This is a genomic window from Luteibacter yeojuensis, from assembly GCF_000964085.1.
Classification (GTDB): Bacteria; Pseudomonadota; Gammaproteobacteria; order Xanthomonadales; family Rhodanobacteraceae; genus Luteibacter; species Luteibacter yeojuensis_A.
Map to the genome: position 1 here is coordinate 1 of NZ_JZRB01000046.1, position 99,060 is coordinate 99,060.

Genomic DNA, 99,060 nt, shown 5'->3' on the forward strand with positions numbered 1-99,060 from the left:
GCGCGCAAGCGCGCTCCCACATAGTTGTTCTACGATAGGCGCGCCCACCCGATGGATCCGCCCCCATGAACGCCCCCGAGGACCTCCAGCCCACCCAGGCCAACGCGCACGCCGATTCGTCGGTCGGCGACAACCGCCTGGTGGTGGCCATCTCCTCGCGTGCGCTGTTCGACATGGGCAGCAGCCATGAGCTGTTCGAGCGCGACGGCCTCGATGCCTACCGCGCCTTCCAGATCGAGCACGAAGACGAACTGCTGAAGCCCGGCGTGGCGTTCCCGCTGGTGCAGAAGCTGCTCGACCTCAACAAGCTCTCGGGCGACGTGCCGGCGGTGGAAGTCATCCTGCTGTCGCGCAATTCCGGCGATACCGGGCTGCGCATCTTCAACGCCATCCAGCACTACGGCCTGGGCATCTCGCGCGCGGCGTTCACCAGCGGGGCGCCCACGTCCGACTACATCGCGCCGTTCAAGGCCGACCTGTTCCTCTCCGCCAACGCCGAAGACGTTGGCCGTGCACTGCGTGCCGGTGTGGCGGCGGCCACCATCCTGCCGTCCGTGGCGCCGCCGCGCTCCACCGAGCAGCTGCGCGTGGCCTTCGACGGCGATGCGGTCATCTTCGGCGACGAAGGCGAGCGCGTCTCCCGCGAGCAGGGCCTCGACGCCTTCCACCGCAATGAAACCGAGATGTGGGCCGAGCCCCTCTCCGGTGGCCCGTTTCGCGGTTTCCTGTCGGCGCTCCACCGCCTTCAGGCGGCATTCCCGGCCGAGACCTCACCCATACGCACGGCCCTGGTCACGGCGCGTTCCGCGCCGGCGCACAAGCGCGTCATCCTCACCCTGCGCCGGTGGGGCGTCCGCATCGACGAGGCGCTGTTCCTCGGCGGCCGCGACAAAGGCCCGTTCCTCGACGCCTTTGGCGCCGACATCTTCTTCGACGACAGCCCGGCCAACGTGGAATCCGCCCGTCGCGTCGTCGCCACTGGGCACGTCCCACACGGCGTAAGTAATTCTTGAGGTTGAGAATGTCCGGATTTACGGAGGGTCGCGGCGTTTGCTAAGATCGCCGCCAGACGCCAAAGCCGAATGGGTAACACCAGCGTCGCCTGCCACGTTGTGGCTCTGCCCGGTGCGGACGTAAGAGGTTTTCGGACTACGGAGCCCCGCTTTTGCGGGGCTTTCGCTTTTCTAACGTGGCGGTTTCGGCCGCGTTCCCCGAAGCGTGTGGCGGAGCACGGTGTCGAAGCCGAGGCGGCCCCGGACGGGGAGTGCGGGGCCTTTCATTAAGGCGCCGACTCAGCCGGCAACGGTTTCAGCAACGCGGTAACCACGTGGTACTCCGCATCACCCTTGGCTCGGCTGAGCGTGCCGCGCCTGCTGAAGAACTCGGTGTAGCCCAGCGATGCACCCTTGTTGTAGAGCGCGCCATCGTCGTGTTCCCACACCTGGCCTTGCCACGTGGGCCCGCACGGCAGCCACGCGGGCGACGACGCGACCGGATCGATCGAGAGGCATTCGCCGCGCTGGTTGACGATGGTGCCTTCATATCCTTCAGCCGGCAGGGTGACGTCCGCCACGCCGTGGCTGAGCAGGCGCTCCAGCTCGTCGGCGGGCCACAGGAACCGGGGTGCGCTACCCGGGCGCGCCACCGCGTGCGCTTCGAGCGTGCCATCGGCGGCGATGCCGAGGTAGGTGCCCGCGGGCGAGCGGAGGACGAAGGGGCCGGCAAGGCGCGACGACGTTTCGGCCACCGCCGGGCCGGCGGCCGCGAGCAGGGCACCGGTGGCGGCGAGTACGGCAAGGGAACGCAATGCAGTGTTCATGGCACATCCTCTGTGGTGGGGTGCGCCATGCTCGCAAGGCCGGGACGGCAGGTATGTAGGCGTGGGCTGCGCGCCGTGTAGGCGCACGCCGCCACCCTACGTAGGCATCAGACGATATTCGTCCACCGCCACCAGTTCGTCTTCTTCTCCTCGCGCACGAACGTGAACAGGCCGGCACCCAGGATCAGCACGATGCCGATGAGCATCGGCCAGTCGAGATGGTCGTGGAAGATGAGGTAACCAAAGAGGATGGCCCAGAGCATCTGGCTGTATTGGGTGGGTGCCACGCGGGCCGCGGGCGCGTTCTGCGTGGCGAGCATGAGCAGCACGGCACCCGCGGCGGCGAACAGGCCATAGCCGAGTACCAGCAGCCACTGGTGGAAGCCGGGCCACACGAAGTGCGGCAGCATCATGATGAAGCCGGCGATCATCGGCCCGACCACGCCCGCGCCGTACAACGTGATGCGCTTTTCGCTGGCACCCGCCATGCGCAGCGCGATGATCGACAGGGCGCCGGTGATGCCGCAGATGATCGCCGCCACGTGGCCCACGCCCAGCTGGCGGAACCCGGGGCGCAACACCACCAGCACGCCGAGGAAGCCGACAACCACGGCCGACCAGCGCCGCCAGCCCACGTGCTCGCGCAGGAACACCACCGAGAGGATGGTGACGAAGATGGGTAGCAGGAAGATGAGGCAGAAGGCCTCGGCCATGGGCAGGGCGGTGAAGGCCATCACCGCCGTGACATTGCCGATGGCGCCGGCCATGGCGCGGAGCAGCCAGAGGCCGGGCATCTTCGATACCACGACCTCGGTCCAGCGGTCGCCGGGCTTCTTGAGGAAGGGCAGGGCCACCAGGGCCAGCACGGCACCGAAAAAGACAGCTTCATAGGCGGGGAGGGTGCCCTCGAGGGACTTTACGAAGGCGTCGCTCCACGCGTAGGCGGCGTAACAGGCGAAGCCGAGCATCACACCCTTGAACATGGGGCCATTCCGGTGAGCGGGGACGGCCCCATTATGGACCCGGGGCGGTGGCGGCGCCGTACGCGGCCGTTTCCGGGCCCCTGGCCCATGTTGCGGCCCGCCATGACCGTGCCACGGCGAGGTCGCTACAATCGGGGGCTCACCCATCGACGAAACGACCCCGCATGGCAACCCGTCTCGACCCGCTCGATCTTTACGACGTCCGCTCGCTGCTCACCGAAGAGGAGCGCATGGTCCAGGATGCCGTTGGCCGCTTTGTCGATGAAAAGGTGCTGCCGATCATCGGCGACGCCTTCGAACAGGGCCGGTTCCCGGCCGAACTGGTGCCGGAAATCGCCTCGCTTGGCCTGCTCGGCGCCACGCTGCCCGAGGCATACGGCTGCGCCGGCATGAACGGCGTCAGCTACGGCCTCATCTGCCAGGAGCTCGAGCGCGGCGATTCCGGGCTGCGTAGCTTCGCCTCGGTGCAAAGCTCGCTGTGCATGTACCCCATCTTCGCCTACGGCTCCGAGGAGCAAAAGCGCGACTACCTGCCGCGCATGGCCGCGGGCGAGGTCATCGGCTGCTTCGGCCTCACCGAGCCGCATGGCGGTTCCGATCCGGCCAACATGAAAACCGTGGCACGCCGCGACGGCGGTGACTGGGTCATCAACGGCGCCAAGATGTGGATCACCAACGGCAACATCGCCCACATCGCCATCGTGTGGGCGCAGACCGACGACGGTATCCAGGGCTTCATCGTCCCCACCGATACCAAGGGCTTCGCCGCGCAGGAAGTGCACAAGAAGATGAGCCTGCGCGCCTCGGTCACCAGCGCGCTGTTCTTCGACGACGTGCGCGTGCCCGATAGCGCCCGCCTCCCCAACGTCAAGGGCCTTAAGGGCCCGCTGGGCTGCCTCAACCAGGCACGCTACGGCATCACCTGGGGGCCCATCGGCGCCGCGCAGGCCTGCCTGAAGGAAGTGCTCGACTACACGTCGCAGCGCATCCTGTTTGGCCGCCCGCTGGCCGCCAACCAGACCACCCAGGTGAAGATGGCCGACATGGCCCGCCGCATCACCACCGCGCAGCTGCTGTCGCTGCAGCTGGGCCGCCTGAAGGATGCCGGCCGCCTGCAGCCGACGCAGGTGTCGCTGGCGAAGTGGAACAACGTGCGCATGGCGCTCGACATCGCCCGCGATTGCCGCGACATCCTGGGTGGCGCCGGCATCACCACCGAGCACTCGGCCATCCGCCATGCGCTGAACCTCGAATCGGTCATCACCTACGAAGGCACCGAGACCGTGCACCAGCTGGTGGTGGGGCGCGAGCTCACCGGCATCAACGCGTTCTGAGCCCACGGCCATGCACGGTCCGCGCATCGAAACCGACCGCCTCATCCTGCGGCCTACCGCGCCGGAGGATTTCGACGCGTGGGCCGAGTGCCTGGCCGACCCGGTGGTCACCCGCTTCCTGGGCGGCCCCCAGCCGCGCGCGCTGGCCTGGCGCAATTTCATGACCATGGCGGGTAGCTGGGCCATCCTCGGCTTTGGCATGTTCTCGGTCATCGAGCGCGATACCGGCCGCTGGCTGGGCCGCCTGGGCCCCTGGCAGCCCGAGGGCTGGCCTGGCCACGAAATCGGCTGGGGCCTCGTCCAGGGCGCGTGGGGCAAGGGGTATGCCCTCGAGGGCGCCGCCGCTTCCATGGACTGGGCGTTCGAGCACCTGCCATGGGCCGAGGTCATCCATTCGATCAACCCCGAAAACATCGCGTCCATTGCCCTGGCCGAGAAGCTCGGCTCCACGCGGCTGGGCCCCGGCACGCTGCCCGCGCCGTTCGAGGGCGATCGCGTCGACCTCTGGGGCCAGACCCGCGAGCAATGGCTGGCGCGCCGCCGCCGCTGATCCACAACGCATTCCGTACGAGCACCCCATGTCCGTCCCGCACCCGATCGCCGCCCGCCACAAGGGCTTCAACCGCGCCGAGATCGTCGACCAGAACTTCGTCGAGTTCGTGCAGTTCTGGCAGGGCGATGTCGCCCGCCCACCACGTGACGACGAGCCCGTGCTGCCCGGCAGCACGCTCGATGCGCGCGGCTTCCGCGAGCTGCTCGAATCGCAGCTGATCAGCCGCCACCTCGACCTGATGGCGCGCGTGCTCCGCGTGCAGAACAAGGTGTTCTATACCATCGGCTCGTCCGGCCACGAAGGCAACGCCATGGTGGCGCGCGCCACGCGCCACACCGACCCGGCGTTCCTGCATTATCGCAGCGGCGGCTTCATGGCCGAGCGCTTCCGCAAGCTGCCCGGCATGGATCCGATCATGGATTCGGCGCTGTCGTTCGCGGCCAGCGCCGATGACCCGGCCAGTGGCGGCCGCCACAAGGTGTGGGGCAGCAAGCCGTTGTGGGTGCTGCCGCAGACCTCCACCATCGCATCGCACCTGCCCAAGGCGCTCGGCACCGCCATCGCCATCGAGCAGGGCAAGCGCATCCGCCACGCGCTGCCCATCCCGGACGATTCGATCGCCATCTGCTCGTTCGGCGACGCGTCGTCGAACCACGCCACGGCGCAGACGGCCTTCAACGCAGCGGCCTGGACGGCATACCAGAAGCTGCCCGCGCCCGTGCTCTTCGTCTGCGAGGATAACGGCATCGGTATCTCGGTGAAGACACCGAGCGGCTGGGTGGCCAACAACTTCCAGCGCCGCGCCAACCTCGATTACTTCTATGCCGATGGCCTCGACCTGGCCGGTGGCTACGCGGGCGTGGCGCGCGCGGTGGAGCACTGCCGCGCCACGCGGCGGCCCACCTTCCTGCACCTCAATACCACCCGGGTGATGGGCCATGCGGGCACCGATTTCGAAATCGAGTGGCGCTCGGTGGAAGAACTGGTGGCCCTCGAGGCCACCGATCCGCTGCTACGTAGCGCCACCATCGCGCTGGCATCGGGCCTGTACGACCGCGATAGCCTGCTCGGCCTGTACGACGGTATCCGCAAGCGGTGCTTCGAGGCGGCGGATGCCGCCGACCGCACGGCCAAGATCACCAGCCTCGCCGAGGTGATGCGGCCGCTCGCACCGTATACGCCCGATGCGGTGCGCGTGGAGGCCACGCGCGCGGCCGACGCGGCCGAACGCGAGCGTGTGTTCGGCGGTGCCGCGAAGCTGCCCGAGGCGCAGCCGCCACGCCACCTGGCCATCCAGGTCGGCATGGCCCTGCACGACCTCATGGCCAAGTACCCCGAAAGCCTGCTGTTCGGCGAGGACGTGGCCCAGAAAGGCGGCGTCTATACCGTCACCAAGGGCCTGCACAAGGCGTTCAGGAACAGCCGCGTGTTCAACACGCTGCTCGACGAGACGATGATCCTGGGCCTGGCGCAGGGCTACGCCAACATGGGCATGCTGCCGCTGCCCGAAATCCAGTACCTGGCGTATTTCCATAACGCCTGCGACCAGATCCGCGGCGAGGCCGCCTCGTTGCAGTTCTTCTCCAACGACCAGTACCGCAACCCGATGCTGATGCGCGTCGCCTCGCTGGGCTACCAGCGCGGCTTCGGCGGGCACTTCCACAATGACAACTCCATCGCCGCGTTGCGCGATATCCCCGGCCTGGTGGTGGGCTGCCCGAGCCGTGGCGACGACGCGGCGCTGATGCTGCGCACGCTGGCGGCGCTGGCGAAGGTCGACGGCCGTGTCACGGCCTTCCTCGAGCCCATCGCGCTGTACATGACCAAGGACCTGTACGAGGCCGGCGACGGGCAATGGCAGTTCGCGTACCCGGCGCCGGGCCAGGCCATGCCGCTGGGCGAGGGCCGCGTCTACGACGAGGCCGCCGACGACCTCGTCGTATTCACCTTTGGCAACGGCGTGCCCATGAGCCTGCGCGCCGCGCGCCGCATCGAGGCCGAGCACGGCTGGAAGGTGCGCGTCGTGGACCTGCGCTGGCTGGTGCCGCTCAACGATGCGTTCATCGCCGCCCAGGCAAAGAGCGCGAAACGCATCATCGTGGTGGATGAAGGGCGCAAGAGCGCGGGCGTGGGCGAGGGGGTCATCACGGCCATCGTCGAGGGCGGCGCCGGCGCAACGCCACTGCGCCGCGTCGTCGGTGCGGATACCTTCACCCCGCTGGCGGGCGCCGCCTTCCTGGTGCTGCCGGGCGACGATGACATCGTGGCGGCGGCCGCCGAACTAGCCTGAGGTCCATGTAGGAGCCAGCTTGCTAGCGATGGGCGATGCCGGGACGCCATCGCGCGCAAGCGCGCTCCCACATGATTCAAGCGCTTGGCGCGGCCTTGCTGCGCACCAGGGTGGGCCCGGTCGGGCCGGAGCACACGACGCGGTTGCGGCCGCCCAGCTTGGCCGCGTACATGGCCTGGTCGGCCCGCTCGATAAGCGACTGGACCGTATCGGCGGGGGTGCGTACCGCCACGCCGATCGATACCGTCAGCATCTCGTGGTTGCCCACGTGCACGTCCAGGCGGCTGACGCGGCGGCACAGCCGCGTGGCGATCTGCACGGCGTTCTCGCGTTCGGCGCCGCGCAGCAGGGCCACGAACTCCTCGCCGCCGAAGCGGCCCAGCAGGTCGTTCGGGCGCAGCTCGTGGCGCAGCGCGCTGGCCACGGCCACCAGCGCGCGATCGCCCGCCGCGTGGCCGTGGCGGTCGTTCAGGGCCTTGAAGTGGTCCAGGTCGAGGAACAGCAACGCCACGGGCCTGTTCGCACCTTCCTCCAGCATGGCCAGGGCCGATTCGGTCCATGCGCGGCGATTGAGTACGCCAGTGAGCGGGTCGGCGTCGGCGAGCTGGCGGGCCTTGTCGCGGTCGTGGCGGATGGTGAGGGCGCGATCGGAGAGGCCGATCGAAAGCACGATGGACTCGACCGCACCCACGGCCAGGGCCACGTCGGGTAGCCAGGGCGCATCGGCGAACATGCCCTGCAACTGCGCGCCGCATGCGGCCGTGAGCAGGAGCGGCGGGGTCCAGCCGCCGAGGAAGAACCACGCGTGGCGCGACCCACGCGCGGCGGCGATGGCGCCCGCGGCGAGCAGCAGCAGCGCGCCCAGCAGGAGCAGGGGCTGCAGGAGCAGGTGGGCCGTGTCGACGAGCAGGGGCAGGCCGGTCATCTGGCAGGTGGCGATGACCGGCATGCCGACGGCGAAGGCGAGCACGGGCATGCGGAGCAGCGGGACGTAGTCGTCGACCTTGCAGAAGCGCAACATGAACAGCGCCGCGAACGACACGGAGAGGGCGGTGGCCGCCATGCCAAGCGAATCGCCCAGCCCCGACAGCATCTGCATCTCAAGCGGGTGGAAGACGTAGCCGGTCTTCAGACCCTGGATGAAGGCGTAGCAGACAAGGTAGGCCGCGTACCAACCGAAGGTCATGTCGCGGAGGATCAGGGTGAAGCACAGGGCCATCAGCGCCATGGTCAGCATGACCGCGAAGCAGGCCGTGGCGAACGCCAGCCAGCTGGCATCGTCGCGGAGGTAGTCCGGCCAGCTTTCGACGCTGAAGGTAACCGCCCCCGGCCCCTGGCTCGTGGGTTCCAGCTTGAGCAGGAGCGGGCGCGAGGCGGGGACCGAGGCCGGGATGTCGAAGATAAGCCGGCCATGGCCGTGCAGCGGGGGGCCGAAGTCGTCCAGCGCGGTGGTGGAGGCCTCGTTGGGCCCGTAGTACAGCGTGACCCGGCCCGCACCGGGGTTGTGGATGCTGAGCACCCGACCGCCCGACGTCCACGGCGGCGTGGCGCGCAGGATCACCCAGGTACCCGCATCGCCGACGCGGAACACCTGCATGCGGGTGGGATCGAACTGCGGCATCGGCGCCGACCACGCCTCGGCCAGCACCTTGGCCTGGTCATCGCCGGCGTGCGCGTCGCGATAATTCCCTATGAGCGTGCCATCGGCCTGGGCCACGCCGGCCAGCATAAGCAGGACGCAGCAAACCGCCGCCTTCAAAAGGCGGACCACCCATGCATGCTTCCCCTGATCAACCATGCCCCATCCTGCGAAGACACCGCGGCGCGAAATCCTTCAACAGCGCCTCCATTGTGCCCTGTTTGCCGGAACTGTGTCTTGCCTGCCGTACGGGAGAGGTGAAGACGCCCCCGGGGGCCTCAGCCCGCGGGGACCGCCACGCCGCCGTAGCGCTCCAGGAGCTGGGCCTGGGCATCGCGTACCGGGGCCCCGCTCGCCGGTTGCACCAGGGCATAGGTGCCATCGGGCTGCTGCAGCCAGGCCGAATGGTTGTCCGCGAGGTACAGGTCGAGTTCCTTGCGGACCCGCTGCTGCAACTTCTTGCCCTCGATGGGGAAGCAGGTCTCGACGCGGCGGTCGAGGTTGCGCTCCATCATGTCGGCGCTCGCCAGGTAGAGCTCCGGCTCGCCGTCGTTGTGGAACCAGTACACGCGGCTGTGCTCGAGGAAACGGCCCACCACCGAGCGCACGCGGATGTTCTCCGATACCCCCGGCACGCCAGCGCGCAGGCAGCACATGCCGCGGACGATGAGGTCGATCTTCACGCCTGCCTGGCTCGCCCGGTAAAGCGCGCGGATCATCTTCGGGTCGGTGACGGCGTTGAGCTTGCAGACGATCTCGGCCTTCTTGCCCGCGGCGGCGTTGGCCGCCTCGCGCGCGATCAGCTCGAGCAGGGTTTTCTTCAGCGTGAACGGCGCATACAGCATGCGCTTCATCTTCAGCGCCTTGCCCATGCCCGTGAGGAGCCGGAAGAGCTTGTGCACGTCGTCGCACAAGGCTTCATCGGAGGTGAGGAGGCTGTAATCGGTGTAGAGGCGCGCGTTGCCCGAGTGGTAATTGCCGGTGCCAAGGTGCGCATAGCTCACCAGCTTGCCGTTCTCGCGGCGCTGCACGTAGGCGAGCTTGGCATGCGTCTTCACGCCCACCACGCCATAGGTGACCACCGCGCCTGCCTGCTGCAGGCGCGAGGCGAGGCTCAGGTTCGACTCCTCGTCGAAGCGGGCGCGCAGCTCGACCACCGCGGTGACCTCCTTGCCCGCGCGTGCCGCTTCCACCAGCGCGTCGACGATCTCGGAATTGGCGCCGCTGCGGTAGAGCGTCTGCTTGATGGTGAGCACCTGCGGATCCTTCGCGGCCTGGCGGAGGAAATCCACCACCGGCGAGAAGGATTCGAACGGGTGGTACAGCAGGATGTCCTGCTTGCCGATGACCGAGAACATATCCTCGGCGGCCGCCAGGGCCTTCGGCAGGGCGGGGACGAACGGCGGGTATTGCAACTTCGCGTAGTCGGGCTTCAGCGTCATCTCGAAGAGGCGCGCCAGGTTCACCGGGCCGTTCACTTCGTAGAGCGAATCCGCATCGAGCGCGTACTGCTTCAGCAGGTAGTCGACCAGCGGCTTCGGGCAGTTGTCGGCCACCTCCAGGCGCACGGCATCGCCATAGCGGCGCGAGAAGAGTTCGCCGCGCAAGGTGCGGGCAAGGTCTTCGACGTCTTCGGGGTCGATGGAAAGATCGGCGTTGCGGGTGAGGCGGAACTGGTACGAGCCCAGCACGCGCATGCCCGGGAACAGGTCGTCGGCGTGTGCGTGGATGATGGACGACAGCAGCACGTAGTTGTCGCCGTCCTCGCACACGTCCGCCGGCAGGCGGATGATGCGCGGCAGGATGCGCGGCGCCGGCACGATGGCCAGGCCCGAATCACGGCCGAACGCATCGGTACCCTCGAGCTGCACGATGAAATTAAGGCTTTTGTTGACCAGGCGCGGGAACGGGTGCGTCGGGTCGAGGCCGATGGGCGTGATCAGCGGCGCCACTTCATGGCGGAAATAACGGCGCACCCACAGCTTCTGTTTCTGCGACCACTGGTTGCGGCGCACGATGCGGATGCCTTGCTCCGCCAGCGCCGGCAGGATCTTTTCATTGAGGATGGCGTACTGGCGTTCGATCTGCTTGTGCGCGATCTCGGAAATCTCGGCGAGGACGCGGCGCGGGGGGATGCCATCGGCGCCGATCACCTCGTGGTCGAACGCGATCTGCTGCTTCAGGCCCGCGACGCGGATCTCGAAGAACTCATCCATGTTGGACGAGAAGATGAGCAGGAACTTCAGGCGTTCGATCAGCGGCTTGGATTCATCCAGTGCCTGGTCGAGCACGCGGATGTTGAACTGCAACTGCGACAGTTCGCGGTGGATATACAGCGCGGGGTCGTTGACATCTGCGGCGGGCACGTCCGCGGGCGGCGGCGGGGGTGCCTTGGCGGCGGGCACCTTGGCGCTGGGCGCCTTCGCGGGGGCGGTTGGTTCGGTGGCGTTCGTCATCGTGTCCAAGCGTCAATCCTCGTCGCGGCGTGCGACGTCCCCGATGGTACGCCGCCCGGGGAGGATATGACCGCGCTTTTACACGGCCGTGACATCGATCAGGGAAAACGGCCCGGGTGGCTAGACAATGAGCGGCTCGGGCTCGAGCGTGATGCCGAATGCCGCCTGCACGCCCGCGATGACCTTCTGCGCGAACGCCCATAGCTGCGGGCCCGTGGCCTTGCCGTGGTTGACCAGCACCAGGGCGTGCCGGTTCGACATACCCGCATCGCCGTCGCGCTGGCCCTTGAAGCCCGCGGCCTCGATGAGCCAGCCGGCCGAAATCTTCGCCGTGCCGCCGGCATGGGGCCACACCGGCAGGCCGGGGTGGGCGAGCGCGAGGGCGTCGGCCTGGGCCTGGGCCACCACGGGGTTCTTGAAGAAGCTGCCCGCGTTGCCGATGACCGCCGGATCGGGCAGCTTGCGCGAGCGCAGGCGCACGACGGCCTCGGCCACGTGGTAGGGGGTGGGGCGCGCGATGCCCATGTGTTCCACTTCCTCGCGGATGCCTGCGTAATCGAGTGATAGCGGCCGCTCGCGGGGCAGGGCGAAGGTGACCGCCACGACGATCCAGCGGCCGGCCTGCTGCTTGAAGCTGGAATCGCGGTACGAGAACGCGCACGCGGCCTTGTCGAGCACGACGAACTCGCCGGCGTGCGTGTCGTACGCCTCGACGGTATCGATGAACTCCGCCACTTCCACGCCGTACGCACCGATGTTCTGGATGGGGGCGGCACCCACCGTGCCCGGGATGAGGATGAGGTTCTCCAGGCCGGCGTAGCCCTGGCCCAGCGACCAGCGCACGAAATCGTCCCAGCGCTCGCCCGCCGCCACGCGGATGAGTACGCGGTCGTCGCGCTGGAAGGTCTCGACGCCCGCATTGGCCACGGCCAGCACGGTGCCGTCGAAGTCGCCCTTGATGAGCATGTTGCTGCCTTCGCCCAGCACCATGACCTTGCCCGCTTTCACGGCGGGGAAGGCAAGGATCCCGGGGATCTTCAGCGGGTCGCGCACCTCGGCCAGCAGCTTCGCGCGCGCATCGACGCGCAGCGTGTTGCGGCCGCCGAGCGGGGCGTCGGAGGTGAGGGTGAAGCCGCCCATATCGACGGGCGCATTGTTGAGCGTCATGCGAGGATCCCGCGGCGGCGGATTTCCGCCACCGCCTCGTTGATCAAGCCGGGGCCGCGATACACGAGGCCCGAATACACCTGCACCAGCGAGGCGCCGGCCTCGAGCTTGGCGGCGGCGGTGTCGCCGTCGAGGACGCCACCCACGCCGATGATGGGCAGGAGGCCACCCACGCGCCGCGCCATGCCGCGCAGCACCGCCGTCGATTTCTCGAACACGGGCTTGCCGGAGAGGCCGCCGGCCTCGCTGGCGAAGCGATGGCCCGCCACGGTATCGCGGTCAACGGTGGTATTGGTGCAGATCACGCCGTCGATGCCCGAGGCAAGGAGTACCTCGGCGATGGCGTCGAGCTCGGCCTCGGTGAGGTCGGGTGCGATCTTCAACAGCATGGGCTTGCGCTGGCCGTGCTGGCCCGCGAGGCGCTCTTGCGCGTCGCGCAGCGTGCCGATGAAGCGGCGCAGCGTGTCTTCTTCCTGGAGATCGCGCAGGCCCTGGGTATTGGGTGAGCTGATGTTCACCGTGATGTAGCTCGCCAGCGGGTAGGCGCGTTCCAGGCACAGCAGGTAATCGTCGGTGGCGCGCTCGTTGGGCGTGTCCTTGTTCTTGCCGATGTTGATGCCGAGCACGCCGCGGTAGCTGGCCTTCTCCACGTTGCGCACGAGCGCATCGATGCCGCCGTTGTTGAAGCCGAGGCGGTTGATGACGGCTTCGTGCTCAGGCAGGCGGAACATGCGTGGCTTGTCGTTGCCCGGCTGCGGCCGTGGCGTGACGGTGCCGATTTCCACGAAGCCGAAGCCCAGCGCGGCAAGCCCGTCGAGGTGCTCGCCGTTCTTGTCCAGGCCGGCGGCGAGCCCCACGGGGTTGGGGAAGCGGATGCCGAAGACCTCAACCGGCAGGTCGGCCGGCGGCGTGTTCACCAGGCGGGAAAGCCCGCTGCGCTGGGCCACGTCGGCTGCGTAGAGCGTGAGGCCGTGGGCTGTCTCGGCGTCGAGCTTGAAAAGGAGCGGGCGGATCAGGTCGTACATCAGGCGTCCGGGCGGCCCGCGAACACGCGGGTGTCGTAATCGTAATCGACCGTGCCGGCGTCCTGCGTGGCCTCGAACAGCGAGCGCAGGGCGGCCAGCATCGGCTCATGGTTGGGGTGGCCTGGCTTGGGCGCGTAGGACGACGACATGAGCCTGCCCTGCAACTGGTCGTAGTCCAGCTTCTGCCCATGCGGGAACGACGCCATGCCGCGGTAGCCATGGCCGAACCAGCGCGCCATGGCATCGTCATCGGCGTAGCGCTCGGCGACGCTGACGTAATCCACGCCGTACTCGTGCAGGATGCGCTCGTAGCCCTCGAGGAACGGGGTGCCGACCAGCCGGCGCGTGTTCCACATCACGGCGACGAGGCCGCGCGGCGAGAGCAGGCGGCGGAATTCGTCGCGCGTGGCGGCCTTGTCGAACCAGTGGAACGCCTGCGCGGCGGTGACAAGGTCGACCGAGCCCCCGGGCAGCCCGGTGGCCTCGGCCGTGCCCTCGGCCGCCGTGAAGCGCCCCTCGCCGCCGAGCCACTGCGTGGCGGCGGCGCGCATGGCGGCATTCGGCTCCACGGCGGTAACCCGGTGCCCGGCATCGAGGAACAGCTTGCTGGAGATGCCGGTGCCCGCACCGATGTCGGCCACGGCCCAGTCGGGGTCGACGCCCAGGCCATGCAGCCAGCCGACCACCGCCGCGGGGTAATCCGGCCGGTAGCGGACATAGTCCGCGACGCGGTCGGAGAAACGTTCCGTCGAGCGCAGGTCGGCCATGGCGTTACCCTTTCGTCAGAAGTCGAACTTGATGCCCTGGGCCAGCGGCAGCGCATCGGAGTAGTTGATGGTGTTGGTCTGGCGGCGCATGTAGACCTTCCATGCGTCGGAGCCGGATTCGCGGCCACCGCCGGTTTCCTTCTCGCCACCGAAGGCGCCACCGATCTCCGCGCCCGACGTGCCGATATTGACGTTGGCGATGCCGCAATCGGAGCCCGCGGCCGACAGGTACTGCTCCGCCGCCTTCAGGTCCTGGGTGAAGATCGACGACGACAGGCCCTGCGGCACGGCGTTCTGCATGTCGATGGCTTCGTCCAGCGAGTCGAACGGCATGACGTACAGGATGGGCGCGAACGTTTCGGCCTGCACCACCTCGTCGCTGTTCTTCAGGCCCGTGACGATGGTGGGCAGCACGAAGTTACCCTTCCGGTCGGAAAGCGCCTTGCCGCCCGTGCGGATGTCGCCGCCGGCCGCCGTGGCCTTCTCCACCGCGGCCAGGTACGCCTGCACGCCTTCCGGGCTGTTCAGCGGGCCCATGAGCGTCGTGCCCAGGGTCGGGTCGCCGATCTTCTGCTCGACCTGGCCGTAGGCCTTCACCAGCGTGTCGACGACGGCATCGTGGATGGACGCGTGCACGAACAGCCGGCGCGTGGTGGTGCAGCGCTGGCCCGCGGTGCCGACGGCGCCGAAGACGATGCCCGGGATGGCCAGCTTCAGGTCGGCCGACTTGTCGAGGATGATGGCGTTGTTGCCGCCGAGCTCGAGCAGGCTGCGGCCCATGCGGCGCGCGACGCGCTCGCCCACCATGCGGCCCACCTTGGTGGAACCGGTGAAGCTGATGAGCGGGATGCGCTTGTCGTCGACGAAGGCCTCGGCCAGCTCGGTGCCCGCGTCGTTGAAGAGGAAGAAGATATCCGGGAAACCGGCATCCTTCAGGGCCTCGTTGCAGATCTTCATCGTGGCGATGGCCGAGAGCGGGGTCTTCGGCGAGGGCTTCCAGATGCAGATATCGCCGCAGATGGCGGCAAGGAAAGCGTTCCACGCCCACACGGCGACGGGGAAGTTGAAGGCGCTGACGATGCCGACCAGGCCCACCGGGTGCCACTGCTCGTACATGCGGTGGCCCGGGCGCTCCGAGTGCATGGTGTTGCCATAGAGCATGCGGCTCTGGCCGACGGCGAAATCGGCGATATCGATCATTTCCTGCACTTCGCCATCGCCTTCGGGCTTGATCTTGCCCATCTCCAGCGCCACGAGCGAGCCAAGGGCATCCTTGTGCCGGCGCAGGGCCTCGCCGCAAAGGCGCACGGCCTCGCCACGGCGCGGTGCCGGCGTGGTGCGCCATACCGCGAAGGCTTCCTGCGCGCGCTTGATGATCGCCTCGTAATCCGCCTTGCTGCTGGCGTTGACCGTGGCGATGACCTCGCCAGTGGCCGGGTTGGCCGGCGAGAGCGTGCCGGCGCCCGCGCCAGTGGCCCATTCGCCGCGGCCAAGGTAGGTGCCGGACTCGGTCGCGTTGAGGCCGAGCGCTTTCAGGATCTGGGCGGACATGACGACTCCTCGTTAAAACGGGGATTCTAGCAAACGACTCCTTCACAACCCGTTGTGCGGCGCGGGACGAACGTCTAGGCCCCGTCGAGACGCCAGGAACTTGCGACCACCGTGCGATGACGCCCGCAAGCCCATGCTCTGCCTGTCTTTGTGCTTCCTGGAGCCATCCATGACCCACGTCTACGAGGTGCCGTACTTCCCTGAAGAAGACCTCGGCTGGCCTGTGAGGGTCGACGGCAGGGTGGTGGCGCGGTGCGGTTCGCGCTATGACGCCCTTATGACCGCCATGAACAACGCGGCCGCCGAGGGCGGCGACGCCAGCATCGGCATCGAGGGGGCGGATGGGGTCTGGCGGCCGTTCGGCAGCGACGCCAAGCGGCCCGCCCGGGTGCCACGGATGCCCGCGCGGCGGTTCTCCGTGGTGCGTTGAGGCCTACCTGAGGTAGGGCAGCCAGCCACGTACGCCATCGTCGATGCGGGCGTACACATGTTCGAAGGCTTCGTGGCCCTGGCGGTAGGGGTCCGGTACATCGCGCTTGCCGGTCCAGTGGTCGAGCAGGTAGAGCTTGCCGCGGGCCTCGGGGGCCAGCCGCGCCATGGCATCGAGGTGCCACTGCTCCATGCCGAGCACCAGGTCGGCCTCGTGGAGCATCCTGACGGTGAGCTTGCGTGCGACGTGCGGCGTGCCGTCGATGCCATTTGCCGTGAGCAGCGTGAGGGCATCGGGTTCGACGGGGTGGCCATCGAGGCCGGAGAGGCCCGCGCTGGTGACCTCGGCCGACGAGCCCAGGTGATGGCGCAGCACGTACTCCGCCGTGGGGCTACGGCAGATGTTGCCTACGCATACGATCAGGATCTTCTTGAACACCCGGGCATGGTACATGATCGCCGATACCGCGATAATTCGACCTTGCCGGCAGGGTGCCCGGCGCGCACGAGCATCGCATGCAAAACCTTGAAGTGGCAAAGATCGCGGTCGTGGGCCTGGGTTACGTGGGCTTGCCGCTGGCCGTCGAGTTCGGCAAGGTGTTCGATACTATCGGGTTCGACATCAGCGCGGCACGCGTCGATGCCCTGCGGCAACGTGACGACCACACGCAGGAAGTCGGTGCCGACGATATCGCTGGCGCCACCCGGCTCAGCTTCACGGCGCAGGCCGCCGATATCGCTTCGTGCCATGTCTACGTCGTCACCGTGCCCACGCCCGTGGACGAGCACAAGCGCCCTGACTTCAGCCCGCTCATCGAAGCCAGTCGCACCATCGGCACGCTGCTGAAGCAGGGCGACATCGTCATCTACGAATCCACGGTCTACCCCGGGGCCACCGAGGAAATCTGCGTGCCGGTGCTCGAGCGCGCATCGGGTCTTGCCTTCAACGAAGGCTTCTATGTCGGCTACAGCCCCGAGCGCATCAACCCGGGCGACCGCGAGCGCCGCCTCACCACCATCCCGAAAATCACCTCGGGGTCGACGCCGGAGGCGGCGGCGTTCGTCGATGCGCTTTACCGGCGCATCATCGTCGCCGGCACGCACCGCGCGCCGTCGATCAAGGTGGCCGAGGCCGCCAAGGTCATCGAGAACACGCAGCGTGATGCCAACATCGCCTTGATCAACGAGTTCGCGCTCATCTTCCATCGCCTCGGGATCGATACCACCGACGTGCTAGCGGCCGCGGGCACCAAGTGGAACTTCCTGCCGTTCAAGCCCGGCCTGGTGGGTGGCCACTGCATCGGGGTGGATCCTTACTACCTCATCCAGAAGGCACAGGCCGTCGGTTACTTCCCCGATATCCTGCTTGCATGCCGCCGCATCAACGATGCGATGGGCAGCCACGTGGCCAGCGAGGTGGTGAAACTCATGATCGGGCGCGGCCATGCCATCCGCGATAGCCGCATCCTGGTGCTTGGGCTCACCTTCAAGGAAAACTGCCCCGACCTGCGCAACACCCGCGTGGTAGACCTCGTGCGTGAATTCGAGGGCTACAGCGCGCGCGTGGATGTCTACGACCCGTGGGCCAACGCACGCGAGGCGCGCGAGGAATACGGCCTCTCGCTGCTCGATGCGCCCCCCGCGGCAGGCGAGTACGACGCCATCGTGGTCGCCGTGGCGCACGACCAGTTCCGCCAGCTGGGTGCAGAGGGCATCCGTGCGCTCGCCCATGGCCGCGCGGTGGTCTACGACATCAAGGGCATCCTGCCTCGCGACGCGGTGGACGGCCGCCTGTGATAGCACCAACGGCATAGCCGGCCCATGTGGCCGCCCGGGGCGGCCGCCGTTATCCTAGCGGGGCCCAACCAAGCAAGGTCGCACCATGAAAGTCCTCGTCACGGGAACCGCCGGCTTCATCGGCTCGCACGTCGCCATGAAGCTGCTGGAGCGCGGTGACGAAGTCATCGGCTTCGACAGCATGAACGACTATTACGACGTCACGCTGAAGCATGCGCGCCTGGCCCGGTTCATCGACCACCCCAACTACACGCACGTGCAAGGCGACCTGGCCGATCGCGACGCGGTGGAGCGCCTCTTCGCCGAGTACGCGCCCGAGCGCGTGATCCACCTCGCCGCGCAGGCGGGTGTCCGCTACGCCGCGCAGAACCCGCATGTGTACGTGGCCAGCAACGTCACGGGCTTCCTGCACATCCTCGAGGGCTGCCGCCACCACGGTGTCCAGCACCTGACCTTCGCCTCCACGAGCTCGGTATACGGTGCGAACCGCCTCATGCCGTTCTCCGAGCACCGTTCCACCGAGCACCCGCTCACGTTGTACGCGGCCACCAAGAAAGCCAACGAGCAGATGGCGCACAGCTACGCGCACCTGTACGGCATCCCGTGCACGGGCCTGCGCTTCTTCACCGTGTATGGCCCCTGGGGCCGACCCGACATGGCTTTGTTCCTGTTCACCAGGAACATCATCGAGGGCAAGCCCATCGACGTGTTCAACCATGGCCACCACAAGCGCAGCTTCACCTACATCGACGACATCGTCGAGGGCGTGGTGCTTGCCAACGACCGGCCGGCGGAAAACGATGCCGCCTGGGATGCCCTGGCGCCGGACCCGGCGACAAGCGGGGTAGGGCCGTACCGCATCTACAACATCGGCAACGAGCACCCGGTGGAACTGCTCACCTACATCAAGACCATAGAGAAAGCGGTAGGCAAGGCCGCGGTGATGAACCTGCTGCCGTTGCAGGCCGGCGACGTGCCCGATACCGAAGCCGACGTGACTGATCTGCGCGAGCAACTGGGCTACCAGCCCAAGGTGCCGGTGGAGGAGGGTGTCGCCCATTTCGTCGACTGGTACCGCGGTTACTACAAGGTTTGATGCGCAGACGGTATCCTTAGCCCGATTGGCCCCGTAGCTCAGCTGGATAGAGCGTCCCCCTCCTAAGGGGAAGGTCGCCCGTTCGAATCGGGCCGGGGTCACCATTTCGAAGCACTTCTGGCCATGGGCCGGGCGAGGCCATAAGCTCGACGGGACGCCTTTGCCCCCGGAGCGATCCATGCCACGCACCTTCGACGCCATCATCATTGGCGCTGGCCAGGCGGGCCCCGCGCTGGCCGGGCGCCTTACGGCGGCAGGAAAAACCGTAGCGATCATCGAGCGGCATCTCGTCGGTGGCACCTGCGTGAATACCGGTTGCAAGCCCACCAAGACCCTGGTGGCCAGCGCGTATGCCGCCCACCTTGCGCGGCGGGGTGCCGAATACGGCGTGCAGTACGCGGCCGACCCCGGCCCCGTGCGGTTCCACCTGCCGACAGCCGCCGCACGCGCCCGCAAGGTCATCGAGGATTCGCGCAAAGGCAACGAGGACTGGCTCGCCGGCATGCCGGGGCTTACGCTTATCCGCGGGCACGCCCGATTCACCGGCCCGCGCCAGGTCGAGGTCAACGGCGAGACGCTTGCGGCACCGCAGGTGTTCATCAACGTCGGTGGCCGGGCCAACGTGCCAGCGTTCCCGGGCATTGGCGAGGTGGATTACCTCACCAACAGCACCATCATCCCGCTTGAAACACTGCCGGAGCACCTCATCGTCGTCGGCGGCAGCTATATCGGCCTGGAGTTCGCCCAGATGTACCGGCGCTTCGGCTCGAAGGTCACCGTCGTGGAAATGGGGCCGCGGCTCATTGGCCGCGAGGATGCCGAGGTATCGGCCGAAGTGCAGGCCATCCTGGAAGCCGAAGGCATCGAGGTGCGCACGAACGCGTGTTGCATCCGCCTCGGGAAGAAGGGTGCCCAGGTAACCGTCGGCGTGGATTGCACGGAGGGCGTGCCCGAAGTCATCGGGTCACACGTCCTGCTTGCCGTTGGCCGCCGGCCCAACACGGACGACCTTGGCCTCGACGCCGCGGGCATCGCCATGGACGAGCGCGGGTACATCACTGTCGACGACCACCTGAAAACCACGGCCGATGGCGTCTGGGCCATGGGCGATTGCAACGGAAAGGGCGCGTTTACGCACACGGCGTGGAACGACTACGAGATCGTGGCAGCCAACCTGCTCGACGGGGGCGACCGCCGTGTCAGCGAGCGGATCCTTGGTTACGCCCTCTACGTCGATCCGCCCCTGGGCCGCGTCGGCATGACCGAAGCGCAGGCGCGCGCGAGCGGGCGCCCGGTGCTCACCGCAAAACGCCCCATGAAGCGGGTTGGCCGCGCGGTGGAAAAGGGCGAGACGCTGGGCTTCATGACGATGGTGGCCGACGCGCAGACCCGGAAGATCCTGGGCGCGGCGGTGCTGGGCACCACCGGCGACGAGGTGATCCATGGCGTGCTGGACATGATGAATGCCGGCGCCACCATCGATACCTACCAGTGGGCCGTGCCCATCCACCCCACCGTTTCCGAGCTCATTCCCACGCTGATCGGAAGCCTCGCGCCGGCCACCTAGGCGCGAGGCCTACACCTCGCGCATCACCATGAGCCGGAGCTCGCTCATGTCATCGATGGCGTAGCGCACGCCCTCGCGGCCGATGCCCGACGACTTGGCGCCGCCGTAGGGCATGTTGTCGACGCGGAAGCTGGGCACGTCGTTGACGATGACGCCGCCGGTATCCAATGCCTCCCACGCCTGCATGGCGTGGCGCAGGTCGTTGGTGAACACGCCGGCCTGCAGGCCGAAATCCGAATCGTTGGCGAAGGCCACGGCCTCGTCGAACGTCATGAAGCGCTGGAGCAGCGCCACGGGGCCGAACGCTTCCATGCGCTGCAGCTTCGCATCGGCAGGCACGTTCTCGAGCAGCGTGGCTTCGAGCATCGCACCCTTGCGCCCGCCACCGCACAGCACGCGGGCGCCGGCCTTGCGCGCCTCCGCTACCCAGCCTTCGAGACGCTCGGCAGCCGCCTCGTCGATCATGGGGCCGAGGAAGGTGCTCTTCTTTTTTGGGTCGCCCGCCTTCAGGGTCTTCACCTTGGCCACGAGCTTCTTCTTCAGCGCGTCGTAGACATCGTCGTGCACGAGGATCCGTTGCACGCTGATGCAGCTTTGGCCCGACTGGTAGAAAGCGCCGAACACGAGCCGGTCGACGACGGCGTCGAGGCGGTCGGCCTGGTCGGCATCGACGATGCACGCGGCGTTGCCACCCAGTTCCAGCGTCACCTTCTTGTGGCCGGCCCTGGCTTTCAGGTCCCAGCCGATGAGCCCACCGGTGAACGACAGCAGCTTCAGCCGCGGGTCGGTCACCAGCGCCCCGGCCGCCTTGCCGTCGAGCGGCAACACCGAGAACGCGCCCTTGGGCAGGTCAGTCTCGGCGAGGATCTCGCCAATGATCAGCGCGCCAAGTGGCGTGCGCTCCGACGGCTTGAGCACGAAGGGGCAGCCCGCGGCGATGGCCGGCGCCACTTTGTGCGCCACGAGGTTCAGCGGGAAGTTGAACGGCGTGATGAACGAGACGGGGCCCAGGGGCACCTTGCGGGTGAAGCCCTGGTAACCGTTGGCCCGTGCCGAGATCTCGAGGTTGATGGTCTCGCCGTTGATGCGCACGGCTTCTTCGGCGGCGATCTTGAACGTCTCGATGAGGCGGGTGACCTCGCCATGCGCATCGTTGATGGGCTTGCCCGCTTCCACGCATAGCGCATAAGCCAGCTCGTCCTTGCGCTCGCGGAAACGCGCGACGCAGTGCTCCAGCACGGCCTGGCGTTGCCAGGGGCGGAACGCTTTCATCGGGCCGGCGGCCGCGGTGGCGGCGGCGATCGCTTTCTCCAGCGCGGCGGCATCGGGCATCGCCACGCGCGTGGCCACCTTGCCCGTGTACTTGTCGATGACGTCGAGTTTCGCCTTGGCCTTCACGGCTTTGTTGGCGAGGTAATAGGGGTAGCTCTTCTCGAGCATGGGCAGGGCCCTCGTTGCCAGCGTTGCCGCCCATGATCCAGCCGTTGGCGTTCAGTTGTCGTGAGGCGGTTTGCCGCGTGCCGGGAAGGGGCCTAGAGTGCATAGATCGCCCGAGGAGACCCCCATGCCCCTGGATACCGAGATCACCGAAGCCCGCGGCCAGTGCCATTGCGGCAGCGTGCGCTTTACCGCCCAACTGGTGAAGGGCCTGGCGTCGGCCCGCCGCTGCAACTGTTCGTATTGCCGCATGCGCGGCGCCGTGGTGGTCTCCGCGCCCGTGGGGGGCATCACCATCGAGCAGGGCGAGGACACACTCACCCTGTACCAGTTCAACTCGATGACGGCGAAGCACTACTTCTGCTCGAAGTGCGGCATCTACACGTTCCACCAGCGCCGCTCCAACGTCGGCGAGTTCGGGGTGAACGTCGCGTGCCTGGAGGGCCTCAGCCCGTTCGATTTCGACGACGTGCCCGTGATGGATGGCGTCAACCACCCCTCCGATGGCGCCGCGCCGCGCGGCCCCGTGGGCCACCTGCGCTTCGTGCCCTCGTGATCAGCCTTCGCGCGTGAGGCGCAGCTCGCCTTCGGCCAGCATGACGCGCACGCGCTCGCCGATGGCGACATCGCCTTCGCGGCGCACCACCGCGTCGCGCTGGTCGAACACGATGGCATAGCCGCGCTCCAGCGTCGCCAGCGGGCTCACCGCGTGCAGCGTGCGGCCCTGCTCCTGCACGCGCTGGCGGTCGCGCTCCAGGCGCCGCGCCATGCTGGTGCCAAGGCGCTGGCGAAGCTGCGCGATGCGGGCCTCCATGGGCACCAGGCGCAGCCGCGGATGCTGGGCGGCCAGGCGGGCCTGCAGGCGATCGAGCCGTGCACGGCGCAGGGCATTCGACTGGGAGATGGCGCCATGCAGCCGGCGACGCAGCGCCTCCAGGCGCTGCGCATCGCGGGCGAGGCGCGCCTGCGGCCGCTGCGCGTTGAGGCGGGCGTGCAGGTGGTCGACGCGTTGGGCCGACGATTGCAGGCGCCGCGTGGCCAGCGTGGCCATGCGCTGGCGCAGGCGCCCGAGCTGGCGGGCAAGGTCGGCACCGTCGGGGACAAGCAGCTCGGCCGCCGCCGAGGGCGTGGCCGCACGCAGGTCGGCGACGAAATCGGCGATGGTGAAGTCCACTTCGTGGCCCACGGCCGATACGACGGGCACGTCGCTGGCGTAGATGGCGCGCGCCACCTGCTCGTCGTTGAAGGCCCACAGATCTTCGAGCGAGCCGCCGCCGCGGGTCACCAGCAATACGTCGTAACGCCCGCTGGCGGACGCGCGCTTCAGCATGGCGGCGATCGCTGGCGGCGCCTCGCGCCCCTGTACGGGCACGGGTAACACGTCGACCTCCGCCAGGCGCAGGCGGCGGCCAAGCACGCTGAGCACGTCGCGGATGGCCGCGCCGGAGGGCGAGGTGATGACGCCGATGCGGCCCGGGAACGGAGGCAGGGGGCGTTTGTGGTCGGCGTCGAACAAGCCCTCGGCGCCGAGCCTGGCTTTCAGCTGCTCGAACTCCCGTTGCAAGGCGCCTTCGCCCGCCGGTTCCATGTGCTCGGCCACGAGCTGGAACTCGCCACGCGCTTCGTACAGGCCCACCTTGGCGCGCATGAGCACATGCATGCCATCGACGGGACGGAAACGCAGGCGCGCGGCGGCCATGCGGAACATGGCACAACGCACCTGGGCGTTGGCATCCTTCAGGGTGAAGTAGACATGCCCCGACGCGGGCCGCGCCACGTTCGATAACTCGCCTTCGATCCAGACGCCCATGGGCAGGGCGTCTTCCAGCAGGTCGCGCACCAGCCGGTTCAGGCCAGAGGGCGTGAAGACTTCAGGGGCCGCGCGGTCGAAGGTGTCGGACATAGGACCGGCGAGGGTATCACGCCCGCGAAAGCCCTGTGGGAGCGCGCTTGCGCGCGATGGGTGCCGGCGGAAGAGCCATCGCGCGCAAGCGCGCTCCCACAAGGGTTGCCTTACATGCGGAAGACGCCGAAACGGCCCTGCTCGATGGGGGCGTTCATGGAGGCGGAAAGGGCCAGGCCCAGCACCCGGCGGGTGTCGGCGGGGTCGATGATGCCGTCGTCCCACAGGCGCGCACTGGCGTAGTAAGGATGGCCCTGGCGCTCGTACTGGTCGCGTACCGGCGCCTTGAAGGCCTCCTCGTCGTCGGCGCTCCAGGTGCCGCCGCCGGCCTCGATGCCATCGCGGCGCACCGTGGCCAGCACCGAGGCGGCCTGTTCGCCACCCATGACGCTGATACGCGCATTGGGCCACATCCACAGGAAGCGGGCGCCGTACGCGCGGCCGCACATGGCGTAGTTGCCCGCGCCGAACGAGCCGCCGATGACGACGGTGAACTTGGGCACGTGCGAACAGGCCACCGCCGTGACCATCTTCGCGCCATCCTTCGCGATGCCCGCGTTTTCGTACTTGCGGCCAACCATGAAGCCGGTGATGTTCTGCAGGAACACCAGGGGAACGTTGCGCTGGTTGCACAGCTCGATGAAGTGCGCGCCTTTCTGCGCACTCTCGCCGAACAGGATGCCGTTGTTGGCGATGATGCCCACGGGGTAGCCGTGGATATGCGCGAAGCCGGTGACCAGCGTCTTCCCGTAGCGCGCCTTGAACTCGTGGAACTCGGAATCGTCGACGATGCGTGCGATGACCTCGTGGATATCGAACGGGCGGCGCGTATCTTCCGGGATGACCCCGTACAGTTCTTCGGCGGCGAAACGCGGCTCGAGCGGTGCGCGCACGGCGAGCGGCATGGCTTTCACGCGGTTCAGCGAGCCGACGATGTCGCGGGCGATGGCCAGCGCGTGGGCATCGTTTTCGGCGAAGTGGTCGGCCACGCCAGAGACCGAAGTGTGCACGTCGGCACCGCCCAGGGCCTCGGCATCCACCACTTCGCCCGTGGCGGCCTTCACCAGCGGCGGGCCGCCCAGGAAGATGGTGCCCTGTTCGCGCACGATGATGGTTTCATCGCTCATGGCGGGCACGTACGCGCCACCGGCGGTGCACGAGCCCATGACCACGGCGATCTGCGGGATACCCTGCGCGCTCATGCGGGCCTGGTTGTAGAAGATGCGACCGAAATGCTCGCGATCGGGGAACACCTCGTCCTGCAGCGGCAGGAACGCGCCACCGGAATCGACGAGGTAGATGCACGGCAGGCGGTTCTCCATCGCCACCTCCTGCGCGCGCAGGTGCTTCTTCACCGTCATGGGGAAGTAAGTGCCGCCCTTGACCGTGGCGTCGTTGGCCAGTACCACCACTTCCTGGCCCATGACGCGGCCGATGCCCGCGATGACGCCCGCGGCGGGCGCGGCATCGTCGTACATGCCGTGTGCGGCGAGCGGCGCAAGCTCGAGGAATGGCGAGCTGGGGTCGAGCAACGCACGGATGCGTTCGCGCGGCAGCAGCTTGCCGCGGGCGACGTGTTTATCGCGTGCCTTCGCACCGCCGCCTTCCGCCGTGCGTTTCAGCGTCTCGTGCAAATCACGGGTTAGCGCGCGGAGGCGCTCGCTGGCGGCCTGGAACTCCGGGGAACGGGTATCGAGCTGCGACGAGAGGATAGGCATGGGGGCGGATCGCGGACGGGCCAAACCACCATCATAACGGCGGGGTGGCCGGTGCAAACGCTGCGCTGCGGCAGGGCAAAAAAACGGCCACCGCGAGGGTGGCCGTCTTGGTGCGAAGCAGGCCCGCTGGGCTTACTTCTTGGTGTCGTCCTTCGCGCTGTCGGCGTTGGAAGCGGCATCCTTCGCCTGGTCAGCCGACTTGTCGGCCTGGTCGGCGGCATTGGCGGCCGCATCCTTGGTCGCGTCGCTGGCGCCGCCAGCGGTGGAGGCCGAAGCGGCGTTGCTGGCCTGGGCAGCGGCGTCCTTCGCCTGGTCAGCCGACTGCTGGGCCTGGTCGGCCGCCTGGTTCGTGGCCGCGTTCTGCGACTGGTCGGCCGCCTGCTGGGCCTTGTCAGCCTGCTGCTGGGCATCGGCCGCGGACTTCTGTGCATCCTGCGCGGAATCCTGCGCGCCGTTGCTGCAAGCTGCCAGAAGTGCGACGAGCCCGGAGGCGAGAAGGGTACGCGTGAAATTCATTGTGGTTCTCCTTAGCCGTGGAATGCCGTTAGGCGGGCACATTAATAGCTCAGTTACCTGGGCATCGCCAGCAATCGCCGCGGTTGGCTTCAGGGCGCGTTAAACGCCATGCAAACCGCGTGATGCTGGCGCTAAAACGTGCCAGGCACCTCGACATCGTCTTCACGCCAGTTCGATGGCGATCGCCGTTGCCTCGCCGCCACCGATGCAAAGCGAGGCGACGCCCCTTTTTGCCCCACGAACCGTCAACGCATTGAGAAGAGTGACCACGATGCGTGCGCCGCTGGCACCGATCGGATGCCCCAGCGCACAGGCACCGCCATTGACGTTGAGCTTGTCGTGGCCGACCCCGAGCTCACGCATCACCGCCATGGGCACCACGGCGAAGGCCTCGTTGACTTCGAACAGGTCGACGTCGTCGACCTTCCAGCCGGCCTTGTCGAGCACCTTCTGGATGGCACCCACCGGGGCCGTGGTGAACCATTCCGGTTCGTGCGAATGCGTGGCGTGCGCCACGACGCGGGCGAGCGGGGTGGCGCCCCTGGCTTTCGCATCGTCGGCCGACATGAGCACCAGCGCGGCCGCGCCGTCGGAGATGCTGGAGGAGCTGGCGGCGGTGATGGTGCCGTTTTCCTTGCGGAACGCGGCGCGCAGCGTGGGGATCTTCGCGGTGTCGGAGCGGCCCGGCTGCTCGTCTTCGGCGAAATCCTGCGCACCCTTGCGGCCCTGGACGGTGACGGGGACGATCTCGCCCGCGAAGGCCCCGGCCGCCTGCGCCGCTTTTGCCCGGTCGACCGAGGCGATGGCGTAGGCATCCTGCTCTTCGCGCGTGAAGTGGTATTTGTCGGCGCACTGCTCGCCAAACACGCCCATGGCCTTGCCGTCATAGGGGTTGGTGAGGCCATCCCACGCCATGTGGTCGACCAGCTGGCCATCGCCGTAGCGGATGCCGGTGCGCGCGTTGACCATGTGCGGCGCGTTGGTCATCGATTCCATGCCGCCGGCCACGACCACCCCGGCGGAGCCGGCCTTGATGAGGTCGTGCGCGAGCATGATGGCCTTCATGCCGGAACCGCACACCTTGTTGATGGTGGTGCAGCCGGCCGACGTGGGCAGGCCGGCCTTGAGCGAGGCCTGGCGTGCCGGCGCCTGGCCGAGGTTGGCGGGGAGCACACAGCCCATGATCACTTCGCTGACGTCGCCCGCGGCCACGCCGGCCTGTTCGAGGGCGGCCTTGATGGCGACGGCACCCAGCTCGGGCGTAGGCACGCCGGTGAACTGGCCAAGGAAGGAACCGATGGCGGTGCGCTTGGCACCCGCGATGACGATGTCGGACATGGGGACTCCGTGGATACTGCGAATGGCCGCCCCGGGGGGCGGTAGCCGACGGAGTATCGCAGTGGGCGGCGGGAGCGGGCAATGCGCACCGCCGCAAGGATCACATTCCAAGGCAGCCTTTTGTGCGAGGATCCGCACCAGGGGCGCCGTCGGGCCAGCTTGCGCGGCGGCGCGACATTGATGTCGAATTTTCTGGGGTAAAACACGTGAAGGGACGGAATATCCTGCGCCAGCGCGACCTTGCACTGGCTGTCTGCGTCAGCCTTGGCCTTGCCGCATGCGGTGGCGGTGGTGGTGGCGGTGGTGTCAAGGGCGGTAACAGCGGCGGTGGCGCCGTGGTGGTTCCACCCACCAACCCCACCCAGCCCACGCAGCCCACGCAGCCGAGCACCCCGCAGCCGCCGCTCGATGCGCAGCTCTCCCTCACCAATGCCACGGCCGCCCAGAAGCTCGGCTTCAACGGGCAGGGCGAGACCATCGGTGTCATCGACACCGGCGTCACCCACGCGCACCCGGCGTTGTCCGGCCGCGTCACCGCCAACCTGAATTACGTCGACCCGTCGGTGAACAACCTCAACGTCGATGATGTGGTCGGCCACGGCACCGCGGTGGCCGAGATCGCCGCCGGCCGCCCGTTTGGCAGCTTCGCGGGCGGCGTGGCGCCGTCGGCGAACATCGTTTCGGCGCGCATCATCTCCGACAAAGCCCCCACCGACGATGGCTCGGGCCAGGGCAACAAGGCCACCACGGCCGATCCGCTCGGTACCATCAACGCCGACGTGGCCGCGCGCGGCGCCACCATTTTCAATAACTCCTGGGGCGGCATCTATTGGGATGCCACGGACGCGGCTGCCAACAAGAGCTTCCACGACGCCTACGCGTCGCTGACGGCGAACGGCTCGCATCTCTTCGTGTTCGCCGCGGGCAACGACGGGCGGGCCGATCCCTCCGATATCGCCGCGCTACCCGCGCGCTCGCCTGATGTGGAGCAGGGGTGGCTGACGGTCGTCGCCCTCGACAGCAACAACCCGACGCAGATTGCCTCGTACTCGAACCGTTGCGGCATCGCCAAGAACTACTGCCTCGCCGCGCCAGGCGACGTGGTGGTCGCCTCGGCAGCCACCACCAGCACCGCCAACGCCACGTACCAGATCTGGGAAGGCACCTCGCTGGCCGCGCCCCAGGTTTCGGGCGCCGCGGCCGTCGTGCACAGCGCGTTCCCGTCCTTCGATTACAACGCGGTGCGCCAGATCATCCTGGGCACGGCGGATGACCTGGGCGACCCGGGCCCGGACGCCATTTACGGCTACGGCCGCCTCAACGTCGGCCGCGCCGTCATGGGGCCGTCGCGTTTCGACTGGGGCGACTTCAACGCCAACGTGGCCGGTAGCGCGTACACCTTCAGCAATGACATCGCCGGTGCGGGTGGCCTGCAGGTCACGGGCGCGGGCAAGCTGACGCTCACTGGCAACAACAGCTACACGGGCGTGACGAGCGTGATGTCGGGCGCCACGCTTACCGCCGTCCACGCCATCCCCGGTGCGCTGAACGTGGTCAATGGCGCCACCGCCGTCGTCAACGGCGACGTGGGTGGCCCGCTTGTCAGCGGCGGCACGATCACCACGGGCGCCACATCGGTGCACGTGGGCGGTGACTACACGATGCTCGGTACGGGGCGCTTGTCGCAGCTGCTTGGCGCACCGCTGGTCGTGTCGGGCACCGCACGCCTCGCCGGCGATTTCTACGTGGCGGGCGCCGTGCCGAACTATACGAAGACGGCGCACCAGCAAGTGGTTACGGCCAGTAGCGTGCAGGGCACTTTCGGTACCACCACCCTTGGTAATGGTGTGTTCCTCACCTCCACGCTGCAGTACGCACCGACCGAGGTGTGGCTCGATACCACCTCGCTCAGCATCTCGCAGGTGGCCGGCTCCACCATGGCCCAGTCGCAGGCGGCGGTGTCGTCCGCGCAGCGCGTGGACGGGGCGATGACGCAGATCAGCAACAGCCTGGCTCCGGGCGCCACCGCGGCCGGCAGCATCAACACCAATATGCTCATCGCCGCCGGCGGCATCCAGCAGGCGCAAACCACCGCCAGTGCACAGGCGTCGCTTGAATCGCTCTCGGGGCAGTTGTACGCGGCGGGCACGGCCGTGACGCTGGCCGGCATCGACGCCGGCAACGACGCGCTGATGCAGCACCTCGACGCCATGGGCAAGGGCGGGGCGTGGGTGCAGTCGCTCGATGCGCAAGGTGGCCTCAGCCGCGGCGGCTTCGGCAACGTGGGCTTCAACATCGGCGGCAGCATGGTCGGCAACGACGTGCGCCTCGGTAACAACGGGTTCGCGGGTCTCGCCGTGGCGCAGATGCGCAGTGATGGCCAGCTGTCGGGCAACTACGACCGCCAGCGCAACCGCGCGACGGAAGGTTCGCTTTACGCGGGCACGCAGGGCGCGAACTGGTACGGCGTGGGCCGCTTCGGCTTCGGCAGCTACCGCGGCGATACGCAGCGCCTGCTGCGCTTCGGCGATGCCGGTGCCTCGTTCAGCGGCGCTGATTACAGTGGCCGCTACAACGTGGCCTATGGCGAGGTCGGCTACCGCACGCACCTGGGTGCGTTCGATTTCACGCCGTATGCCGACGTGCAGTACGCGAGCGTCCGTCGTGATGGCTTCTCGGAATCGGGCGGCGACGGCTTTGGCCTTGCGGCCGACGGCCACACCACCTCGCGCTGGCAGGCCGGTCTTGGCATGCGTGCCGGCAGCTCGTGGCTCACGTCGTACGGCAAGTTCCGCCTCGACATGAAGCTGGGCTGGCAGAACGCGTTCGCCACGCGCGGTGAAGTGTTCTCGGCGCGCTACACGGGCCTGGCCCAGTGGGCACCGGTGAACGGCATCGGCCTGTCGCGTCGCGCCGCCACGTTCGGCCTCAACGCCGGCATGGACATCGGCTCGCGCACGCAGCTGGCGTTCGGCGTCGACCAGCGCTTCGCCGACCGCGACCATTCGCGGCAGGCGACGGCTAGCGTCAGGGTGGCCTGGTAACCCGCCTGCACTGTAGGAGCCCACACCCGTGGGCGACAGCTCTTCGCGAAAAGCTGTCGCCCACGGGGTGGGCTCCTACAACAGGCAGCAACTGCTCAGGACTTGCCGTGGAACAGCTCGCGGCCGATGAGCATGCGGCGGATCTCGTTGGTGCCGGCGCCGATCTCGTAGAGCTTGGCGTCGCGCAACAGGCGGCCCGCCGGGAACTCGTTGATATAGCCGTTGCCGCCGAGCGACTGGATGGCTTCAAGGGCCACCTGCACCGCGTTCGTCGAGGCATTGAGCAGGCACGCGGCCGGGTCGATGCGCGACTTCACGCCGTTGTCGAACTGCTGGGCCACCATGTACGCAAAGCCACGCGACGACTGCAGCGCGGTGTACATGTCGGCCACCTTGCCCTGCATGAGGCCAAAGGTGCCGATGGGCGCGTTGAACTGCTTGCGCTCGCGCACGTAGGGCAGCACCAGGTCCACCGCGGCCTGCATGATGCCGATGGGGCCGCCCGAGAGCACCAGGCGCTCGGTGTCGAGGCCGCTCATGAGCACGCGCACGCCTTCGTTCACTTCGCCGACGATGTTTTCTTCCGGGATTTCGCAGTTATCGAACACCAGCTCGCAGGTGTTCGAACCACGCATGCCGAGCTTGTCGAGCTTCTGCGCGGTGCTGAAACCGGGCATGCCCTTTTCGACGATGAAGGCGGTCATGCAGCGGCTGCCCGCGGCGCGGGGCGCGGTGCGCATGTAGACCAGCAGCACGTTGGCATCGGGCCCGTTGGTGATCCACATCTTGGAGCCATTGGCGACCCACTTGCCGTCGACCAGCTCGGCCCGGCAGTTCATCGAGCCGACCACGTCGGAGCCGGCGCCCGGCTCGCTCATGGCGAGCGCGCCCACCCATTCGCCGCTGGCGAGCTTGGGAAGATATTTGCGGCGCTGCTCGTCGGTGCCGTTGTGGTAGATGTTCTGCACGCACAGGTTCGAGTGGGCGCCATACGAGAGGCCCACCGATGCCGAGGCGCGGGAGATTTCCTCCATGGCCACCATGTGGGCGAGGAAGCCCAGGTCGGAGCCCCCGTACTCGCCGGGGATGGTGATGCCGAGCAGGCCCATCTCGCCGAACTTGGCCCACAGATCGTCCGGGAACACGTTTTCACGGTCGATCCGGTCGGCGCGTGGTGCGATTTCTTTCTCGGCGAACGCGCGGACGGTTTCGCGCAGCAGGTCGAGGTCTTCGCCAAGGGAAAACGGACGCATGGGTACCACTCCGGGGAAAAAGGCGGGGAAAACCCCGCCATGCTAGCGGTTTGGCGCCATGGAGCCACGGCGCGACGCAGCAATCAGCCTCGCACCATGGCCGCGATGCGGTCGTGTACGCGGTCCAGCAGCAGGCACTGCCGTTCGACGAGGCGCAGGCCCTCGCTGCCGGCCAGGGGCCCGGCCGCGGGCCCCTCTGTGGCGCGCGGCGGCGCTGGCGTGCCCGCGCGCAGGTGCTCCGCGAGGGCGTCGAACCCCAGGATGACGCGGTGCGCGGCCGTATCCACCGCGGCTGCCTCGCTGGCGGCCAGCGCCCGGCGGTGCGTGCCCAGCGTGGAGAGATGCGACAGGGCAGCCTGCAGCGCCGTCAGCAAGCGCAGCGCGCGCTCGCCGTGGGCAGGGTGGTGGCCCGGCTCGCCCATCAGTTCGGCCACGTTGCCGGCAACCACGGCGTGGGCGGCGTGGGCATCGCGGCGCGCTACGCGGTAAGGCAGGTCGTCCACCCGGCCGTTGGCATACTGCGTGGCGATCTGCTGAAGGTACCGGCCGTACGCCAGCAAGGCATCGGCAACCAGGTCGTCAAGGCGGCGCACGCGCCAGTCCGGCAGCACGTAGCGGATGGCCACGGCCGCCACGAGCGCGCCCGCCACGGTATCGAGCAGGCGTGGCCCGATCGCGTCGTAACCGGCGCCCACGCGGTCGAAGCAGAGCAGGACGAACAACGTGATGACGCCCGTGGCCAGTGCATAGCGGCGCAGGCGGAACGCGAAGAAGCCCGCGCCCGCGGCGACAAGCACGGGCAGCCGCCAGTTGCCGCCGGGTAACGCGCGCAGCAGCGCCCACCCCACGAGCAGGCCAGCCGTGGTGCCCACGATGCGCTGGATGAAGCGCCGCCGCGTGGCGCCGTAACCGGGCTGGCAGACGAACAGCGTGGTCATGAGGATCCAGTAGCCGTGTTGCGGGTGCAGTGCCTGCATCAGCAGGTAGCCCGCCAGCATGCCTATGGACAACCGCACGGCGTGGCGAAAGTGCATGGAACGGCGGTTGAGGCGCAGCCGCACGCGGCGCAGGGCATCCCCCAGCGACGATGGTTCGTTGCCCTGCAGGGCGATATCGGTATCGCCGCGCAGGCTGCCCTCGTCCTCGATCAGCGCCTGCAGGCTTTCCATGTTCCGCAGCAACGCGGCCAGCGCATCGTCGAGGGCATCGTCGGCGGGGTGCGTCCGCTGGTGGAACGCCAGCGCATCGCGCAGGTCTTCCAGTGCCGCGCGGGGCAGCGCGATGGAGCGCAGGGGCGCCACGCGGCGGATCGCATCGGCGCGCTCGCGGCAGGCCAGCGCCTGCAGGCGCAACAAGCGACCGAAGCGGAACATGAGGTCGCTGTGGTACAGCGCGCCGGCCAGTTCGTCGTAGGGGTAGTGCGACGACGTGATGCGCTCGTGGATATCCTGCGCCACGAAGAACATGGCCAGGCGCGACGCGGCCCTGCCGCGCGGCTGGCGGCGGCCGATGCGATCGATGAGGGCCACGCGCGCCTCCGTAAGCGCCTGCACGGTGGCCTGGTTGCGCCGGGACACCGCCAGTGCGAGCGCATCGTGGTCGAGGCCGCGCACGGGTTCGAACTGCGCCGCCTTCGCTTCGATCAGCGTGGCGAGTGATTCGAAAAGGCGCGCCAGCGCATGCCGCACCGCCCGCTGCGGCGCCATCGCGCTCCACAGCAACGACAGCAGGCCGTACCACGCGGCGCCGGCGAGCAGCGCCCAGGTGCTTTCCGCCCCACGGCCGCCGGGCGCGTCCGACGCGATCATCGTGTACACCGCGAGGATGAGCGTGGCCGTGGCGATGGTGGCGTAGCGGCCGCTGGCCGCGCCCAGCATCACGAGGAGGAAGGTGCCCAGGCCCAGCAAGGGGGCAAAGGCCAGTGGCGTGCCGATCGCCGCCTTCACGGCCGTGGCGGCGAGGCCGAAGCAGGCCAGGGTGACCACGAGGCCACGCAGGCGGCCGCGCCAGGCATCGTCGGTTTCCGCGAGCGCGCAGGCGATGGCGCCGAGCAGCGCGGGGACGATGGCGGCCGGCGGCCCGCGCAACGTGCACCACGCCGTGATGCCAGCCAGCGCCAGGAAGACGCGCAGCACATCGGCGAAGCGGTCGGATTCGGCGAGGTGGCGGAGGCTGGGCATGGGGCTAGGTTAACCCCTCAGCAGAGCCCGCCATTCACCGCGAGCACCTGGCGGGTGATGTACCCGGCATCGGGGCTGACCAGGAAGCGGACGGCGGCGGCCACTTCCTCGGGCGTGCCGCTGCGTTCCATGGGGATCACCTTCAGGATCTGCTCCACCGGCACCTCCGGCTCGAGCATGTCGGTGTCGATGAGCCCAGGCGCCACGCAGTTCACGGTGATCTTGCGCTTGGCCAGCTCCACCGCCAGGGCCTTCGCCGCGCCGATGACGCCAGCTTTCGATGCGCTGTAGTTCACCTGGCCGCGGTTGCCGATGATGCCCGAGACCGAGGTGATGCAGACGATGCGGCCGGCGGCGCGGCGGCGGATCATGGGCATGACCAGCGGATGCAGCACGTTGTAGAAGCCGTCGAGGTTGGTGCGAAGCACCTGATCCCAGTCGTCGGCGGTGAGGCCCGGGAACGCGCCGTCGCGCGTCAGGCCCGCATTGCATACCACCCCGTAATACGCACCATGCGCCGCCACGTCGGCTTCGAGCGCGGCGGCGGTGGCGGCGCGGTCGGCCACGTCGAACTGCAACACGCGGGCGCCGCGGCCCTTTGCTTCGATCTCGGCCTGCACGGCTTCGGCTTCGTCGCGGCGCGAGCGGCAATGCACCACCAGGTCGTAGCCGGCATCGGCCAGGGCCAGCGCGATGGCGCGGCCGATGCCGCGGCTGGAGCCGGTGACGAGGATCGTTTCAGTCATGGGTGGGTCCGGTGGGATCGAGGCTGTTGCGTGGGTCGAGGAAGGGGCCCGGGTCGGGCGGGCTGAACACGGTCAGGCGTGCGTCGGCCTGCACGGCATCGCCAATGACGATGCGGCAGGCGAACGAGGCCATGCCGTCGTCATCGTGGAACGTGCGCGTGGCTTCGACGCGCAGCAGCGCGCCCACCGGGAACAGGTCGGTATTCGATCGATAGGCCCGCGTGCCGAGCAGGAATCCCGGGCGGATGGCGCCACCGGCCGCCAGCACCTGGCACCCGTTCCATGCGGCGATGGCCTGGGCCATCAGTTCGATGCCAGCCCAGGAGGGCAGGCCATCGGCGGTCACTTCCAGGCCGCCGCGGCGCACGGTGCGCTCGCAGGTGATGTGCTCCGCATCCCAGGCAAGCACGCGGTCCAGCCACACCATGCGGCCCGCGTGGGGCAGCAGCTGCTCGATGGGCCACTGGCTCATGGTTCGCCGCTGGCGCGCGCGAGGCGGCGCTCCACGTCGTGGATGAAGACGGAAGGCGACACGAGTTGCATCTCGCCATCGGCGAGGCGCACGGCCACCTGGATGGTACTGGCGCGGGTGAGCCGTTCGCCGCTGGCGGCGTCGCTCACGGTGTAATGGATCTTCAGGCGGTTTTCCCACTCCACCAGCTCGGCGCGCACGCGCAGGGCCTGGCCGAACCGGGCCGCGCGCACGTAGCGCAGCTGCAGGTCGATGATGGGCCAGGCGAAGCCGGTGGCCTTCATGCGCACGTAGTTGTGGCCGACATCGTCGAGCAGGGCGCAACGCGCCACCTCGAGGTATTTGACGTAATGCCCATGCCACACTACTTCGAGCGAATCGACGTCGAAGAAAGGCACGACCACGTCCATCTCGGCCGCAAGCACGCCCCTACCGCGCATGGACCGTCCCCGCCACGGTGCCGACGCGCAGGTGCGCGGACGAACAGGCCTTGTCGCCGACGCGGTAGGCGAAATGCAGGCGGCCGCGCGTGGTGTCGTGGCGGAGCGAAAGCGCGACACGATCGCCGGGGCGCAGCAGGTGCTGGAACTTCAGCTGGTCCATGCCGTGGCAGGTCGTCGGCGTGCCGAAACGCGACGACGCGAACTCCAGCGCCCACGCGATCTGCAGCACGCCGGGCAGCACGGGGGCATTGGGGAAGTGGTCCGAAAAGCAGGCGAGGTCGAGCGGCAGTTCGAGCGAAAGCACGTGCGTGCCGCCCTCGGTGCGCTCGGCGCGCACCGCGGCGATGCGTGGCAGCGGCGCCTGGAGGAGCAGGTCGATGCGGGCAGCCTCGGGCATCGTCTCGACGAAGCGCCACGCCAGCGGCGTGGCCAGCGCGTCATCGCCCGCCGCGTGCTGGCCGAGCTCGGCGGTGACGCCGGCGCGGCCATGCCGCTGCAGGGCCAGCCGGCCGGAGGCGGTGAGTGCCACGACCATGCCGGGCGCGTTCTTGCCAGCGTTGCCGCCGCGCGCATCCTCGACCCACGGGTGCGAGGCCAGGCGCGCCGCGGCGGCGTTCATGGGCGCATGGCGGATGCGGCGGCGCATGCGCTGCCGGCACAGCCATTCCACGGCGAAGAGCGTGCCGAGAGCGACGTAAGCCAGCACGCCGTTGTAGAAGGTCCACCAGCTCAGCGGGCCCCAGGCGGCAAGCAGGGCGGAGCAGGTGCCGTTGATGGCGAAGAACGCCACCCACACCCACGTCACCTTGCGCGTGTAGGGCACCGCGGCCTGGGGCAGGTCCGGCTCGATGAGGCGCGCGAAGCGCTCGATCATCGGCGGCCCGAACTTCAGGCTCAGCGCAAAGGCGGCGAACATCAATGCGCAGATGAGGCTCGGATACCAGCGCAGCAGGTGGTCATGGCCGCCGAACGCGAGGACGGTGCAGTAGGCAAGCGTCACGGCCAGCATCCACTTGCCCCCGGGCTGGCGCACCAGTGCGGGTGCGCGCACCAGCCACAGGCTGCCGAGGATGAGGCCGAAGACCGGTGCCGACACGTGGTCGCTGCCGAAGTAGACGATGAACGGGTACAGCACGCCCACGACCACGAGCAGCAGGTTGGCCAGCTTGCGCGAGTTGGATGCCGCCGCGGGCGTGGTCATGCCTGCAGTTCCTTCGCGTAAAGGCGATGGAGGTGTTCGTTGATGCGGCGCGACGCGATGGGCGCTGGCGCGTCGTCGCTGAAGCGGGCCACGTCGATGTCATCGCCCACGCGCAGGTGCATGTGCACGCGGCGGTCGGGGATGCGGTACCACGGCTCGGCCTTGGTGAGCGTCGTGGGCACGACCGTAACGAACACGGGCGTGATGACCTTCGCGCCACGCACGGCGATGGCGGCGGCACCGCGATGGAACACCGGTGATTCCCCCGGGGTGGTGCGCGTGCCTTCGGGGAAGATGATGAGCGTCTGGCCATCGCGCAGCACGTCGGCCGCGCGGTCGAGCATCTCGGCGCTGCCGTCGTTGCTGATGTACTGCGCGGTCCTGACGGGGCCGCGCATGAACGGGTTCTCCCACAGCTTGTGCTTCACGACGCAGTTGGCGTCGGGCACGTGGCCGAGGATGAACACCACGTCGATGAGCGAGGGGTGGTTCGCCACGATCATCTGGCCGGGGCGGCCGAGCTTCTCCAGTCCTTCGAACTGGTAGGTGAGCACGCCCGTGCGGGCCATGAACTGGGAGTGCATCCAGAACGCCCGGCCCACCGTGCGGCGCGCGCGGCGGCGGCGCACCTCCATGGGGGCCGGCCAGTGCATCACCACGGGGAGCACGAACGCGCGCAGCACCAGCCCGCCCAGGCCGAAGAAGGCGAAGGAGAGGGCGGTGAATACGAAGCGGCTGGCCCAGGCATCGGTGCGGCGCTTCGTCGTGGTGGCGGCGAGGTGCATGGTCGGTGGCTAGGCGTCGGTGGCGGCGTCGGGCTCATGGTAACGCCGGATGACCAGCGCTGCGCAGCTTCCCCCGAAACCGAAGCTGTTGGACAGCACGGCGTCGGCGCGTGCCTCGCGGTCGGCGTCGAGCAGGGGCGCGTCGGCAAAGGCCTCGTCGAGCTGCCGCGGCGGCGCGCCGGCCAGCAGCACGCCGCGTTCGATCATGCCGATGGCCGCGATGGCGTCCAGCGCGCCGGCCGCGGCCGGGGCGTGGCCCACCAGGCCCTTGATGGACGACATCCACGGCACCGCGTGGCCGCGGTCGCCGAAGACGCGGCGCAGGGCCTCCCATTCGGCCAGATCGCCCTGCACCGTGGCGCAGGCGTGGGTGTTCACGTAATCGGGGATGACGCCGGCCAGGTCGATGGCCTGGTGCATGGCCTCGGCCATGCCGTCGGCGTTGGGGCTCACCATGCCGTCCGGATCCGAGGCCGCGCCGTAGCCCGCCAGTTCCGCGAGGATGGTGGCGCCGCGGGCCAGGGCGTGGTCCAGCGATTCCAGTACCAGCACGCCAGCGCCGCCGCCCAGGAGGAGGCCATCGCGGTCGGCATCGTACGGCGTGGAGACGCGGCTGCCGGCCACGCTGGTGGTCGAGAGGGCGTTCATCACGTCGAAGCTCATGGAGGCCTTGTCGTGCAGTTCTTCGGCGCCGCCGCACACCACGATCTCCTGCCGGCCGAGCTGGATCAGCTCCATGGCCTGGCCGATGGCGTGGGTGGCGCTCGTGCAGGCCGAGCCCACGGTGAAGCTGCGGCCGCCGAAGCCGAACGCATGGACCAACGTCGCGGCCACGGCACTGCCCATGGTGCGGGTCGTGGTGAACGGCGAGATGCGGCCGTAGCCCTTCGCCTGGTAGGTGGCGAGGCCGGTTTCGTACTCGGAGAGCGCCGAGGCGGCGCCCATGACGAGGCCTACATCGCGCTCGCGGATGCGGGTGCCATCGAGCCCTGCCTCGGCGAGCGCTTCGCGGGCGGCGTGCCATGCGTACTCGGCGGCTTCGGGGAAATAGCGGCGTAGCTTGCGCGGCGGCGGTTCGAGGCCGTCCATGTCGGCAGGTGCGGCCACGCGGCAACGCATGCCCAGCGCCGCATAGCCCGGCATGTCGCGGAAGCCGTCGCGGCCTGCGCGCAGGCCCTCGAACAGGGCGTCGCGTCCCGCGCCCAGGCACGAGACGGCACCCATGCCGGTGACGACGACACGACGCATCAAGCGTGCGCCTTGAAGATCAGCGACGTGTTGATGCCGCCGAAGGCGAAGTTGTTGTTCATCACATGGCTGGTGCGGATATCGCGGCCCTCGCCCGTGACGTAGTCGAGCGCGGCGCATTCGGCGTCCGGCGCGTCGAGGTTGATCGTGGGCGCGAACCAGCCGTGCCGCATCATCTCGATGGCCCACCAGCTTTCCAGCGCGCCGCAGGCGCCAAGCGTGTGGCCCACGTAGCTCTTCATCGAGCTGATGGGCACGCCGCCGCCCAGCACGTCATGCGTGGCGTGGCTCTCGGCGACGTCGCCGCGGTCGGTGGCGGTGCCGTGTGCGCTGACATACCCGATGGCCGAGGGCTCCAGCGCCGCGTCGGCCAGCGCCATGCGCATGGCCGCGGCCATCGTTTCACGCGTGGGCTGCGTGATGTGCGCGCCGTCGGAGTTCGTGCCGAAGCCCACCACCTCCGCGTAGATGCGCGCGCCGCGCGCCACGGCGTGGTCGTAATCCTCGAGCACCAGTGTCACGGCGCCTTCGCCCACGACGAGGCCGTCGCGCTTGCCGTCGAACGGGCGCGGCGTGAGCGCGGGGGTGTCGTTGCGCGTGCTGGTGGCGAACAGCGTATCGAACACCGCGGCGCCGGGGCCGGAGAGTTCCTCGGCGCCACCGCACAGCATCAGCTTCTGCTTGCCCTGCTGGATGGCCTCGTAACCGTAGCCGATGGCCTGGCTGCCCGAGGTGCACGCGCTGCTGGTGGTGATGACGCGGCCCTTCAGGCCGAAGAACACGCCGACGTTCACCGCCGTGGTGTGCGCCATCATCTGGATGTAGCTGGTGGCCGTCACGCCCTGCATCGAGCCGGTTTCCAGCATGCGGCCGACGGTGCGCGCCGGCTCGATGCTGCCGCCCGACGAGCCATAGGCCACGCCCATGCGGCCATCGCGGATGCTTTCATCGTTGAGCAGGCCGGCGTCTGCCAGGGCGCGCTCGCTCGCCGCGGTGGCCAGCAGCGCCACGCGGCCCATCGAGCGCGTGTGCTTGCGCGACCAGTGCGCGGGCGGGGCGAAATCGTCGACGGGCACGCCGAGGCGGCCGTTCAGGGCGTCGAAGTAATCCCATTCGCCCATGCGGCGCACGGCATTGCGGAACTCGCGCAGGCGCGGTTCGATCGTGGCCCAGTCGTTGCCCAGCGGCGTGATGCCGCCCATGCCGGTGACGACGACGCGTTTCGGTGCCGTGGTGTTCATGCTTGCGGTCCCGCTGGCGAAGGTGCGCTCACCGGTGCGAGGAGGGCGGTGAAGCCAATGCCCAGCAGCAGGGTGAGCCCAAAATGTTGCAAGGCGGGCATCGTACTCAACGCGAGCAGCCCGAACGAGAGGAGGGCGGTGACGGCCGACAGCAGCACGCCCGCATAGGCGGCGCCCGGCGTATGCGCCGAATGGGGCTCGCCTTCGCGCAGGAAGACGGCGTAGTTGGCGCCGACGCCGAGCACGAGCATCAGTGCCATGAGGTGGAACAGTGTGAGCGGCTGGCCAAGGTAGCCCAGCGCCGCGACGCTGAAGACGATGCCGGCCAGCGGCGGCAGCAGCACGCGCAGCGCGCCCTTGCGGCCGTAGCGCCACGCGAACGCGGCGGCAACAAGCAGCATGGCCGCGCCCAGCCACACGCTGGCGAACCCGCGGTATTCGCCGAACAGCGTGGAGATGCTGGCGGGCTTGTCGATGACCGAGACGCCGGGCAGGCCTTCCGCCATGGCGCGCATGCGCGCCACGTCGACGTCGCCCTGCGGCACCACGATGCTGCCCTTGTCCATCCACAGGTACTGGAACGGCATGTACGCCGGCACGCGCTTCCAGTCGTCGAGGGTGAAAGGCTTGCCGGGGAACGATGCGATGTATTGATCGGCCGTGGCTTCCTTGAAACCGGCTGCCACCATGTGGGAGCGCGCTTGCGCGCGATCGGCGGTGCCGCAGGAGCCATCGCGCGCGAGCGCGCCCCCACAGAAAACGTGGGCGACGGCGGCCGCATTGGCCGCCTGGCGCTTTTGCGACGGCAGCATGCCGCTCACGCCGGTCCACGCGATGCCTTCGGCTTCGAGGCGGTCGGCTAGGGCTTCTTCGTGCTGGAGCACGGCTTCGGGCGTATCGCCTTCCACCAGCCAGAACTGGCTGCCGCCGCCGTAACCGGCGATGTCGCGGATCTGGTTGGTCTGCGCTTCGAGCGAGGCGGGCGGCGAAATGAGCAGGTGGATGTCGTCGTCGTGGCCCAGCTTCAGCCAGCCCGGGATGGCGGCGAGCACCAGCACGCCGATGACGAGGAAAGCACGGCGGCCGGAGGCCACGCGCTGCCACGCCAGCGCGACGCGCACGAACGGCGTGGCCAGTGGGGCGTGGGCCGGTTTGCGCAGCAGCGCGGGCAGCAGCCAGAACACGCTGGCGCACGCGACGGCCATGCCGGCGATGGCGAACACCGCCATCTGGCGCAGGGCGGGGAAGGGTACGAGGGCGAGCAGGGCGTAGCCGAGCAGCGAGGTGGCCAGCGCGAGCAGCAGGGCGGGGCGCACCTGGCGCACGCCGCGCAGGGGCTCCCACGTGGGCCCCGCATTGGCGCGCGCGCACAGGTACTGGATGGAGTAATCCACCGCCTCGCCCAGCAGCGCCGCGCCGAACACCAGCGTGAGCAGGTGCAGCTGGCCGAAGACGAGGATGGTGGCCACGGTGGCGCCGACCACGCCCAGCGCTGTGGAGAGGAATGCGATGCCCAGCGGGCGCAGGGAGCGGAACACGAACAGCAGCAGGATCGCGATGCCGATGGTGGAGGTGATGCCCACCACGTGCGTGTCGCGCTCCGCGCCCGCGCGGGCGGAGGCGGCGTAGAAGATGGCCCCGGTACGCATCAGCTGCGTGCCGGGGTGCTTTGCGGTGACCTCATGCTCGGCGGCATCCAGCGCCGCCAGCGCGCGGCGCTGCACGCCATCGTCGTACGACGAGCCATCCAGCGTCGCCACCACCAGCACGTAGCTGGTGTCGTCGCGGTGCGCGGTAAGCAGGTCGTCCTCGGGCACCAGCGTGGAGCGGTTCCACGGCTGGCGGTCGAGCCAGTGCTGCAGCCAGCCGAACGGGTCGTCGCCCAGCTTCGGGCCCACGGTGGCGCCGAAGGGTTCGTTGAGGCGGCGCTTCAGCGTATCGACGGCGTTGAAGCCGGGCGCCGACAGCGCATCGCGGTCGTCGCGGGTGAGGAGGTGGAAGCGGTAGGGCAGGAACGGATTGACCAGTTGTTCCATGTCGAACGGCGGCAGCTCGGCCAGCACGTGCGCGAACACCTTGTCCTTGCCCAGCGCGGCGCCGAGGTCGCGCGCGGCGTCCTTCGCCGCATCGTCGTCCTTGTTCGCCACGAGCAGGATCATGCGATCGCCGCTGGCGCGCGAGAGGCGCTCCACGGCATCTTCCGCCAGCGCGTTGCGCTCGGTGGCCGGCAGCATGGCCAGCAGGTCGGTCTGCAGCGGCGAGGCGCCCCGGCCAAACAGCAGCCACGCGCCCAGCGCGGACACGAGGAGCGACGCCGCGGCGAACAGCACCGCGCGGAGCGTCGTCGGCTGCGCCTTCATTTGACGCCGAGCACCTGGCTTTCCTGCGCCGTGAGCGTGCCGGCGTCGCGCGTGCTGGCGAAGCGGATGGCGGTGGTCTCGCCGCTGGCGAGGTTCACGTCGATGGACTGCAGGAACGCATCGCCCTTCAGCGTGATGCCGGCCAGGACGCGCGCCACGCGGGCCTGCTTCGGCACGAAATGCAGCGTCCACGCATCGACCGTGCCCTCGGCCGTGATGGTGAACTGGCGCGAGGCTTCATCGGCCTTGCCCGCGAGCATGCCCTGCAGCATGCCGGAGACCTGGCTCACGCCACGGTTGCCGTCGCGCACGCGCTCGAGCTTGCCCTGCGCGTTGAGGCGGCGGGCATCGCCCGAGGTGAGCACGAGCGTGTCGTCGAACGGCTCGCGGGTATGCCACACCATGCCCTTGCCCACGACGAAGAGCAGGTCGCCCTTGCTCACCTGCGGCTCGGCCAGGTCAGGGTTGGTGCGGCTCTGGGTGAACTCGGCCCGCACCTGCTGGTGCTTGCCCAGGTGGGCCAGCACGTCGTCGACCAGCGGGGGCGTCTGCGCATGGGCGGTGAGGCTGGCGCAGCAGAGCAGGGCGAACAGGGCGATCAGGCGACGCATCAGGCGGTTTTCCTCGTGAGCTTGCGGTACAGCAGGCGCGGCGCACGCGGCAGCATGCCCAGCAGCAGCCGGGTGTGCATGGCCGTGATGCGGGCGTTGTCGCGCCACATGCGGAAATGGGAGAGGCCGTTTTCCGGGTAGATGACCCGGGTCGGCACGTTGCGCACCGGGACGCCGCGCCAGAACAGGCGCACCGCCACTTCGGTGTCGAAATCCATGCGCGGTGGGAAGGGCTTGCGATTCATTTCCTCGCACGTCGCCGCCAGGGGGTAGAGGCGGTAGCCCAGCATCGAGTCTTTGATGTCGAAGGACAGTGTTTCCAGCCACACGCACGCATGCGTGAGGTAGCGGCCGTACAGGCGCGCCTTGGGGATCGATTCGTCGTACACCGGGCAACCGCAGACCATGGCGGCTGGCGCGGCCTCGGCTTCGGCCAGGAAACGCGGCACGTCGGCCGGGTCGTGCTGGCCGTCGGCGTCGATCTGCAGCACGTGGGTGTACCCGGCCTGATGGGCGGCACGGAACCCCGCGGAAAGGGCCACGCCCTTGCCGCCGTTGCTCGGCTGGCGGATCAGGCGCAGGTCATCGCGCCCGGCGACCAGGTCGTCGAGGATGCGGCGGGTTTCGTCATTGGAGCCATCGTCCACGATGAGGACGGGCAGGCCGTGCGCGGCGAGGGCATTGGCCGTGGCCGCGATGGTGCGGCCATGGTTGTAGATGGGCACGACCGCGCAGGGCGAGAAACTGCGTGCCGCGTCAGCGCGCGGTCCTGCCGGGCCCACCATGCGCTATCAGCGGGCGACCAGCTGCTGCACGGTGGCGACGACATCGCCCACGGTGCGCACGCTCTTGAAGTCCTCGGGCTTGATCCGGGTGCCAGTCATGTCCTGCACCTGGATGGCCAGGTCGATCGCGTCGATGCTGTCCAGTTCCAGGTCGGTGAAGAGGTTGGCCTCCGGGGTCACCTTCGCCGGGTCGATCTCGAACGTCTCGTGCAGGACGGTGCGGAGGCGAGCCAGGATGTCATCTTGATTGAAGGTTTCGGCGGGGATCGCGCTCATAAGCTCGGTAAGTCCATTTCAACCCCCAATGGCGTGCCGGGCCGCCCACAAGGGGCAAAACTCCGGGTAACGCCGCCGGGGCGACGAAGGTCATGATCATAAGTTGGTGGACCCGCCACGCGGCGGACTTCCCCTCTGCCCAAAAGGCCCATGCAGGCAACGCCTTACAAGACCCCGGGTGGGGCAAAGTGTAGCAGAACATGGCCGCGGGGAACCGCTGGGCGCACATTCCTGCGAGCCACCCCGCAAACCGCGCCGTGGCGCCATTTCGGGCGAACAAAGGTTCCTCGAGCATTGCCTCAATTGGCGGCGCGCCTGCAATCGGTTCATTCGCTAACGGCGAATGCATGCAACCAGCGGCTTGCGCCGCCTCAGGCTGGTGGGGTTACGGTGGTCGGGGGCGGGCAGGCCCTTGGGGCCGCCAGTCGCGGACCTTCGGACCGGGCCGTAGTGCCGCTGTCGCGATAACCGATACGTCTGGCGGCCCTCCGCTCATGTCGGCCCCAAGGGCCTGCCCGCCCCCGAGCCGATGCGCCGCGTTTCGTGTGGCACAAGCAGGTGCCTCGTGGCGCTTCGCTCCCTCAGGCGTATGGCGCGCGCATGCGCGGATAGATCCAGGCCCGGCGGATCGCGGCCGCTCGGAATTCGCCGTGGCGCGCGGCGTCCCAGTCAGCCCAAGGCGAGCTGCCGTCGGCGATGGATTAGTTTCGCTTGCCCACTACGTAGCGCGACGGAAGGCTCGCCTCGCTACCCCGCTCCTGCCCCACGAAACGAGACGAATGGACTCGGCGGCGGGTGGGCCGCTGGGGCCGACATGAGCGGAGGGCCGCGCAACGCCATGCCATGGCGATAGCGGTGCTACGGCCCGGTCCGAAGGTCCGCGACTGGCGGCCCCGGCGGTCCACCCGCCGCCGACCGCCGAACCCCTGCCAGCCTGAGGCGGCGCAAGCCGCTGGTCTCATGCATTCGCGCACGCGAATGAACCGACACCCAGGCGTGATGCAGCGACCGAAGAATAAAAAAGCTACCGGATTGCGCCGGTGGCTTTTAAGTGCCAGGTGGCTAGCGGGCTTACTGGCCGCGCATGCGGCCTTGGAAGCGCGGGGCGCCATTGCCCATGTGCGGCAGGCGGATCTTGCCGATGGCGTTGATGCGCTCCTCGGCCATGCGATCGGCCGCCTTGTACGTGGCGATGTTGTCGCGGTTGGCGATCTCGAAGATGCGGCCCACGTTGTAGTAGATGGTGCGCATCATGCGCATGGCGCGCTCGCGGTTGTAGCCGTCGATCTCGAGCGAGACGTTCATGACGCCGCCGGCGTTCACGGCGTAATCCGGGGCGTAGAGCACGCCGCGGCGCGACAGCTCGTCGCCGATGGCGTCGGTGGCCAGCTGGTTGTTGGCCGCGCCGCAGATGATCTTGGCCTTGATGCGGTCGATGGTCTGCTCGTTGACCGTGCCGCCCAGGGCGCAGGGGCTGTAGACATCGGCGTCGACGTCGTAGATCTCGTCCAGGCCCACGGCCTCGCAGCCCAGTTCATCGACGCAGCGCTGCACGGCATCCTTGTTGATGTCGGTGACGAACACCTTGGCGCCCTGCTCGCGCAGCAGCTTGATGAACTCGCTGCCCACGTGGCCGCAGCCCTGCACGGCGTAGCTGTACTTGCCCACGTCTTCGTTGCCGTGCTTGGCCTGCAGCGCGGCCATCAGGCCCTGCAGCGTGCCGAACGCGGTGAACGGCGAGGGATCGCCCGAGCCGCCGTGCACCTGGTGCACGCCGGTGACGAATTCGGTTTCACGGTAGACGTATTCCATGTCGTTGACGTCGATGCCCACGTCTTCGGCGGTGATGTAGCGGCCGTTGAGCGAGTTGACGAAGCGGCCGAACGCGCGGAACAGCGCCTCGGACTTGTCCTTGGAGGGGTCGCCGATGATCACGGCCTTGCCGCCGCCGAGGTTCAGGCCAGCCACCGCGTTCTTGTACGTCATGCCGCGCGAGAGGCGCAGCACGTCGTTCACGGCGTCCTGCTCGGACTTGTAGGGCCACATGCGCAGGCCGCCCAGCGACGGGCCAAGCACGGTGTTGTGGATCGCGATGATGGCCTTCAGGCCCGCGTCCTTGTTATGGCAGAAGACGACTTCTTCGTGGCCCGTGTTGGCGATGGTTTCGAAAATCATCGAACGCAAACTCCAGTGTTCAGTGTTAGCAGCCCGCCCCGAAGGGGGTGGTACATCCAAAAAAATCGCCCCTGCCTTGGCGGCGGGGGCGAGATGTCGTGTCAGCTGCGTAGTTTAAGCTTTAATTCTGGAGTTGGTAGATGCGGCGCAGCACGCAAATGTTAAGAATTTAGCGGTGCCAGTGCGGGTCGCGCACCCACACCTCGCGCTCGTAGTGGTAACCGCCGCGGTACGGGCGCCAGGCCGGCGGGCGGTAGACGTAGCCCGGGCGCACGCCGACCCAGCGGCCGGTCACCCATACATACCGGCCGCCGTACCAGTTCCAGTAGCCGGGGGCCCAGGTGTAGCCCACGCGCGGCGGCGGTACGCGTTCGAAGCGCGGCGCGGGCGGGGCGGTGCGGATGACCACCACTTCCCGCGCGGCGGCCGGCGGGGTGTACGTGGCGGCGCCAGCGGCCAGGCCCAGGGCGGCCACGGCGGCGAAAGTGCGGGTAAGGTTGCGCATGCGCTGTCTCCTCGGTTCTCGCCTGCGAACGTGCAGGCTCGTGAGGAAAAACGGAGTGGCCGGTATCAGGTTGACCCCGCCTCCGTGAGATATTCAGCTTCGTGAAAGCTTGCCTACAGGCCCGGCTGGCACGCTAATAGGCGCCCACCCCCGTCCCGCCCCCAGGATCACGACCCTTCCATGAAGCCCGCCCGCCGTTTCGGCGTCCGTACTGTCGCCACCCTGCTGGGGATCCGCTTCGCTTACCGCTTCGGCAGCCGCCTTGCGCCGGCCCGCACCGTGGCGCACGCCGCGCGGGTCTTCCAGACCCCGCTGCCGAGCAGCCGCGAGCGCGCGGCCCAGGCATCGGCCAGCACCACGGCGCGGCGCGAAGACATCGTGGTGGATGGCGAGCGCATCGCCACGTACGTATGGGGCGACCCCGCCACCCAGCCCTACATCCTGCTGGCGCATGGCTGGTCCAGCATGGGGCTGCGCTGGCAAGGCTGGGCGGCGCCGCTTCTTGCGAAAGGCTGGGCCGCGGTGGCTTTCGACCAGCCAGCGCACGGGCATAGCGGCGGCCGGCTCTGCACGCTCACCGATTTCATCGCCACGGTTCGCGCCGTGGGGCGCCATTACGGGGATGCCGAGGGCGTCATCGCCCATTCGCTCGGTGGCGCGGCCGTTACCGTGGCGCTGGACGACGGCTGGACGGCGAAGCGCGTGGTGCTCATCGCGGCCGCCGCCGACCCCGAGGCCGCCACCTCGCGTTTCGCCCGGTTCGTGCGCCTGGCGCCGCACCTGCGCGGGCCGCTGCACGAGCGCCTGGCCCTACGCACCGGCTTCTCCATCGGCGAGCTACACATCCGCCACCACGCACCCAAACGCCAGCAGCCCGCGCTCGTCATCCACGACTTCTTCGACAAGGAGGTGCCGATGGAAGAGGGCGAACTGCACGCCAGCCTGTGGCCCAACGCCACCCTGCTGAAAACCCGCCGCCTCGGCCACCGCGCCATCGTCGACGACGAAGGCGTGCAAACCGCCGCCATCGCCTTCCTGTCCGGGGTGGATTTCCAGTAGGAGCCCACCTGTGGGCGACAGCTTTTAGCGACACCGCGACAGGCCCTGACGCGCGGTCGCGAGAAGCTGTCGCCCACGGGGGTAGGCTCCTACGTTGCAGTGCGTCAGAGGCCCGTGCGCCCCCGGCGGTAGAATCAGCAGGTTCCCCACCCGCCGTCCGTTCGACCCCGGAGTTTCCATGAGCTCGCAGCCCAAGCACATCCCCGCCAGCAGCACCGACGCGGAGGCGACGCCGCTGCGCTTCGTCACGGCGGCGAGCCTGTTCGATGGCCACGATGCCGCCATCAACATCATGCGCCGCATCATCCAGGGCCAGGGCGCCGAGGTGATCCACCTGGGCCACAACCGCTCGGTGGAAGACGTGGTGCGCGCGGCCCTGCAGGAAGACGCCGACGCCATCGCGCTGTCGTCGTACCAGGGCGGCCACGTGGAGTACTTCAAGTACATGGTGGACATGCTCCGCGAGCGTGGGGCAGGGCATGTGCGCGTGTTCGGCGGCGGTGGCGGCACCATCACGCCGGAGGAAATCCGCGAGCTGCAGGCTTACGGCGTCGAGCGCATCTACCACCCCAACGATGGCATGAAGCTCGGCCTCGTCGAGATGATCGAAGACGTGATGACGCGCACGCGCAATGCGCAGAAGGCGCGCGCCGAGGTGGCACCGGCCACCACGTCCATCGACGACGAAATCTCCATCGGCGCCATGCTCTCGGCCATCGAGGAGGATGCCGTGCCGGCCGCCGACCTCGAGCGCCTGCGCAAGGAGTGGAAGCTGGCCGGCGGCAAGACGCCCGTGCTGGGACTCACCGGCACTGGCGGCGCGGGCAAGTCGTCCGTGGTCGACGAGCTGCTGCTGCGCTTCCTGCATGCCTTCCCGCAGATGCGCATCGCCGTGCTCGCGGTGGACCCCACGCGCCGCCGCAGTGGCGGCGCGCTGCTGGGCGATCGCATCCGCATGAACTCGCTGCGCAGCCACCGCGTGTACATGCGCAGCATGGCCACGCGCCGCCAGCACGCCGCCACCTCGGTGGTGCTGCACGATTGCATCGATTTCCTGAAGGCCCAGGCGTACGACCTGGTCATCGTCGAAACGGCCGGCATCGGCCAGAGCGATTCGGAGATCGTCGACCTCGTCGATTTCCCGGTCTACGTGATGACCAGCGAATACGGCGCGGCCAGCCAGCTCGAGAAGATCGACATGCTCGATTTCGCCGAGCTGGTGGTGCTCAACAAGTTCGATAAGCGCGGCGCGGAAGACGCGCTGCGCGATGTGCGCAAGCAGTGGAAGCGCAACCGCACGGCGTTCAGCCTGGCCGACGACAAGGTGCCGGTGTACCCCACCATCGCCAGCCAGTTCAACGACCCGGGCGTCACGTGGATGTTCGACAACCTGTGCCGCCTGCTGCGCGAGAAACTGTCGCTGCCGGGCGCGGGCTGGACACCCGACCTCGACACCAGCCTGCGCGAGCCGCGCGCCACGGTGCTCATCCCGGGCAGCCGCGTCCGCTACCTGGCCGAGATCGCGGAGCAGGGCCGTGGCGTGAATGCCGGCATCGCGAAGCAGGCCGAGGCGGCCGCCAAGGCGCAGCACTATTACGAGTCGCTGAAGGATATCGGTGACGAGTCGTTGCCGCGGGCGTTCGACCTCTACGACCACGCCTTGCTCAGCGTCGATGGCGACCGCTCGCTGGCCACGCTTCGCCAACGCTACAACACCGCGGTACGCGAGCTTTCCAGCGAAGCCATCCACCTGCTGCGCGAGTGGCCGGCCCGCTTCGAATCCGTGACCGCCGAGTACAACGAGTACACGGTGCGCGACAAGGTCATCCGCGTCGAAAACTACCGCGAATCGCTGAGCCACCAGAAGATCGCCAAGGTTTCGCCGCCGAAGACGAAGGACTGGGGCGAGCTGCTCTCGTTCCTCATGCGCGAGAACCTGCCGGGCTACTACCCGTACACCGGCGGTGTGTTCCCGTACCGCCGCGCTGGCGAAGACCCTACCCGCATGTTCGCGGGCGAGGGCACGCCCGAGCGCACCAACCGCCGTTTCCATTACCTGTCGCTGGGCGGCGGCGCGGCACGCCTGTCCACGGCGTTCGACTCGGTCACGCTATACGGCGAAGACCCGGCCCCGCGCCCGGATATCTACGGCAAGATCGGCAACTCGGGCGTCAGCATCGCCACGCTCGACGACATGAAGAAGCTGTATTCCGGCTTCGACCTGTCGGCACCGAGCACCTCGGTGTCGATGACGATCAACGGCCCGGCGCCCATCATCCTCGCGATGTTCATGAACACCGCGATCGACCAGAACATCGAGAAGCACCTCAACGAGGAGCCTGCGCGCTGGGAGGCGGTGAACGCCCGCATCGCCGAGCTCTACCCCGACGGCAACCGGCCGCAGTACAACGGCGAGCTGCCGGCCGGCAACAACGGCCTGGGCCTCGGCCTGCTGGGTGTCTCGGGCGAGGAGGTGGTGGATGCCGAGACCTACGAGCGCATCAAGGCGTACACGCTTGCCACCGTGCGCGGCACGGTGCAGGCCGACATCCTGAAGGAAGACCAGGCGCAGAACACGTGCATCTTCAGCACGGAGTTCGCCCTGCGCATGATGGGCGATATCCAGCAGTACTTCGTCGACCACAAGGTGCGTAACTTCTACTCGGTGTCGATCTCGGGTTACCACATCGCCGAAGCGGGCGCCAACCCGATCAGCCAGCTGGCCTTTACGCTGTCGAACGGCTTCACCATCGTCGAGTACTACCTCGCCCGTGGCATGAAGATCGACGATTTCGCGCCCAACCTGTCGTTCTTCTTCTCCAACGGCATGGACCCGGAATACACGGTGATCGGCCGCGTGGCCCGCCGCATCTGGGCTCGCGCCATGCGCGAACGCTACGGCGCCAGCGCCCGCAGCCAGATGCTGAAGTACCACATCCAGACCTCGGGCCGCTCGCTGCACGCGCAGGAGATCCAGTTCAACGATATCCGCACCACGCTGCAGGCGCTGTACGCGCTGTTCGACAACTGCAACAGCCTGCACACCAACGCCTACGACGAAGCCATCACCACGCCGACCGAAGAAAGCGTGCGTCGCGCCGTGGCCATCCAGCTCATCATCAACCGCGAGCTGGGCCTCAATTTCAACGAGAACCCCTGGCAGGGCAGTTTCGTCGTCGACGAGCTCACCGACCTGGTGGAAGAGGCCGTGTACAAGGAGTTCGAGGCCATCAGCGAGCGCGGCGGCGTGCTCGGCGCCATGGATACGATGTACCAGCGCGGCAAGATCCAGGAAGAATCGATGTACTACGAGCACAAGAAGCACGACGGCTCGCTTCCGCTCATCGGCGTCAATACCTTCCTGCCCAAGGACCACGGCGGCGAGATCGCCACCGAGATCGAGCTCATCCGTTCCACGCCGGAAGAAAAGGGCCAGCAGATCGACAACGTGCAACTCTACGGCAAGGCCCGTAACGGCCTGGCGCCGGAAAGCCTGCGCACCCTGCAAAACACGGCGCGCGACCGCCGCAACGTGTTCGAGCAGCTGGTGGAAGCTGTCAAGCACAACAGCCTCGGCCAGATCAGCCACGCCCTCTACGACGTCGGCGGCGAATACCGCCGCAACATGTAACGCACGCCCTCACTTCGATGGATACGCGACATATGGACATGCGACCTGTAGGAGCGCGCTTGCGCGCGATGCTCTTGAAGCTATCGCGCGCAAGCGCGCTCCCACAGTTGGCCCCGGTGGCCCTCGCGGTGCTGTTGCTCTTCGCATCAGGCGCCCACGCCACCGAGCCCCCCCGCCGCGTCCTCTTCGTCGGCAACAGCCTCACCTACGTCAACAACCTGCCCGCGGCCACGGCATCGCTCGCGCCGCCCGGCGTGGAAGTGGACGCCTTCGCGTTGCCCGGCGCATCGCTCAACGACGACGAGCACAACGCCCGCCTCGCCGGGCTGCTGGCGCACGGCCACTACACCGACGTGGTGTTCCAGGAACGCGGTGGCGACGCGATCTGCCACGGCGACGGCTGCCTCACGGCGCCGTACCACCTCGAGGTCGTGCGTGGCAGCAAGGTGCTCGCAAAAATGGCGCGCGATGCGGGCGCCAGGCTGTACTACCTCGGCACCTGGCAGCTCAACCCCGTCATGGAGCCGGAACTCGTCAAGGGCGAGCGGGATATCGCGGCCGCCATGGGCGCCCGTTACATCGAGCTGGGCGAAACCTGGCTGCGCCTGCGCGCCGCGGACCCTGACGCCGCGTGGCTGCACAGCGATGGCCAGCACCCAGGCCACGCCACCACGGCCCTGATGGCCGTGCGGGTGTGGCACGCCCTCTCGGGCGAGCGGGCGACGCAGCCTCCCTGTGTCGGCGGCACGCTCTACTACCACGCGCCCAGCGAGGACGGCTTCTTCCACGTTGACCGTGCGGCCAGGCCTGTCACGTGCCTGGTATCGCCAGCAAAAGCGGCGAGCTTCGCCATGTCGGTCGCCGACTGACGCTGGTAGGCTAGCCACCAGCCAGCGAGGGGGAGCAGATGGCAGGGGAGGGATCGTCGGTGCGGGCTGCCCCGGTGGCTCCCGGGGTAACGGCGCCATGGGTGCCGGCCAAAGGGTGGCTTAGCCTTGGCAAGGGCGTGATGTGGGCCTACATGTTCGCGCTTGGCATGCTGATGGGCGTTGTCGCCGCGATCGCCCATGCGCCGCTGGCGGCGTTGGCCGTAGGCATTTCCACGCTTTTCATATCGGTCGCCATCCACGAAGCAGGCCATTACATGGCTGCCCGGCGCGGTGGCATGACCGTGCTGTTCATGAGGCTCTTTGTCTTCGAGCTGGCGCCGCGCAGGCGCGGCTGGGCATGCCGCGTGAAGCGCTACGCGCACCGCGTGCCGGTGGGGCTAGTCATGGCCTTGCCCAACCTTGCCACGCCGTGGCGCCCGGTATTCATCGCATTCGCGCTGGGCGGGGTGGTGGCGAACACGTTCCAGCTGGCCTGCCTTGCCATCGCCCTGGCACTGACGCACGACGCATACGCACGGATGTTGCTGGGCGTGGCCTGCTGCGTCACGGCGATGCTGCTGGCCAACGTGATTCCGTTCAAGGCCGGCATGGAGTCCGATGGCCTTCTCGCGCTGCGCTGGTGGCGGCACCCGCCGGACCCGCGTGCGTACCCAGGCATGCGTGCGCTCGCGCGCATGGTCTCGGGCACGGCCATCGCGGACATGCCGCCAGCGGACGCGCAAGCACTGAAAGGCATGTCGGCCATGCATGCGGTGTGGTATGCGGTGAAAGCGGACCAGCAACGCGGGGAGTGGGCGGCCGCGGCGGCCCAACTCGACGCGTGGAAAGCCGCGATCCCCGCTGCGAAGCCCTTGCGCTCGGCGTTGTCGGACCTGACCGAGCAGGTGCGTGGTGAGATCGCCTTCGCCGCCGCTATCTCGCAACGCGACGCAGCGCTGCTGCCCGACAAGCGCGCCTTGCGGGCCGCAGGCTGGGGCAATCCGGGCCTTGCACCGCGTTGCCGGGCCGTCGTCGCGTGGCTCGATGGCGACATCAACGCCGTCATTGTCGCGACGATCGAGGCCATGGCATTGGCTGATGACTGCACGGACCGCTCGCTGAAAGAAAGCGAGCGCCTCATCGGCGAGGCGCTCGCAGCGACACCGCTTGAACCCGCCGCGCCTTAATCCGACGCGAAGTCGATCCGGCTAAGCCCGTGCGCCTTCACGAGGGCGAGCACGCGGGCGACATCGTCGTACGCGGCCTCGTCGCGGGCATGCAGCTCCACGTTGGGTACACGGTCCTCGCCATGGCTGGCGGCGATATCCAGCTGCGTGGCGAGGGTGGCGTCGGAGACCAGCGCGCCGTTGAGGAACACCATGCCACCCGGGTCCACCGTAAGCCGCAACGGGTCGGGGTGGTCGGTGGCGGCACGGCCCGGCCCGGGGAGGTCCACCCGGTTCTTGTGCGTGAGCACCGGCGCGGAAATCATGAAGATGATGAGCAGCACCAGCAGCACGTCGACAAGCGGGGTGACGTTGATGCCGGCGATCGGGGACGACTCGACCTTCGCAGAGAAAGCCATACTTCCTCCTTACGGTTTTCGATGTGGATGAGCCCTGGTGCCGGGCCATGGGGGGACGCCCGGCGGCCCAACTATGCCGTGACGAGGGGGACTTCCCGCAAGGCGGCCAGCGGGTGCATGATCGGCGGATTCAGGGAGGGCGGCATGGATACCGATTCGCAGGACGCGGCCACGCCCGCGGCCACCCCGGCTGCACTGGCCGGCATCTGGCGCCGCTGGGCTGCCTTCCTCATTGACTGGGTCATCCTTTCGCTCGGTGGTTTCATCGCCGGCCTCGTGCTGTTCGATGTGTTCGTCGCCATGGGCGTATGGACGCGTGTCATGGGTTTCGCCATCGCCACCACCTACTTCGGCATCTTCGACAGTGGCTGGGGCGGTGCGAGCTCGCCCGGCAAGAAGGTGCTTGGCATCCGCGTGGTTGACAACGGCGGGCGTGTCATCGGCATGCCGCGTGCCTTCCTGCGTGCCGCGCTGATCTGCGCACCGCTCATCCTCAACAGCTTCTACGCGGTGCGCCAGGGGGATTACGCCCACCTTGCCGTCAACGGCCTGTTCGGCGGGTGGATGGTGGGCTCCTTGTACATGCTTGCGTTCAATCGCGGCACGCGCCAGGGGTTGCACGACCTCGCCACGCGCACCTTCGTCATCCGGGGACGGGCCACGCGCCTGGGGTTGTCGGGTTACCGCTTCTGGCGGCCGCACCTCATGATCGTGCTGGGCATCTTCGCCCTCCTGCTGCCCGTCGCGCTCGCGGGGCTCCCCATCTTCCTGCACTTCGCACCGGGCTCGATGATGCGCGCGGAAAAGGTGCCGGTGGGCCCGGTGGAGGTGGTGAACGCGAAGCTGTCGTGGAAGCTGCGCAAGGGCGGGGCGGGAGGCAAGCCGGAATGCCGGGCGGCCCTGGTTTACCTCACGGGCCCCGGCATCGACGACGCGTCCTTGGCGCGCAAGGTGGCGATGGCGCTGGTGGCGCGGTCGCCCTGCCAGGTCGTCACGAACTTGAGCGTGCGGATGCAATACGGCTACGACATGGGGTTTTCCAGCGGCACGGCTTACCGCGATTACCTCATCGATGAAGCGGACATGACCGCCGCGCCTTGAACCAACGGGTGGATTCGTAGTCCCATGGGGGCTGGTTCCACTTAGGGTGTGTCGCGTTGAGTAGTCAGTCGTCGGGTTCGAAGTGGTTGGCGGGCGTCCTTGTCATCGCCATCGTTGCGCTGGGTGCGGTGTTCTTCTACCGCGAGAAACAGGCTCGCGACACCACGCAGCCGCAACCTCCCGCGGCCACGTCCGCGGCCCTTGCCCACGCGGGCACCGTGCACGAGGCCGCGCTGCCCACGCACCCCATCGGCCCCGCCGGGGCGTCGACAGCGGGCCTGCCAGCGCTCGGCGCCAGCGACGACGCCATCATGGCCGGGCTTCTCGCCCTCACCAGCGATGGCGCGCTGAAGACGCTGCTGCGCCCGGAAGCCATCGTGTCGCGCATGGTCGCCACCATCGATGCGCTGCCGAAGCAGGTCATCGGCATGAACATCCTGCCCATGCGCACGCCAACGGGCCGCTTCCAGGTCGAATCCGACGATGGCATGTTCGTCGAATCGAAGAAGAACCTGGAACGCTACGACACCTACATGTACGTGGCCGACCACGTGGAACCGAAGGCCGCAGCCGCCTGGTACAAGCGCAATTACCCGCTGTTCCAGCAGGCTTACCGCGACCTGGGCACCGGCGGCTATTTCAACGACCGCCTCATCGAGGTCATCGACCACCTGCTGGCCGCGCCCGAACCGAAGGGCCCGCTGCAGCTGTTGCCCGAGAAGGTGGGCTACGTCTACGCCAACCCGCAGTTCGAGCAGCTGTCGGTGGGGCAGAAGTTCATGATCCGCGTGGGCGCGGCGAACGAGGCGAAGTTGAAAGCGAAGCTGCGTGCGTTGCGCGAGGCCATCGTGGCGGATGCGCCGCAGGCGGCGCACTGAGTCTGTTTTTTGTAGGAGCCCACTCCGTGGGCGACGCTCTTCGCGAGAGGCGTCGCCCACGGAGTGGGCTCCTACGATGGCATCGCGTTACTTTGCCGACGGGTCGCGCGTTGGCACGTTGATGTTGCACAGATCGATCTTGCCCGCCGGGCGGGTGTAGAAGTCGTCGCGGCGGTTGCGCTTTGCGTCGACCACCGCGGCGAACACCTTGCTGTCGGTGCGTAGCACCTGGATCGGCGTGCGCTCGGCTTCGGGCACGTCGGTGGCGAGGCGCACGCTCTTGATCGTCACGCGCTGCTCGGGCTTGTCGTAGAAGCCCATGGGCTCGCCGCCGCGCGGGTAGGCGGAGAGGAGCTCCATGCCCTTGATGACCTTGCCGGCCACGGCCAGGTTGCGGTCGAGGTTGCGCGGGGCCTGGCCGATGATCGCGTACAGCGAGCTGCCGTTGCCGGTTTCCGCGCCGGTGTCACGGGCCACGCCCACCGTGCCGTAACAGTGCGTGATCCAGGCTTCGCCGGCTTTCGCATCGCGCGCGACAGGGAAGCCATCGGAGAAGCCCACTTCCGGCGCGTACACGTCGCCATCGGCCAGTTTCGTGAAGGGGTAAGCCTTGCCGCCCTTGCGGGTGAATTCCGGTGGCAGGGTTTCTTTCGCGGTGCCGAGGCTCTTTGCCTTGGCCTTGTCGTCGCCATCGGGGTCGCCCCACTGGGTGACGAAGTTGTCCTGCACGCGGATGACCTGCGTGCCGTCGAAGTAGTGCTCGCGGATCAGCGTGCGGATGTTGGCCGCGTGCAGCGGGGTCCAGTCCTGGGCCAGCTCGATGACGACGCGGCCCTGCGGCAGGTCCATGTACACGAGGTTCTGCGGATCGGGCGTGCGCCAGTCGGCGGGCGTCGACTTCGCGAGCAGTTCCTTGGCGGTGGGCGATTTCTTCGCCTCGTCGGCGAGGGCGGGCAGCGCCACCGCGGCGGCAAGGGCGAGCGCGAGGCAGGTACGTGCGAGCATGGTATCCCCGGGTTTGGTTTGGCCCGGGGAACGTTAGCAGACTCTACAGCCCGATGATGGCCTTCGGCTCGAGGTAGGCATCGAGGCCGAAGACGCCGTTCTCGCGACCCAGCCCCGACTGCTTGAAGCCGCCGAACGGCGCCTTCGGCTCGTGGGTGAGCGTGTTGACCATGACGCGGCCCGAGTCGATCCGTGCGGCGACGCGCGCACCGCGCCCAAGGTCCGTGGTGGCGATGTAGGCCGATAGGCCGTACGGCGTGTCGTTCGCGATGGCGATGGCTTCCTCTTCCGTGTCGTAGGGCAGGATCGCCAGTACGGGCCCGAAGATCTCGTCGCGGGCGATCGCCATGTCGTTGCGCACGTCGGTGAACACGGTAGGACGCACCAGCCAGCCGCGGTCGTACCCGTCCGGGCGGCCCTCGCCGCCCGCCAGCACGCGGGCGCCCTCGGCGATACCCGTGCGGATATAGCCCTGCACGCGATGCCACTGCTTCGCGCTGACCATGGGCCCAATGGTGGTCTCCTCGCGTGCCGGGTCGCCCGATACCTCGGCCGCGACGGCATCGCCCACCCGCGCCTCGAACTCGGCCAGGCGCGAGCGCGGCACGAGGATGCGCGTACCCGCGATGCAGGCCTGCCCGCTGTTCATGAAGCCGGCCTGGATCGCCATCGGTACAGCGGTGGTGAAATCCGCATCGTCGAGGATGAGCGTGGGCGACTTGCCGCCGAGCTCCAGCGTCACGCGCTTCACGTCATCGGCGGCGGCGCGCAGGATGCCCTTGCCGACAGCGGTGGAACCGGTGAAGGAAATCTTCCGCACGTCGGGCGATTCGACGATGGCGTTGCCCACCGTGTCGCCGCGGCCTGTGACGATGTTGAACACGCCCGCGGGCGCACCGGCTTCGTGCAGCGCCGCCATCACCACGCTCGTCTGCAGCGCGCTCATCTCGCTGGGCTTGATCACCGCGGTGCAGCCCGCGGCGAGCGCGGCGGCGAGCTTGCCGGTGATGAAGCTGGCATTGCTGTTCCACGGGGTGATGAGGCCGACGACGCCCACCGGCTGCATCACCACCTTCGCGATGCCGAGCTGGCGCTCGAAGGCGTAGTGCTCCATCGCGTGGATGGCATCGAGGAACACCTGCGCGGCGTACCGCACCATCCAGCGGGCACGCGACACCGGTGCGCCGTATTCCTCGGTCACGGCGGCAAACAGTTCGTCCTCGCGGGCGGCCACGGCATCGTGCATGCGCCGGAGCAGGGCGGCACGCTCGGCCAGGGTGGTCCGGGACCAGGCGGGCAGGGCGCGTTTGGCGGCGGCGATGGCCCGGCGGGCGTCGTCGGCGTCGGCAAGGCGGACCGTGCCGATCACCAACTCGGTGGCCGGGTTGAACAGCTCGAAGCGCTCCTCGCCGTGCGGGGTGGCAAAGGCGCCGTCGATATAGATCTGGGTGAGGTCGTGCATGGCAGGGCTCCCGTGGGTTGGCGACACAACCAAGGGTGAGGCCTGGCCATTGATTTGATAAGGTGGACTAAGCCGAATAGGTTATTAAGCGGGGGCGGATAATGCGCAGCGGGCTGACGGAACTCGAAGCGGTGCTCGCGGTGGCCCGGCACGGGAGCTTCCGTGCCGCCGCGGCGGAGCTGGAAATGTCCACGTCGGCGCTCAGCCAGGCCGTGGCCGCCCTCGAGGCGCGGCTTGGCGCGCGCCTCTTCCACCGCACCACGCGCAGCGTGCGGCTCACCGATGCCGGCACGCGTTTCGTGGCGGATATCGGGCCCGCCGTTTCGGGCATCCGCGACGCGATGGCCCGCGTGGGGGAGGCTAGCGATGAGCTGGTCGGCACCTTGCGGCTCAACACCTCGGTCGGCGCGGCCCGGCGGCTCATGCAGCCCCTGCTGATCCCCTACATGCGGCGCTACCCGCGCGTGCAGGTGGAGCTGGTGACCGAGGCGCGGCTCATCGACATCGTCCGCGAGGGCTACGACGCCGGCTTCCGCACCACCGACGTGGTGCCGGGCGACATGGTGGCCGTGCCGCTGGGCGCGCCCATCCGCCACCTCGTGGTCGGCGCGCCATCGTACTTCGCGGCACACGGCCGCCCGGCATCGCCCGGCGATCTCGGTAAGCATGTCTCGGTCCGCGCCCGCATGGCCTCGGGCAGCATCTACCACTGGGAATTCGAGCGCCACGGCGAGGAGACCATGGTGGACGTGCCGGGCACCGTGACGCTGGACGAGCCCCACCTGCTGCGCGAGGCGGCGCTGGCGGGGCTCGGCCTGGTCTACCTCAGCGAATATGACGTGGAAGCGGACATCGCCGCCGGGCGGCTGGAGAGCGTGCTGGACGAGTGGACGCCGCCGTTCGCGCGCCTGGCCCTTTATTACCCGGGCCGGCGCCATGTGCCGGGGCCGCTGCGGGCGCTGGTCGAGCTCATCAGGGAAACCGGCTAGGCGCCCGTGCCACCGGTCATGGCGAACCTTTTTGCGCCGGGAGGCATCCTTCCCCGCAGGAACTCACGACCGGATCCCGCATGCGCCGCCGCGCCACCCTTCTGTTCGCCCTGCTGGCCCTTGGCACCACCGCCGCCCACGCGGAGGTGGTGGTCGATGGCCATATCGACCCAGCCGAATGGCAGGGCGCGCGGCACATCACCGATTTCCGCCAGACGCAGCCGCGCACCGGCAAGCCGGGCTCCCAGCCGACCGAGGCGTGGGTGCTTTCGACCCCGAAAGGCCTGGCCGTGGCCATCCGCGTCACGCAATCGGCCGATATACCGCGTTCGCGCCAGGCCGCGCGCCGTGACGAGGACGCACTGGTCGATCGCATCAACGTCATGGTGGATTTCGATGGCAACGGGCGGACGGGCTTTGATTTCGAGGTGAAGTCCACGGGCGGCATCGCGGACGAGGTGATCACCAACGAATCCGATTTCAGCTACGACTGGGACGGCATCTGGGACCACGCGGTAAGCGAGGACGCCGCGGGTTACAGCGTGGAGGTGCTCATCCCGTGGTACGTGGCGCAGATGCGCAAGCCAGCCGGCGATACGCGCACCATCGGCCTCTACATCGACCGCGTCATCGGCAGCACGGGCGAGCGCATGGCGTGGCCCGCGGTGAGCTTCGACCAGGGCCGCTTCCTGTCGGTGTTCAACAAGGTGGAGCTGCCGGCGTATTCGCAATCGCTGTTCGCCGTCACGCCGTATCTTGTCGGCCGCGTGGCGCAGGGCCATGCGGGGGCGTCGTTCCAGGAAGGCGCCGACATCCTGTGGAAGCCGAACGGGCAGACCCAGCTCACGGCCACCATCAACCCCGATTTCGGCCAGGTGGAAAGCGACGACCTGGTGGTGAACTTCTCGCCCGAAGAAACGTTCTTCACCGACAAGCGCCCGTTCTTCACCGAGAACCAGGGCATCTTCGATTTCAGCCTGCTCGACGATGATTCGCAGCTGATTTACACACGGCGCGTGGGCGGCGAAGCCGACGACGGCCACGGGCCGGCGGATATCTCCGCGGCCGTGAAGGTCAACGGCAGCGTGGGGCAGACAAGCTACGGCATCCTGACCGCGCAGGAGAAAGGCGATGCCGGGCGTACGTTCGGCGCGCTGCGCCTGTTGCGCAGCCTCGATACGCAAAGCTTTGGCATGCTGGCCACGCGCGTGAACCACCCCTACGAAGACCGTGACGCGAACGTGCTGGGTTTCGACCACCGCTGGCAGCCGAACGACGCGTTCAACATCACCAGCAACGTGGTGGGCAGCAAGATCGACCAGCCGCAGGCGAACAGCGCGGGCCTGGGCGGAACCTCCATCGCGTACTGGCAAATGAACGATACGTGGGCGCAACAGTGGCTGGGCATGTACTTCGGCCGCCGCCTCGACATCAACGACTTCGGCTACCTGCCGCGCAACAACATGGCGTACCTGCACTGGGAGGTGCGCCAGCGCGTCACCAGCATGCCGGCGGATTCGGCGTACAGCTCGCTGCTGTGGCGCTATCGCGTCTCCGCGCTCGACAGCACGCAGGGCCTCACCGTGCACCGGCGCTTCCGCGTGCAGCTCAATGCCAACCGCAAGGACGGCGGCATGGAACTGTGGCGGCTGGATGGGTTCACGGCCTCGTACGACGACCTGCTCACCCGCGGCGGCAACCCGCTGCACAACCCACCCACGGCGAAGCTGCAGTACGAGCGCGAGCGCCCCCGCATCGGGCGCTGGGCCTGGACGGCCGAAGGCTTCATCGGTGGCAACGAGCTCACGGGCTTCCACCGCCTCGGCTACTACTTCAAGTTCGTGCCGACCTACTTCATCACCGATGCCTTCAGCGTCTTCGCCGGCGCGAGCTACGAGTGGGACCCGAACTGGCTGATCTGGCAGCACGACAACCTGGTGGGCTCGTTCGACGGCCGCACCGTCGGCATCGACAGCGGCGTGAACTGGAACTTAGGCAACCGGCAGGAGCTGCGCATCAAGCTGCAGACGCTGGCTGTGGGGGCGAAGCTGCGCGGCGCGTACGAGATCGGGCCCACGGGCCACGCCATGTCCAGCGACGAACCGATCGACGGCCTCGGGGTCGCGAACCTGGGCTTCCAGGTGCGCTACCGCTATGAGATCGCACCGCTGTCGAATCTCTACATCGTGTACAACCGCGGCGGCTACCAGCAGGACGCGAACGACGAGGTCGATTCGCAGTTCCGCCACGGGTTCTCGCTGAAGGATGTGAACGAGGGGCTGGTGAAGGTGGCCTACCGGCTGGAGTTCTAGGCCCCGTCTGCCAAATATTCACATGGACCATGGCATTCCTCCCCCGTCTCTGGTGAAGGAGCAAGGCCGTGCCACACCACGCCAACCCCGTCCCTGGCCGCCACATCAGCGAACACGGCATTGTCGGCGACATGGATACCGCCGCCCTGGTCGCCACCGACGGCACCGTGGATTTCATGTGCTGGCCGCACATGGATAGCCCGACGATCTTCGCGGCGCTGCTCGATCCGGAGAACGGGGGCGAGTTCAGCGTCGTGCCATCGCTGCAAGACGCGAACCGCATGCAGCTCTATGTTCCCGAGACCAACGTGCTGATCACGCGCTGGATGGCGGAGGAGGGCAGCATGGAGCTGGTCGACTTCATGCCCCACCCGGATGCGAACCTGCGCGTGCCGCGGGCGCTGGTGCGTTGCGTTCGCGTGCTTCGCGGCAAGGTGGACGTGCACGTGCGTTGCCGGCCCAGGCTGGATTACGCGCGCGAAGTGCCTGACGTGGAGGCTTACGGCGACACCGCCGTGTTCCATGCGGGGAAGCACTCGCTGCGCCTGGCGGCCACGGTGCCGCTGCAGATCGGCGACGGCGAGGCGGGCGCCCGGTTCCCGCTCGCGCCGGGCAAGGATGTGTGGTTCGTCCTGGGCGACGAGGAGCATGACCCCCTCACCACCGGCGAATGCGAGGCGGCGTTCAAGGAAACCCTGGATGCCTGGCGCCGCTGGATGCACCAGTCGCATTACAAGGGCCGCTGGCGCGAGCGCGTTGAGCGCTCGGCGCTGGTGCTGAAGCTGCTCACCTCGCACAAGTTCGGCTCGATCGCGGCGGCCGCCACGTTCGGCCTGCCCGAAGCCACGGGCGCCGAGCGCAACTGGGACTACCGCGCCACGTGGATACGCGATGCGTCGTTCACCGTGTACGCCTTCATGCGGCTCGGCTATGTCGACGAAGCGGAGCACTTCCGCGAGTGGATCGAGGCCCGCGTGGCAGCGCTGGACAAGCACTCATCGCTGCGCATCATGTACGCGATCAACGGCGACGAAGCGGCGGAAGAGAAGACGCTGGACCACTTCGCCGGCTACGCGAACTCCGTGCCCGTGCGCATCGGCAACGCCGCGCGCACGCAGACCCAGCTGGATATCTTCGGCGAGCTGATGGATAGCCTGTACCTGGCCAACAAGTACGGCACGGCCATGAGCCACAGCGGCTGGATGCACGTGCGGCACATGGTCGACCACGTATCGCGCCACTGGCGCGACCCCGACGAGGGCATCTGGGAGATCCGCGACAAGCCGCGGCATTTCCTGCATTCGCGGCTTATGTGCTGGGTGGCGCTGGATCGCGCGTTCCGCCTTGCCGGCAAGCGCTCGCTACCGGGCCCGATGGTGGAATGGGCGGCTGAGCGCGACCGTATCGCCGAGGATATCTGGGCGAACTTCCGCCACCCGGAGAAAGGCTACTTCGTGCAATCGAGGGGCGGTACCGAGCTCGACGCATCGCTGCTGATGATGCCGCTGGTGCGTTTCGTCTCCGCCACCGACCCGGTATGGCTGGCCACGCTGGATGCCATCCGCGACGAGCTGACCGACGACGGCATGGTGTTCCGCTACCGCAACGCCGACGGCCTGGAAGGCGGCGAGGGGGCCTTCACCACGTGCACGTTCTGGTACGTCGAGTGCCTCGCCCGCGCGGGGCGCCTGCACGAAGCACGCGAGATCATGGCGCGGGGCCTGTTGTACTCGAACCACCTGGGCCTCTTCGCCGAAGAACTGGGCCCGCGCGGCGACCAGCTGGGCAACTTCCCGCAGGCGCTGACGCACCTGGCGTTCATCAGCGCGGCCTATTACCTCGACCGGCAGCTTTCGAACACTACAGGCCAGGTGTGGCAGCCTTGAAGGCTGTCGTAGGAGCCCACACCCGTGGGCGACAGCTTTTGCGCGGTGGTTGCGAGGAGCGGTCGCCCACGGGGTGGGCTCCTACACCAGCTGCAAATCCTTCGGCTTCGCGCTCGGGAACACATTGCCCACGTCCGTATCCGACAGCCCATACATACGCTTCATCAGCCCGCCCAGCACGTCGCGGTAATTGTTGAGCACCGGGTAATCGCGGTTCTGCAGCAGGCTGCCCGCGTTGATCGCGACCTGGTTGCCGGCCACGCGGCCGCCGTTGATCTTGCCGCCCAGCACCCAGTAGGTGGTGCCGTGGCCGTGGTCCGTGCCCTTGTTGCCGTTCTCGCGGAACGTGCGGCCGAACTCGGAGACCACCACCACCACCGTGTTGTTCCACTCGGCTTCGCCCAGGCCATCGGCGAAGGCGGCGAGGCCTTGCGACAGGTTGTCGAGGTTGTTGGCGAGCAGGCCGTCGGCGCCGCCCTGGTTCACGTGCGTATCCCAGCCGCCCACGTCGACGAAGCCGAGGCGGAAGCGGTCCTTCATCAGCGTGGCCATGCGCTGCCCCTGCTGCGCGAAGCCCCGCGCGTTCACGGCACCGCGGCTGGCGGCCACCATCTCCGTTTGCAGGTCCTGCGCCACCTGCTGGCGCAATTGCAGGCCATCGGTGGCGGCCGCCTGCAGCGGCGTGCCCTCGTACATGCCGGCCAGGATCTTCGACTGGCGATCGTCGAAGACCGCCTTGCCACTGCCCTTGAGCGAGATGTTGGGCACGTCGCCCGTGCCGCGGAACGAGAGCGGCAGCGCGTCGGTAAAGGCGATGGGCGGCACGCCACGAAGCACGCCGCTGAGCCGGCCCATGAAGCCGGAGGCATACTGGCGTGCATCGCCGGCCTCACCCGATTCGATGTTGTCCTGCGTTTCGAAGTGGCTGCGCGACAGGTCGTCGGTACCGGCGAACGGGATGAAGGCCAACTGCTTCTTGTCCCACAGCGGCCCCATGCTTTGCGCCACGGCCGGCGCGAGGCCCCAGTTCGCATCGAGCGCGCGCACGGATTTCGGGTCGCCCGGGGTGGGCTTCGCCAGCGCGATGTGCGGCCGCGATTCATAGTAAAAATCGCTGCCATACGGCACGAGCAGGTTGTTGGCATCGTAACCGCCGCGCAGGAACACCAGCAGGAAGCGCGGCGAGGTGGCGGGTGCGGCGAACACCTTGCCGCCCAGGGTGAGTGCGGGGACGGTGGCGGCGAGGGCGAACAGGAACTGGCGGCGGTCCATGGGGAACCTCAGCGGTAATTGAACTCGGGCGACGCAAGCAGGAACGTGTTCCATTCCTGCTGCGAGGTGGCCTGGGAAAGGGCGTTGCGCGTTTTCGGGCCGAGCGAGGGCTCGATGGTGGCGTAATACGTGGGCGTGGTGAGTTGCGGGAAGCCACCGACGCTGCGCGTGCCCGCTTCATCCAGGTCGAACAGGTGGTTCGCGCCGCTGCCGATGGCGCGGGCGATTTCGAAGCGCTTGGCGACCTGGCCCGAGCTCGACCACTCCGAATCCGTCGTGGGCCAGCCATCGGGCGTGATGCGCCCGAACGGGGCCTGGCCCAGCTGGTTGATCCAGTTCACCAGGGGGCGCGGGTTTTCCACGGGCTTGCCGTCGTAGGCCAGCCGCATGGTCGATACCAGGAACTGCGTCGGGTCCTTGTAACGCTTGCCGAGCGAGGCGGTGAATTCCTTCGAGGTAAGCATCGTGTCCATCACCTCGGCGATATCGCCGTCGCTGCGGCGGAAGGTCTTGGCCATGGCGGCGATGAGCGACGGCGGCGGGTTATCGGAGACGAAGTATTTCGCCAGCTTCGTGGAGATGAACGTCGCGCATGCGGGCTGCGAGACGATGAGATCGACGGCTTTCTCCACTTCGTCGAAGCCGCCGCCCTTGATCGTCTTGCCGAGCAGCACCTGGTCGCCGAAATCGTGGCGGTTCGGGTTGAACTCGAACACGCCCTCCTGCACGTAGTAGGGCTGCAGGTCGCGGCGGAGCCTGCGCGGCTGGCCATCGAAATTGACGCCCACGCCAGTGAGGATGCGCGCCAGGCTTTGCACGTCGGCCTGGCTGTAGCCGCTGCCCACGCCCAGCGTGTGCAGTTCCATCAGCTCGCGCGCGTAGTTCTCGTTCACCTTGTCGCGGGCGTTCTGCGCATTGTCGAGGTACTCGAGCATGGCGGGGCTTTTCAGCGTCGCCATCACCAGGTCGCGGAACTTGCCCAGGGCATGCGGGCGGATGGTGTTCTGCGCGTAATCGGCCACCAGCCAGCGCACGCGGCCCTTGTTCTGGAACACGCTGAAGTGGTTCAGCCAGAACCACACCAGCTGCTCTCGTAGCTGGTTTTCGTCGTAGACGGCGCGGAGCAGCTCCGCGGCCTGCGCCTGCTGGGCATACTGGTTGCCCTGTTTCTGCAGCGCTTTCTTCGTCTCCTGCTTCGCGTCGCCATCGGGCATGTCCTTGATGGCCTTGTACTGGTCGCGCACCTGCGCCAACAGGACGTTGGTGGGGGTCTTCATGACATCGAAGGCGGCGATCTGCTGGGCGATGGGCTGGGGCAGGCCGTCGCCCTTCGGGTGCAGTTGCGCGTCGAGGAAGCGACGCTTGCCCAGGTCGCGATAGCGCGCCACGGTGGCGCTATCGACGCCGAACGTGACCCGATCGAGCCACGCGGCGTCTTCCGGCGTCAGCGGCTTCTCCGCGGCGGCGGCGGGCAGGCAGAGCAGGGTGGCCAGTGAAGCCACGAGGAACGCACGCATCCGGGTTCTCCGTTCGAGGCGGGTCAACCTACAAACGGCAGAGGCGGATTGAGGTTTACGCAGGGTGTTTGCGGGCGTTCACATTTTCGTGGGGAGCGTCGCGCGCGAGCGCGCTCCCACACGGGTGGGTCGGGCGGGGCTGGGGTGTCAGATCTCGTTTTCGTCGGGGTAGACGAATTCGATGGCGGCCTCGCGGCTGCCCGCGGTCTCCTCGGCCACCTCGCGGACGCGTTCGCCCACCTTGTCGTTGGGCACCTCGATCTCGACCGTGTAGGTTTTCGAGCTCATGTCGTCGGAAAGGTTCTGCGAGCTGGAGTCGTCGCGGAAATCGTTCATGAAGTCGTCGATTTCCTCGACGTATTCGATCCGGTCCAGGCCGTGGATCGCATTGATCACATCGTCGAATACGTCGCGGTCGCCGGTGATGCGGAGCTGGATGCGGGGCATGGGTGTCTCCTGTGCGAGGGAGCCAAGATGCGTCGGCAGGCGTGTGCTCGAAGTGTACGCCCGGTACGATGGGCATTTCCGGTGGACCGCCCGCGATGCCCAAGACCTACGACCAGGCCTATTACGACAAGTGGTACCGCAGCGCGGGCCACGCGGTGCGCTCGCCGGCCGAGCTCACCCGCAAGGTGGCCATGGTGCTGGGCCAGGCCGAGTTCTACCTGGGCCGCCCGGTGCGCAACGTGCTTGACGTGGGCTGTGGCGAAGCACCCTGGCGCGCCGTCTTGCGCCGGTTGCGGCCCGGCATCGCGTACCAGGGCCTCGAGGCCAGCGAATACGCGGTGGCCCGCTATGGCCGCTCGCGCAACATCGGCTACGCCCGCTTCGGCCAGCTGGCCGAACTGCGCTTCGACACCCGGTTCGACCTCATCGTCTGCACCGACGTGCTGCACTACCTCAAACCGGCGGAAATCCGCGCCGGGCTCACCGGCATCAGCGACATGGCCGAGGGCATCGCCTTCCTCGAGGTGTTCGCCCGCGAGGATGACCCGGCGGGCGATCGCGAAGGCTTCTTCGGCCGCCCGGCCAAGTGGTACCGCGGCGAATTCGCCAACGTGGGCCTTATGCCCGTGGGTTCGCAGTGCTACGCCAGCCCACGGCTGGCGCGCAGCGTGGCGTCGCTCGAGCGCCTCTAGCTGAACCAGGCCAGCGTGGCCAGCGAGTTGTTGGCCGCGTGGCAGGCGAAGGCCGGCCAGATCGAGCGGCTGCGGATGCGCAGCCAAGCGCAGAAGGCGCCCACCAGGATGAGGTTCGGCACGGCATACCACAGGCCGCCTAGGTCGGGCAGGTGGATGACGCCGAAGACGATGGATGACACGGCGATGGCCCAGCCATCGCCCAGGCTCAACCGCAGGCGGGCGAGCAGGGCGCCGCGGAAGAGCACCTCCTCCACGAGGGGCCCCACGAGGACAGCCACCGGCAACAAGGCGATGCGCATCACCACATGGGCGCTATCCGCCAGCTCGCTCACCGACTGGGTGAGGGGGTGGTCGCCCGCCAGCTGCTGGGTCAGTAGCCCGCCCAGGATGGGGGCGACGATGCCCATGACGGCGCCGGCGAGCATCTGGCCACCCGTGGGCGCCGCGAAACCGATGCCCGCCGGCCCCCCATCACGGAGCTGGGCCGCCCAGCGGCGCGCCACCATGGCCAGCGTGATCGCGGCCGACAACGCCAGCGTGAGGATCACCACCACCACGAGGCGGTCGCCAGGGCCCGGCATGGTGTCGGGGAAGGCCTTGGCCAGGCTTTGGGACGCAAAGCCGAACGCGCCGCCCAGCGCGAATTGCAGGGCGAAGTAGGCCACGATGATGAGAATTGTCTCTAGCCAGCCCGGGCCTGGGCGGGCGCCGGCGGCAGCGCCGGGCGTGGGGGCGGCAAAAGGCGTGAAAGCAGGATCGTTAGGCATGCGCCAACGTAGCCGAGGCCCTTCCGCCCACGCAACGATGGCTTCCGGCACAGACCTTCACCATTGCCCTGTATAGTGTCCGGCCACCATAGGAGGAAAGGTGGCGCCCCCGGCGCCGACCCATGTTCGCATTCGACTGGCTAGCCGACCCCTCGGCCTGGGCGGGTCTCCTCACGCTGATCGTGCTGGAGATCGTCCTCGGTATCGACAACCTCGTGTTCGTCGCCATCCTCGCCGACAAACTGCCCGCCCGCCAGCGCGACCACGCGCGCCTGCTGGGCCTTGGTCTCGCGCTCATCATGCGCCTGGGCCTGCTCGCCGCCATGTCCTGGCTGGTCACGCTTACCAAGCCCTTGTTCGACTGGAACGGGTTCGGGCTGTCCTGGCGCGATCTCATCCTGGTCATCGGCGGTGCGTTCCTGCTGTTCAAGGCCACGCTTGAGCTGCACGAGCGGCTCGAGGCCGGCGACGACCACGAGGGCAAGAACGGCCGCCGCGCCAGCTTCTGGCTCACCGTCGCGCAGATCGTCATCCTCGATGCCGTGTTCTCGCTGGATTCGGTCATCACCGCCGTCGGCATGGTCGACCACCTGTCGATCATGATGATCGGCGTCGTGGTGGCCATGGCCCTCATGATCACCGCCAGCAAGCCGCTCACCGCGTTCGTCAACGCGCGGCCCACGGTGGTCATCCTGTGCCTGTCGTTCCTGCTGATGATCGGCTTCAGCCTCATCGCGGAAGGCTTCGGCTTCCATATCCCGAAGGGCTACCTGTACGCCGCCATCGGCTTCTCGATCATGATCGAGGTGTTCAACCAGACCATGCGCCGCAACCGCCGCCGCTCCATGCTGCTGGGCGGCCGGCTCATGCGTGACCGCACCGCAAAGGCCGTGCTGCGCCTGCTGGGCGGCACGGCCGACGAGGAGGGCGACAGCAAGAAGGCGCCCGAGCACGAGCAGGCCGAGGCCGCCGTGTTCGGCAAGGACGAACTGGAGATGGTGCAGGGCGTGCTGGATCTCTCCCAGCGCCCGGTACGCTCCATCATGACCCCGCGCACCGAGATCGTCTGGGTCGACCCCTCCGACGACCTGCCCAACCTCCTCACCGAGGCCCGCGAATCACCGCACCACTGGATGCTGGTGGCCAACGGTGACCTCGACCAGCTGGTGGGTGTCACCTCCTCGCGCGACCTGCTCGCCAGCCTTACCGAGCACGGCAGGCTCGATACCGAAACCGCCGTGCGCAAGCCCATCACGGTGCTGGAATCGCTGAGCGTGCTGCGCCTCATCGACGAGTTCCGCCGCGCACCCCTGCAGGTGGCGCTGGTGGTGGACGAGTACGGCAGCATCCTCGGCCTCATCACGCCGGCCGACGTGCTCGAGACCATCGCGGGCGAGTTCCCGCACGAAAGCGGCGAGGGCGACCCGTCCGCCGTCAGCGAACCAGATGGCGCATGGCTGCTCGATGCGAGCCTCGACGTGCGCCGCGTGCAGCACCTGCTGGGCCATCGCCTGCCGGGCGCGGGCGAGGGTAACTTCTCCACCCTGGCGGGATTCGTGCTGCAGCAGCTCGGCCGCCTGCCGGGCGTGGGCGATTCGTTCACCAGCGAGCGGCTGGCCTTCGAGGTCACCGCGATGGACGGCGCCCGCATCCAGCGCGTGCGCGTGGTCGAACTTCCCCCCGAAGAAGACTGATGCCGGTCAGCCCTGCTGCCCGGCCTCGTCGGCCGGCGCGGCGTTGTTTTCCATGATGGCCATGCCGATGCCGCCAGCGGCCATCAGCATCAGCACCGCCCAGGCCAGCATCGAGACCATGTAGCCCGGGCCGCGGCGCGAGGCGTCGCGCAGGTACGAGAGGGCGTACCACACGCGGCCCGCCAGCCACACCAGCCCCGCGATGCCCGCCCACAGCGGGTCGACGTACTGCGCCGCCAGCCACAGCGCCGGGATGAACATCACGGCGTTCTCCAGCGTGTTCATCTGCACCCGCCAGGCGCGCTCGAACGCCGGGTCGCCCGAGATCGACGGCGCCTTGATGCCATACCGCGTGCGCGCCCGGCCCACGGAGTACACCGTGAAGAACATGAGGAGCAGGGTGAGCAGGGTGACGACGGCAGGGAGCTGACTGTTCATGAACCGATCCGGGGGACGACGCAAACCCCCGAGTCTACCGGCAACCAGCCGTGCGATCATGCGCACCAGGTCTCGCGGGGGCCCGCGGGCAGACGAGGAGGGCGCCATGCTCTGGGATAAAGGCCGTAGAAGCGACAACGTGGAAGACGCCGGCACCGGCGGCGGTGGCCCTTCATTCGGTGGCGGCCGCGGCCTGGGCATCGGCGGCATCATCCTGCTCGCCATCCTCGGGCTGGTGTTCTACAAGGACCCCACCGCGCTGCTCAGCCAGGATGGCGGCGGCGTGGCACCGCCCCAGGCGCAGGCCCAGCAACACACCCAGCAGGCCGAGGCCAGCGATCCGCAGGTCGATTTCGTGCGTGCCATCCTCGGCGAAACCGAAGATACCTGGGGCGAGATCTTCGCCGCCAATGGCCAGCGCTACGTGCAGCCCAAACTGGTGCTGTTCCGCAATGGCGTGCGCACCGCCTGCGGCTCCGCCTCGTCGGCGGTGGGCCCGTTCTATTGCCCCACCGACCAGCGCGTGTACCTCGACCTCGGCTTCTTCCAGCAGATGCAGCAGCAGTTCCACGAATCCGGCGACTTTGCCCGCGCGTACGTCATCGCGCACGAGGTGGGCCACCATGTGCAAAACCTCGTCGGCGTGTTCGACAAGGTCAACGAAGCCCGCCAGCGCGGCGCACGCATGGAAGGCGCCAACGGCCTGTCGGTGCGCCAGGAACTGCAGGCGGACTGCTTCGCTGGCGTGTGGGCCAACCATTCGCAGCAACGCCAGCAATGGCTGCAGGCCGGCGACATCGAGTCGGCCCTCCACGCCGCCACCGCCATCGGCGACGACCGCCTGCAGGAGCAGTCGCAGGGCCGCGTGGTACCTGATTCGTTCACCCACGGCACCTCGGCGCAGCGCGTGAAGTGGTTCAAGACAGGCTTCCAGTCGGGCGACATCGGCAAGTGCAACACGTTCTCGGGCGCGCTCTGACCTATGACCCACCCTTGCCTGCGCTGTGGCGCATGCTGCGCGACATTCCGCGTCGCCTTCCACTGGATGGAAACCGATGCGGCCGGCGGCATCACGCCGGCTGAACTGACGGAGCACCTGGATCCGCACCGGGTGAACATGCGTGGCACGAATGCGTACGAGCCGCGATGCAAGTCGCTGGTAGGCACGGTGGGGGTGGCGGCGCATTGCGGTATCTATGAGGTGCGGCCGTCGCCGTGCCATGACTTGAAGCCGGCATGGGAGGATGGCGTGACGCCGAGCCCGCAATGCGACAAGGCACGCCTCAAGCACGGCATGGCACCGTTAACCCCCGCAGACTTCGCCCTCCTGTAGGAGCGCACTTGCGCGCGATGCTCTTCAATCGGTTCATTCGCGATAGCGAATGAACCGATTGAAGAGCATCGCTTGCAAGCAAGCTCCCACAAATGAGCGGCCGGCACAAAAAAAGCCCGGCGTTGGCCGGGCTCTTGTTTGCTCAGTAATCGCGCTTCTTGCGCGGCGGCTTGCCGCCGCCCGGGCCGCCGGGGCCGCCCGAACGGGCGCCGTGCGGGCGGAAATTACCGCGCGGACGCGGGCCGCCCGGGCCGGGGCCCGATTGCGGCTGCTCCGTGCCATCCCACTCGCTGATCTTCAGCTGCTGCTGCGCCACCCACACCTTCTTCAGGTGCGTGAAGGTCTCCGGCGGCATGCCATCGGGCAAGTCGATGAGGCTGTAGTTGTCACGGATGCTCACGCGGCCGATGAACTTGGCCTCCACGCCACCCTCGTTCGCGATGGCGCCCACGATGTTGCCCGGCTTCACGCCGTGCTCGTGGCCCACTTCGATGCGGTAGGTTTTCTTGCCGTTCTCGGTGACGTGTGCACGCGGCTGGCGCATGCCTTCGCGCACCGGGCGGCGATCCTGGAAGCCATCGTTGCCGTGGTCGCGCTCGCGGTCGTATTCGCGCGGCGGGCGTTCGGTGTACTCGCGCTTGGCCGGCGGCTCGAGCAGCAGCGGCTGGTCGCCCTGGGCGATCTTGGCCAGCGCGGCGGCGATCTCGATGGCAGGCACGTTGTGTTCCTGCTCGTACTTCTCCACCAGCTGCTGGAACATGCCCAGGTCGCCCGAGGCCAGGGTATCGGTGATGCGCTGGTTGAACTTGTTGACGCGGGTGTCGTTCACCGCCTCGATGGTCGGCAGCTGCATCTGTTCGATCGGCTGGCGCGTGGCGCGCTCGATCTGGCGGAGCAGGTTGCGCTCGCGCGGCGTGACGAACAGGATGGCCTCGCCGTTGCGTCCCGCGCGGCCGGTGCGGCCGATGCGGTGCACGTACGATTCGGTATCGTGCGGGATGTCGTAGTTCAGCACGTGGCTGATGCGCTCGACATCGAGGCCGCGCGCGGCGACATCGGTGGCGATGAGGATATCGAGCTTGCCGTTCTTCAGCTGGTCGATGACGCGCTCGCGCTGCGCCTGCGCCATGTCGCCGTTGATGGCGGCCGCGGCGAAACCACGCGCCTGCAGCTTGCTGGCGAGCTCTTCGGTGGCCGACTTGGTGCGGGCGAACACGATCATGGCGTCGAAGCTTTCGGCCTCGAGGATGCGGGTGAGCGCATCGAGCTTGTGCACGCCGCTGACCCACCAGTAACGCTGGCGGATGTTCGCCGCGGTGGTGGTCTTGTTCTTGATCGTGATCTCGACGGGGTCGTTCAGGTAGGTCTGTGCGATGCGGCGGATGGGCGAGGGCATGGTGGCGGAGAACAGCGCCACCTGGCGGCCTTCCGGCGTGGCCTGCAGCAGCTTCTCGACGTCGTCGATGAAGCCCATGCGGAGCATTTCGTCGGCTTCGTCGAGCACCACGAACTTGAGGGCCGAGAGGTCGAGCGTGCCCTTGTCGAGGTGGTCGATGATGCGGCCGGGGGTGCCAACCACGATCTGCGCGCCGCGCTTCAGGCCCTGCAGCTGCGGGCCGTAGCTCTGGCCGCCGTAGATGGGCAGTACCTGGAAGCCCGGCATGTAGGTGGCGTACTTCTGGAAGGCTTCGGCCACCTGGATGGCCAATTCACGCGTGGGTGCGAGCACCAGCGCCTGCGGCTTGCCCGGCTTGACGTCGATGCGCGACAGCACCGGCAGCGCGAACGCGGCCGTCTTGCCGGTGCCTGTCTGGGCCTGGCCGATGACGTCGCGGCCGTCGAGCAGCGGCGGGATGGTCGCGGCCTGGATGGGGGAGGGGGTTTCGTAGCCCACGTCGGTCAGGGCGCGGACGACGTTGGCGTCGAGCGCGAGCGCGCTGAAACCGGGCAGGGCCGGAGCGTTGTCGGTATCGGGGGATGTCATGGCAGCCTCGGGGAGGGGCGCGGCGGCGACGGTCGGCGCCGGGCAGTAACGGTATTGTAGCAGCGATCAGGGGTTTACGTCGTCCGTTACACTCGCCCATCAGCTTTCCAAGGGAGAACGGCATGGCGGCGATCGAGACGGTGTCGGAGCAGCGTTGCTTCGGGGGCACCCAGGGGTTTTACACCCATGCCTCGGAGGCCTGCGGCGGGCCCATGAAGTTTGCCGTTTACCTGCCACCGGCGGCGGAAAACGGCCCGGTGCCGGTGCTCTGGTTCCTCGCGGGCCTGACCTGCACGGCAGAAACTTTCACGACAAAGGCCGGCGCCCAGCGTCTGGCCTCGGAGCTGGGCCTGGCGCTGGTCATGCCCGACACAAGCCCGCGCGATACCGGCGTGGCCGGTGCCACGGGCGATTGGGAGTTCGGCGAGGGCGCGGGCTTCTACCTCGATGCCACGGAAGCACCGTGGAACAAGCGCTTCCGCATGTACAGCTATGTGGTGGACGAATTGCCGCGCCTGCTGCAGGAACGATTCCCATTCGACATGGGCCGGCAGGGCATCTTTGGCCATTCGATGGGTGGGCATGGCGCGCTTACGCTTGCCCTGCGCAACCCCGGGCGCTACCGCTCGCTGTCGGCGTTCGCGCCGATCGTCGCGCCGGCCAGCGTGCCGTGGGGGCAGAAGGCGTTCCCACGTTATCTCGGCGACGACAAGAAGGCGTGGCGAAAGCACGATGCCAGCGCACTGGTCGCGGACGGCGCGCGTTTCAACGGCACGATCCTCATCGACCAGGGCGAGGCCGATGGCTTCCTCGTGAACCAGCTGCAGCCACAACGGTTCGAGGCCGCGTGCGAGGAGGCGAAGCAGCCGCTCGAACTGCGCATGCAGCCGGGCTACGACCACAGCTACTACTTCATCCAGACCTTCATCGACGACCACCTGCGCCACCACGCGGCGGCGCTGGCCGCATGAGCGAACCCGTCCGCATGCGCACGCCGCGCCTGCTGGTCCGCCTGCTCGACATCGACGAGGCGGAGCTGCTGCTGCGCTACCGGGTGGAAAACCGCGAACACCTGCGGCCATGGGAGCCGTTGCGCAACAGCATGCATTACACGGTGGAGGGCTGTCGGCAGACGATCGAGGCAGGGCTGGAAGCCGCCCGCTCCGATCGTGGATACCCGTTCGCGATGCTCCCGCCCGATGGCGGCGAGGTGGTGGGGACCTTCACCTTCGCCAACGTGGTGCGCGGGGTGTTCCAGGCCTGCCACCTCGGCTACGGCATCGGCCGGAAACACGAGGGGCAGGGGCTGATGTTCGAGGCGCTGGATGCCGCCGTGCGTTATGCGTTCGGCCCTTTGGACTTCCATCGCGTGATGGCGAACTACATGCCGCGCAATGATCGCAGCGGCCGCCTGCTCGAGCGCCTGGGCTTCGAGAAGGAGGGCCTGGCGAAGCGTTACCTGAAGATCGATGGCCTGTGGGAGGACCATGTCCTCACGGCGAAGGTCAGAACGCAGGCCTGAGCGGCGACGGCTCGGCGGGCGTGGTGGTGTTCGTGCGCGCATCGGCCGCGAACAGGGCGGCCCACGTGGCACGCTGTTCCCACGCCAGCCACAGGTAGATGGCCATCAACACCCAGTGGATGCCGAAGCTCTCGCCTTCGGTGACGAAGTGGTAGCCGAAGATCACCACGATGGGCGCGGCCAGGAGCAGCAACGCCAGGGCGACCATGCGCCGGGCGATGAGCGCCACGCCGGCGTAGGTGAACAGCACGCCGAGCAGGGGCACGATGAAGCCGCTGGCGCCGAGGCCCGCGAGGAACGCGTGGCCGGCCGTGGTATGCGGCGCGGGTGGCTGCCAGAACGCAAAGATATGGTTCAGGCCGGAGAAAACGAAGAACGCCCCGAACAGGGTGCGCAGGGCGTGCGTGGTGTAGCGATGGAAACGGGTCATGCGGGGTGCTGCCTACATCGGTGTTACCTGCCAGCCCCGCATGATGCTGGCGGCCGCATGGGAAAGGTATTTCCCATGCGGCCTAGGCCATCAGGCCTTGTGGGTGGCCGGCCCGCGGCGCTGGCGGCGGCGCTTGTGGTTGCCCGTGTTCTCACCCGTGCCCGCGGCGGCGTGGCCGTGCGGGCGGTGCGAGGACGGACGGCCACCGCCGTTACCGCGGCCTTGGCCGGCTTCCGCGCGCTCGGGACGGCCCTGGCCACCACCGTGGCGCTGCCCGCCACCTTGGCCGCCCTGGCGACCACCGGCCTGGCGCTGCTGCTGCTTCGGGCGCGGCGCGCCCGCGTCGAGGCGCAGCGGCGTGCTGGGCTCGAAGCCAGCCACGTTGACCAGTTCCAGGTCGGTCTTCAGCAGGCGGCGGATATCGCGCAACAGGCCCGATTCGTCGTGGCTCACCAGCGAGACGGCCTGGCCCTCGGCCCCGGCGCGGCCGGTGCGGCCGATGCGGTGCACGTAGTCCTCGGCCACCATCGGCAGGTCGAAGTTGATCACCACCGGCAGCTGGTCGATATCGATGCCGCGGGCGGCGATGTCGGTGGCCACCAGCACGGTGACGCGCCCGGTCTTGAAGTCGCTGAGCGCGCGCGTGCGGGCATTCTGGCTCTTGTTCCCGTGGATGGCGGCGGCGCGGATGCCGGCGGCTTCGAGGAAGCGCACCAGCTTGTCGGCGCCGTGCTTGGTGCGGCTGAACACGAGGGTCTGGCGGCGGCTGTCCTCGGCGAGCAGGTGCAGCAGCAGGTCGCGCTTCTTCGCCGCATCCACCGGGTGCACGCGGTGGGTGACGGTGTTGGCCACGGTGTTGGCCGGTGCGGTGGAGACCTCGCGCGGCTCGCGCATGAACTGCTGCGCCAGCGCCTTGATCTCGGGGGCGAACGTGGCCGAGAACAGCAGGGTCTGGCGCTTCTGCGGCACGGCCGCGAGGATGCGCTTGAGCGCCGGCAGGAAGCCCATGTCGAGCATGCGGTCGGCTTCGTCGAGCACCAGGACCTCGACCTTCGACAGGTCGACCGAGCGCTGCATCATGTGGTCGATGAGGCGGCCCGGGGTGGCCACGACCACCTCGACGCCACGGCGCAGGGCGTGCAGCTGGTTGCCCATGCCGACGCCGCCGAAGATCACCGTGCTGCTGACGCGCACGTACTTGGCGTAATCGGCGAGGTTGTCCTGCACCTGCGCGGCCAGCTCGCGGGTGGGGGTGAGGATGAGCACGCGGATGGGGCGGCGGCCCTCGAGCATCGGCGTGTTGGCGAGCCGGTGCAGGACGGGCAGCAGGAACGCGGCGGTCTTGCCGGTACCGGTCTGCGCGGCGGCCATCAGGTCGTGGCCGGCGAGCACCTCGGGGATGGCGGCGGCCTGGATGGGGGTCGGCTGCTTGTAGCCCGCCTCGGAAAGCGCGCGCAGCAGCGCCGGCGCAAGGCCCAGCGAATCGAACGACATTGGGGGGTAACTCCTGTGGGCCCGAGCGTTCCCTGGAACCGCGCTACGGGCGATGAATTTGGCGGCCGCGCGTGCCCAAGGGGGCGACGGGCTGGCCGGTGTCGTGCGCGCTGTTCGGGGGTGGGGGAGCAGCGGAACGCTCCGCAAGGGAGTCGATAGCGGCGGCACGACCGACGGAGTCTACCACGTTTTGCGGCGCAACATACGCCTTGGGCGACAACGGCCCCGGACGCTGCGGGCCTGGCAGTGCAGGCCCGCAGCGCCCGGCGCAGCAGGCTACTGCGTCTTCGGGGCGCTCGTCTTGTTGACGTAGGCGTTGTATTCCGAGGCATCCACGCGGCCGTTGTGGTCCTGGTCGGCCTCGTTGAAATGCGCGCGGAGCTGTTTCAGCGCTTCATTGTCCTTCGGGATATCGCTGCGCTGGATATAGCCCTTGCCCTTCTTGTCGAGGTCGGAGAAGGCCGGCGCGGCCGAGTCCGGCTGCGGCGCGCCAGCGTCGGGCATCGCCGCGGGCAGCTTCTCCTGCGGCGGCGGTGGCGCGGCCTGCGGCGAGGCCTGCTGGGCCAGGGCGGCACCACTGGCAAGGGCACCGGCCAGCGTGAGCGAAACGATCAAGCGCGGATACTTCATGGGGTACTCCGTCTGTCGTGATGGCGGCGGCCAGTGTATCGGCGTGCTGTCGTCGCCCCGTGAGCCGGATGTTGGCGTTTTGCGCTGTGCTAGCCTTCCCCGCGCCCCAAACAATTGAGGAAATTCGGATGCCGTTGCCCGCCGCACTGCGTGAACTGGACCCCACCCAGCGGCATACCGTCATCGCCAGCTTCCTCGGCTGGACCCTCGACGCCTTCGATTACTTCCTGCTCACATTCGTGATCCTGGCCGTGGCGCAGGAGTTCCACGTGCCCAAGGCCGAAGTCACCTACGGCCTGTTCCTGACGCTGGCCGCGCGCCCGCTCGGCGCGCTGGTCTTCGGGCGCCTGGCCGATCGCTACGGCCGCCGCCGGGTGCTGATGTTCGACATCGTGCTGTTCTCCATCCTGGAGGTGGCCTGCGCGTTCGCGCCGAGCCTCGCCATCCTGCTGGGGCTGCGCTTCCTTTTCGGCGTGGCGATGGGCGGCGAGTGGGGCATCGGCGCATCGCTGGCCATGGAGTCGATCCCCGCGGCGTCGCGCGGCTTCGTCTCCGGCCTGCTGCAAAGCGGTTATCCCTGCGGCTTCTTCCTCGCGGCGCTGGTGAACTGGTTGCTGGTCGATCACATCGGCTGGCGCGGCCTGTTCATCGTCGGTGCGATGCCCGCGCTGCTGGTCTTGTATATCCGCCGCAAGGTGCCCGAGTCGCCGGTGTGGCAGGCCCAGCAGGCGAAGCCCCGCCAGGGCGTCATGGCCTCGATGCGCGGGCACTGGAAGCTCTTCATCTACCTCATGCTGCTGATGGCCGCCTTCAACATGTTCAGCCACGGCTCGCAGGACATGTACCCGACCTTCGTGCAGGAGACGCTGAAGATCCCGGCGGGCTCCAGCACGGCCTTCCTGCTCACCGCGCTGTTGAACATGGGTGCGCTGGTGGGTGGGCTCACGTTCGGCTCGATGTCGGAGAAGATCGGCCGGCGCAAGGCCATCATCATCGCCGCGCTGCTGGCCATCCCGGTGATCCCGCTGTGGACGTATGGCGGCTCGCTGCTACTGCTCGGCCTGGGCGCCTTCCTCATCCAGGTGATGGTGCAGGGAGCGTGGGGCGTGGTGCCCACCCACCTGAACGAGCTTTCGCCCGATGCCGTCCGCGGCACCTTGCCGGGGTTCGCCTACCAGATGGGCAACCTGCTGGCCGCCATCACGGCCACGGCCCAGACCTGGCTGGCCGAGTGGCGCGGGGGTGACTTTGCCTTCGCCATGTCGGCCTGGATCGCCGTGGTGGCCGTGGTGCTGGCCCTGCTGACGTGGCTCGGCCCCGAGGCGCGGGGCCGGGGCTTCGGCAAGGATGGCGGCCCGGCGTGACGCCGGGCCCGGCCCCCGGTAAAATCCCCGGTTTTCATCGGGTAGAAACCAACATGCAGGCTGGCAAGGACAAGGTCATCGCGTTCCACTACACCCTCTCGGTCGACGGCAACAAGGTCGAGAGCTCGACCGATGGCGGCGAGCCGTTGTGGATCCTGCTGGGCCACGGCCAGCTCATCCCGGGCATGGAAGCGGGCCTCGAGGGCAAGGCCGAGGGCGACAAGTTCGACCTCGAGATCGCCCCGGAGCAGGGTTACGGCGCGCGCCGCGAGGGTGCCACCCAGCGCGTGCCGAAGAAGTACTTCCCGAACCAGGGCAAGGGCCTCAAGGCCGGCGACACCACCGTTCTTTCGATGAAGGAAGGCGGCCAGCAGGCCGTCGTCGTGCAGAAGGTGGGTTCCAGCGTCATCGACATCGACACCAACCACCCGATGGCCGGCAAGACCCTGGCCTTCAACATCGACGTGCAGACCGTGCGCGATGCCACCGACGAAGAGAAGGCCCACGGCCACGCCCACCCGAACGGCGACGGCGCGCACTAAGCCTTCCAGATAGAAAATGTAGGAGCGCGCTTGCGCGCGATCCGCCGCCAGGCGGAAAAAGCATCGCGCGCAAGCGCGCTCCCACATCAAGCATTAAGCTGTTTTCGGCCACCGCCATGCGCTGGCAACGGTCGCCAGGCTGAGCAGCACCTCGATCACGCCCAGCGTCACGTAGAACGCCGGCGCCCCCTGCATCGTCAGCAGCATGATCGCCGCATAGGCGAGGCCCAGCACCACGTTGAGCCACTTGCACGCGATGGCCGGCAGCACCATCGAGCCGAACACCATCAGCGCCGGCACGGCCATCATCAGGCTCACCCCGACGAGCACGCCGCCCGTGGTCGGTCCCAGCGGCCCGAAGCTGCCCTCCATCATCCCGCGCAGCTTGCCCTGTTCGTACAGGCCGAAGTAATCGCCGTACACGTAGCAGAACATCAGCGATGTCCAGAGCCCGGCGAGGCGCAGGCGGACGGGTACTTTCACGTCTTCAAGCCTGGCCATCACGTGGCCTCCTTCAGTCGGAAACCGGGGCGCGCACCGAACGTTACGAGCCATAGCGCGAACACGATCTCGCCGAACTGGATCGGCGCGCAGATCGTCGACAGCGCGGGTGCGACGGTGGGGAACGCGAAGCCCGCGACACACTGCGCGATATAGGCGATGCCATTGAGCAGCAGCCATGCGCCCAGCAGCTTCGGCAGGAAGGTCGAATGCCATACAAGGGCGCCCAGGGGAATGAGCCACAACCCCCAGAACAGTTCCGACGCCACCACCATGCGCCCGTGCAGGTGCAGGAACAGGTCGGCGAGCGCAAAGCGCTGCGCTTCGTTGAAGGCATCAAGCCAGCTCGCACCCGTGGCAAGGAGGATCGCCGCCGCGTCGTTACCCACGTTCACCACGTAGAACGCGGCGGGGAGGATGCCACCGAAGATTACAAGCGTATTGGCGAGGCCGCGATGCACGCCAAGCAAAAGCCGGCGTAGCGCGAAGGTGAGGAACAGCATGGCCACGGCGCAGAGCAGGTCGGCGACGATGCCGGCGCGGTAGAGGGCGAAGTGGTCGAGGATGTCCCTGGCCGAGCCATCGGGAACGACGACGAGCCGCAGCGGGGCGGCGAGGATGACGACGAAAAACCAGAGCCCGGCGGTGCGGGCCTGCTTGCCCAACGGTGACATGCCCCATCCCTGTGCGGTGGCGTTGCCGCACTGTGCGGCAAGCCACGGCCATTTCCCTGTGCCGGAAGGTGGGGGCGGGGCGCGCCCCCACCCGGCGCGGCTTAGGCGAGCGGCTTACCGTTCACGCTGACGTCGACATCGACATTGCCGCGGGTGGCGTGCGAGTACGGGCAGACGTCTTCGTGCGCGGTCTTGACGATCTCCTGCGCCGTGGCGTCGTCGACGCCCGGCAGGGTGACGGCCAGCTTCACCTGGATCGCGAAGCCCGAGCCCTCGCGCGGGCCGATGCCCACTTCGCTCTTCACCGAGGCGCCATCGACCTTCACCTTCTTCTGGCCGGCGACGAAGCGCACCGCGCCCTCGAAGCAGGCAGCGTAACCGGCGGCGAACAGCTGCTCGGGGTTGCTGCCGCCACCGTTGCCGCCCATTTCCTTCGGCAGGCGCAGCTGCAGGTCGACCAGCCCATCGTCGCTCTTGACGTGGCCTTCGCGGCCGCCGGCGACTTCTGCCTTGGCGGTGTAGACGATCTTCTGGACTTTGGAGAGGTTGCTCATGGTGGCTTTCCTTTCGCGGGAGGGTGGGAAGAAGCCGGCTCGACGCCCGGCCTTGGAGCTAAGTAAAGCACGCAATTAAATCGCGCGCAAGATAAACGGCGTGCGGAGACGATGCACGTTGCCATGGGTTCAGTTGAGGACGCGTCGACCGTAGACGAAATTTTCCTTCCAGTACGCCCCGTCGAGGTCGTCCAGGCGCACGGCGCCGCCGGAATTGGGCGCATGCACGAAGCGGCCCTTGCCCACGTACACGCCCACGTGGGTGACATGGCCACGGCCGAAGAACACCAGGTCGCCGCTGGCCAGGTCGCTCTCGCCCACCTTGGGCTTGTCCAGCGCCGCCATCTCGGCGGAGGTGCGCGGCAGGCGCAGGCCGGTGGATGTCATGTAGATGTAGTTGATGAGGCCGCTGCAATCGAACCCGCCGGCGGGCGTGTTGCCGCCCCACCGGTACGGGGTGCCGACGAGGCCGATGGCACGGAACAGCACGTCGTTGGCGGCGTCCGGCGGCGGGGCGTCGGCGGGCTTCATCGACCAGTTGAGGTTTTTGGCGATGGGGACGTTGGCGGCCGGGTTATGGCGCTGGGACGACGATGGCCGGTGCGTCGGCGCGCTGCCACAGGCCGCCAGCAGGGCCAGCGTGGCCGCCAGTGCGGCGACCCCGAGGGCGCGGATGGGGCGTAGCGGTGTGGTGGCAGCGTGCATCGGGCGTTTCCCCTGTCAGGATCGGCAAAGTGAGGTTATCAAATCAATAGTTTGCGTGGAATACCTCGTAAGCCGCGTGAATTTGTCCCGCGGGCCGGCCGCCGCGCGCCGCTCGCCCGTTAAACTTGCCGGATGGATAGATCCCGAAGTGACGTACTGATCATGGGCGGCGGCGTGATCGGCCTGGCCTGTGCGCTGTACCTCCTGAAAGCCGGGGCCCGTGTCCGCGTGCTGGAGCAGGACACCCCGGGCGCGGGCAGCTCGCATGGCAACTGCGGCACCATCACGCCCAGCCACGCGGGCCCGCTGACCATGCCAGGCATGGTCGGTACCGCCTTGCGCTCCATGCTGCGCAAGGACGCTCCCCTGTACGTCGACCCACGCCTGGACCCCGAGCGTGCGCGTTGGTTGCTGGGCTTCGCCCGCCGCTGCACGTGGCGCGATTTCCAGGCGGCGGGCGAGGCCCGCGGCGCCATCCTCGCGCGCTCGCGCGCGCTTATCGGCGAGCTCATCGCCAGCGACGCGCTCGATTGCGAGTTCGAGGACGTAGGCGAGCTTTACGTCTACCGCGACGCACGCGCCGTGCAGCACGACCGCCCCCACGTCGAGCTGCTGCGCCGGCTGGGCATGGATGTGCGCGTACTCATGGGCGATGACGTGCTGGCGCTGGAGCCGTCGCTGCGCGAGGGCGTGGTCGGCGGCTTGCTGCATCCCGGCGACGCGCGGCTGCGCCCGGATCGCTACGTGGCGGAGCTTGCGCGGCGCGTTCGCGAACTGGGCGGCGCCATCGAAACCGGCGCGCGCGTCGATTCGTTCGTCATGGACGGCGCGACGGTGTCGCACGTGCGCACCACCGGCGGCGTGTTCAGCGGCGACCGTGTCGTGATGGCGCTGGGGGCGTGGTCGCCCCTCGTCGGCCGCCTGCTGGGTATCCGCCTGCCCATGCAGCCAGGCAAGGGCTATTCGCTCACATGGCAGCAGCCGCCCGTGGCCTCACCTACGCATTCGCTGGTGCTGCGCGAGGCGGCGGTCTGCGTCACGCCGTGGGCCACCGGCTACCGGCTGGGCAGCACGATGGAGTTGTCCGGCTTCAACGAAGGGCTGAACGATGTACGCCTCGCCGCGTTGCGCCGCGGCGCGGCCGATTACCTGCTCGAACCCGAGGGGCAGGGCGAGGCCACGCCGTGGTGGGGCTGGCGGCCCATGAGCGTCGACGAGCTGCCGATCATCGGCCCCAGCGCACGCTGGTCGAACCTGGTGTACGCGACGGCGCACGGCATGCTCGGCATCAGCATGTCGGCGGCGACGGGTGAACTGGTGGCCAACCTGCTCGCGGGGCCAGCGCCCGTGCTCGACGCCTTGCCGTATTCACCGGTGCGGTTCGGGTTGTAGCGGCGCGGCTTGCTTTCACGCACCCGCGCCCGTGCGCTTTGCTACGGTGTGCGGACCCCAACCCCAAAGGAGCCCGTGCCCATGGCTGACGAAGCCTTCGACCTCATCGTGATCGGCGGCGGTTCGGGCGGGCTCGCTTCGGCCATCCGCGCCGCGAAGCACGGCGCGAAGGTGGCGCTGGTCGAGCCGAAGGAACTGGGCGGCACGTGCGTCAACGTGGGCTGCGTGCCGAAGAAGGCGATGTGGTACGCCGCGCAGATGGCGGAGGCGCAGTACATCGCGTCGGACTATGGCTTCACCGACAAGCCGGGCAAGCTCGACTGGCCGGGCTTCATCGACCGCCGCAACGCCTACATCGACCGCATCCATGGCAGCTACCAGCAGCAACTCGATAAATGGAAGATCACGCGGGTGAAGGCGATGGCGCGCTTCATCGAGCCGCGCCGCATCGCCGCAGGCGAACGCGTGCTGGTGGCGCCGCACGTCATCATCGCCACGGGCTCGAGCGCCAACCGCCTCGACAAGCCAGGCTTCGAACACAGCGTAACCTCCGATGGCTTCTTCGCCCTGCGCGCTTGCCCAAAACGCACGGCGATTATCGGCGGCGGCTATATCGCCGTGGAACTTGCCGGCGTGCTGCGCGCGCTGGGCAGCGAGGTAGATCTTTACGTGCGCGACCGCCTCATGGGCAGTTTCGACGAGGAGATGGCCTACCAGCTCGGCGAGGAGATGACCAAGCATGGCATCACCATCAACTACACCTGCCAGATCGAGGCGGCGCACGAAACCCACGGCGTGCTGTTGCTCGATTGCGACAAGGGCACGAAGCCCGGCCCGTACGACCTGCTCATCCAGGCGGTGGGCCGCCACGGCAACACGGCGTCGCTCGGGCTCGATGCGATCGGCCTGGGCGTCAACGCCGAGAAGCAGATCGACGTGGATGATTACCAGGAGACGGGCGTGCCTGGCGTTTACGCCGTGGGCGATGTCACCCAGCGCCTGGCGCTGACGCCGGTGGCAGTGAACGCGGGGCGCAAGCTGGCCGATCGCCTGTTCGGCAACCTGCCGAACGCGAAGCTTGATTACCAGAACATCCCCAGCGTGGTCTTCTCGCACCCGCCGCTGGGCACCGTGGGCCTCAACGAGCAGGAGGCGCGCGCGGTGTACGGTGCCGAGGTGCACCTGTACAAACAAACTTTCGTGCCCATGCAGCTGGCGCTGGCGCACCGGCCCATGTACGTGCGCTTCAAGCTCATCTGCGTGGGCGAGGACTCACGCATCGTCGGCATGCAGATGCTGGGCCCGGGCGTGGACGAGATCCTCCAGGGCTTCGCCGTGGCGATCAAGATGGGCGCCACCAAGGCCGACCTGGACGCCACCCTGGCCATCCACCCCACCTCGGCCGAGGAAATGGTGACCATGGGCGATCGCGTCCCCGGTTGAGCGTTACACTGGCCCCATGACCCCGTATAGCCTGCACCGCGGCACCGCGCCGCTCCTGATCAGCCTGCCGCACAATGGCAGCGTCGTCCCCGATGAGATCGCCGCGCGCATGAAGCGGCCGGCGCGCCGTTCGCCCGATACCGACTGGCACGTGGGCGAGCTCTACGATTTCGCCAAGGGCATGGGGGCCAGCGTCATCCGCCCGGTGGTATCGCGCTACGTCGTCGACCTGAACCGGCCGTCCGATGGCCACGCGCTGTACCCGGGCAAGAAGGAAACGGGCCTGGTGCCCACCATCATGTTCGATGGGCACGACATCTACCGCGCCGGCGCCGAGCCCGACGGCAAGGAGATCGCCGACCGGGTAAAGCATTGGTGGAAGCCGTACCACAAGGCGCTGGCCGACGAGCTGGCGCGCCTGCGGGCCCAGTTCGGCCACGTGGTGCTGTGGGATGGCCACTCCATCCGCAGCCACGTGCCCATGCTGTTCGAGGGCCGCCTGCCCGATTTCAACCTGGGCACCGCCGACGGCATCAGCTGCAACAGCGCGCTACAGGCGCGGGTGGCCGCCGTGCTCGAGGCGCAGGGCGATTACTCGTTCGCCGTGAACGGCCGCTTCAAGGGTGGCCACATCACGCGCCACTACGGCCGCCCCGAGGAAGGCATCAACGCCATCCAGCTCGAGCTGTCGCAGATCACCTACATGGACGAAGACAGCTTCGAATACCTGCCGAAGAAGGCCGCCCGCGTACAGGTGCTGATCGGCGAGATGCTGCAGGCGTGCCTCGAGGGCACGCAGCAGCTCACCGCCTAAGGCGCCGTTCGCCGATACGACGCCGCCCCCTGTAGGAGCGCGCTTGCGCGCGACATCTGTCGCGATACCGCGACAGGGCCTGCTGCGTTTCGGCGAAAGATGTCGCCCGCAAGCGGGCTCCTACAAGAGAGGCATCACGCTTGCGCGATGTGCGCGATGCACTTCAGCTCGATGGCGATGGGTGTTGGCAGCGACGTGATGCCTACCGTTGTGCGGCACGCATCCACGCCCGCGAACACGTCCGCGTAGACGCGGTTGTAGGTGGCGAAATCGCGCGCCATGTCGGTAAGGAACACCGTCACGTCCACCAGGTCCTCCCACCGCGCGCCACTGGCTTCGAGCACGGCCCGCACGTTGGCAAACACCTGGCGGCACTGTGCCTCGATGTCGTGCGCCACCATGATGCCGTTCTTGTCGAACACATTGCCGGGCACGTCGTTCGACCCGGGCACGCGTGGCCCCACGCCCGACAGGAACAGCAGGTTGCCCACGCGGCGCGCATGGGGGTAAGCACCCACCGGCGCGGGCGCGCCGTCGGTGCGGACGATGTCAGAGCCCGTGGTCGATGCAGACATTCCTGGCCTCGGTAAAAAAGCGCATGGCGTCGAAGCCGCCTTCGCGGCCCACGCCGGATTGCTTGCTGCCGCCGAAGGGCGTGCGCAAGTCGCGGAGCATCCAGCAGTTCACCCACACGATGCCGAAATCAAGTTTCGCCGCCATGCGGTGGGCACGCGATACGTCGCGCGTCCACAACGATGCGGCCAGCCCATACGGCGTGCCATTGGCGATGGCGAGGGCCTCGTCTTCGGTATCGAAGGGTATCAAGCTCACCACCGGCCCGAAGATTTCTTCCTGGTTGGTGGGGGCATCGAAGGGCAGGCCTTCGATCACCGTGGGCGCCACGAACCAGCCCTCGGCGCAGCGGCCACCCACGTGCACCTGTTCCCCGCCAGTGAGCACCGTGCCGCCTTCGCTCCGGGCGCGCTCGATGCAGCCCATCACCTTGTCGAAGTGCGGTTTCGAGACGAGGGCGCCGAGATCGCTGGCCGCGTCGGCAGGGTCGCCCACACGCAGCGCGCGCACGCGTTCCAGGTACGCGGCGCGGAAGCGTTCGTAGATGCCGCGCTGCACGAGCAGCCGGGAGCCGCACAGGCAGATCTCACCCTGGTTGGCGAAGCCCGAGCGGACGAGCGTGGCGAGGTTCGCCTCATTGAACTCGAAATCGTCGAAGACGATGGCCGGGTTCTTGCCGCCCAGCTCAAGCGATACCTTTTTCAGGCGTGGCGCCGCGACGGCTGCGATGGCGACACCGGTGCGCGTGCTGCCCGTGAACGAGACGGCCTTGACCGCGTCGTGCACGACGATCGCTTCGCCCACCGCGGGCCCCGTGCCGTGCACGATGTTGAAGATGCCATCGGGGAACCCGGCTTCCTTTACCAGCGTGCCCAGCAGCCACGCGGTATGCGGCGTGACCTCGGAGGGCTTGGCCACCACCGCGTTGCCAGCGGCGAGCGCGGGTGCCACCTTCCACGTGAACAGGTACAGCGGCAGATTCCACGGGCTGATGCAGCCGACCACGCCCAAGGGCAGGCGCAGCGTGTAATTGATGGCACCGTGCTCCATCGCGTGCGACTCGCCCGCGAATTGGGTGGCCGCGGCGGCGAAGAAACGCAGGTTGGCGATGGCGCGCGGGATATCGAGCGAGCGAGCCAGCGCCAGCGGCTTGCCGCTATCCTGCGATTCGGCGGCGGCGAAGGCCTCAAGCCGTGCTTCCACCAGGTCGGCCAGCCGGTAGAGGCAGCGTGCGCGCGCATCCGCCGGCATGGTCGACCAGCGGAGCAGGGCGCGTGACGCGGCGTCCACCGCATCGGCCACGTCATCCGCGCTCGAATCGGGGCAGCGCGCATAGGGCTGGCCGATAGCCGGGTCGATCACATCCAGGTAGCGGCCGCCACGCGGGGCGCGGGGCTCGCCGTCGATGAGGTTGCCGAGCGTCAGCACGGGCGCGGGCTCAGTTGAGGCTGCGCGTGCGGCCGCCATCCACCGCCAGGCTCACGCCGTTGACGTAGCCGGCGGCCGGGCTGGCGAGGAAGGCGATGACGGCACCCACTTCGGCCGGGTCGCCGAAGCGCGCGGCAGGCACGCTGGCCAGCAGCCCGCGCTCCACCTCGTCGCGCCCACGGCCGGCCTTGACGCTGGATTCCACCAGGGCATCCAGGCGTGGCGTGCGCGTGTAACCCGGCAGCACGCTGTTGACCGTGATGCCGTCATGCGCCACTTCGGCCGAGAGCGTCTTCGCCCAGCCGGCCATGGCGGCCCGCACGGTGTTGGATACGCCCAGGTTCGGGATCGGTTCCTTCACCGAGGTGGAGATGACATTGATGATGCGGCCGTAGCGGGCTTCGCGCATGCCGGGCAGGCAGGCCTGGGCCAGCACCTGCGCGCTGATCACATGCTGCCGGTAGGCGGTGAGGAAGGCCTCGGTATCCGCCGCGTGGATCGCCCCCGGCGGCGGCCCGCCGCTGTTGTTCAGGAGGATGTGCACGGCGTGGTCCTTGACCACGCTGGCCACGGCGGCGGCAAGCGCCTCGGTATCGAGCATGTCGACCGGGAGCACATCGTGTGTTTGCCCGGGCTGCGTGGCGGGCAGCTCGCTGGCCAGGGCCTTCAGCGCATCGGCCGAGCGCGCGAGCAGGGTGATGCTGGCGCCCAGGGCGGCCAGTTCGAACGCCGTGGCCCTGCCTATGCCTTGCGAGGCGCCGCAAACCAGTGCGTGACGGCCGGTGAGGCGAAGATCCATGCGGCGCTCCTTGGTGGGTGGCGGGCGGCTAGCCCTGTTTCATCGCCCACCACTGTATCGCCATCGCGGCGAACCAGCACGGCCACGCCAGCCACGGCGCGCGCCGCCACCAGCCTTGCCAGCGGGTAAGGCTGGCGTCGTTGAACAGCGCCGGGGCATCGGAGCGCATGACGCGGCGCACCCGCAGCCAGTTGGCCAGGCCGTTGGGGCGGCCGGTATCGGCCTCGGTGATCGTCTTCCACTGCCCGGGGTAGCGCGTGCGCAGCAAGCGCGTGAAGCGCCACTGCGCGACGATGTGCAGCAGGAAGAACAGCACCGCGCCGATCAGGAGAAGCAGGTAGGCGTAGACCGCGATGACCATGGCGCTCAGGTGCCCTTTGCCTTCTTCTGCGCATCGTTGCCGAGCAGGTCGGTGCTGACCACGTCCTTCAGCGTGTTGATGACGCCGTTGCCCGGGGCGGCCTGGCCGCAAACCGCGTTTTTCAGCGCGCTCTTATAGGTGCTGTTCTCGATGCCGACGTAGACCACGCCATCGGGGCCATGCTGGATCTTGAAGCTGCCGGCCGAGTTCATCTTGATGGGGGCCTCGGCCGAGAACGTGGTGGGCGACTGCTCCCAATACGTCTGGCTTTTCTGCTGCTTGGCCGACGAATACACCACGAGGTAGCGGGCGCGGTCGTCCTCCACCTTGAACTTGCCGAAGGCGCCGGTGGTTTCGCTGGTCCAGCCGATGTACTCGCACAGCTGGATATCCTCGGCGTGCAGTGGCTGGAACGCGTCGTCGAGCAGCACCACCGTGGGCGCGAACAGGTAGCTGGAGCTTAGCCAGCGCCCGTTGAGCTCGGACTTCATCGCCACCGTGTAGGGCAGGGCGGCGCCCTGCGGCAGGCGGAACGCGAGGAAGTAGCTGCGGTCGCCGTTGAGGCTGGCCACCGGGGTCTCCTTGGTCAGCGCGAAGCGCTGCGGCTGCCAGGGCAGCATGTCCTGGTAGGAGAGGTCGGCGAAGCTGCCGCAGCACGGGTTCGCGTCGTCCAGCGCCTTGCGGGCGATATCCACCGTGATCGATGGGTTATCGGGCGGGCGGAAGTTGGGCGGCACGATGGTCTTGCAACCGCCCAGGACGGTGAGGGCGACAGCGAGGGGGAGCAGTCGGGTGAGGATGGGGGGCATGGTCTTGTCGGTGTTTTAGAACTCGGCGCTCCCTGCAGCGCGGGGATAGGGGATGGCGTCGCGGATGTTCGTGAGGCCGCAGACGTACACCAGCAGGCGCTCGAAGCCCAGGCCGAAGCCGGCGTGGGGCACGGTGCCGTAGCGGCGCAGGTCGCGGTACCAGTTGTACGTTTCCTTGTCGAGGCCGAACTGGTCCATGCGGCGATCGAGGTAGTCCAGGCGCTCTTCGCGCTGGGCACCGCCGATGATCTCGCCGATGCCCGGGGCCAGCACGTCCATGGCGGCCACGGTCTTGCCGTCGTCGTTCAGCCGCATGTAGAACGCCTTGATCTCTTCCGGGTAGTTCATGACGACCACGGGGCGGCCCACATGTTCCTCGGCCAGGTAGCGCTCGTGCTCGGTCTGCAGGTCGACGCCCCAGGCCACCGGGTGCTCGAACTTCTTGCCGCTGTTCTGCAGGATGGTGATCGCATCGGTGTAATCAATGCGCTCGAAGGGCTTTTCGATGAAGTTTTCGAGGCGGGCCACGGCGCCCGGCATGACGCGCTCGTCGAAGAACGCCATGTCGTCGGCGCGTTCCTCCAGCACCGCCTTGAAGATGCCCTTCAGGAACACCTCGGCCAGGCTGGCGATGTCGTTCAGGTCGGCGAAGGCCACTTCGGGCTCCACCATCCAGAACTCGGCGAGGTGGCGCGTGGTGTTGGAGTTCTCGGCGCGGAACGTGGGGCCGAAGGTGTACACCTTGCTCATCGCCATGGCGTAGCCCTCGACGTTGAGCTGGCCCGAGACGGTGAGGAAGGCTTCGCGGCCGAAGAAATCCTTCTTCCAGTCGATGCCACCCTTGTCATCCCGGGGCAGGTTGGCGAGGTCGAGCGTGGAAAGGCGGAACATGTCGCCCGCGCCCTCGGCATCGGAGGTGGTGATGATGGGCGTGTTGATCCAGAAGAAGCCCTGCTCGGTGAGGATGCGGTGGATCGCCATCATCATGGTGTGGCGTACGCGGGTCACCGCGCCGAACAGGTTGGTGCGCGGGCGCAGGTGAGCCACCTCGCGCAGGAACTCCATGGAGTGCTGCTTGGGCTGGATCGGGTAGGTGAGCGGGTTCTCGACGAAGCCGGTGACCTCGACCTTCGTGGCCTGGATCTCGAAGGCCTGGCCCTTGCCCTGCGACGGCACCAGCTTGCCGGTGGCGATGACGCCGGCGCCGGCCGAGAGATGCTTCACTTCGGTCTCATAGTTGGCGAGATCGGCCGTGGCCACCACCTGGATGGGGGCGAAGCAGGAGCCATCGCTCACGTTCACGAAGGAAAGGCCGCCCTTGGACTCGCGCAGGGTGCGCACCCAGCCACGGACCGTGACTTCCTGATCCGCCGCGGCCGTGCCGCCGGCGAGGGCCTGCTTGACGCTTACCACCGTCATCGATTGAAACTCCGTACTGGGCACCGCATATGGGCGCAATGGGGACGCGACCTTGCATGATAATGTAAGGGTCACGTGAACGGCACCGTTCCCGGGTATACCACGGCCAGAAATCGATTACATGAGCATCCAGATCACCCCCGCCGCCTCCGACCGCATGCGCGCCTTCCTCGCCAAATCGCCCGAGGCGGCCGGCGTGCGCTTTTCCGTCAAGCGGATGGGCTGCTCCGGCTTCGGCTACGTGGTCGACCTGGCCGGGGCCGTGGCGGCCGACGACCAGGTCATGGATATCGACGGCATAAGGGTCGTGGTTGACCCGAAAAGCCTGCCGCTGGTCGATGGCACCCTCATCGATTTCCAGCGCCAGGGGCTGAATGCCTCGTTCGTGTTCCATAACCCCAATGCCACCGGCGAATGCGGCTGCGGCGAGAGCTTTACGGTCTCGTAGAGGCGTGAGTCGCCTGCTGCGCAGGCTGTCAGTCGCGGCCTCCGGCCGCTGTAAAGCGTCAGTTAGCCTGCTTTCCCTGGCGATTTACGCTTCACAAGGCCGCATCGCGGCCGCTCTCCCGGCCTAAGCGCTTGAAAGCGCGCCAGTCTGCCCGCTACAATGCGCGGCTACCTCTCCGTCCGGAGGGGTTTCTTGCCTCACCGGCCTGTCCGGGAGGCTGCCATCCCCGCAAGGGGTGCATCCACAAGGAGCCACCATGCGTCATTATGAAGTTGTGTTCCTGGTCCACCCGGACCAGAGCGAACAGGTGCCCGCCATGATCGAGCGTTACAAGACGCTCATCGAAGGCGATAACGGCACGATCCACCGTCTCGAAGACTGGGGCCGCCGCCAGCTGGCCTACCCGATCGAGAACCTCGCCAAGGCTCACTACGTGATGCTGAACATCGAGGTTTCCCAGAACGCGCTGAACGAACTCGAGACGGGCTTCCGTTTCAACGACGCCGTGCTGCGCCACCTGGTCATTCGCCGTGACGAAGCCGACACCGAGCAGTCGTTCATCCTCAAGAGCAAGGAAAAGGATGAGCAGAAGGGTTCGCGTCGCCGTGACGACGACAGTGATGACCGCGGTGGTCGCGACAGCGACAACGACCGTGACAGCGACGACTAATCGGGGAATATAGCCATGTCCAAGTTCTTCCGCCGCCGTAAGTTCTGCCGTTTCACCGCCGAGGGCGTGAAAGAGATCGATTACAAGGATCTCAACACCCTCCGCCAGTACATCACCGAGAACGGCAAGATCGTCCCGAGCCGCATCACCGGCACGAAGGCCCGCTACCAGCGCCAGCTGGCGACCGCGATCAAGCGCGCCCGCTTCCTGTCGCTGCTGCCGTACACCGACAACCACGACGTCTGATCCGGCTGGCGCCTCGCTCCCTTGAGGGGCGGGGCGCCAGCCCCAGGCGAACATTTCGGACAACCGTCCTGGCTGCATGGGCCACACCCGTGCTAACGAAAAGGAACATCCCATGGAACTCATCCTCCTCGAGAAGGTGAAGAACCTCGGCAACCTCGGCGACAAGGTCAAGGTGAAGCCGGGTTACGGCCGCAACTACCTGCTGCCGACCGGCAAGGCCGCTCGCGCCAACGCCGAAAACATCGCTGCGTTCGAAGCCCGCCGCGCCGAGTACGAAGCCAAGGCCAAGGACCAGCTCGCCGGTGCCGAGGCACGCGCCGCCAAGCTCGACGGCGTCGAAGTCACCATCGAAGTGAACGCTTCGCCGGAAGGCAAGCTGTTCGGCTCGGTCAGCACCCGCGACATCGCCGAAGCGCTCACCGCGCAGGGCTATGACGTCGACAAGGCCGAAGTCATCCAGTCGGAAGGTCCGTTCCGCAACACCGGCGAGTTCGACGTCATCGTCAACCTCCACGCCGACGTGCAGCAGACGGTCAAGGTCAAGGTCGTCGGCGCGTAAGCTCCGCACCACCGTTGATCCCGAAGCGGGCGCCCTTGTGGCGCCCGTTTTCGTTTCAGCTTCTCTGTAGGAGCGCACACCGTGCGCGACATCTTTCGCCAAGACGCTCAGGCCCTGTGCGCGGTCGCGAAAGGCGTCGCGCACAGCGTGCGCTCCTACATTTCTCATGCGAGGTGGTTGATTGCGCTTATCGCATACGCCTGCGAGACCCGCTTCTCCCAACGCATTGCGCCCCATCGCCTTGGCCCCCGCCCACCACCCTGCCTACATTCACCGATTGCGTAGAAGGCAGGCTCGGTAAACGATGAAGCAATGGTGGTGGCGGTCGTGCATGGGCATGGCCGGTAGTTCGATGGCGGGGATGTCGGCGTTCGCGGCCGAGGCGCCCCAGGAAAGCGCGCCATACATCGAGGCGCGCTACCGCTACAGCAACCTGCACAACGATGCCGCGCCCAAGCGCGGCCACGCGAACACCATGCGCCTGCAGGTCGGTTACCTCTGGAACATCGGCGAGGGCTGGAGCGCCTACGCCGAAGGCATCCGCACGTGGTCCCTGTTCGGGCAGCAGTACGACGATGGGTCTGGCCGCGTCACGCCGTACCCCGCCGAGGCCGACCCGGCATCCACGGGCGTCACCAATGCATGGGTGGATTACACCCAGGGCGCCTTCTCGGCCCGTGCCGGCCGCCAGTACGTCGTCCTCGACAATGGCCGCTACTTCAGCAACAACCCGTGGCGGCAGAACCTGCAGTCGTTCGACGGCATCCGCCTCGGCTGGAAACCCTGGCAGGGTGGCGAGCTGCGCTACTACTGGCTGGGCCGCGTCAACCGGACCACCGGTGCCGATTTCGATGACCGCGACCAGCGCCGCTGGAAGCTCGATGCGCACCTGCTCCACGTCGACCAGGCGCTGCCCGTGGGCAAGCTCACCGCGTTCGGTTACTTCGTGCGCAACGACACCATCGCCACGAACGCGGTGAAGACGCTGGGCGTCCGCTACAGCGGCAAGGAACCACTGGGGCAGGGCGGCCCCGCGCTGGGCTGGTCGGCCGAGGTCGCCCGCCAGCACGATTACGCCAACAACCCCGGGCGCTTCAGCCTGGGCTACCACCTGCTCGACGCCACGTTCGGCTACGACGCGCTGTCGGTGCGCGTAGGCGAGGAAAAGCTCGAGGGTGATGGGCGCCACGCCTACAACGTGGCCTACGGCGCCGCCCGCGCGTTCAATGGCTGGGTGGTGGCCTTTCGCATCCCCACCACGGGCCTGCGCGAGCGCTACGTCGGCGTACTGGGCAGCCTCGATGCCGGCCGCAAGGTGAACTGGCAGGTGACCTACCGCCATTTCCGCCCCGTACGCGGGCGGGCCATGCTGGGTGACGAGGTGGATGCGGGCGTGCTGGTCGACCTGGGCAAGGGCTTCTCGGCGGAGCTGCAATACGGCGATTACCGCGCGCACCGCCATGGCGTGGACGAGCGGAAGCTGTGGCTCATCGGCGAATACCGCTTCGGCAAGGCGCCGAAGTAGGGCTTTTTCGCCTTTCCCACAACTTATCCACAGACTTATCCTCTCAACGCCTGAGACCCCTGCGCGTATCATGGCCGGACGGCGACCCGGGCCCGGGTCAGCGCCGTCTGATGATGAGGTAGTCCATGTCCTTCAATCCCGAGCGCAGCAACCGCGGCGACCGCGGTGAGCGCGGCGAACGCCGCCGCCGCGAGCCATCCGCCATGGATGCCCTGCGCGTCCCACCCAACTCCATCGAAGCGGAGCAGGCGGTGCTGGGTGGCCTGATGCTGTCGCCGGATTCGCTCGACAAGGTGGCCGACAAGCTCACCGACGACGATTTCTACCGTAAAGACCACCGCATGATCTGGCGCGCCATCAACGAGCTGGCCGGCAAGGGCATGCCCTGCGATGCCATCACGCTGGGCGAGTGGTTCCAGGCCAACGGCATGGACGAGATGATGGGCGGCCCGGCGTACCTGCTGGAACTGGCCAACTCCACGCCCAGCGCCGCCAATATCGCGGCCTACGGCGATATCGTTCGCGAGAAGTCGGTGCTGCGCAAGCTCATCGACGCCGGCACCGCCATCACCGAAGACGGCTTCCGCCCCGAGGGCAAGAGCGTCCAGGAAGTGATGGAACTGGCCGAGCAGCGCGTGTTCCGTATCGCCGAATCCGGCGCGCGCGGCAAGAAGGATATCGTCTCGATGCGCGAGGCCGTCAGCGACGCCTTCCGCCAGCTGACCGAGCGTTACGAGAACCGCGGCCAGCTCACGGGCCTGTCCACCGGCTTCACCGACCTCGACGAACTCACCGCCGGCCTGCAGCCATCCGATCTGATCATCATCGCGGCCCGCCCGTCGATGGGTAAGACCGCCTTCGCGCTGAACCTGGCCGAGGCCGCCGCCATGCGCTCAAAGAAGGCGGTCGCCGTGTTCTCGATGGAAATGTCGGCCTCGCAGCTGGCGTTCCGCCTCATTTCCTCCCTCGGCCGCATCCACGCGCAGCACCTGCGCAATGGCGACCTGGCCGAGGAAGACTGGCCGCGCGTCACCTCGGCCATCACCATGCTCTCCGACGCCAAGATCTTCATCGACGACACGCCCGCCATGTCGCCGGTGGAGATGCGCTCGCGCTCGCGCCGCCTGCAGCGCGAGCACGGCCTGGGCCTCATCGTCATCGATTACCTGCAGCTGATGCAGGTGCCGGGCCACAGCGAGAACCGCGCCACGGAAATCTCGGAGATCTCGCGCGGCCTGAAGGCCCTGGCGAAGGAACTGAACGTGCCGGTCATCGCGCTGTCGCAGCTCAACCGCTCGCTCGAGCAGCGCGCCGACAAGCGGCCCATGATGTCCGACCTGCGCGAGTCCGGCGCTATCGAGCAGGATGCGGACGTCATCATGTTCATTTACCGCGACGACTACTACAACAAGGAATCGCCCGATAAGGGCCTGGCCGAAATCATCATCGGCAAGCAGCGTAACGGCCCCACCGATACGGTGAAGCTGGCCTTCCTCGGCCACTACACCAAGTTCGAGAACTGGGCGCCGGATTCCTACGTAGGCACGTTCGACTGACTCGGCGTAACCTCCGTCCCATCGACGGGGGTGGCGCATGGGCACCGACCACTACGATGTGCTGATCATCGGCGCCGGGCTCTCCGGCGTTGGCATGGCCTGCCGCCTGGCGGCCGCCTGCCCGGGCCGGCGCGTGGGCATCCTTGAGCGGCGCCGGGCCATGGGCGGCACCTGGGACCTGTTCCGCTACCCCGGTGTCCGCTCGGATTCGGACATGTTCACCTTCGGCTTCGGGTTCCGGCCCTGGAATGACCTGAAGGTACTGGCCGACGGGCCCTCGATCCTCAAATACATCCACGACACAGCCCGCGATTACGAGGTCGAGCGCCTCGTGCGGTTCGGCATGCGGACCACCCGGGCGTCGTGGTCGTCCGGGGCCTCGCGGTGGACCGTGGCCGCGGAAGACGAGGACGGCGACGAGCATGTCTTCACCGCGTCGTTCCTCGTGGGGTGCACCGGGTATTACGCCTACGACCAGGGGTTCGTGCCGCGGTTCGAGGGCATCGAGTCGTTCCAGGGCGAGTTCATCCATCCACAGCACTGGCCTGCCGACCTCGACTGGGCGGGCAAGCGCGTCGTCGTCATCGGCAGTGGCGCCACGGCGATGACGCTGGTGCCGGCGCTGGCGCGCACCGCCGCGCACGTGACGATGCTGCAGCGCTCGCCCGGCTATGTGTTGTCGGTGCCGTCGCGCGATGCCATCTCCGCGGCGCTGCTGCACGTGCTACCCGCACGCATGGTTTACGGGTTCGCGCGGCGGCGGAATATCGTGCTGCAACGGCTGCTCTACCGTGCCGCCATGCGATGGCCAAGGCGTGTGCGGGCGCTGCTGCTCGCGGGCGTGAGGCGCCAGCTGGCTGGCGCGGCATCGCTGGATGATTTTTCCCCGGCGTACGATCCGTGGACCCAGCGCCTGTGCGTGGTGCCCGACAACGACCTGTTCGACGCCCTGCGCGCGGGCGGGGCGTCGGTATGGACCGACACGGTGGACCACTTCACCCCCGCCAGCGTGCGGCTGGCGTCCGGCGCGACGCTCGAAGCCGACATCGTCGTGTGCGCCACGGGGTTCCAGTTGCAGGTGCTCGGCGGCGTCGCGCTGGACGTGGACGGGCGCGCCCGCGATCCCGGCGCGCTGATGACGTACAAGGGCGTGTTGCTCGATGGCATCCCCAACGCGGCGGTGCTGTTCGGCTACATCAATGCATCGTGGACGTTGAAGGTCGACCTCGCCGCGCAGTACGTGTGCCGATTGCTGTCGTGGATGGACGAGCAGCGCGTGCATGTCGTCGTGCCACGCGCGCCAGCAGGGCAGGCAACCGACGCGTGCATCCTCGACGCGTTGAAGGCCGGCTACGTGGCGCGCGGCGAAGCCCAGCTGCCCAGGCAGGGCAGGGACGGCCCGTGGCGTGTCTCACACCGTTACGAAGTGGATCGCCGCGTGCTGCTCGACGATCCCATCGATGACGGCCTCCTCGGTTTCCACTGAAACCATTGCCCTTGGCGCTACCAGCCACGGTGGGAGCGCGCTTGCGCGCGATGCCTCAAGCCCGTTTCAGATAAGGCCCCACCTTGCGTTCCAGCATGGCGCCCATCCTAGCGGGTCTGTGACGTGAGGCCGTTGCATGGCCGAATCATTTGGCCGACTATCCGGCGACGGTCGCCGTCCTCGCCGTCTATCCGCTGGTCCATTCCCGGTGCCGTTGACCGGCGCCCTCGCAGGAGGCATGCCATGCTTCGTACCATCATCCTCGGCTTTGCGTGTTCGCTCGCTTCGGCAATCGCCATGGCCGATACCCCACGCCAGGTGCTCCCGGAACACCCCACGGCCGACCAGAAGGCGGATATCGAGCGGCGCCTGAACGATTGGCCGCAACTGGAACGCTTCGCGAGCGAAAACGCCGCTTACCCGCCACTGAAGCCCGGCGAGAAGCGCGTGGTGTTCATGGGCGATTCGATCACCGACGGCTGGGGCCGCCCCACCGGTGAGTTCTTCCCCGGCAAGGGCTACATCAACCATGGCATCAGTGGGCAGACCACGCCGCAGATGCTCGTGCGCTTCCGGCCCGACGTCATCGCGCTGAAGCCCGCCGTGGTGGTGATCCTGGCCGGCACGAACGACATCGCCGGCAACACGGGCCCGTCATCACTGCAGGCCATCGAGGGCAACCTTACGTCGATGGCCGAGCTGGCGAAGGCCAACCACATCCACGTCGTGATCGCGAGCCTGTTGCCGATCAGCAACTACAACGACCCGACATCGAGCGCGCGCCGGCCGCCGGCGACCATCAACGCGCTGAACGCGTGGATCCGCGATTACACGAAGCGCGAGCAGTTCGGCTACATCGATTATTACTCGGCGATGGTCGACAAGACCGGCCAGCTGCGTGCGGAGCTCAGCGGCGATGGCCTGCATCCCAACGCGGAAGGCTACAAGGTCATGGCGCCGCTCGCGCAGAAGGCGATCGATGATGCGCTCGCTGGCAGGACGCATTGACGTGTAGGCGTTCGCCCACAGCACGCCGCAGCAAATTCGTACGCAATTTTAGGAGTTCTCCTAGTCCGGTCCTTGTGCGCTGGCCGATAGCATTTCCGGTCCTGCAACCAGCCACAAGGAAAGGACCACCCATGGAGTTCCCCATCAAGCCCGCCACCGTCGCCGCGGTGGCGCTCGGCGCCACGTTCGCGCTCTCCGCCTGCAACGCCAGCAACCCGCTCGTCACCAAGTCGCAGCGCGAGCACGAGGCCAAGGTGCAGGCCATTCCGCACTGCACGCGCAAACTCGGTTCCATCTCGGTCATCGAGCCCGAGGGCAGTGTCCACTGGTGGACCCAGCAACAGCTGCCGTCCCCCACCAAGCTCATCAAGGTGTTCGTGCAGAAGTCGGGCTGCTTCTCGCTCGTCGACCGCGGCATGGGCATGGGCGCGGCCATGCGCGAACGTGAACTCGCCGCCGGCGGCGACCTGCGCG

The 99,060-nt window shown here is 67.9% G+C and carries 89 protein-coding genes, 1 tRNA gene and 1 pseudogene; 40 read left to right on the top strand and 51 right to left on the bottom strand.

The window, feature by feature from the left end; all coding sequences use genetic code 11:
* Positions 1-65: 65 nt before the first annotated feature.
* The gene (locus VI08_RS17315) at positions 66-1,013 is read left to right on the top strand and encodes a 5'-nucleotidase (protein WP_045830883.1); all 948 of its coding nucleotides are present in this window, start codon (positions 66-68) and stop codon (positions 1,011-1,013) included.
* Between the two features lie 266 nt (positions 1,014-1,279).
* Here the strand turns inward: VI08_RS17315 and VI08_RS17320 are convergent, their stop codons facing one another.
* Positions 1,280-1,819 carry a hypothetical protein gene (locus tag VI08_RS17320; RefSeq protein WP_157006886.1) on the bottom strand — a complete coding sequence of 180 codons (540 nt, stop codon included), beginning with the start codon at positions 1,817-1,819 and terminating at the stop codon, positions 1,280-1,282.
* 107 nt (positions 1,820-1,926) lie between these two features.
* Entirely contained in the window at positions 1,927-2,802 is an 876-nt protein-coding gene (locus tag VI08_RS17325; RefSeq protein WP_045830885.1) for a DMT family transporter, read from the bottom strand.
* A 164-nt stretch (positions 2,803-2,966) separates the two neighbouring features.
* Between VI08_RS17325 and VI08_RS17330 the strand changes: the two genes are divergently transcribed.
* The 3 genes from VI08_RS17330 to VI08_RS17340 are packed head-to-tail and all read left to right on the top strand — an operon-like array spanning position 2,967 to position 6,979.
* Positions 2,967-4,136, top strand: a complete 1,170-nt coding sequence (locus tag VI08_RS17330) for an acyl-CoA dehydrogenase family protein (RefSeq protein ID WP_045830886.1) — start codon at positions 2,967-2,969, stop codon at positions 4,134-4,136.
* Between the two features lie 10 nt (positions 4,137-4,146).
* Positions 4,147-4,686 carry a GNAT family N-acetyltransferase gene (locus VI08_RS17335; protein WP_045830887.1) on the top strand — a complete coding sequence of 180 codons (540 nt, stop codon included), beginning with the start codon at positions 4,147-4,149 and terminating at the stop codon, positions 4,684-4,686.
* 28 nt (positions 4,687-4,714) lie between these two features.
* Entirely contained in the window at positions 4,715-6,979 is a 2,265-nt protein-coding gene (locus VI08_RS17340) for a thiamine pyrophosphate-dependent enzyme (protein WP_045830888.1), read from the top strand.
* Between the two features lie 76 nt (positions 6,980-7,055).
* On the opposite strand, the gene VI08_RS17345 is transcribed toward VI08_RS17340, so the two are convergent.
* From VI08_RS17345 to amaB, 6 genes are all read right to left on the bottom strand, one after another.
* The gene (locus VI08_RS17345) at positions 7,056-8,777 is read right to left on the bottom strand and encodes a GGDEF domain-containing protein (RefSeq protein ID WP_045830889.1); all 1,722 of its coding nucleotides are present in this window, start codon (positions 8,775-8,777) and stop codon (positions 7,056-7,058) included.
* Positions 8,778-8,896: 119 nt separating this feature from the next.
* Complete coding sequence (ppk1, locus tag VI08_RS17350; protein WP_045830890.1) at positions 8,897-11,074, bottom strand: polyphosphate kinase 1; 2,178 nt, start codon at positions 11,072-11,074, stop codon at positions 8,897-8,899.
* A gap of 120 nt (positions 11,075-11,194) precedes the next feature.
* Positions 11,195-12,214, bottom strand: coding sequence for a UDP-N-acetylmuramate dehydrogenase (gene murB / locus VI08_RS17355; protein ID WP_045830966.1), 1,020 nt, complete (start codon positions 12,212-12,214; stop codon positions 11,195-11,197).
* Positions 12,215-12,237: 23 nt separating this feature from the next.
* On the bottom strand, positions 12,238-13,266 hold the full coding sequence (locus VI08_RS17360; protein WP_045830891.1) for a quinone-dependent dihydroorotate dehydrogenase: 1,029 nt from the start codon (positions 13,264-13,266) through the stop codon (positions 12,238-12,240).
* Complete coding sequence (locus tag VI08_RS17365) at positions 13,266-14,033, bottom strand: class I SAM-dependent methyltransferase (RefSeq protein ID WP_045830892.1); 768 nt, start codon at positions 14,031-14,033, stop codon at positions 13,266-13,268. The genes VI08_RS17360 and VI08_RS17365 overlap by 1 nt, the downstream gene beginning before the upstream one ends.
* Positions 14,034-14,048: 15 nt before the next feature.
* Positions 14,049-15,584 carry an L-piperidine-6-carboxylate dehydrogenase gene (gene amaB / locus VI08_RS17370; protein WP_045830893.1) on the bottom strand — a complete coding sequence of 512 codons (1,536 nt, stop codon included), beginning with the start codon at positions 15,582-15,584 and terminating at the stop codon, positions 14,049-14,051.
* 169 nt (positions 15,585-15,753) lie between these two features.
* On the opposite strand from amaB, the gene VI08_RS17375 reads away from it, so the two are divergent.
* Positions 15,754-16,014, top strand: a complete 261-nt coding sequence (locus VI08_RS17375; protein WP_157006889.1) for a hypothetical protein — start codon at positions 15,754-15,756, stop codon at positions 16,012-16,014.
* Between the two features lie 3 nt (positions 16,015-16,017).
* On the opposite strand, the gene VI08_RS17380 is transcribed toward VI08_RS17375, so the two are convergent.
* Complete coding sequence (locus VI08_RS17380) at positions 16,018-16,452, bottom strand: low molecular weight protein-tyrosine-phosphatase (protein ID WP_045830967.1); 435 nt, start codon at positions 16,450-16,452, stop codon at positions 16,018-16,020.
* A gap of 77 nt (positions 16,453-16,529) precedes the next feature.
* On the opposite strand from VI08_RS17380, the gene VI08_RS17385 reads away from it, so the two are divergent.
* From VI08_RS17385 to VI08_RS17400, 4 genes are all read left to right on the top strand, one after another.
* Positions 16,530-17,810, top strand: a complete 1,281-nt coding sequence (locus VI08_RS17385) for a nucleotide sugar dehydrogenase (protein ID WP_045830895.1) — start codon at positions 16,530-16,532, stop codon at positions 17,808-17,810.
* Positions 17,811-17,895: 85 nt separating this feature from the next.
* Positions 17,896-18,906, top strand: coding sequence for an NAD-dependent epimerase (locus tag VI08_RS17390; RefSeq protein WP_045830896.1), 1,011 nt, complete (start codon positions 17,896-17,898; stop codon positions 18,904-18,906).
* Positions 18,907-18,933: 27 nt separating this feature from the next.
* A tRNA-Arg gene (locus VI08_RS17395) sits at positions 18,934-19,010 on the top strand.
* Between the two features lie 74 nt (positions 19,011-19,084).
* Positions 19,085-20,473 carry an FAD-containing oxidoreductase gene (locus VI08_RS17400; RefSeq protein WP_045830897.1) on the top strand — a complete coding sequence of 463 codons (1,389 nt, stop codon included), beginning with the start codon at positions 19,085-19,087 and terminating at the stop codon, positions 20,471-20,473.
* A gap of 9 nt (positions 20,474-20,482) precedes the next feature.
* Here VI08_RS17400 and VI08_RS17405 read toward each other — a convergent pair whose 3' ends face one another.
* Positions 20,483-21,913 carry an aldehyde dehydrogenase family protein gene (locus VI08_RS17405; RefSeq protein WP_045830898.1) on the bottom strand — a complete coding sequence of 477 codons (1,431 nt, stop codon included), beginning with the start codon at positions 21,911-21,913 and terminating at the stop codon, positions 20,483-20,485.
* 124 nt (positions 21,914-22,037) lie between these two features.
* Here VI08_RS17405 and VI08_RS17410 point away from each other — a divergent pair, with 124 nt between their 5' ends.
* Positions 22,038-22,466 (top strand): GFA family protein, encoded by a 429-nt coding sequence (locus VI08_RS17410; protein ID WP_198148990.1) that lies wholly within the window; start codon positions 22,038-22,040, stop codon positions 22,464-22,466.
* Here the strand turns inward: VI08_RS17410 and xseA are convergent, their stop codons facing one another.
* The 4 genes from xseA to VI08_RS17430 form a co-directional block, all read right to left on the bottom strand.
* The gene (xseA, locus tag VI08_RS17415) at positions 22,467-23,813 is read right to left on the bottom strand and encodes an exodeoxyribonuclease VII large subunit (protein ID WP_045830899.1); all 1,347 of its coding nucleotides are present in this window, start codon (positions 23,811-23,813) and stop codon (positions 22,467-22,469) included. It abuts the gene before it with no gap.
* Positions 23,814-23,923: 110 nt separating this feature from the next.
* Positions 23,924-25,531 (bottom strand): carboxyl transferase domain-containing protein, encoded by a 1,608-nt coding sequence (locus VI08_RS17420; RefSeq protein WP_045830900.1) that lies wholly within the window; start codon positions 25,529-25,531, stop codon positions 23,924-23,926.
* A gap of 132 nt (positions 25,532-25,663) precedes the next feature.
* A complete protein-coding gene (locus VI08_RS17425) occupies positions 25,664-26,047 on the bottom strand; it encodes a hypothetical protein (protein WP_045830901.1) in 384 nt (127 codons plus the stop codon).
* Positions 26,048-26,209: 162 nt separating this feature from the next.
* Positions 26,210-27,385: a thiolase family protein gene (locus VI08_RS17430; protein WP_045830902.1), complete on the bottom strand. Its 1,176-nt coding sequence runs from the start codon at positions 27,383-27,385 to the stop codon at positions 26,210-26,212.
* A gap of 206 nt (positions 27,386-27,591) precedes the next feature.
* On the opposite strand from VI08_RS17430, the gene VI08_RS17435 reads away from it, so the two are divergent.
* Complete coding sequence (locus VI08_RS17435; protein ID WP_052698038.1) at positions 27,592-30,429, top strand: autotransporter serine protease; 2,838 nt, start codon at positions 27,592-27,594, stop codon at positions 30,427-30,429.
* A gap of 95 nt (positions 30,430-30,524) precedes the next feature.
* Here the strand turns inward: VI08_RS17435 and VI08_RS17440 are convergent, their stop codons facing one another.
* The 15 genes from VI08_RS17440 to VI08_RS17510 form a co-directional block, all read right to left on the bottom strand.
* On the bottom strand, positions 30,525-31,682 hold the full coding sequence (locus VI08_RS17440; protein ID WP_045830903.1) for an isovaleryl-CoA dehydrogenase: 1,158 nt from the start codon (positions 31,680-31,682) through the stop codon (positions 30,525-30,527).
* 83 nt (positions 31,683-31,765) lie between these two features.
* Positions 31,766-33,862 carry a YccS family putative transporter gene (gene yccS / locus VI08_RS17445; RefSeq protein WP_052698039.1) on the bottom strand — a complete coding sequence of 699 codons (2,097 nt, stop codon included), beginning with the start codon at positions 33,860-33,862 and terminating at the stop codon, positions 31,766-31,768.
* 17 nt (positions 33,863-33,879) lie between these two features.
* Positions 33,880-34,608, bottom strand: a complete 729-nt coding sequence (gene fabG, locus VI08_RS17450; protein ID WP_045830904.1) for a 3-oxoacyl-ACP reductase FabG — start codon at positions 34,606-34,608, stop codon at positions 33,880-33,882.
* Positions 34,601-35,080 (bottom strand): hotdog family protein, encoded by a 480-nt coding sequence (locus VI08_RS17455; RefSeq protein ID WP_045830905.1) that lies wholly within the window; start codon positions 35,078-35,080, stop codon positions 34,601-34,603. Before VI08_RS17455 ends, fabG begins: the two co-directional genes overlap by 8 nt.
* Positions 35,077-35,520 (bottom strand): acyl-CoA thioesterase, encoded by a 444-nt coding sequence (locus VI08_RS17460; RefSeq protein WP_045830906.1) that lies wholly within the window; start codon positions 35,518-35,520, stop codon positions 35,077-35,079. Before VI08_RS17460 ends, VI08_RS17455 begins: the two co-directional genes overlap by 4 nt.
* Positions 35,510-36,724: a hypothetical protein gene (locus tag VI08_RS22295; protein WP_232309585.1), complete on the bottom strand. Its 1,215-nt coding sequence runs from the start codon at positions 36,722-36,724 to the stop codon at positions 35,510-35,512. The genes VI08_RS17460 and VI08_RS22295 overlap by 11 nt, the downstream gene beginning before the upstream one ends.
* A complete protein-coding gene (locus VI08_RS17470) occupies positions 36,721-37,509 on the bottom strand; it encodes a lysophospholipid acyltransferase family protein (protein ID WP_045830907.1) in 789 nt (262 codons plus the stop codon). The genes VI08_RS22295 and VI08_RS17470 overlap by 4 nt, the downstream gene beginning before the upstream one ends.
* Positions 37,510-37,518: 9 nt before the next feature.
* Positions 37,519-38,757 (bottom strand): beta-ketoacyl-[acyl-carrier-protein] synthase family protein, encoded by a 1,239-nt coding sequence (locus tag VI08_RS17475; protein ID WP_045830908.1) that lies wholly within the window; start codon positions 38,755-38,757, stop codon positions 37,519-37,521.
* Positions 38,757-39,998, bottom strand: coding sequence for a beta-ketoacyl-ACP synthase (locus VI08_RS17480; protein WP_045830909.1), 1,242 nt, complete (start codon positions 39,996-39,998; stop codon positions 38,757-38,759). The genes VI08_RS17475 and VI08_RS17480 overlap by 1 nt, the downstream gene beginning before the upstream one ends.
* Positions 39,995-42,358, bottom strand: a complete 2,364-nt coding sequence (locus tag VI08_RS17485; RefSeq protein WP_045830910.1) for an MMPL family transporter — start codon at positions 42,356-42,358, stop codon at positions 39,995-39,997. The genes VI08_RS17480 and VI08_RS17485 overlap by 4 nt, the downstream gene beginning before the upstream one ends.
* Positions 42,355-42,969: a LolA family protein gene (locus VI08_RS17490; protein WP_045830911.1), complete on the bottom strand. Its 615-nt coding sequence runs from the start codon at positions 42,967-42,969 to the stop codon at positions 42,355-42,357. Before VI08_RS17490 ends, VI08_RS17485 begins: the two co-directional genes overlap by 4 nt.
* Positions 42,969-43,754 (bottom strand): glycosyltransferase family 2 protein, encoded by a 786-nt coding sequence (locus VI08_RS17495; protein ID WP_045830912.1) that lies wholly within the window; start codon positions 43,752-43,754, stop codon positions 42,969-42,971. The genes VI08_RS17490 and VI08_RS17495 overlap by 1 nt, the downstream gene beginning before the upstream one ends.
* A gap of 6 nt (positions 43,755-43,760) precedes the next feature.
* Positions 43,761-44,030, bottom strand: coding sequence for an acyl carrier protein (locus tag VI08_RS17500; protein ID WP_045830913.1), 270 nt, complete (start codon positions 44,028-44,030; stop codon positions 43,761-43,763).
* Positions 44,031-45,101: 1,071 nt separating this feature from the next.
* Positions 45,102-46,205, bottom strand: coding sequence for a Glu/Leu/Phe/Val dehydrogenase dimerization domain-containing protein (locus VI08_RS17505; RefSeq protein ID WP_045830914.1), 1,104 nt, complete (start codon positions 46,203-46,205; stop codon positions 45,102-45,104).
* Positions 46,206-46,374: 169 nt separating this feature from the next.
* On the bottom strand, positions 46,375-46,710 hold the full coding sequence (locus VI08_RS17510) for a YXWGXW repeat-containing protein (RefSeq protein WP_045830915.1): 336 nt from the start codon (positions 46,708-46,710) through the stop codon (positions 46,375-46,377).
* A 180-nt stretch (positions 46,711-46,890) separates the two neighbouring features.
* Between VI08_RS17510 and VI08_RS17515 the strand changes: the two genes are divergently transcribed.
* The 4 genes from VI08_RS17515 (at position 46,891) to VI08_RS17530 (ending at position 53,456) form a co-directional block, all read left to right on the top strand.
* Positions 46,891-47,769, top strand: coding sequence for an alpha/beta fold hydrolase (locus VI08_RS17515; RefSeq protein ID WP_045830916.1), 879 nt, complete (start codon positions 46,891-46,893; stop codon positions 47,767-47,769).
* A 178-nt stretch (positions 47,770-47,947) separates the two neighbouring features.
* Entirely contained in the window at positions 47,948-51,400 is a 3,453-nt protein-coding gene (locus VI08_RS17520) for a methylmalonyl-CoA mutase family protein (protein ID WP_045830917.1), read from the top strand.
* A 59-nt stretch (positions 51,401-51,459) separates the two neighbouring features.
* On the top strand, positions 51,460-52,269 hold the full coding sequence (locus tag VI08_RS17525; RefSeq protein ID WP_157006892.1) for a hypothetical protein: 810 nt from the start codon (positions 51,460-51,462) through the stop codon (positions 52,267-52,269).
* A 101-nt stretch (positions 52,270-52,370) separates the two neighbouring features.
* Complete coding sequence (locus VI08_RS17530; RefSeq protein WP_157006895.1) at positions 52,371-53,456, top strand: hypothetical protein; 1,086 nt, start codon at positions 52,371-52,373, stop codon at positions 53,454-53,456.
* Here the strand turns inward: VI08_RS17530 and VI08_RS17535 are convergent.
* Positions 53,453-53,854 (bottom strand): ExbD/TolR family protein, encoded by a 402-nt coding sequence (locus tag VI08_RS17535; RefSeq protein ID WP_045830920.1) that lies wholly within the window; start codon positions 53,852-53,854, stop codon positions 53,453-53,455. The genes VI08_RS17530 and VI08_RS17535 overlap by 4 nt on opposite strands.
* A gap of 144 nt (positions 53,855-53,998) precedes the next feature.
* Here VI08_RS17535 and VI08_RS17540 point away from each other — a divergent pair, with 144 nt between their 5' ends.
* Together VI08_RS17540 and VI08_RS17545 are read left to right on the top strand one after the other, a co-directional pair.
* Positions 53,999-54,955: an RDD family protein gene (locus VI08_RS17540; protein ID WP_045830921.1), complete on the top strand. Its 957-nt coding sequence runs from the start codon at positions 53,999-54,001 to the stop codon at positions 54,953-54,955.
* A gap of 56 nt (positions 54,956-55,011) precedes the next feature.
* Positions 55,012-55,833 (top strand): DUF3014 domain-containing protein, encoded by an 822-nt coding sequence (locus VI08_RS17545; protein WP_045830922.1) that lies wholly within the window; start codon positions 55,012-55,014, stop codon positions 55,831-55,833.
* A gap of 87 nt (positions 55,834-55,920) precedes the next feature.
* On the opposite strand, the gene VI08_RS17550 is transcribed toward VI08_RS17545, so the two are convergent.
* Positions 55,921-56,838, bottom strand: a complete 918-nt coding sequence (locus VI08_RS17550) for a peptidylprolyl isomerase (RefSeq protein WP_045830923.1) — start codon at positions 56,836-56,838, stop codon at positions 55,921-55,923.
* A gap of 43 nt (positions 56,839-56,881) precedes the next feature.
* A complete protein-coding gene (locus VI08_RS17555) occupies positions 56,882-58,300 on the bottom strand; it encodes an aldehyde dehydrogenase family protein (protein WP_045830924.1) in 1,419 nt (472 codons plus the stop codon).
* Between the two features lie 101 nt (positions 58,301-58,401).
* Here VI08_RS17555 and VI08_RS17560 point away from each other — a divergent pair, with 101 nt between their 5' ends.
* The 3 genes from VI08_RS17560 to VI08_RS17570 all read left to right on the top strand — a co-directional run bounded on the left by VI08_RS17560 (position 58,402) and on the right by VI08_RS17570 (position 63,487).
* A complete protein-coding gene (locus tag VI08_RS17560; RefSeq protein WP_045830925.1) occupies positions 58,402-59,289 on the top strand; it encodes a LysR family transcriptional regulator in 888 nt (295 codons plus the stop codon).
* An 80-nt stretch (positions 59,290-59,369) separates the two neighbouring features.
* Complete coding sequence (locus VI08_RS17565; protein WP_045830926.1) at positions 59,370-61,601, top strand: DUF5916 domain-containing protein; 2,232 nt, start codon at positions 59,370-59,372, stop codon at positions 61,599-61,601.
* A 68-nt stretch (positions 61,602-61,669) separates the two neighbouring features.
* On the top strand, positions 61,670-63,487 hold the full coding sequence (locus tag VI08_RS17570) for a glycoside hydrolase family 15 protein (RefSeq protein ID WP_045830927.1): 1,818 nt from the start codon (positions 61,670-61,672) through the stop codon (positions 63,485-63,487).
* Positions 63,488-63,568: 81 nt separating this feature from the next.
* On the opposite strand, the gene VI08_RS17575 is transcribed toward VI08_RS17570, so the two are convergent.
* The 3 genes from VI08_RS17575 to VI08_RS17585 form a co-directional block, all read right to left on the bottom strand.
* Complete coding sequence (locus tag VI08_RS17575) at positions 63,569-64,759, bottom strand: DUF1501 domain-containing protein (protein WP_045830928.1); 1,191 nt, start codon at positions 64,757-64,759, stop codon at positions 63,569-63,571.
* A gap of 8 nt (positions 64,760-64,767) precedes the next feature.
* Positions 64,768-66,276 (bottom strand): DUF1800 domain-containing protein, encoded by a 1,509-nt coding sequence (locus VI08_RS17580; RefSeq protein ID WP_045830929.1) that lies wholly within the window; start codon positions 66,274-66,276, stop codon positions 64,768-64,770.
* A 147-nt stretch (positions 66,277-66,423) separates the two neighbouring features.
* Complete coding sequence (locus VI08_RS17585; protein ID WP_045830930.1) at positions 66,424-66,723, bottom strand: hypothetical protein; 300 nt, start codon at positions 66,721-66,723, stop codon at positions 66,424-66,426.
* Positions 66,724-66,818: 95 nt separating this feature from the next.
* Here VI08_RS17585 and VI08_RS17590 point away from each other — a divergent pair, with 95 nt between their 5' ends.
* On the top strand, positions 66,819-67,415 hold the full coding sequence (locus tag VI08_RS17590; RefSeq protein WP_045830931.1) for a class I SAM-dependent DNA methyltransferase: 597 nt from the start codon (positions 66,819-66,821) through the stop codon (positions 67,413-67,415).
* On the opposite strand, the gene VI08_RS17595 is transcribed toward VI08_RS17590, so the two are convergent.
* Positions 67,412-68,083 carry a CPBP family intramembrane glutamic endopeptidase gene (locus VI08_RS17595; RefSeq protein WP_052698041.1) on the bottom strand — a complete coding sequence of 224 codons (672 nt, stop codon included), beginning with the start codon at positions 68,081-68,083 and terminating at the stop codon, positions 67,412-67,414. The two genes, VI08_RS17590 and VI08_RS17595, sit on opposite strands and share 4 nt — an antisense overlap.
* Positions 68,084-68,307: 224 nt before the next feature.
* Here VI08_RS17595 and VI08_RS17600 point away from each other — a divergent pair, with 224 nt between their 5' ends.
* Positions 68,308-69,879: a hemolysin family protein gene (locus VI08_RS17600; RefSeq protein WP_045830932.1), complete on the top strand. Its 1,572-nt coding sequence runs from the start codon at positions 68,308-68,310 to the stop codon at positions 69,877-69,879.
* 6 nt (positions 69,880-69,885) lie between these two features.
* Here VI08_RS17600 and VI08_RS17605 read toward each other — a convergent pair whose 3' ends face one another.
* Positions 69,886-70,317: an MAPEG family protein gene (locus VI08_RS17605; protein WP_045830933.1), complete on the bottom strand. Its 432-nt coding sequence runs from the start codon at positions 70,315-70,317 to the stop codon at positions 69,886-69,888.
* Positions 70,318-70,423: 106 nt separating this feature from the next.
* On the opposite strand from VI08_RS17605, the gene ypfJ reads away from it, so the two are divergent.
* Both ypfJ and VI08_RS17615 read left to right on the top strand, forming a co-directional pair.
* Complete coding sequence (ypfJ, locus tag VI08_RS17610) at positions 70,424-71,296, top strand: KPN_02809 family neutral zinc metallopeptidase (RefSeq protein WP_045830934.1); 873 nt, start codon at positions 70,424-70,426, stop codon at positions 71,294-71,296.
* Between the two features lie 3 nt (positions 71,297-71,299).
* On the top strand, positions 71,300-71,650 hold the full coding sequence (locus tag VI08_RS17615; RefSeq protein ID WP_045830935.1) for a YkgJ family cysteine cluster protein: 351 nt from the start codon (positions 71,300-71,302) through the stop codon (positions 71,648-71,650).
* A 142-nt stretch (positions 71,651-71,792) separates the two neighbouring features.
* Here VI08_RS17615 and VI08_RS17620 read toward each other — a convergent pair whose 3' ends face one another.
* Positions 71,793-73,634, bottom strand: a complete 1,842-nt coding sequence (locus tag VI08_RS17620; protein ID WP_045830936.1) for a DEAD/DEAH box helicase — start codon at positions 73,632-73,634, stop codon at positions 71,793-71,795.
* Positions 73,635-73,756: 122 nt separating this feature from the next.
* Here VI08_RS17620 and fghA point away from each other — a divergent pair, with 122 nt between their 5' ends.
* Together fghA and rimJ are read left to right on the top strand one after the other, a co-directional pair.
* Positions 73,757-74,605, top strand: coding sequence for an S-formylglutathione hydrolase (gene fghA / locus VI08_RS17625; RefSeq protein WP_045830937.1), 849 nt, complete (start codon positions 73,757-73,759; stop codon positions 74,603-74,605).
* Positions 74,602-75,156: a ribosomal protein S5-alanine N-acetyltransferase gene (rimJ, locus tag VI08_RS17630; RefSeq protein ID WP_045830938.1), complete on the top strand. Its 555-nt coding sequence runs from the start codon at positions 74,602-74,604 to the stop codon at positions 75,154-75,156. Before fghA ends, rimJ begins: the two co-directional genes overlap by 4 nt.
* Here rimJ and VI08_RS17635 read toward each other — a convergent pair.
* From VI08_RS17635 to VI08_RS17645, 3 genes are all read right to left on the bottom strand, one after another.
* Positions 75,140-75,586, bottom strand: a complete 447-nt coding sequence (locus tag VI08_RS17635) for a hypothetical protein (RefSeq protein ID WP_045830939.1) — start codon at positions 75,584-75,586, stop codon at positions 75,140-75,142. The two genes, rimJ and VI08_RS17635, sit on opposite strands and share 17 nt — an antisense overlap.
* Before the next feature lie 90 nt (positions 75,587-75,676).
* Entirely contained in the window at positions 75,677-77,080 is a 1,404-nt protein-coding gene (locus VI08_RS17640; RefSeq protein WP_045830940.1) for a DEAD/DEAH box helicase, read from the bottom strand.
* A 276-nt stretch (positions 77,081-77,356) separates the two neighbouring features.
* Positions 77,357-77,710, bottom strand: a complete 354-nt coding sequence (locus VI08_RS17645) for an EF-hand domain-containing protein (protein WP_045830941.1) — start codon at positions 77,708-77,710, stop codon at positions 77,357-77,359.
* A 128-nt stretch (positions 77,711-77,838) separates the two neighbouring features.
* Here VI08_RS17645 and VI08_RS17650 point away from each other — a divergent pair, with 128 nt between their 5' ends.
* Both VI08_RS17650 and VI08_RS17655 read left to right on the top strand, forming a co-directional pair.
* The gene (locus VI08_RS17650) at positions 77,839-79,074 is read left to right on the top strand and encodes an MFS transporter (protein WP_045830942.1); all 1,236 of its coding nucleotides are present in this window, start codon (positions 77,839-77,841) and stop codon (positions 79,072-79,074) included.
* A 53-nt stretch (positions 79,075-79,127) separates the two neighbouring features.
* The gene (locus VI08_RS17655) at positions 79,128-79,616 is read left to right on the top strand and encodes an FKBP-type peptidyl-prolyl cis-trans isomerase (protein ID WP_045830943.1); all 489 of its coding nucleotides are present in this window, start codon (positions 79,128-79,130) and stop codon (positions 79,614-79,616) included.
* A 93-nt stretch (positions 79,617-79,709) separates the two neighbouring features.
* Here the strand turns inward: VI08_RS17655 and VI08_RS17660 are convergent, their stop codons facing one another.
* From VI08_RS17660 to VI08_RS17675, 4 genes are all read right to left on the bottom strand, one after another.
* Complete coding sequence (locus tag VI08_RS17660; RefSeq protein WP_045830944.1) at positions 79,710-80,117, bottom strand: DUF6326 family protein; 408 nt, start codon at positions 80,115-80,117, stop codon at positions 79,710-79,712.
* On the bottom strand, positions 80,117-80,791 hold the full coding sequence (locus tag VI08_RS17665) for a DUF4386 domain-containing protein (RefSeq protein WP_045830945.1): 675 nt from the start codon (positions 80,789-80,791) through the stop codon (positions 80,117-80,119). The genes VI08_RS17660 and VI08_RS17665 overlap by 1 nt, the downstream gene beginning before the upstream one ends.
* 101 nt (positions 80,792-80,892) lie before the next feature.
* Complete coding sequence (locus VI08_RS17670; RefSeq protein ID WP_045830946.1) at positions 80,893-81,345, bottom strand: organic hydroperoxide resistance protein; 453 nt, start codon at positions 81,343-81,345, stop codon at positions 80,893-80,895.
* Between the two features lie 129 nt (positions 81,346-81,474).
* Positions 81,475-82,050 carry a C40 family peptidase gene (locus VI08_RS17675; protein WP_045830947.1) on the bottom strand — a complete coding sequence of 192 codons (576 nt, stop codon included), beginning with the start codon at positions 82,048-82,050 and terminating at the stop codon, positions 81,475-81,477.
* Positions 82,051-82,182: 132 nt separating this feature from the next.
* Between VI08_RS17675 and VI08_RS17680 the strand changes: the two genes are divergently transcribed.
* From VI08_RS17680 to hutG, 3 genes are all read left to right on the top strand, one after another.
* Positions 82,183-83,442 (top strand): NAD(P)/FAD-dependent oxidoreductase, encoded by a 1,260-nt coding sequence (locus VI08_RS17680; protein WP_045830948.1) that lies wholly within the window; start codon positions 82,183-82,185, stop codon positions 83,440-83,442.
* Between the two features lie 81 nt (positions 83,443-83,523).
* Positions 83,524-84,885 carry a glutathione-disulfide reductase gene (gorA, locus tag VI08_RS17685; RefSeq protein WP_045830949.1) on the top strand — a complete coding sequence of 454 codons (1,362 nt, stop codon included), beginning with the start codon at positions 83,524-83,526 and terminating at the stop codon, positions 84,883-84,885.
* A gap of 16 nt (positions 84,886-84,901) precedes the next feature.
* Complete coding sequence (hutG, locus tag VI08_RS17690; protein WP_045830950.1) at positions 84,902-85,699, top strand: N-formylglutamate deformylase; 798 nt, start codon at positions 84,902-84,904, stop codon at positions 85,697-85,699.
* A gap of 134 nt (positions 85,700-85,833) precedes the next feature.
* Here the strand turns inward: hutG and VI08_RS17695 are convergent, their stop codons facing one another.
* From VI08_RS17695 to asnS, 6 genes are read right to left on the bottom strand one after another with little or no spacing between them, the layout of a single operon-like run.
* A complete protein-coding gene (locus VI08_RS17695) occupies positions 85,834-86,274 on the bottom strand; it encodes a RidA family protein (RefSeq protein ID WP_045830951.1) in 441 nt (146 codons plus the stop codon).
* Entirely contained in the window at positions 86,249-87,739 is a 1,491-nt protein-coding gene (locus tag VI08_RS17700; RefSeq protein WP_045830952.1) for an aldehyde dehydrogenase, read from the bottom strand. The genes VI08_RS17695 and VI08_RS17700 overlap by 26 nt, the downstream gene beginning before the upstream one ends.
* Positions 87,711-88,499, bottom strand: coding sequence for an SDR family oxidoreductase (locus tag VI08_RS17705; RefSeq protein WP_045830953.1), 789 nt, complete (start codon positions 88,497-88,499; stop codon positions 87,711-87,713). Before VI08_RS17705 ends, VI08_RS17700 begins: the two co-directional genes overlap by 29 nt.
* A 28-nt stretch (positions 88,500-88,527) precedes the next feature.
* Entirely contained in the window at positions 88,528-88,860 is a 333-nt protein-coding gene (locus VI08_RS17710; protein ID WP_045830954.1) for a hypothetical protein, read from the bottom strand.
* A gap of 5 nt (positions 88,861-88,865) precedes the next feature.
* A complete protein-coding gene (locus VI08_RS17715) occupies positions 88,866-89,669 on the bottom strand; it encodes a MalM family protein (protein ID WP_045830955.1) in 804 nt (267 codons plus the stop codon).
* Positions 89,670-89,684: 15 nt separating this feature from the next.
* Positions 89,685-91,088 (bottom strand): asparagine--tRNA ligase, encoded by a 1,404-nt coding sequence (gene asnS / locus VI08_RS17720; RefSeq protein WP_045830956.1) that lies wholly within the window; start codon positions 91,086-91,088, stop codon positions 89,685-89,687.
* A 121-nt stretch (positions 91,089-91,209) separates the two neighbouring features.
* Between asnS and VI08_RS17725 the strand changes: the two genes are divergently transcribed.
* The 9 genes and pseudogenes from VI08_RS17725 to VI08_RS22300 form a co-directional block, all read left to right on the top strand.
* Positions 91,210-91,536 carry a HesB/IscA family protein gene (locus VI08_RS17725; RefSeq protein ID WP_045830957.1) on the top strand — a complete coding sequence of 109 codons (327 nt, stop codon included), beginning with the start codon at positions 91,210-91,212 and terminating at the stop codon, positions 91,534-91,536.
* A gap of 256 nt (positions 91,537-91,792) precedes the next feature.
* Positions 91,793-92,206, top strand: a complete 414-nt coding sequence (gene rpsF, locus VI08_RS17730) for a 30S ribosomal protein S6 (RefSeq protein WP_045830958.1) — start codon at positions 91,793-91,795, stop codon at positions 92,204-92,206.
* Between the two features lie 15 nt (positions 92,207-92,221).
* Positions 92,222-92,452 carry a 30S ribosomal protein S18 gene (gene rpsR, locus VI08_RS17735; protein WP_045830959.1) on the top strand — a complete coding sequence of 77 codons (231 nt, stop codon included), beginning with the start codon at positions 92,222-92,224 and terminating at the stop codon, positions 92,450-92,452.
* 112 nt (positions 92,453-92,564) lie between these two features.
* Entirely contained in the window at positions 92,565-93,011 is a 447-nt protein-coding gene (rplI, locus tag VI08_RS17740; RefSeq protein WP_045830960.1) for a 50S ribosomal protein L9, read from the top strand.
* A gap of 337 nt (positions 93,012-93,348) precedes the next feature.
* A complete protein-coding gene (locus VI08_RS17745; protein WP_198148991.1) occupies positions 93,349-94,536 on the top strand; it encodes an alginate export family protein in 1,188 nt (395 codons plus the stop codon).
* Positions 94,537-94,661: 125 nt separating this feature from the next.
* Positions 94,662-96,092 (top strand): replicative DNA helicase, encoded by a 1,431-nt coding sequence (locus VI08_RS17750; protein ID WP_045830962.1) that lies wholly within the window; start codon positions 94,662-94,664, stop codon positions 96,090-96,092.
* Positions 96,093-96,129: 37 nt separating this feature from the next.
* Positions 96,130-97,578 carry a flavin-containing monooxygenase gene (locus VI08_RS17755; RefSeq protein ID WP_045830963.1) on the top strand — a complete coding sequence of 483 codons (1,449 nt, stop codon included), beginning with the start codon at positions 96,130-96,132 and terminating at the stop codon, positions 97,576-97,578.
* A gap of 243 nt (positions 97,579-97,821) precedes the next feature.
* Positions 97,822-98,586 (top strand): SGNH/GDSL hydrolase family protein, encoded by a 765-nt coding sequence (locus VI08_RS17760; RefSeq protein WP_045830964.1) that lies wholly within the window; start codon positions 97,822-97,824, stop codon positions 98,584-98,586.
* 131 nt (positions 98,587-98,717) lie between these two features.
* Positions 98,718-99,060 (top strand): annotated as a pseudogene (locus VI08_RS22300) (CsgG/HfaB family protein); the annotation flags it as partial.

Excerpts from the sequence above, each read along its gene's own strand:
- VI08_RS17315 (WP_045830883.1), top strand. The coding sequence starts at position 66 with ATGAACGCCCCCGAGGACCTCCAGCCCACCCAGGCCAACGCGCACGCC.
- VI08_RS17320 (WP_157006886.1), bottom strand. The coding sequence starts at position 1,819 with ATGAACACTGCATTGCGTTCCCTTGCCGTACTCGCCGCCACCGGTGCC.
- VI08_RS17325 (WP_045830885.1), bottom strand. The coding sequence starts at position 2,802 with ATGTTCAAGGGTGTGATGCTCGGCTTCGCCTGTTACGCCGCCTACGCG.
- VI08_RS17330 (WP_045830886.1), top strand. The coding sequence starts at position 2,967 with ATGGCAACCCGTCTCGACCCGCTCGATCTTTACGACGTCCGCTCGCTG.
- VI08_RS17335 (WP_045830887.1), top strand. The coding sequence starts at position 4,147 with ATGCACGGTCCGCGCATCGAAACCGACCGCCTCATCCTGCGGCCTACC.
- VI08_RS17340 (WP_045830888.1), top strand. The coding sequence starts at position 4,715 with ATGTCCGTCCCGCACCCGATCGCCGCCCGCCACAAGGGCTTCAACCGC.
- VI08_RS17345 (WP_045830889.1), bottom strand. The coding sequence starts at position 8,777 with ATGGTTGATCAGGGGAAGCATGCATGGGTGGTCCGCCTTTTGAAGGCG.
- ppk1 (WP_045830890.1), bottom strand. The coding sequence starts at position 11,074 with ATGACGAACGCCACCGAACCAACCGCCCCCGCGAAGGCGCCCAGCGCC.
- murB (WP_045830966.1), bottom strand. The coding sequence starts at position 12,214 with ATGGGCGGCTTCACCCTCACCTCCGACGCCCCGCTCGGCGGCCGCAAC.
- VI08_RS17360 (WP_045830891.1), bottom strand. The coding sequence starts at position 13,266 with ATGTACGACCTGATCCGCCCGCTCCTTTTCAAGCTCGACGCCGAGACA.
- VI08_RS17365 (WP_045830892.1), bottom strand. The coding sequence starts at position 14,033 with ATGGCCGACCTGCGCTCGACGGAACGTTTCTCCGACCGCGTCGCGGAC.
- amaB (WP_045830893.1), bottom strand. The coding sequence starts at position 15,584 with ATGTCCGCCCAGATCCTGAAAGCGCTCGGCCTCAACGCGACCGAGTCC.
- VI08_RS17375 (WP_157006889.1), top strand. The coding sequence starts at position 15,754 with ATGACCCACGTCTACGAGGTGCCGTACTTCCCTGAAGAAGACCTCGGC.
- VI08_RS17385 (WP_045830895.1), top strand. The coding sequence starts at position 16,530 with ATGCAAAACCTTGAAGTGGCAAAGATCGCGGTCGTGGGCCTGGGTTAC.
- VI08_RS17390 (WP_045830896.1), top strand. The coding sequence starts at position 17,896 with ATGAAAGTCCTCGTCACGGGAACCGCCGGCTTCATCGGCTCGCACGTC.
- VI08_RS17400 (WP_045830897.1), top strand. The coding sequence starts at position 19,085 with ATGCCACGCACCTTCGACGCCATCATCATTGGCGCTGGCCAGGCGGGC.
- VI08_RS17405 (WP_045830898.1), bottom strand. The coding sequence starts at position 21,913 with ATGCTCGAGAAGAGCTACCCCTATTACCTCGCCAACAAAGCCGTGAAG.
- VI08_RS17410 (WP_198148990.1), top strand. The coding sequence starts at position 22,038 with ATGCCCCTGGATACCGAGATCACCGAAGCCCGCGGCCAGTGCCATTGC.
- xseA (WP_045830899.1), bottom strand. The coding sequence starts at position 23,813 with ATGTCCGACACCTTCGACCGCGCGGCCCCTGAAGTCTTCACGCCCTCT.
- VI08_RS17420 (WP_045830900.1), bottom strand. The coding sequence starts at position 25,531 with ATGCCTATCCTCTCGTCGCAGCTCGATACCCGTTCCCCGGAGTTCCAG.
- VI08_RS17425 (WP_045830901.1), bottom strand. The coding sequence starts at position 26,047 with ATGAATTTCACGCGTACCCTTCTCGCCTCCGGGCTCGTCGCACTTCTG.
- VI08_RS17430 (WP_045830902.1), bottom strand. The coding sequence starts at position 27,385 with ATGTCCGACATCGTCATCGCGGGTGCCAAGCGCACCGCCATCGGTTCC.
- VI08_RS17440 (WP_045830903.1), bottom strand. The coding sequence starts at position 31,682 with ATGCGTCCGTTTTCCCTTGGCGAAGACCTCGACCTGCTGCGCGAAACC.
- yccS (WP_052698039.1), bottom strand. The coding sequence starts at position 33,862 with ATGCCCAGCCTCCGCCACCTCGCCGAATCCGACCGCTTCGCCGATGTG.
- fabG (WP_045830904.1), bottom strand. The coding sequence starts at position 34,608 with ATGACTGAAACGATCCTCGTCACCGGCTCCAGCCGCGGCATCGGCCGC.
- VI08_RS17455 (WP_045830905.1), bottom strand. The coding sequence starts at position 35,080 with ATGAGCCAGTGGCCCATCGAGCAGCTGCTGCCCCACGCGGGCCGCATG.
- VI08_RS17460 (WP_045830906.1), bottom strand. The coding sequence starts at position 35,520 with ATGCGCGGTAGGGGCGTGCTTGCGGCCGAGATGGACGTGGTCGTGCCT.
- VI08_RS22295 (WP_232309585.1), bottom strand. The coding sequence starts at position 36,724 with ATGACCACGCCCGCGGCGGCATCCAACTCGCGCAAGCTGGCCAACCTG.
- VI08_RS17470 (WP_045830907.1), bottom strand. The coding sequence starts at position 37,509 with ATGCACCTCGCCGCCACCACGACGAAGCGCCGCACCGATGCCTGGGCC.
- VI08_RS17475 (WP_045830908.1), bottom strand. The coding sequence starts at position 38,757 with ATGCGTCGTGTCGTCGTCACCGGCATGGGTGCCGTCTCGTGCCTGGGC.
- VI08_RS17480 (WP_045830909.1), bottom strand. The coding sequence starts at position 39,998 with ATGAACACCACGGCACCGAAACGCGTCGTCGTCACCGGCATGGGCGGC.
- VI08_RS17485 (WP_045830910.1), bottom strand. The coding sequence starts at position 42,358 with ATGAAGGCGCAGCCGACGACGCTCCGCGCGGTGCTGTTCGCCGCGGCG.
- VI08_RS17490 (WP_045830911.1), bottom strand. The coding sequence starts at position 42,969 with ATGCGTCGCCTGATCGCCCTGTTCGCCCTGCTCTGCTGCGCCAGCCTC.
- VI08_RS17495 (WP_045830912.1), bottom strand. The coding sequence starts at position 43,754 with ATGGTGGGCCCGGCAGGACCGCGCGCTGACGCGGCACGCAGTTTCTCG.
- VI08_RS17500 (WP_045830913.1), bottom strand. The coding sequence starts at position 44,030 with ATGAGCGCGATCCCCGCCGAAACCTTCAATCAAGATGACATCCTGGCT.
- VI08_RS17505 (WP_045830914.1), bottom strand. The coding sequence starts at position 46,205 with ATGATTTTCGAAACCATCGCCAACACGGGCCACGAAGAAGTCGTCTTC.
- VI08_RS17510 (WP_045830915.1), bottom strand. The coding sequence starts at position 46,710 with ATGCGCAACCTTACCCGCACTTTCGCCGCCGTGGCCGCCCTGGGCCTG.
- VI08_RS17515 (WP_045830916.1), top strand. The coding sequence starts at position 46,891 with ATGAAGCCCGCCCGCCGTTTCGGCGTCCGTACTGTCGCCACCCTGCTG.
- VI08_RS17520 (WP_045830917.1), top strand. The coding sequence starts at position 47,948 with ATGAGCTCGCAGCCCAAGCACATCCCCGCCAGCAGCACCGACGCGGAG.
- VI08_RS17535 (WP_045830920.1), bottom strand. The coding sequence starts at position 53,854 with ATGGCTTTCTCTGCGAAGGTCGAGTCGTCCCCGATCGCCGGCATCAAC.
- VI08_RS17540 (WP_045830921.1), top strand. The coding sequence starts at position 53,999 with ATGGATACCGATTCGCAGGACGCGGCCACGCCCGCGGCCACCCCGGCT.
- VI08_RS17550 (WP_045830923.1), bottom strand. The coding sequence starts at position 56,838 with ATGCTCGCACGTACCTGCCTCGCGCTCGCCCTTGCCGCCGCGGTGGCG.
- VI08_RS17555 (WP_045830924.1), bottom strand. The coding sequence starts at position 58,300 with ATGCACGACCTCACCCAGATCTATATCGACGGCGCCTTTGCCACCCCG.
- VI08_RS17560 (WP_045830925.1), top strand. The coding sequence starts at position 58,402 with ATGCGCAGCGGGCTGACGGAACTCGAAGCGGTGCTCGCGGTGGCCCGG.
- VI08_RS17565 (WP_045830926.1), top strand. The coding sequence starts at position 59,370 with ATGCGCCGCCGCGCCACCCTTCTGTTCGCCCTGCTGGCCCTTGGCACC.
- VI08_RS17575 (WP_045830928.1), bottom strand. The coding sequence starts at position 64,759 with ATGGACCGCCGCCAGTTCCTGTTCGCCCTCGCCGCCACCGTCCCCGCA.
- VI08_RS17580 (WP_045830929.1), bottom strand. The coding sequence starts at position 66,276 with ATGCGTGCGTTCCTCGTGGCTTCACTGGCCACCCTGCTCTGCCTGCCC.
- VI08_RS17585 (WP_045830930.1), bottom strand. The coding sequence starts at position 66,723 with ATGCCCCGCATCCAGCTCCGCATCACCGGCGACCGCGACGTATTCGAC.
- VI08_RS17590 (WP_045830931.1), top strand. The coding sequence starts at position 66,819 with ATGCCCAAGACCTACGACCAGGCCTATTACGACAAGTGGTACCGCAGC.
- VI08_RS17600 (WP_045830932.1), top strand. The coding sequence starts at position 68,308 with ATGTTCGCATTCGACTGGCTAGCCGACCCCTCGGCCTGGGCGGGTCTC.
- VI08_RS17605 (WP_045830933.1), bottom strand. The coding sequence starts at position 70,317 with ATGAACAGTCAGCTCCCTGCCGTCGTCACCCTGCTCACCCTGCTCCTC.
- ypfJ (WP_045830934.1), top strand. The coding sequence starts at position 70,424 with ATGCTCTGGGATAAAGGCCGTAGAAGCGACAACGTGGAAGACGCCGGC.
- VI08_RS17615 (WP_045830935.1), top strand. The coding sequence starts at position 71,300 with ATGACCCACCCTTGCCTGCGCTGTGGCGCATGCTGCGCGACATTCCGC.
- VI08_RS17620 (WP_045830936.1), bottom strand. The coding sequence starts at position 73,634 with ATGACATCCCCCGATACCGACAACGCTCCGGCCCTGCCCGGTTTCAGC.
- fghA (WP_045830937.1), top strand. The coding sequence starts at position 73,757 with ATGGCGGCGATCGAGACGGTGTCGGAGCAGCGTTGCTTCGGGGGCACC.
- rimJ (WP_045830938.1), top strand. The coding sequence starts at position 74,602 with ATGAGCGAACCCGTCCGCATGCGCACGCCGCGCCTGCTGGTCCGCCTG.
- VI08_RS17635 (WP_045830939.1), bottom strand. The coding sequence starts at position 75,586 with ATGACCCGTTTCCATCGCTACACCACGCACGCCCTGCGCACCCTGTTC.
- VI08_RS17640 (WP_045830940.1), bottom strand. The coding sequence starts at position 77,080 with ATGTCGTTCGATTCGCTGGGCCTTGCGCCGGCGCTGCTGCGCGCGCTT.
- VI08_RS17645 (WP_045830941.1), bottom strand. The coding sequence starts at position 77,710 with ATGAAGTATCCGCGCTTGATCGTTTCGCTCACGCTGGCCGGTGCCCTT.
- VI08_RS17650 (WP_045830942.1), top strand. The coding sequence starts at position 77,839 with ATGCCGTTGCCCGCCGCACTGCGTGAACTGGACCCCACCCAGCGGCAT.
- VI08_RS17655 (WP_045830943.1), top strand. The coding sequence starts at position 79,128 with ATGCAGGCTGGCAAGGACAAGGTCATCGCGTTCCACTACACCCTCTCG.
- VI08_RS17660 (WP_045830944.1), bottom strand. The coding sequence starts at position 80,117 with ATGGCCAGGCTTGAAGACGTGAAAGTACCCGTCCGCCTGCGCCTCGCC.
- VI08_RS17665 (WP_045830945.1), bottom strand. The coding sequence starts at position 80,791 with ATGTCACCGTTGGGCAAGCAGGCCCGCACCGCCGGGCTCTGGTTTTTC.
- VI08_RS17670 (WP_045830946.1), bottom strand. The coding sequence starts at position 81,345 with ATGAGCAACCTCTCCAAAGTCCAGAAGATCGTCTACACCGCCAAGGCA.
- VI08_RS17675 (WP_045830947.1), bottom strand. The coding sequence starts at position 82,050 with ATGCACGCTGCCACCACACCGCTACGCCCCATCCGCGCCCTCGGGGTC.
- VI08_RS17680 (WP_045830948.1), top strand. The coding sequence starts at position 82,183 with ATGGATAGATCCCGAAGTGACGTACTGATCATGGGCGGCGGCGTGATC.
- gorA (WP_045830949.1), top strand. The coding sequence starts at position 83,524 with ATGGCTGACGAAGCCTTCGACCTCATCGTGATCGGCGGCGGTTCGGGC.
- hutG (WP_045830950.1), top strand. The coding sequence starts at position 84,902 with ATGACCCCGTATAGCCTGCACCGCGGCACCGCGCCGCTCCTGATCAGC.
- VI08_RS17695 (WP_045830951.1), bottom strand. The coding sequence starts at position 86,274 with ATGTCTGCATCGACCACGGGCTCTGACATCGTCCGCACCGACGGCGCG.
- VI08_RS17700 (WP_045830952.1), bottom strand. The coding sequence starts at position 87,739 with ATGGCGGCCGCACGCGCAGCCTCAACTGAGCCCGCGCCCGTGCTGACG.
- VI08_RS17705 (WP_045830953.1), bottom strand. The coding sequence starts at position 88,499 with ATGGATCTTCGCCTCACCGGCCGTCACGCACTGGTTTGCGGCGCCTCG.
- VI08_RS17710 (WP_045830954.1), bottom strand. The coding sequence starts at position 88,860 with ATGGTCATCGCGGTCTACGCCTACCTGCTTCTCCTGATCGGCGCGGTG.
- VI08_RS17715 (WP_045830955.1), bottom strand. The coding sequence starts at position 89,669 with ATGCCCCCCATCCTCACCCGACTGCTCCCCCTCGCTGTCGCCCTCACC.
- asnS (WP_045830956.1), bottom strand. The coding sequence starts at position 91,088 with ATGACGGTGGTAAGCGTCAAGCAGGCCCTCGCCGGCGGCACGGCCGCG.
- VI08_RS17725 (WP_045830957.1), top strand. The coding sequence starts at position 91,210 with ATGAGCATCCAGATCACCCCCGCCGCCTCCGACCGCATGCGCGCCTTC.
- rpsF (WP_045830958.1), top strand. The coding sequence starts at position 91,793 with ATGCGTCATTATGAAGTTGTGTTCCTGGTCCACCCGGACCAGAGCGAA.
- rpsR (WP_045830959.1), top strand. The coding sequence starts at position 92,222 with ATGTCCAAGTTCTTCCGCCGCCGTAAGTTCTGCCGTTTCACCGCCGAG.
- rplI (WP_045830960.1), top strand. The coding sequence starts at position 92,565 with ATGGAACTCATCCTCCTCGAGAAGGTGAAGAACCTCGGCAACCTCGGC.
- VI08_RS17745 (WP_198148991.1), top strand. The coding sequence starts at position 93,349 with ATGGCCGGTAGTTCGATGGCGGGGATGTCGGCGTTCGCGGCCGAGGCG.
- VI08_RS17750 (WP_045830962.1), top strand. The coding sequence starts at position 94,662 with ATGTCCTTCAATCCCGAGCGCAGCAACCGCGGCGACCGCGGTGAGCGC.
- VI08_RS17755 (WP_045830963.1), top strand. The coding sequence starts at position 96,130 with ATGGGCACCGACCACTACGATGTGCTGATCATCGGCGCCGGGCTCTCC.
- VI08_RS17760 (WP_045830964.1), top strand. The coding sequence starts at position 97,822 with ATGCTTCGTACCATCATCCTCGGCTTTGCGTGTTCGCTCGCTTCGGCA.